Genomic DNA, 104245 nt, shown 5'->3' with positions numbered 1-104245 from the left:
AGCAGAGTGGGCGTACGCCGGCATGTATGAGAGTGATGCAGCCAGGGCCGCAACATACGACGCTTGGCTGCATCACTACAATCATCACCGACCCCATACCGGGATCGGTGGTCTCACACCGTCAGATCGTGTTCACAACCTCACGAGGAACTACATCTAGCCGGCGTCGCGGCGGCGCCCGCGGCGCCTCAGCGGCGCGAGAGCAGCGAGGTCACCTGCAGGCGCCCGCTGTGGATCCAGACGTCCGAGTACTCGACCGGGCGATCGTCGTCGAGGTAGGTCACCTGCTGCAGGTACTGCACGGGCGCCCCCTCCGGGAGCCCGAGCGCGGCCGAGACCTCGTCGGAGGCCGGCTCGGCGCTGAACGTGCGCCGCGCCGAGGCGATCTTCAGCCGGTACGTCTGCTCGAGCACCCCGAAGAGGCTCTGCACCCCGAAGTCCTGCTGCTCGATGCCGGGCGCGATGTCGGCGCGCACGTAGTTGTGCAGCAGCGCCACCGGCCCCTGCTCGGTGCTGCGCACTCGCACCAGCCGCAGCACGCGGCTTCCGACGCCGGCCTCGAGCAGCGCGGCCACCGGCTTCGGCGGATCCATGAGCTCGCAGGCGATCACCGCGGTCTCCGTCACCACCCCCTGACGCGCGAAGTCCTCGGTGAGGGTCGACAGCTTCTGGGCGATCGCCGGCTCGATGATCGTCGAGGTGACGAAGGTGCCCCGCCCGCGCACCTGGCGCAGCAGCCCCTCCTCGATCAGCGTCGACAGGGCCCGTCTGAGCGTGCCCCGGCTCACGCCGAGCTCCTGGGCCAGCTCGGGTTCGCTCTTGAGACGGTAGTGCGGGGGCCACTCGCCGGAGGCGATCTTCAGCCGGATCCGGTCGGAGATCTGCGTGTGAATCGCCACCGGAGCGTCACGATCGATTGTGCTCACGCTCGCCTCCCCATCATCTGTCGCCGGCTCGTTGCGTGCTCCCTGAATACCACCGCCCCGGGTGGCGTGTCCAACCGGGGCGGCGGATGTTCTCAGTAGCTGACGGTGCTCTCGTCGCCGGTGTCGGTGATGATCTTGAGCCCCGCGCTCGTGCCGAGCAGCACGGCGCCCGCGCGCAGCAGCGAGAGCGCCTGGTCGTAGGTCTTGATCGAGCCCGAGGCCTTCACCTGCACGCCGTCGCGCGCGCGGTCCACGAGGTAGCGCACACTCTCGGGGTTCGCCGTCTCGATCTGGCCGCTGCTCGCGTTCTTCAAGAACGCGGCGCCCGCCTCCTGCGACAGCTCGACCGCGGCCTCCCGCTCCGCCTCCGTGAGCAGCGGCAGCTCCAGCATCACCTTGACCGGGATGCCACTCGCCCGCACCACACCCGCGATGTCCTCGCGGAACTCGTCGTACATGCCGCTCTTCAGCCAGCCGATCTGCACGCCGATGTCGAGCTGCGTCGCGCCGAGCCGCGCGATCTCCGCCGCCTCCGCGGCCTTGCCCGCGCTGGTCATGACGCCGACGTTGGGGAAGTCGAGGGCCGACGCGAGCTCGACGCCCGTGCCCGCCAGCTCGGAGGCGACGAGCGGCACCCACGACGCGGGGACCATCGCCGCGTTGAAGCCGTGCTCCACCGCCTCGCGCGCGTGCGCGACCATCCGCTCCTTCGTGATGCCCGTCTCGATGAGCGTGTGCTGCACGTAGGGTGCGAGCTCGGCGGGTGCGAGCGTGAGTTCCTCTGCACTAGACAATGTCAGTTCTCTTTTCTTGTTTCGGTGGATCCGCGTACGCGGAGAGGTCAGAGCTTGTCGGCGTAGTAGTCGGGAACGACGACGCCGTCGCCGCCGAACCACTTCGGCACGTCGACGCCGCAGACGAGGCCGATGCTGCCCCACGGCTCGAACGCGCCCGTGCGCACGATCACCTTCGCCTGCCGGGCGAGCTCGCCGAGCATGTCCGCGTGGCTGCGGGTGGTGAACTCGGCGCCCGCGAACGTCTGCTGCAGCCACTCGTCGAGCCGCGGGTTGTTCGAGACCACGTCTTCGGCGCGCACGACCCCCTCCACGACGAGCTCCTGCGAGATGAGGCCGAGAATGGTGCGCAGGTCGGGCAGGTTCTCGGCGATCGCGAGGTCGATGCGGTCGGCATCGCGCGGGATCGGGAACCCCGCGTCGACGACGAGGATCAGGTCGGTGTGGCCGAGCGTCGCGAGCGCGGCGCTGAGCTTGTCGTTCAGGATTCCTGACTTCTTCATGGGTCTTCCTCTCGGTCGCCTAGGCGATGGATGCGGTGGCGCCGGTCGCCAGCGCCATGATGGATTCTTCGGTCGCGGCGCCGCTGTCGATCACCGCGGCGAGCCGCCCCTCGCGCATCACCGCGATGCGGTCGGTGATGGTGAGCAGTTCGGGCAGGTCCGACGAGGAGCACAGGATCCCGACCCCCTGAGCGGCGAGGTCGAACAGCAGCTCGTAGATCTCGGCCTTCGCCCCGACGTCCACGCCGCGGGTGGGCTCGTCGAGCATGATGACGCCGGGATCGATGGCGAGCCACCGGCCGAGCATCGCCTTCTGCTGGTTGCCGCCCGACAGGGAGGTGATCCCCTGGCTCATGGTCGCGGTCTTGACCCGCAGGCGCCCCGCCTGCTCGCGGGCCCGTCGATCGAACTCGCGACGGCGGATCAGGCCGAGTCTCGTGAGCGACCGGGCCGTGAGGGCGCCGATGTTGTCGGAGACGCTCATGGTCGTCAGCAGCCCCTGGGCTCGACGCTCGCCCGGCACGAAGGCGAGCCGCCGCTCGACGCTCGCGATCGGCGAGCGGGAGGCGTAGTCCTCGCCGAGCACGCGCACGGAGCCGGATCCTCCCGGCTGCGCGCCGAAGATGTTCTGCAGCAGTTCGACCCGCCCCGAATCGGGCAGCCCGGCGACGCCCAGGATCTCGCCCGGCCGAACGGTGAAGCTCACGTCCGCGTGGCGCCGCCCGCCGAGCTGCTCGACCTCGAGCACGGGCGAGGCGGACTCCCGCGCGGTGGAGCCCTGCTCGGCGCGGGTGGCGAACTGGCCGAGCTGGCGGCCAACCATCGCGGCCACGGCCTGCTCGGGCGTCGTCTCGTCGCGCCGCCACGAGGCGACATGCCTGCCGTCGCGCAGCACCTCGAGCTGATCGCACAGCTCGAACACCTCGGGCATGCGGTGCGAGACGTAGATCATGGTCGTGCCGGCCTGCTTGAGCCGGCCCATCAGGGCGAAGAGCCGGGCGGCCTCCGCAGGGGTGAGCATCGCGGTGGGCTCGTCGAGGATCAGCACGCGGCAGCCGCGGGCGATCGAGCGGGCGACCACCACGAGCTGCTGCGTCGCGAGGTCCAGCTCGCGCACGACCGTGCCCGGGTCGATGTCGAGATCGAGCTCGGCCAGCAGCTCGGCGGTGCGCCGCCGCATGCCGGCTTTCGAGGGGAACCAGCGGTTGCCGGGTTCGACGCCCGCGAGCACGTTCTCGGCCACCGTGCGGTCGGGCAGCAGGGAGAGCTCCTGCGGCACGATGGCCACGCTGTGCCGGGTGAGCACGGTGTTCGGGTCGAAGGAGGCGACCTCCTCCCCGAACACCGTGACGGTGCCGCTGCTCGGCGGCTGCAGGCCGGCGAGGATCTTGAGCAGCGTCGACTTGCCGGCCCCGTTCTCGCCCAGCAGGGCGGTGATCTCGCCCTCGGGGATGTCGAAGCTCACGCCGTCGAGGGCGCGTACCGGCCCGAAGGCGCGGCTCAGCTCGCGCACCCGGACCGCCGGCTCGATGTGTGCCATGTTCGTCTTCCTGTCTCTCCGTCTGCGACCCGCCGGCCGGGGTCAGCCCTCGACCGTCGCCTCGCCCAGGTTGTCCTTGGTGATGAACTGGGCCCCGGTGTCGACGCCGGTGATCTCGGTGCCCTCGGTGAGGAAGTCGACGAGCGTCTTGACCGCCTGGTAGCCCTGCTCCTCGGGGTTCTGGCTGATGGTGAACGTGACGACGCCCTTCTCGAGGAACTCGGCCGTCTGGGGCAGCAGGTCGAAGCCGACCATGCTGATCTTGCCGGTGTTGCCGGACTGCTCGACCCACTGGGCCGCGGCGGTCGTCGAGCAGCAGTCGAGGCCCGCGATCGCCACGACGTCCGACTGACCGGCCATGGTCGACTCGACGGTGTTGTAGGCCGCGTTGGGCTCGTTGCCCACGTTCACCGGGCCGACGATCTCGAGGTCCGTGCCCGAGAGGCCCTCCTCGAACCCGCCGAAGCGGTCGTGCGACCAACCGGCGCCGGTGTCGAGCGAGAAGACCACGACCTTGCCGGTCGCCTCCTCGCCGAGCACCGAGACCAGCTCCTCGGCCTGAGCCTGGCCCGAGGCCTTGAGATCCTGGCCCACGAAGCCCATCTGCTGAGAGTCGGGGTTGTCGGTGTTGAACGAGATGATCGGGATGCCGGCGTTGTACGCCTGCTCGATCACCGGCTTCAGGGCGTCGCTCGAGGCGGAGGAGACGGCGAGGCCGTCGACCGACTTCTGCTGGATCGCCGTCTGCAGCTCGGCGACCTGCTTCGCGGCGTCGCCGCCGGTGGGGCCGATCAGCTGCACGTCGACGCCGAACTCCTCGCCGGCGCGCTCCATGCCCGCGGTGATGGGAGTGGCGAAGGCGAGCGACGGGTCGTGGTAGCTGAGCTTGATGCGCAGCTCCTCGCCGTCGTCGATCCGCTTCTGGATGTAGTCGGCGAGCTGGAAGCCGTCCGGCGAGGCGGCCTCATTGCCCGTGGTGATGGCGCCGCAGCCGGTCATGCCGAGTGCGAGTGCCGCCGCCGCGATTCCTGCGACGGCCGCCTTCCTGGCAGCTGATACGAGGGACATCGATGACTCCTTTGTGCTGGTGTGTCCGTTGGTGATGGTGAAGTGCTCGAGTGCTCAGGCGCGGGTCTTGCGCTTGCGCTGCCAGGTGTCGGCGGCGACGGCCGCGATGATCACGAGGCCGGTGACGACCGTCTGCCAGAACGACGAGATGCCGTTGATGTTGAGGATGTTCTGCAGCAGCCCGATGAACGCGACCCCGATCACGGTGCCGAGCATCGTGCCGCTGCCGCCGAAGAGCGCCGCGCCTCCGATGATCACCGCCGAGATCACGGTCAGCTCGAGGCCGGTGCCCGTGACGCCCTGCACGTACGACAGGAACGAGAGGCCGAGCACGCCCGCCATGGCTGCGGTCAGGCCGGAGAGCACGAAGGCGCCGACCTTCACCCGCTTGACGTTGATGCCGACGAGACGAGCGGCCTCCTGATTGCCGCCGACCGCGTAGGTGTTGAACCCGAAGCGCGAGCGCGAGAGCAGCACGACGCCGATGGCCGCGATGACGGCGAAGAAGATGAGCTGCATCGGCACGATCCCGAACAGCCGCCCCTGCCCGAGCAGGGTGAACTCGGCGACTCCGGGCTGCGACGAGCTCAGCGAGATGGGGGCGCCGTCCGAGATGAGCAGGGTGGCGCCCCGGAACACGCTCAGCGTGCCGAGGGTCACGATGAAGGAGGGCACTCCGAGCAGCACGACGGCGAGGCCGTTGAGCAGCCCGGCGAGCACGCCGACGGCCAGGCCGACGAGCACGGCCACCGGCCAGGCGATGCCGGCGGCGATCACCATTCCGGTGCTGATCGCCGCGAGGGCGTAGATGGAGCCCACCGAGAGGTCGATCTCGCCGTTGACGATCACGAACGTCGCCCCGATGGCCATGATCCCGATCTGCGCGATCTGCTGACCGACCGAGAGCAGGTTGTCGGCCTGCACGAAGTTGGGCGAGAGCACCGCTCCCAGGATGAACAGCAGCACGAGCGCCGCGAGCACCCCCGCCTCGCGCGCGTGCACGAACGCGCGGACGTCGAACTTCTTCTGCGGAAGCGCAGCGGTGGTGGTCATCGGGCTTCTCCGTTCTGGGTGGGGCGGGGCAGGCCGAGCTGTTCGGCGGTGGGCAGTGAGGGGATGACGCCGGCGACGGTCACGGCGTGCGCGCCGGCGGCCGCGGCCAGCTCGGCGGCGGCGTCGACCGAGCGGGCGGTGGCCAGCCCGACGGCCAGGGCGGCCGTGAAGGAGTCGCCGGCGCCGGTAGTGTCGACCACGTTGGCGACCGCGTGCGCCTGCACCGGTCGCACCCCCTCGGCGTCGGCGATGAGCGCGCCGTGGCCCCCGCGCGTGAGGATCGCGCACCCGCCCGTGCGCTGCTGCAGCATGGTCGCGAGCGCCACGTCGTCGAGCCCGTGGTCGGCGACCAGGCCGAGGAGCACCGGCGCCTCGGTCTGGTTCGGGGTGATCACGTCGATGTCGGCCCAGACCTCGTCCGGGAGCCGCCTGGCGGGGGCGGGGTTGAGCAGCGTGCGGGTGCCGCAGAGACGGCCGATGCGCAGCGCCGCGGCGACCGCCGCACGGGGGATCTCCATCGACACCACGAGCACGTCCGCCCGCTCGATCTCGGGGCGGAACGCCTCGACGGCCTCGGCGTCGAGCTCGTCGAGCGCGCCGGGGGCGATCGCGATGCGGTTCTCGCCCGAGGGGTCGACCTCGATGAAGCCGACCATCGTCGGCCCCTGCGCGGTGACGACGCGCTCGGCGTCGACGTCCTCCCGGGCCCAGAGCTCGCGGGCCGCCCTTCCGTGGGCATCGTCTCCGATCGCGGTCAGGAAGCTGACGCGCGCGCCGAGGCGCGCGGCGCCGATCGCCTGATTGGATCCCTTGCCGCCGTGCTCGCTCGCGAACGAGCCGCCGCTGACGGTCTCACCCGCTGAGGGGAAGCGCGGCACTCGCATCGTGAGGCCGACGCCGTAGCTTCCGACTACCGCAATCTTCATTGATTCGCACCGAACTTCTTTGTACGTGGACAACTATGAACAATTACGAATAGTAGGGCGATTCGGCGCGCGCGTCAAGCGGCGCCCCCGCACGCTCCGCGTCGGGCCGCGGAACCCGAGAAGCGCTCGCGCGGCGGCGCCGCCGAGCGCGCCTCGCGCGGCCGGCAGATGGGCGCGCCGAAACGCCGCGCGGCCGCGATCCCGCGGGTCGCCGCCGCGATCAGAGGCGAGGATCGGCGCTAGCGCGGGGCGACGAGCGCGAACGGGTAGCGCGACGAGCGGGCCACCCGCACCGAGTCGTCGAGCGAGTCGAGGCCGCCGCCCGCGAATCGATCGCCCGTCTCGTACCCCGGGTCGCTCGACACGACCACGCGCCCGCCCGCGTTCACGAGCGTCGCCTCGGGCAGTTCCGCGACGCTCGGCAGCAGCACGCCCTCGAGCGACGACACGAGCACATCGGCGCAGACCACACCGGCGAAGCCGCCGTCGAGCATCACGGGGATCGACGACGTGATCGTGATCTCGTTCGAGCAGAGGTAGTCGACGAAGGGGCCGGCGACGTGGCGCTCGCCCGTGGCCAGCGGCACGCGGTACCACTCGAGGCGCACGAGGTCGATCGCGGCCTGGCCCGGCCCGAAGGTGGACGAGGCGAGCAGGCTGCGCTCGGGGCCCTGCCACCAGGCGAGCGGATTGCCCTCCGAGACCACGCTCTCGCTCGCGCAGTACCCGGCGCCGTAGAGCGGGCGGTCGGAGGCGTCGAGGATCGCGTGAGCCTCGGGCTCCACGAGCGCCGCGAGCTGGGCGCCGCTCATCGGGCCGCCGCGCAGCTGCTGCCGCAACTGCTCGCTCAGGCGGGGGAGCCAGGCGTCGAGCGGCGCGAAGACGCCGTCGAAGAACTCGTCGACCGTCTCGATCCCGCTCTCGAGCGCGCGATCCGCTGCCTTGATCACCTCAGTCCCCTCCCCTTCGAGGCCGTCACCCGGAGCGGTCGTCCGCCCGGCGTGAGTCCAGTGTGGCACGAAACACCTCGTCGCGCGGGTCGGCGAGCAGCTCGGCGCGGAAGGCGACGAGCCAGCGCACCGAGCCCCGCACGCTCTCGCGCACGACGGAGCGCGCCGCGGCGGCGTCGCCCGCGCGGGTCGCCTCGATCTGGGAGGCGAGCGCATCGTGGGTGCACCGGCGCGCGGCCGCGTCGAGGTCCTGCAGGGCGAGCAGCGGGGTGAACTCCGTCTGCACGCGCACGTGCTCGTTGGTGAGGCGCACCGACTGGCTGAGCGCCGCGAGCTCGAGCTGCACCTCGGTGACGCGTCGGCGCCAGAGTTCGGGGGTCAGATCGCGGGCGGCGTCGAGCAGGCCGCGCACCACGTCGAGCTCCTCGGCCGTCGCGCGCAGGCAGGCGTAGTCGGCGCAGGCTCCCACGATCACCTCGTAGTGCACACCCAGGTCGGCGAGCGCGACGCGCGGCATCGCCGCGAGCGCCCGCGCGTTGACCTCCTCGACCGCGCCGTGGCTCGACCGGACGAAGCTGCCGCCGTGCCTCCCGCGCCGCGTCTCGATGAGGCCCCGGTGCCGCAGCGCGCCCAGCGCTTCGCGCACCGTGACGACGGCCACGCCCAGCAGCCCGGAGAGTTCGGTCTCGCTCGGCAGCCGCTCGCCCTCGGTGAAGGCGCCGACCGAGATCGCCTGCACGATGCGCGAGACCACCTGCTCGGTGCGGCCCTCCTCGCCGATCGGGGCGAAGGCGGCGGTGCGCAGGCGGCTCGGAGGCGACTGCGTGAGCGAGCTGTTCACCGACGACCTCCGATCTGCCTGCGGATCCGTGAAGAGTTTCCCACGGCGCGAGTGAGGATTCGCTGAGCCGCAACGTAATGAAAACGTGACTTGCCGGAATCATTCTCGCATTCAAACCTATAAACCCATATGTTATGTTTCATTTATCGGCTCGTCACGAGCCCTTCCGACAACGACGTTGAGGAGCATCCGCACCATGCGCCACACCACCCCCGCCGACGAGCACGGCCAGGCGGCCGTCTCCGTCCAGGGCGTCCACAAGCAGTTCGGCGACCTCGTCGCGGTCAAAGACCTCGACATCGACATCCGCGCCGGCGAGTTCTTCTCCATGCTCGGCCCCTCCGGGTCGGGCAAGACGACGGTGCTGCGCATGATCGCCGGCTTCGAGGAGCCGACCTCCGGCCGCATCCTGCTGCACGGCCAGGACGTCACCGCCTCCGCGCCGTTCGACCGAGAGGTCAACACCGTCTTCCAGGACTACGCTCTCTTCCCCCACCTCACCATCGCCGAGAACGTCGCCTACGGCCTCACAGTGCGCGGCATCTCCAAGGCCGAGCGGGCGCGCCTCGTCGGCGAGGCCCTCGAACAGGTGCAGCTCTCCCACGTCGCCGAGCGCCGCCCCTCGCAGCTCTCGGGCGGCCAGCGGCAGCGCATCGCACTCGCACGCGCACTGATCCTGCGCCCCAAGGTGCTGCTGCTCGACGAACCCCTCGGCGCTCTCGACAAGCAGCTGCGCGAGCAGATGCAGTTCGAGCTCAAGCAGATCCAGCGCGAGGTCGGGATCACCTTCGTGTTCGTCACCCACGACCAGGAGGAGGCGCTCACGCTCTCCGACCGGGTCGCCGTGTTCAACAACGGCAGGATCGAGCAGGTCGGCAGCCCCCGAGAGGTCTACGAGTTTCCCCAGACCGAGTTCGTGGCCCGCTTCCTCGGCATCACGAACCTGCTCGCCGGCGACGCCGCCCTCGCCATCCTGGGCGAGAGCTCGCCCCACAGCGTGCGCCCCGAGCGGGTGCAGATCGCCGACCCCGCCGCGCCCGCGACCGACGGCACGATCTCGCTCTCCGGCCGAGTGCTCGAGACCGTCTACGCGGGCGCCCACACCCGCTACCTCGTCGAGACCGAGAGCGGCATGCGCTTCATCTCCGAGAAGCAGAACAACCAGAGCCCCCGCACCGACCCCGTGCAGCGCGGCGACACCGTCAGTCTGCGCTTCGAGCGCAGCCACGCGGTCGCGGTCCCCGGCACGGCGGTCGCCGCACCCGGCGAACCGGCCGCGGTCTGACCGCCCTCGCCCCGCCACCAGCCCCGAACCCGCACTACAAAGGAGTAACGATGAACAAGAAACTGCTCGCCCCCGCGGCACTCGTCGCCGCGGTCGGCCTCGCACTCTCAGGCTGCGCCAGCGAGAGCGGCACCGCAGGCGGCGAAGCCGGCGGCCTCCAGATCGACGTGCCCGACATCCCCATGATCGAGGAGCTCGGCGACACCGAGAACGAGGTCAACATCCTCGCCTGGTCCGGCTTCGTCGAGCCGGCGTGGGCCGATCAGTTCACCGCCGACACCGGCTGCACCGTCAACCGCAAGGTCTTCGCGACGAGCGACGAGGCCGTGCAGCTCATGCGCACCGGCGAGTACGACCTCGTCTCGGCCTCGGGCGACGCGAGCCTGCGACTCATCGTCGACGGCAACGTGCAGCCGCTCAACACCGAGCTGATCCCCAACTTCGGCGACGACATCGTCGAGGGCATGAAGGGCCAGCTCTACGACACCCTCAACGGCAACGTCTACGGCATCCCGATCGGCCGCGGCGCGAACATCCTGCAGTACAACAGCTCGGTCGTCACCGACGAGCCGACCAGCTGGGACGTGGTGTGGGAGGCCGACAGCCCCTACGCCGGCAAGATCGCCGCCTACGACAGCCCGATCTACATCGCCGACGCGGCCATCTACCTGATGGCCACGCAGCCCGATCTCGGCATCGAGAACCCGTACGCGCTCGACGAGGAGCAGCTCGCGGCGGCCGTCGACCTGCTCAAGCAGCAGAACGAGATGGTCTCCGAATACTGGAGCCCCGCCACGAACGTGACCTCGTTCACCGGCGGCAACTCCGTGGTCGGCACCTCGTGGGAGGTGCTGCGCAAGGCGACGCAGGACGAGACGTTCAAGAGCGTGCTGCCCGAGGAGGGCTCGACCGGCTGGTCCGACGCCTGGATGCTCGCCGCCGACGCCCAGCACCCCAACTGCGCCTACGCGTGGATGGACTACACCAGCGCGCCCGACGTGAACGGCCAGATCGCCATGAACTTCGGCATGGCCCCCGCGAACGCCGCATTCTGCGACTCGAGCGACGAGGCCAAGGAGCACTGCGACTACTACAACGCCACCGATGAGGACTACTACCAGAAGGTGTGGTTCTGGACCACGCCCATCGACCAGTGCCTCGACGGCCGCACCGACGTGCAGTGCACCAACTACCAGGACTGGACCAGCGCCTGGGCCACGGTGAAGGGCTGATCCTCACCCCCTCGAGCGGATCCTGACGATCCGCTCCCGTCGGCCGGGCGAGACCCCTCGCCCGGCCGACGGATCCACCCCATCCGCAATCCCTCCACCCGCAAGCCCCACCGTCAGCGAGGCCCCCCATGAGCTCCCAGAACGTTCTCGAACGCCGCCCCAAGCCGATCTCGACAGCGCTCTACCGCCACCCGAGAGGCCGCCTCGCCTCGCTGCTCACCCTGCCGATGACGTGGCTGGTCGGGGTCTACATCCTGTCGCTCGCGCTGCTGCTCATCACGGCCTTCTGGACGACGGATCCCTTCACCTCCCGCGTCAAGCCCGGCTTCACGCTCGAGAACTTCCAGCAGGTCGTCACCGTGCCCGCCTTCCGCGACACCGCCCTGCGCACCCTCGGCATCGCCCTCGCCGTGACCGCGATCTGCGCGATCTTCGCGGTGCCCCTCGCCGTGTTCATGGCGAAGGTCGCGGGCCCGCGGCTGCGGGCCGTGCTCGCCGTGCTCGTGACGCTGCCCCTCTGGGCCGGCTACCTCGTGAAGATCATCGCGATGCGCCTCGTCTGGACCGACAACGGCTTCTTCAACTGGTCGCTCGCCCCGCTCGGCGTCGAGGGGCCCGGCCTCGGGGTGCTGACCGTGATCCTCACGCTCGTCTACCTGTGGTTCCCGTACATGGCGATCCCCGTCTACGCGGCCGTCGCGCAGATCCCCGCCAACCTCTTCGACGCATCCTCCGACCTGGGGGCCAGCGGCTTCCGCACCATCCGTACCGTCGTCGCCCCGCTGCTGCTGCCGTCGCTCATCGCCGGCTCCATCTTCACCTTCTCGCTCAGCCTCGGCGACTACATCGCGGCCATGTACGTGGGCGGCTCCACCCAGATGATCGGCAGCATCATCGCCCAGAACATCAACCTCAACCCGCCGCTCGCCGCAGCCTTCTCGGTCGTGCCGATCGTGCTGGTCGTCATCTATCTCGCCGCCGTGCGCCGCACGGGCGCGCTCAACAACCTGTAGGCCGAAGGAGACCCCGACATGCTTCGCCTGAACCGCGCCACCAAGATCGCCCTCGCCGCCGTCACGCTCGTCGTCATGGGATTCATGTACATCCCGCTGTTCGTGATCGTCATGAACTCGTTCAACTCGGGCCGGGTGGCGGGCTGGCCGATCCCCGGCTTCTCGCTCGAGTGGTGGGGCAAGGCGCTCGCCAACCCGGCCGTGCACGCCGCGCTGCTCAACTCGGTCGTCGTCGCGGCCGTGGCGACCGCCTTCGCCCTGCTGCTCGGCACGCTCGCGGCCTTCGCCCTGCAGCGCTTCAAGTTCTTCGGCCAGCACACCGTCAACCTGCTCATCGTGCTGCCGATCACCCTGCCCGGCATCGTCACCGGCGTGGCGCTCTCGAACACCTTCCACCAGGTGCTCAAGCCGATGGGCATCCACGTGGGCTACTGGGGCATGATCATCGCGCACGCCACCTTCTGCGTGGTGATGGTGTTCAACAACGTGATCGCGCGCCTGCGCCGCATGAACCCCAACCTCGAGGAGGCCTCGATGGACCTGGGCGCCGGCATCGGCCAGACCTTCCGGCTCGTCACCTTCCCGCAGTTCCGCAGCGCCTTCATCGCGGGCGGCCTGCTCGCCTTCGCCCTGTCGTTCGACGAGATCGTGGTGACGATCTTCACCGCTCCGCCCGGCGTCGAGACGCTGCCGCTGTGGATCATGAACCAGATGGCGCGCCCCAACGAGGTGAACCAGGTGAACGTGGTCGCCACCGTGATGATCCTGCTGTCGCTCATCCCCGTGTACTTCTCGCAGAAGGCCTCGGCCGCGGGCGACGCGAAATAGGGGCGGATCGACCCGCGCCTCTCGGGGACGCAGCAGCGGGGCCCGGGGCCGGCCCGCGAGGGATCCGGCCCCGGTTCCGGATCAGAGCACCTTCGAGAGGAAGTCCCGGGTGCGCTCCTCGCGAGGGTGGTCGAAGATCTCCGTGGGAGGGCCGCTCTCGACGACCTTGCCCTCGGCCATGAACACCACCCGATCGGCGACCTCTCGGGCGAAGCCCATCTCGTGCGTGACGAGCACCATCGTCATGCCCGACGCGGCGAGATCCCGGATCACCTGCAGCACCTCGCCCACCATCTCGGGGTCGAGCGCGCTCGTCGCCTCGTCGAAGAGCATGATCTCGGGGCTCATCGCGAGCGCGCGGGCGATCGCGACGCGCTGCTTCTGACCGCCGGAGAGCGATGCGGGGCGCGCATCGGCCTTGTCGCCGAGCCCCACGCGCTCGAGCAGCTCGAACGCTCGGGAGCGGGCGTCGGCCTTGCCCTGCTTCTTCAGCTCGGTGGGCGCCAGCATCACGTTCTCGAGCGCCGTCATGTGCGGGAACAGGTTGAAGTGCTGGAAGACCATGCCCACGCGCTGGCGCACGGCATCGAGGTCCTTCCCCTTCGCGGTGGCGATGTTCTCGCCCACGATCAGCACCTCGCCGCTCGTGACCTCCTCGAGGCGGTTGAGGCAGCGCAGCAGCGTCGACTTGCCCGAGCCCGAGGGCCCGATCACCGCCACCACCTCGCCGTTCGCGACCGAGAGGTCGATGCCCATGAGCACCTGGTTCTTGCCGAACGACTTGTGCAGATCCCGCACCTCGATCGGATTGTCGACCGTGGCGACCGGACGCGTGTACGCGGGTTCGTTGTTCGTCATGATCATCCCCTACTTGTTGAACTTCCGGTCGAACCAGTTGGACAGCACCGTGAGCAGCCAGATCACGACGAAGTACATCACACCGACCACGATCCAGATCTCGAACGAGCGGAACGTCGAGGCGATCACGATGCGGCCCTGATAGGTGAGCTCGGCGAAGCCGAGCACCGACAGCAGCGACGTGTCCTTCAGCGTGATGATGAACTGGTTGATGAGGTTGGGCGTCATGATCTTGAACGCCTGCGGCATCACCACGCGGCGCATCGACGAGCCCCAGCCGAGGCCGAGCGAGCGCGCGGCCTCCATCTGACCCGGATCGACCGACTGCACGCCGCCGCGCACCACCTCGGTGATGTACGCGCCCGCGTTGAGCGAGAGCGTGATCACACCGGCGGTGAGCGCGTCGAGCGGCTGCCCGGTGACCGCGGGGACGCCGAAGTAGAAGAAGAACGCCTGCACCAGCACCGGGGTGCCGCGGAAGATGTTCACGTACGCCGACGCGAGCTGCCTGAGCACGACATTGGTCGACAGCTTGAGGATGCCGAAGACGATGCCGAGGATCATCGCGAAGAAGATCGACAGCGCCGTCGCCAGCAGCGTCAGCATGAGGCCCTGCAGCAGGGTCGGCATCGACGCGCCGATGAGGCTCCAGAACGAGGTGCCGCCGCCCTCGGCGTCCTCGATCGCCAGGTAGCGGTCGATGATCATCTGGTAGACTCCCGAATCCTTCGCGTTCTGCAGGCCGTCGTTGAACAGCTGCAGCAGCTCGGCGTTCTGGCCCTTGAGCACGGCGAAGCCGTAGTCGGCGCCCGGCTCGGGATCGGTGACGATCTTCAGCGGCACGTTGCCCGACGCGATGCCGAACTGCAGCACCGGGGCGTCCTCGAAGGTGGCCGCCGAGTTGCCCGTGGCCACGTCGTTATACATGTCGGCCGAATCCTGGAACGCGTTGACCTCGAAGCCGACGTCCTTGCTGAGCTCTTGCGCGAAGTCGTAACCGACGGTGCCGGTCTTCACGGCGACCGTCTGGCCCGCGAGGTCCTCGTACGACGCGATGTCGCTGTTCTCGGCGACCGCCATCTGCACGCCCGACGCGTAGTAGGAGTCGGAGAAGTCGAACACCTGTTTGCGCTCGTCGGTGATGCTCATACCCGCGATCACCCCGTCGGCCTGGCCCGCCTGCACCGCCTGCAGAGCCGCATCGAACCCGAGGGTCTTCACCTCGACCTCGAAGCCCTGGTTCGCAGCGATCGCCCGCAGCAGGTCCATGTCGATGCCGACGTTCGTACCGTCGAGCTGGTAGATGAACGGCGCGAAGGTCGTGTCGGTCGCGATCACGAACTCGCCGTTGGTCTTCGGGGTGTCGGTCGCGAAGTTCGGGTTCACCGGCAGCTCGCCGGGCTCGCCGAGGTCGAGCTCCTCGTTGCCGAGGGCCGCCTTGCCGCTGCCGATCGTGGCAGCCTCCGGGGCGTCGGCGCCGAGGTAGTCGTCGAGGATCGCCTGGTAGGTGCCGTTCTCGATGACGTTCTTCAGGCCCTCGTTGAACGCCTCGCGCAGCTCGGCGTTCTCGCCCTTCTTGACGCCCATGCCGTAGCTGGACGCCTTCTCCTGGTCGGTGACGGTCTTGAGCGCGACGTTGCCCGTCGCGATGCCGTACGCGAGGATCGGGTAGTCGTCGAAGACCGCGGCGGAGTTGCCCGCCGTCACGTCGCCGTACGCGTCGGAGGCGTCCTGGAAGCCTGTGACCGTGAAGCCGTGCTCCTCGCCGAGCGTCTCGGCGAACGCGAAGCCCTCGGTGCCGGTCTTCGCCGACACCGTCTTGCCGGCCAGATCCTCGTAGCTCGCGATGGTGTCGTCGTTCTGCGCGACCGCCATCTGGATGCCGGAATCGAAGTAGGGGTTCGAGAAGTCGAAGGTCTTCTCGCGCTCCTTGGTGATCGACATGCCGGCCATGACGGCGTCGGCCTGGCCCGACTGCACCGCCGCGAGCGCGCCGTCGAAGCCGAGCACGTCGATCTCGACGTCGAATCCCTGATCCTCGGCGATGGCGTTGATGAGGTCGATGTCGATGCCCCGGAGCTCGCCGTCTCGCTGAAACTCGAACGGCGCCCACGTGGTGTCGGTCGCGATCGTGTAGGTCTGCCCCTCGGCGCCCTTGGTCTGCATGAGCGCGTTCGCGGCGCCGACGGCGCCCCCGACCGTGAACAGCAGGACGAAGAGCGCGGTGATGCTCGCCAGGGTGAAGGCCCTGTACTCGCGCCACCAGGCCGCGGTCTGTCTGATGAGAGTCATTGAGTCCTCTTGTCGTCGTTGACTTCTGTGTACTTGCCTGTTTGCTGGGCTGCGGTGTGCAGCGACGCCTTCCAACCTACGCGATGGTCGAGCGGGCCCCGCGTCGGGGCGCTTCGAGCGGTGCGGCATCGGCGGTGTCCGCGGGCGGTGCCCTCGGCGCCAGTTCAGGGGTTCACAAAAAAGCCCCGGGACGACGCGAAAACCCCACCGCGAAGCAGTGGGGTTTTGGCGGAGGATGGGGGATTTGAACCCCCGAGGGCGTGAACCCAACACGCGTTCCAGGCGTGCGCCATAGGCCGCTAGGCGAATCCTCCTCGCTGGCCGAAAAGGCCAACGCCCACCAGTCTAGCGGGTTCCCGCCACGCTTCCGAAACCGGCTGTTCGGGCCGAAACTGAGAGCGTTCTCAGACCTGCACTTGAAAGTAACGGATTGGTAACGCATACTAGACGAGGCGCTCGGGCCACTGCCCGGCGTTTTTTGTTGGACAATCCCTGGAGCAAACGCGTGCGAGTACCCGCCAAGGCCTTCGTAGTCGGCCTGGTCTCATCCGTCACGTTCGCCTTCGGCGCCGCACCCGCCATGGCGAGCACGCCCGTCGAAGATTTCTCGGTCGCCGCGGTGCAGCCCGCCGCCCAGATCTCCCAGACGCTCGACACCACGAGCGACGACGTGATCGCGGGCGCATCGATCGAAGCGGTCGTGGCCATCGACGAGGTCTCGACCGTTCCCCACGGCTTCGACGTGGCCGCTACGATCGCCCTTGCTGAGAGCGAGGTCGGCACGAGCCGCGCGACCGGCTGGAGCGCCCCCGGCGAGTGCATCATGTCGGCCCAGCGCTGGATCCGCGCGGGCGGCGGCAACTGGGGCGGCGGCGGCAACCCCGTCTCGAACTACGACAACGCGACCCGCGTCACCCTCGCCACCGCGGCCCCGGGCGACGTCATCCAGTACGAGAACATCGACTCCCCCACCTCGTGGGTGACGGGCGTGCACACCGTGCTCATCACCGAGGTGCACGACGACGGCACCTTCACCATCATCGAGTCGAACAACCCCGGCGGTTCCGGCCTCGTCAGCAAGAACGAGAGTTGGACGCCCGCGCCCCCGGCCGGTTTCCAGGCCGCCGTCTGGCGCTTCTGAGTCTGCATTCTCCGCGCGACAGGGCGGGGTCGGATCGCATGATCCCGGCCCCGCCCTTTCGCGTGCCCGGGCGGGCCCGCCTTCTCTCCCACCTTCTCCCTTCTCCCTTCTCTCGTTCCCTCCCCTCCTCTCCCTTTCTCCTTTCCTCCTTCCCTCCCCCCTCCTCCCGTCCTTTCCTCCCCTTCCCCTCCTCCCATCCCTTCCTCCTCTTCCCTTCCTCCCATCCCTTCCCCTCCTCCCCTTCCCCCTCCTCCCCCAGCGAGAGGCGGGTTTTGCATCTTCTGCGCGACCATCACGTGCGTTTTCCGCCTTTCGGCGGTGCCCTCTTGATCCCAGTCCGGTCGCCGCACTCCGCTCACAGCGGACGGACCTGCGCTAAACTCTCGCGATCTCCGGCATGGTCTGTGGACAAGCCCCTCGGGTGACGTCCCGCAGGCGATGATGAGGCATGGCTTCGATCTCCGAGCAGGCGCACCGCGCTCTCCCGGGCCGCGCGTTCCTGGTGCGGGAGGCGTTGCACCAGGGCTACGGCCGCGGCGCCCTCGCCCACCCGCGCTGGCACCGCCCCTTCAGCGGAGTGCGCACGGGCGCCCCGCCCGCGAGCACGCTCTCCGGGCGCGCGCTCGACTACGTGCCGCGGCTCCGGCCGGGCGACCGGTTCAGCCACGCAACGGCGCTCGCCCTGCTGGGCTGTCCGATCCGGGGGGCCCCGGGCGCGCCCGTCGACGTCTCATCACCGGCGGCCCGCGGCCGGGTCGCCTGCGACGGCGTCGTGGGGCACCGGCACACGGCTGAGGCGCCGCAGTACCCGTGCGTCGTTCCCGAGCAGGAAGAGTGGATCCCGGTCGTCTCGCCGCTGCACGCGGTGCTGCAGGCGGCGTCGACCCTGCCGGTCCGCGAACTCGTCGTGGCCCTCGATCATCTGCTGCGGCGCGATCCGCAGCGCTACGATCCGCAGCTCCGCGTGCTTCCGAAGCAACTGCGCCGGGCTGCGGAGACCGCCGCCGGGCGCGGGGTCGTCCGCTTCCGAGCCGCGGCGGCACTCGCCCGTGTCGGGGCCGACTCGCGCATCGAGACCCTGATGCGGCTGGCTGGGGCGCGGGCCGGAATGCCGGAGCTCGACCTGCAGTTCGAGGTGCGCGACCGGGCCGGAGTCTGGATCGGGCGATTCGACGGCGCCGATCGCGCCAGCCGCAGCCTCTTCGAGTTCGACGGCGAGCAGCACCTGCTGACGCTCGGCCAGCGGAAGCGCGATGCGCGCAAGCATCAGGGCGCCCGCGACGCCGGCTGGAGGATCCTGGTGTTCTATCGCGAGGAGCTGACCGGCGATCTGCTCCCGGCCGGCCGCTCCATGCTCGAGTTCAGCGGGCGCGTCGCTCATCGCGTTCCGGCCGGGATCGCCCGGCTGCTCGACGAAACTGCTGCGGGTGCGTCGGAGTCGGCGATCCCGATTCGCCGGCGCCTCGATCGGGGCTAACTGGCCGCCCCGGGTCCGGCCACGGCCGCCCGCTCCGCGCGACCCTCCCAGCTCCCCGCGCCCGTCCCCGCACCAACCCCGTCGAAAGGCGGATATCGCACGGGATTCGGCGGCGGGAGCTGCAGAACTCGCCTCTCGGCGGGGTTCCCCGGTCTATTCCGGGCGGAAGGAGGGGACAGGGCGGGGAGGAGTGGGGTGGGAGGGTGTGGGAGCGGGCGACGCGGAACGAAAGGGCCCGCAGGGCCGGCCCGCCCGGCGGGCCCCTTCCGCGCGTCAGCCCGCGCAGCCCCTACAGCAGCTCGCGGTGGCGATCCCGCAGCTCTTCGACCGCGCGCTCCAGGGCGGGGTCGTCGCCGCGGGCGAGCCCCGCGTACTGCAGCACGACGCCGTCCTCGGTCGGCACGGCCTTCACCCACATGCGGCGGCGCGGCACGAACAGCGACCACAGCAGCCCGCCGAGCGCGAGCAGCGCGAAGATCAGCACCCACTCCTGGGCGGGGTTCTGCATCACGTCGAACGACGCGTAGCGCGGCACCGAGTCGAGGGTGATCGTGCCGAGGCCGTTCGGCAGGTCGACCGTCTCGCCCGGTTTGAGCTCGAGCGAGTCGCTGTCGACAGCGCGACCGGTCAGCTGCTCCATGTTCTCGGTGTCGAGCACGTAGACCGACTGCGGGATGCCGCTGTCGATGCCGAGGTCTCCGGTGAACACGTCAAGGGTGAGCACCGGGTTCTCGAGGTCGGGGTAGTTCGAGGTGTAGGCTCCCGTGTCGAGTTCGGTCTGGGTGGGGTAGAAGAAGCCGCGCAGCCCGAGCTGGGTGTTCTCGCCGGCCTCATCGACGATGCCGTGCGGCACCTTCACCACGCCGAGCGAGGTCATGTTCAGGTTGTCCTGCGGGATGAACGGCATCGCCTCGCTGTACACGACGGTGCCCTCGGCGTTGCGGATCGTGATCTGCGGCGCGTAGCCGTTGGCGATGAGGTAGATCGGCGAGCCGTGCACGCGCAGCGGGTGGTTGACGCGGATCGTGTGGTCGCTCTCGGCCCCGGCCCCGTCGCTGAGGGTCACGTTCGCCACGTAGTCCTTGACGAGGCCGATGGCGTCGATGTTGCCGTCGTCGGGGGTGTTGTACGAGACGTCGAGCGAGTCGAGGCGCAGGCTGAAGGGTTCGAGGCTCGAGCTGTCGAAGGAGCGCCCCGAGGTGGCCGTGTCGTAGTCGATCAGCTGGTTGATGAGGGTCTCGCCCTCGACGATCACCTTCTGTCCGTTGAACGTGAAGACGCCGCCGATGCCGACGCTGATGAGCACGCCCAGCAGCGACACGTGGAACAGCAGGTTGCCGGTCTCGCGCAGGTAGCCGCGCTCGGCCGAGGCCGAGATCTCCTCGGCGCCGCGGCGCGATGCGCGCTGCACCTGCGCTCGGTAGCGCAGCTTCTGCAGCACGCCGGCCGCCGCGGTGACGGCGCGTTCGGCGAAGGCCGCGCGATCCGCCTCGCTCGCGTCGGGGTTCGAGACCCGGATCTCGGTGTAGCCGGCCATGCGCTGCAGGCGGGCGGGCGTCTTCGGCGGCTGCCCGCGCCAGGCCTTCCAGTGGTGCACGATGCGCGGCAGCACGCAGCCGATGAGCGAGATGAACAGCAGCAGGTAGATCGCCGAGAACCACACCGAGCCGTAGACGTCGAACGCCTGGATCGGGAAGGCGTCGAGGATGGGGAACAGCTCGGGGTGATCCTGCTCGTACTGGATCACGCCGTTGGGGTCGGCGCTGCGCTGCGGCACGAGGGACCCCGGGATCGCCGCGACGGCGAGCAGCAGCAGCAGGATCAGGGCGACGCGCATGCTCGTGAGCTGGCGCCAGAACCAGCGCAGCCAGCCGGTGAAGCCGAGCTCGGGCGACTCCGCCCGCAGCGAGCCGCCGGAGCCGGTTCCGTCGTCGTAATCAGAGGGGCGTGACATATCCGCCGATCACCGCCTGCAGTGCGTACATCATCCGGCTCCAGAGTCCGGTCACCATGAGGAGACCGATGAGGATCAGCAGCGCGCCGCCGATCAGGTTCACGGCACGGATGTGCCGTTTGAAGAAGGTCATGGTCTGCGCCATCCACCCGAAGCCGAATGCGGCGAGGATGAACGGCAGGCCGAGGCCGAGGCAGTAGGCGAGGGCGAGGATCACGGATCTGCCGACCGAGCCCTGCTGCAGGCTCAGCCCCATGATCACCGTGAGCGTGGGCCCCATGCAGGGGGTCCAGCCGATGGCGAACACGGCGCCGAGCAGCGGGGCGCCCACGATCCCGAACTTCGGCTTGACGCGCAGTTTCTTCGTGGTCTGCATCGCCCCGAACAGGCCCATGAACACGAGCCCCATCACGATCACGAAGACGCCCATGAGGCGCGTGATGAGCTGCTCCCACTCGAGCAGCCACACGCCCACGGTGCCCGCGGCGGCGAGGAACGCGACGAGCACGGCCGTGAAACCGGCGACGAAGAGCAGCGATCCGAGCACCATGCGGGCCCGGGCCGGCTTCTCGCCGGGCGCCGATCCCGCCGTGGAGCCGACGTAGGCGAGGTAGCCCGGTACGAGCGGCAGCACGCACGGCGACAGGAACGAGAGCAGGCCCGCCGCCACCGCGATCAGCGACGCGACGAGCAGCTGCCCGTCGGCCACGAGGTGCTGCAGATCCACCGCTACTGCTCGCCGGGGTTCGCGCCGTCTGCCGAGTCGCCCGCGCCGCCGGCACCCTCGCCCTCGGCGCCGCCGGTCTCGGCGAGGGTCTCGGTGATGAGGGTGCGCAGCTGCGACTCTCCGGCGAGCTGTCCGAGCACGCGGTGCGCGACGCGCCCCTCGGCGTCGAGCACGAGCGTGGTGGGCACCGCGTTGAGCGGCACCTGGCCCGCGAATGCGCGCTGCACTTCGCGGCCGCCGGGGCTGTCCATGATCGAGGGGTACTCGATGCCGAACTGCTCGGAGAACTGGCGCGCCTGGGCGACCTGGTCGCGGGTGTTGACGCCCACGAACTGCACGCCCCGTGGGCCGAACTCCTCGTAGGCCGCCACGAGGTCGGGGGCCTCGGCGCGGCAGGGCGCGCAGCCCGCATACCAGAAGTTGACGACGGTCACGCTGCCGAGGGTGTCGTCGGAGCCGAACGTGTCGCCGGTCTCGGTCTCGCCGGAGTACTCGACGGGCTGCGTGCGCTCGGAGGGGGCGAGACTCAGCGAGGATCCGTCTCCGGAGACGTACCCCTTCTCGCTCGACTCCTCCCACTGCTGCGCGAGGTTCTCGCCGCCGCCGCTGCATCCGGCCAGCAGCAGCGCGCCCGCGAGCGGCGCCGCGAGCGCGGCGAGACGGGCCCGGCTGCGGATGCGCGCGGTCATACGGCTCCCACGTCGACGGCCTCGTCGGTGAGGCCGGCCGCCGGGGTGCGGTACTCGACCTCGAACCAGCGCTCGCCGCGCTTCTCGAAGGTGGTGATGCTCGACAGGTCGCAGCGGCGCTTGGCGGGGTTGTGCGCGAGCGGCTTGCCCGCGACGTCGAGGTGCGTCACCCAGATGGGCGCCTGGTGCGAGACCATCACGATGTCGCCACCGCGGGTCGTCTCCCACGCGTCGTCCATCGCTTCGCGCATGCGGGAGGCGATCTGCCGGTAGGGCTCGCCCCAGCTGGGCCGCAGCGGGTTCGCGAAGCGGTACCAGTAGCGCGGGTTCTTGAAGACGGTGCCCTGCCCCGACTTCACCATGCCCTCGAAGGCGTTGGTGGGTTCGATGATGCGATCCTCGGTGGCGATCTCGAGGTTGAGCGCGCTCGCGATGGGACGCGCCGACTGCTGCGCCCGTTCGAGGGGGGAGGCGAGCAGTCTCGCGACGAGTCGGTCGCTTCCGGCCAGTTCGAGGGCGGCCGCCTCGGCCATGCGGTGCCCGAGTTCGGACAGGCGGAAGCCCGGGATGCGGCCGTACAGCACTCGATCCGGGTTGTGCACCTCGCCGTGGCGCACCAGATGCAGCAGTTTGTCGCTCACGGCTCCATTCTACGATTGCCGTGTCTGGGAGTTCCCNGCCCGTTCGAGGGGGGAGGCGAGCAGTCTCGCGACGAGTCGGTCGCTTCCGGCCAGTTCGAGGGCGGCCGCCTCGGCCATGCGGTGCCCGAGTTCGGACAGGCGGAAGCCCGGGATGCGGCCGTACAGCACTCGATCCGGGTTGTGCACCTCGCCGTGGCGCACCAGATGCAGCAGTTTGTCGCTCACGGCTCCATTCTACGATTGCCGTGTCTGGGAGTTCCCGGGCGGCTGACGCTGTGCGTCCCGGCCCCGAGCGGCTCCAGCCCTCGCGCCGGCGGTGGAGCGGCATCGGGCCCGGCGGGCGGCCCGGTAGACTGTGCGGGTGACTGAGCGTGTATTGATCAAGGATCTGGCCGCCCGTGAAGACGGCCCCGTGCGTGTTTCCGGCTGGGTCGAGAAGGTGCGCGACCAGCGCTACGTGCAGTTCGTCGTGCTGCGCGACGAGAGCGGTGCGGTGCAGCTGGTGAACGGCGGCGTGCTGCGCGAGCCGGATCCCGAGAACCCGCGATCCGACATCCTCGTGCCGCGCACCACCACCATCAGCGAGCTCACCCACGGCACGTTCGTGACCGTCGAGGGCGAACTGCAGCACAACGAGCGCGTGAAGCTCGGCGGCGTCGAGATCCAGATCGAGCAGATCGAGGTCGTCTCGAAGGCGCTGCCCGGCAACCCGATCGCCGCCGACAGCGGCATCGACGTGCGCCTCGACTGGCGCTTCCTCGACCTGCGCCGCCCCGAGCAGAACCTGGTCTTCCGCGTGCAGACCACGTTCCTGCACGCGCTGCGCCAGGTGTGGATCGACCGCGGCTTCATCGAGATCCAGACGCCGAAGCTCATGGCGAGCGCCTCCGAGTCGCGCGCCGAGCTGTTCGAGGTCGAGTACTTCGAGGGCAAGGCGTTCCTCGCGCAGAGCCCGCAGTTCTTCAAGCAGATGGCGCAGGCCGCCGGCTTCGGCGGCATCTTCGAGGTGGGTCCCGCCTTCCGCGCCGATCCCTCGTTCACCTCGCGGCACGCGACCGAGTTCACCTCGGTCGACACCGAGCTGAGCTGGATCGACTCGCACGAGGACGTCATGGAGCTGCACGAGGAGCTCGTCGTGGCCGGCCTCTCGGCCGTGAAGGAGAAGCACGGCGAGGAGATCCAGAAGCTCTTCGGCATCGAGCTGGAGGTGCCGTCGCGCCCGTTCCCGCGCATCCCCCTCGCCGAGGCGAAGGAGATCGTGAAGGCCGAGGGCTACGAGATCCCCCGCGCCGACGCCGACATGGATCCCGAGGGCGAGCGCCGCATCGCCGCGCACGTCAAGCAGAAGTACGGGCACGACTTCGTGTTCCTCACCGACTACGCGTGGTCGATCCGCCCGTTTTACCATATGCGCCACGCCGATGACGCGTCGCTCACCAACAGCTACGACCTCATCTACCGCGGCACCGAGATCTCCACGGGCGCGCAGCGCGAGCACCGCATCGAGGTGCTCGAGGCTCAGGCCGTCGAGAAGGGCATGGACCCGAAGGAGCTCGACTTCTACCTCGATTTCTTCCGCTACGGGGTTCCGCCGCACGGCGGCTTCGGCATGGGCCTGGGCCGTGTGCTGATGCTCATGCTGCAGCAGCCGTCGATCCGCGAGGTGACCTACCTCTTCCGCGGCCCGAACCGCCTGCTGCCGTAGCGTCGGCCGCCCGGGCGCGCTCCGGTAGCCCCGCGTCTCCCTCGGGAGGCGCGGGGCTACTGCGTTTCCCTGGGCGCTCTACTGAGAGCCGATGCCGCCCCCGCTGAAGGCCGCAGAACCCACCTCTGAGAACTCAGAATATGCTTTTGACCGGGTATTTTTCTGCTGTTAGTGTGTGCTCACCGCCGCCTCGCTGGGGCCCTCTCCAGCCGGTTGCGGAGCTATCCGGAGCCCTCCGCGCGGCGCGTACCATCACTCGTGGCGCGCGGCGGGCTCCGCCGCTTCAGGGGAGGGGACGACGTTGTCCACACAGCACACACCATCGCGGAGAACCCGCAAGATCGCCGCCATCGCCGCGGGAGCCCTCGTGGTCGGGCTCGGCGCCACCTACACGCTCGCCACCTGGAACGACTCGGAGTGGGTCTGGGGCGGAGCCGACGGCGTGCCCGGCGTCGGCACCGATACCTTCGAGGTTCAGCAGAACACCACATCGCCGTTCACCGACGCCCCCGCCGACTGGGCCGATCGCGAGACCAACCCGGGTGGGGGGCTCACCTTCACGGCGGGCGCGATCTCGCTCTCGCCGGGCGACACGGTCTACGCGCCCGTCGCGCTGCGCACGACGGCGGAGTCGTCGTCGGCGACGGTCACCCTGCGAGAGGCCGTGCCGGCCGCGGGCGTGACGGCGGTGGACGAGGATCAGGATCTCTGGAAGTCGATCCGGGTGACGGTGTACACCGAGACGCGCACCACCCCCGCCGCACCGACGAACGCCTGCGACGCGGCGAACGCGTCCGCCTGGGGCGTTCCGCTGATCAGCGACGTCCCGTTGGACACGGCGGCGCCGGCCACCCAGACGGTCGATGCCGAGGCGGGTTCGACGCAGCACTACTGCTTCGCGCTGCACCTGCCGACGACATTGCAGCCCGGGGTCGCCGTCACCGCGCTGGACGACCTGCAGGGGCGCACCATCGCTCCGGCGTGGGAGTTCCGCTCGATCTCGGGCTGAGCGACGCTGAGGCTCTCGCTGGGACGCGCCGAGGGGATGCGCCCGCGAGCACCGATCGTCAGGCGCTGGATCGAGTGGCCCGGGGAAAGGGGGCGGCATGATCGGGAGGCTCTTCGGAACGGTGACGACCATCGTGCTCGTGATCGCCGCGGTCGGCCTCGCAGCGTGGCTCGGCTATTCCGCTGCGACGGGCGCCACCCTCATCGCGTTCCGCACGGGCTCGATGAGCCCGACGATGCCGCAGGGTGCGATCGCGGTGACGGTGCCGGTGCCGGCGTCCGAGCTCGAGGTCGGAGACGTGGTGACGGTGCAGCGCGCGGGCGAGGAGACGCCGGTCACGCACCGCGTCGTCGAGATCGGCCCGGCACTGATCGGGGAGGCGACCGCGGTCGACATCCGCGCCGCGGCTCCGGGATCGGGGCCGCCGGATCTCAGCAGCCCGGAGGCGCGCCGGATCGTCATGCAGGGCGACGACAACGATACGCCCGACCACCTGCCCTACGCGCTCGAGGACGCGCGTCGGGTGGTCTTCGCCCTGCCGCACGCGGGCGCCGCGCTGATGACGGCGCAGACGCCGATCGGCATGGGAGCGCTGATCCTCACGGCCGGCGTGCTCGTCGTCTGGGCGTTCTGGCCGCGGACCCCGCGGGAGCTCGAGGAGCCCGCCGCGGGCGGCACCGCGGCTATCGGCGCGGATCCCCCGGCCCTCGGCGCGGATTCCACAGCCCGCGCCGCCGGCATCGCGGATCCGCCGCCCCGCGCCGCTGATCCCGTGGCCCGAGCCCGTCACGCGGAGGGGGCGCGGCGATGAGCCGGCGCGCCGCCTCCGGCCTGCTCATCGCCGTGTTCGCCGCAGTGGCCTGCGCGGGTGCCGCCCTGACGGCGACACGGGCCTCGGCCGTGTTCCACGAGCTCGCCGAGACCGGCAGACCCGGGTATCTGAAGCTCGCGCTCCACTCCGGGACACCGCTCTGGGCCGAGCTCGAACCGGGTGACTCGATGCGCTGGCTGGTCGAGGCCTCGCTGCACGGTTCCGATTCGGGCACCCTCGCGGTCGAGTTGCAGGCCGGCGGCGACCTGGTCTCCGACTCGGGCATGACGGCCGAGGTCGAAACCTGCTCGGTCGCCTTCGACATCACCGCCTCGCCCGTCGGCTGCGAAGGCTCCCGGGCCACCGTTCTCCCGCCGACGCCGCTCGCGCAGATCCCGCAGCAGGGGCACCGCCGCGACCTCGCCGATGTGAGCAGCGGCACGCCTCGTCAGGTGCTCGTGACCCTCGCGATCCCCGCGACGACCCCCGCCGCGGGGATCGAAGGGCGAAGCGCCCGCATCGGGCTCGGCGTGCACGCCTCGGGAGACGCGCCGGCCACCGGGCTCCTGCCGCTCGGCACGCCTCGATCACCCCGGGCGCTCGCGGCGACGGGTTCGGACGTGCTCGCGCTCGGCCTGCTCTCGGTCGGCCTGGTCGGCGTCGGCGCGGCCGCCGCGCTGCGCCGCCGGGCTCCCGCCGCTCACGGAGGTCGACGATGAGCCGGCGGATCCGGAACCGGCGCGGGGTCGGCGGGGTGGCGGCCGCGGTGCTCGTGTCGACCGCGCTCGTCGCGCAGGGGGGCATCGCGACCGACGCGACGTGGAACGATGCCGAGTGGGCGCACGCGCCCGCGACGGCCGTCGGCACCTCCGATTGCGCTGCGGCGGCCGGGCACTTCGCGGCGCGGGGCGAGGGCCGCGCGCTCAGCGGATCGCTGCTCGGCGTCGACCTCGACACCATCGCCGAGGCGGAAGGGGTCACCGTCACGAACAACGGAGAGCGCACCCTGCACACGGCGGGCGCGCCGGTCTCCGGGCTCGAGGGGGCCTTCCGCGATCCGCTCACCGTCAACGCGCTCACCGCCCTGCAGCTGCCCCTCACCGGCCTGCTCGAGCTGCCGACCGACAACAGCACCGGAGTGGTGGGCCAGTTCGGCCAGGCCCGAACTGACGGCCTCGCGCACGGCGCGGGCGGGTACGTCACCGACTCGGGCGGCATCGATCTCGCCGACGAGCAGACCGGCGGGTATCCGGGTCTCGCGACCCTCAGACTCTCCGATCTGCTGAACTCGCCGCTGCTCGGAGACATCGGGCTCGGGAGCACGCTGAGCGGCGTCTCCGACCTCGAACTCGAGGTCGGAGCGGTCGCGGGGGAAGCGCGCCTCGACGCCTGCGCCGAGGCGTGGAGCAGCGGGGGCGGCACCGGGAGCGCCGCCCGCACGGTGGCGGCCATCGCGGCCGACGACGTCGTCGCGGGGCTCGAACGCCGCTACCTCGCCGCCTCGGCCGATCTGCGGTTCGCGTCCCCCGTCGTCGGCGCGCTCTCCTCGGAGCTGAACGCACTGCTCGGAGGCCTCGAGGGCACCGTGAACGGCCTGATCGGAGCCGGCGGGGTGAAACCGGGCATCGAATCGGGGGTCGCCACGCTGCTCAACGCCGTCCTCTCCACCCCGCTGCTGACTCTCGGCTCCGTCGAACTCAACACGCTCACCGCGCAGATCGATCTGGCGCCCGTGCGCTCGCTCATCGACACCGGGTTCCACGACAGCGGCGGCGTGATCTCGGTCGACGCCGCGTCGGGCACCGTCTCGATCGACACGAGCGCCCTGCTGCAGCAGGCGTACCCCGACCGTGTGGGCGACGGGCTCAACGGGCTGCCGCCCAATACGAATCTGCTCGCCGACCCGGCGATCCTGAACGCCCTGACCCAGAGCCTGACCGAGGCGCTGACCGAGTGGCTCGGTCAGGTGGAGACCCGGCTGGTCGAGGCCGTCGACCGCGTCCGGATCACCTCGACGCTCTCGGTCAACCTGCGCGCGCGCCTGCTCGCCATCACGCCGTTCATCGACGTCGGCCACATCGCCGTCTCGGTCGACGGCACCCTCGCCGATCTGCGCTCGAACGCGCCGGGAACCGTCTCGACAGAGGTGAAGCTCCTCAGCGGCCTCCTCGGGGCCCTGACCGATCTCCTCACGAAGGGGCTGCTCAAACCGGTGCTCGATCTGCTGTTGAACACGCTGCTGGGCGGCGCGGGCGGGGTGATCGGCGGCGTCGTCGACGGGGTGCTCCCCGCCGTCGCGAACCTTCCCTCGCAGTTCGCCGGCGTCACCGCCCCGCTGATCTCGCTGGTGTCGCGCGTGTACACCGGACTGTTCCTCTCGAGCGTCCTCTCGATCACCGTGAATGCGCAGAACGCCCCCGCCTCGGGCGGTCCGCCGCCGCCGGACTGGCAGCCGGGTCGGCCGACGGCGCCGCCCGAGGGCCGGTACGAGGTGGCGGCGCTGCGCGTCGGCGTCCTCGACGGACTCGGCCAGAACGGGGTGCGCCTCTACCTCGGACGCGCCTCGGTCGGACCGGGCTGCTCTGCGGCGCAGGCCGCGCTCCCCGGCAGCGCGTGCGCCGGATACTGAGCGAGCCCGTCCGTCGCCGGCGCTACCCGACGCGGGTGGCCACCACGACGGTGTCGTCGAGCAGGTCCTCGGCGCCGTCGGGGCCGGTCGCCGGGCGGGTGCGGGTCTCGGCGGTCACCGTCCAGTGCTCGGGATCGAGGTCGAGCAGTGCGAGCTCGCTCTCCGGGCTCGGGAACGGCCCGCAGTGGCCCTGCGCCCACGGGGGTGGGGCGCCGTGGGAGATCACCACGAGGCTGCCGCCGGGCGCGACCCGCCTGGCCGCGGCGCGCAGGATGCGCTCGCGCGGCAACTCGACGGGCGACTGCAGGAAGCTCGCCGTGACGAGGTCGAACCCCGTCGGGGATCCGTCGATCCGCTCGGGATCCGAGAGCCACTCGCCCAGGTCGGCCGCGATGAAGCGCGCCTCCGCGATCCCGCGCTCATCAGCGGCCGACGAGGCCCGCGCGACCGCGGTCTCGGAGAGGTCGATGCCCGTGGCCCGCCATCCGCGCTCGGCCAGCCAGAGCACGTCGCCGCCCTCGCCGCAGCCGAGGTCGAGCGCGCTGCCCGGCCTGCGGTCGGCGACCGCGTCGGCGAGCGAGCGGTTGACGCGCCCCGACCAGATGCGGCCCGCATCGCCGTAGCGGTGCTCCCAGAACGCCACCGGGTCTTCGCCGGGATCGGGCGCGTCCGCCGCCGCCGGGTGCGGGTGGGCCCCATGGCCGCCCTGGCTCTCGCGGCGCTCGCGGGCCCCCCGGCGATGGCCCTGCCCGTGCTGGTGCTCCGCAGCGCCCGCGGGTTCGTCGGAGCGGCGCCCGGCAGCGTCGGGGCGGGCCGCCTCGACGGGACTCGGGGCGGCGTCGGCGGCGACGGCGATCTCGAAGTCCTCGTCGACGAGCGCCGCGTTCACCGCGGCACCGGCCAGGGTGCCCGCGCCCATCACGATCGGCACGGACGCCCCCGGGTTCACCGCGTTTCCCGCCGCCCAGATGCGCGGGTGGCTCGTGCGCCCCGTCGGGTCGACCGCGATGAAGGAGCCCATCGGCGTCTCCGAGCGATCGAGGTCGAGGCCGGCGAGGAAGCCGTCGTGGGGCACGAGGGCGCCGGCGGTCAAGACGGCGTCGATGCCGATCTCCCCGCGCGGGGTGCGCACGGCGGTGATCCCGGATCCGTCGCCGACGACCTCGGTGACAGGCTCCTCGACGAGGGTCACGCCGCGCGCTTCGAGCTCGCGGCGGGGCTCGTCGCCCAGTTCGCCGAGACCGGCGGTGAACACGGTGAGGTCGTCGGTCCACTGGCGCAGCAGCCGTGCTTGGTGCAGGCCGAGGGGCGACGTCGTCAGCACCGCGAGGCGGCGCCCACGAACCTCCCAGCCGTGGCAGTAGGGGCAGTGCAGAACCCCGCTGCCCCAGTGCTCGGCGAGACCGGGGATGGCGGGCAGTTCGTCGGCGAGGCCGGTCGCGACGACGAGGGCGCGCGTCTCGAGCACTTCGCCCGCCTCCAGCTCGACGTGCAGGGTGTCCGGCGATCCCGACCCCGATTCGTTCCCGTCGCGCACCGCGATCACCGATGCCGCGCGCAGCTCGACGCCGTAGCGCTCGACCTCGGCCCGGCCGCGCTCGAGCAGTTCGAGGGGCGGCGTGCCGTCGAGCCCGAGCACGTTGTGCATGTGCGAGGCGAAGCGGTTGCGCGGGCTGCCGGCGTCGAGCACGAGCGTGCGGCGCAGCGAGCGGCCGAGCGCCTGCGCTGCGCTGAGCCCGGCGGCCCCGCCGCCGATCACGATGGTGTCCCAGATTCGGTTCGTCATGGCACCAGACTGCGCGATGCATGCGATACTCGCAATCAGGTTTGCAGAATCGGCAAGGACGGTGCGTGATGGACGAACTGCAGAGGCTCGGCCCCCGGCTGAGGTCGGCGCGGCAGGAGCGCGGATGGACGCTCGACGAGCTCGCGGAGCGCGCCGGCATGTCGGCCAGCACGCTCTCCCGACTCGAGTCGGGCAAGCGGCAGGCGAGCCTCGAACTGCTACTCCCGCTCACCAGGCAGCTCGGGATCCGCGTCGACGACCTGCTCGAACCGCCCGACCGCGACCCCCGCGTGCACCGCCGCGCGATCCGCCGCGAGGGCATGACGATCGCTCCGCTGACGCGCGAGGAGTCCGAGGTGCGCGCCTTCAAGATCACCTACCACCCGGAGGCGCCCGAATGCCCCCCGCAGACGCACCCCGGCCACGAGTGGCTCTACGTGATGTCGGGCCGGCTGCAGCTCACGCTCGGCGAGCAGGAGCTCGTGCTCGGCCGCGGCGAGGCCGCCGAGTTCGACACCGCCGTGCCGCATCGCATGCGCGCCGCGGGAGGCCGCCCCGCCGAGGTCATCAGCATCTTCAACACCGTGGGCGAGCGCCTGCACCTGCACACCCCCGACGCCGAGCCGCGATAGCGGCCCGCAGGGGCGCTCAGCCCTCGAACGACCTCGCCCACTCGCGCACGCGGGCGGCGCTCTCCTCCTCCGAGAGATCCTCGACGCGGGTCATCACCGACCAGCGCACCCCGAAGGGGTCTCGGATGCTCGCGAAGCGGTCGCCCGACACGAAGTCGGCGGGCGCCTCGCGCACGGTCGCCCCCGCCGCGACGGCCCGCTCCACGACGGCGTCGACGTCGGGCACGTACAGCCCCATCGAGTAGCAGTCATCCTCGCCCTCTGGCGCGGCGACGAGGTGATAATCGGGCATCGGCTCCCCGAGCTGCAGGTGACCGGCGCCGAAGTCGAGCTCGGCGTGCGCGACCGCGCCGCCCATCTCGGTGACGTCGACGACCCGCGCCCCGAACACGTCGCGGTAGAACTCGATCGCGGCGGCGGCTCTCGGGATCGCGAGGAAGGGCGTCAGGCTCGTCGAACCGTGGGGCATGCCTGCTGTGGTGTGCGCGCCGTTCGCGGCGCGCGTCTCGTGTGCGTCCATGCCCTCAGCGTAGGATCGCCGCAGGGGCGCGGCTTGCAGATTCGCGCCAGATCTCCACGGCGGCGCGGTGCCGCCCCGGCAGACGGCGGAGGGGCGATGGGCGAGGATCGGCGCGGCGTGCTCTACCCGCAGCGCCTGCCCGAGTTCCACCGGGTGCCGCCGCGCGCCGGGCTGGAGCACGCGGTGCGCTGGTTCTGGATCCCCGAGTGGCGACTCGCCGAGGGCGAGGAGTCGCGGCAGGAGCTGCTGCCGTTCCCCGCGTGCAACATCGTGGTGGAACCGGAGGGCGCCATCGCGGTCGACCCGGCGACGCAGCGCTCGGAGCGCGTGCTGACCGGCAGCGGCTGGGCCGTCGGCGCGCTGCTGCGGCCCGCGGCGGTGCCGACCCTGGCCCCCGATCCCGCCGCGATCCGCGATGCCGCCCGGCCCGTCGACGACCCGGGCCTGCTCGCCGACGTGACACGCGCGATGTCGGATCCGTCGGCATCGGGGCGGGAGCGCCGCGAACGCGCCGTGGCGCGGCTCTCGCACTGGATCGCCGAGCGGGTGCCCGCACCGGGTTCGCCCGAGGAGGGCGACGGTGCGATCGCGAACCGTCTCGCGGAGGCGCTCGCGGATCCCGCACTGACCCGCGTCGACCAGCTGCCGGATCGCCTGCACGTCTCGGCCCGCACGCTGCAGCGCGTCGCCGAACGCTTCTTCGGGCTGTCGCTGCACTCGATGATCCGCAGGCGGCGCATCCAGGAGGGCGCCGAACGGCTGCGCGAGCACACGGGGCTCGGGATCGCCGACCTCGCGAGCGAGCTCGGCTACGCCGACCACGCGCACTTCACGACCGACTTCAAGCGGCTGCTCGGGGTCACCCCGAGCGAGTACCGGCAGCGGGCCCGCGACTGATCCGGCGCCCTCGACGCTGCGCGCAACGCGGATGGGCCGGGAACCGCGCCCGCGAGAGCCCGCTCCGGGAGCCGCGGGCCGCGGCCCTCAGATCGTGAAGTCGCTCGCGGCGCGCGCCGCGGTGACCGTCTTCATGTAGTCGATCACGGGCAGGTGCTCGGGATGCTCGGCGTACTCGGCCAGACCGGCGGCGTCGTCGAAGTCGGCGATGAGCGTCAGATCGTAGTTGGCGCCGTCGAACAGCTCGTTGCGGTGCAGCGAGAGGGCGCGCACCGAGGGCACGCGCTCGCGCAGCGGCGCGATGCGGGCGATCGCCTCGACCGCCTGGGCGTCGCGCTGCTCGCGGGTCTCACCGGCGAACTTCCAGCTCACGATGTGGCGCAGGGTCATGGGGGCTCCTTCGTGGGGGCTCGCCGCCGGTGCAGCGGAGCGGGGGTCAGTTGCGGGAGAACAGGCGCGGGCGGCGGGCGGCCTTCTCGACCGCGGCGGAGAGCCGGGCGGGATCGACCCGCCAGATCGCGTGGCGGCGCCCGTTGATCTGCACCACCGGGATGTCCTCCGAGTGGCGGCGCGCGAGCTCCTCGTCCCGCAGGATGTCGAGCTCGGTGAGCTCGGTGACGATCCCGCGCCGCCCCAGCTCATCGCGCACCTCCGCGATCGCCGCACGGGCGTCGTCGCAGAGATGGCAGCCGGGCTTGCCGATGAGGGTGAGCTGCACGGTCGTCACGATCGACCAGTGTAGCCCGACGGAACGACGAGAGGGCGCCGGGCCTCGGCCCGACGCCCTCTCGCGTCTCGCACTCCGGGCGGTGCCGTGAACGGCGCCGCCGGCGCGATTACTTCTTGTTGCGACGCTGGTGACGCGTCTTGCGCAGCAGTTTGCGGTGCTTCTTCTTGGACATGCGCTTGCGGCGCTTCTTGATTACTGAACCCACGGTTACCTCACAACGTCTCTCGGGCCGAAGGTATCGCGGCCCACAAAACACTTATATTACCGGTTCATGCCCACGAGCGCGAAACGGCGGGCGGCTCGAAGCGCGAAACGTGCTACGCGCGCAGCTTGAAGCGGGCCACCAGCTCTTTGACGCGGTGCTCGGCCCGGGCCGCGGCGCGGCCGATGCGCTCGGCCGCCGCGGCGGTCTCCTCGGAGAGCACCTCGTCGCCGTCGAGGGGGTCGCCGAACGGGTCGTCGCCGTCGGGGCCCGGCACCCGGTCGCCGTCCTCGGAGAGGTACTCGACCGTCACCTCGGTGTCGAAGCCGGCCGACAGGAACGGGATCACGAAGTCTTCGACCATCTCGAGCGGCTCGGGATCGAGGGCGTAGAAGCGGTGCTGCCCCTCCTCGCGCACGGTCACCAGCTCGGCCTCGCGCAGCACCTTCAGATGCTTCGACACCGTGGGCTGGCTGATCTCGAGCTGCCCGACGATCTCGGAGACGCTCATCTCGGCGTCCTGCTGGTGACGTTCGAGCAGCACGCGGAGAATGTCGCGCCGCGTCGCGTCGGCGATGACTCCGAAAATATCTGGCATGGTGTCAAGGTTAGTCGGCCCGCGCGTTTCTCGCCCGCGGCGTACCGTGCCGGATCGCTCCGGCGTGTGTAGCATGACTGCTATCGAAGCGAACCGGGGCGCCCGGTCTCGCACTGCCGCAGGGGAAGAAGGAGTCGTGAGGGCACACGCCGTGAGCCGTCGGGCCTCCGCCCCGCTCTCGCAGAAGTCGTGGGTCAGCGCCATGATCCACTCCTCGCCCGCACGCTTCGCGCTGCTCGTCTTCACGAGCCTGATCCTGCTCTGGACGGCGATGCTCTCGCTGCCCATCGCGAGCCGCACGGGTGAGATGACGCCGCTCGCCGACGCGCTCTTCACCTCGGTCTCCGCGATCTGCGTGACCGGCCTCTCGACGGTCGACATGTCGGGTCACTGGTCGCTGTTCGGCGAGCTGCTGATCCTCGCCGGCCTGCAGATCGGGGGCATCGGCGTGCTCACCCTCGCGAGCATCCTCGGTCTCACCGTCACCCGCCGGCTGGGCCTCAGGCAGCGCCTGCTCGCGGCGGGCGACACGAACCCGATGCGCATGGGCCGCGACGTCTCGGAGAGCCAGGCGGTGGGTCTCGGCGAGATCGGCGGGCTGCTGGTGGCGGTGGCGGCGAGCCTCGTGGTGATCGAGGTCGCGCTCACGGCGCTCATCACGCCGCGGCTCATGGCCGCCGGCTACGACTTCTGGCACGCGCTCTGGAACGGCTTCTACCTCGCGGCCTCGGCGTTCACCAACACCGGCTTCGTGCCGCTGCCCGGCGGCCTCGAGCCGTTCAACACCGACCTCTACCTGCTGAGCGTGCTCGCCATCGGCGTGTTCCTCGGCGCCATCGGCTTCCCCGTGATCTTCGCGCTCTACCGCTACATCACCGGCGGCGGCTGGCGCGCGCACAAGCGCCTCGGCCTGCACGCGAAGCTCACCCTCTCGACGACGCTCATCTTCGTCGTGGTGGGGTGGATCGCGATCGCCGGGCTCGAGTTCGCGAACCCTGCCACGCTCGGCGGCCAGGGCTTCTGGGAGACGCTGCTCAGCTCGGGCTACATGTCGGTCATGACCCGCTCGGGCGGGCTCGGGATCATCGACCCGGTCGACATGAACGGCTCGACGCTGCTGGTCATGGACATGCTGATGTTCGTGGGCGGCGGATCGGCGTCGACCGCGGGCGGCATCAAGGTCACCACGCTCGCCGTGCTCTTCCTCGCCGCCTACGCCGAGGCCCGCGGCTACCGCGACATCCAGGTGTTCGACCGCCGCATCCCGAACGAGGTGCTGCGCGTGTCGGTCTCGATCCTCATCTGGGGCGCGACGATCGTGCTCGTCGCGACGGTCGCGCTGCTGCAGCTGACGGGCCGTCCGCTCGACATCGTGCTGTTCGAGGTGATCTCGGCGTTCGGCACCTGCGGGCTCTCGACGGGCCTGTCGAGCGAGGTCTCCGACCCCGGAAAGTACATTCTCGCGGCCACCATGTGGGCGGGCCGGGTGGGCACGGTGACGCTGGCCGCCGCCGTCGCGGCCTCGAGCCGTTCCCGCCTCTTCAAGCTCCCCGAGGAGAGGCCGATCGTTGGTTGACATCCGTGTTGAGATCACCGCCGCACCGGTGATAGCACCTCACGAAAGGGAGATCGTTGGTTGGCATTCGCATTGAGATCACCGCCGCACCGGTGATAGCACCTCACGAAAGGCAGATCGTTGGTTGACATTCGCAGTGACGCCCCGGTGATCGTGATCGGCCTCGGCCGGTTCGGCGCCGCGACCGCAGGACAGCTCGACCGCCAGGACCGCGAGGTGCTGGTGGTCGACACCGACCCTCAGCTCGTGCAGAAGTGGGCGGATCGTGTGACCCACGCCGTGCAGGCCGACGCCCGCTCGATGGACGCGCTGCGCCAGATCGGCGCCGACGAGTTCCAGATCGCGGTCGTCGCGACGGGAGCCTCGATCGAGTCGAGCGTGCTCATCGCCGCGAACCTCGTCGACCTCGGCATCCCCCAGATCTGGGCGAAGGCGATCTCGCTCTCGCACGGCAAGATCCTCGAGCGCATCGGGGTGAACCACGTCATCTACCCCGAGCGCGAGGCCGGCGAGCGGGTCGCGCACCTGCTGAGCGGCAGCATGCTCGACTTCATCCAGTTCGACAACAACTACGTCATCGCGAAGATGTACCCGCCGCGCTCGATCCGGGGCCGCTCGCTCTCGGAGAGCGGCGTGCGCACGCGCTACCGCGTGACGGTGGTCGGCGTGAAGACCCCGGGGCAGCCGTTCACGCACGCCACGCAGGACACGGTGGTCTCACCGCACGACCTCATCATCGTGAGCGGCACCGCGGCCGACGTGGAGCGCTTCGCCGCGATCGGCTGAGCTCGGGATCGCGCGAGCGCGTCCCGGACCCGTCGAGAGGCGGGAAACGCACGTGATCGGCGCCGGTCACAGGCTTTTCTCGCCTCTCGGCGGGTATCGCGCAGGGCCCGCGGGCGCGGTTCGACCGCCTCGTCAGCCGGCGACGGCCGCGGCGACCTCGGCGAAGACCCCCGCCGCCCAGTCGCGCGCCGCCTCGGCGGCCGGGATCGAGCCGCCGGCGTCGTGCCGCCCGTACTCCCCCACTCGCGTCGCGCCGCACGCCTGCAGCGCCTCGTCGACGAGCTCGCTGCCCCGCGAGTAGGTGCGCTCGTAGCTGCGGTCGCCCATGCCGAAGACGGCGTAGCGCACGCCCGCGAGCTCCGGCCGGTCGTCCGTCAGCTCCCGCACGAAGGGCTGCGCCGCACTCGGCACCTCGCCGTCGCCGTAGGTGGAGCAGATCACGAGGTGCATGCGCGACGGGTCGAGGTCGGCCGCGCGCACCTCGGCGAGATCGCGCACCACCAGGTCCGCTCCCTCGCCGAACGCGCGGGCGAGCTCGTCGGCCACGAGCTCGGCCCCGCCCGACTCGGTGCCGAAGAGGATCGTGGTGGGCGCCGCCGGCCCGATGCCCGATGCCGCACCCGTCTCGAGCGGTGGCAGTTCGAGGCCGGTGTCGGCCGCGGTCTCGAGCTGCGCTTCCCGGGTGGGCAGTTTCGCGCGTTCGCGACCGGGCGCGGCCGTGAGGCGCTCGCGCAGGTCGATGCGGCGCCAGCCGTCGAAGTCGGTCTCACCCGCGATCGGGGGCAGGCCGGCGGCCGACACGGTCACCGCTCCCGATTGGAGGTCGGCCGCGATGACGCGGGCGAGATCGCGGGCGTCGGCGCGCTGGTCCGGGATCGTGCCCCGCGGGCCGCGGCGCAGCCACCCGGCCGTGTAGAGGCCGGGCTCCACCCGCCCGTCGGGGTGCGCCCCCGGCTCGAGCGGACTGCCGTCGTCGGCCGCGAAGCCGATCGCCGTGATGACGTCGTCGACGGCGATCCTCGTCTCGCCCTCAGCTCCCCGGAACACCGCGGTCTCGACGCGCCCCTCGCCCTCGAGCCGCTCGGGCGCGAGCCCGAACCACCACTCGATCGTGATGCGCGGCTCGGCTTCCCCGGCGGGTGCCCCGGGTCCCGCGGCACCCGCACCGCCAGCGCCGCCCGCACCCGCGCCCCGCGCGGTGAGCGCCCGCACGGCGTCGATGCGCGCGTCGCGGCCGTCGTCGGCGAGCTCGCCCGCCCCGTGCACGACGTGCCGCACGCCCGCGAGGCCCGCGAGCTCCCGCACCATGACCGGGTCGAAGCGCGCGGTCGCCGGACCGCTGCGGCCCACCACGTGCACGGTGCGCACGCGCTCGGTGAAGCGCCGGTGCGCGGCGTCGTCGATGTCGGATCCCTCGAGGCCTGCGGCGTCGCGCGCGATGAGCCGCACGATGTCCATGGCCACGTTGCCGTGGCCGACGACGGCGACGCGCTCCCCGAGCGGGTCGGGCACGGGCTCGTCGGGGTGGCAGTTGAGGAAGCGGGTCACCGCGCCCGCCCCGCGCACACGGACGAGGTCTGCGCCGGGAACGGGGAGCCGCGCGTCGCGGTGCATGCCGGTCGCGAGCACCACCGCGTCGTACGCTCCGCGCAGGTCTTCGAGCGAGACGTCGGCGCCGACGCGGCAGCTGCCGCGGAATCGCACGCCCTCCTCGGTGAAGAGCCGATCGAACTGCCGGGCCACGGCCTTCGTGCCCTGATGATCGGCGGCGACCCCGTAGCGCACGAGGCCGTAGGGCGTGGGCAGCTCGTCGAACACCTCGATCGGCGCGGTGGGGAAGCTGCGTCGCATCGCCTGGGCGGTGAAGCTGCCCGCGGGGCCGGATCCCACGATCGCGACGCGCGGCGCCGGCGGCGCCGCCTCGCCCGCTGCGGCAGCAGCGGGGCGGGCCGAGCGGCGGCCGCTCCAGGCGACGGGCAGCTTCGTCATGCCCCGGAACACCCACCCGCCGATCTCGGCCGGATCGTCTTCCACGAGCGAGAGGCCGTCGAGCGATGAGAAGAGGAGCGGCAGCGCGACCTCGGCGACCTCGGCTCGGGCGGCCCAGGCGCCGAGGCACACGTGCACGCCCTTGCCGAAGGCAAGGTGCGGCTTGGACTCGCGGCGGATGTCGAACGACGCGGGATCGTCCCAGACCCGCTCGTCGCGGTTGGCGGAGAGGATGCAGATGCCGAGGCGGGCGCCCGCGGGCAGCCGCACGCCGACGAGGTCGGTGTCGCGCGTCACCTGGCGCGAGTAGAGGCCGATGGGCGCCACCCACCGGATCGTCTCGTCGAAGACGGCCTGCCACAGCGAGGGGTCGCTCTCGACGGCGGCGCGCTGCTCGGGGTGGGTGAGCAGCCCCCAGGCGGCGACGCCGAGGGCGTCGCGGGGCTCGTTGAGGCCGCCGCCGATCGTCATCTTCACGTTGGCCCGGATGCGGTCGAGCGGCATCTCGTAGTCGGGGATGCGCAGCAGCTGCGAGAGCAGCGACTCGTTCGGGTTGGCGGCGTGCCACGCGAGCATCTCGTCGAGCGCCGCGTCGACCTCGTCGAACGACTGCTTGCCGAGCGCCCACACCTCGGGGTCGTCGGCGTAGTTGCCGGTGGCGTCGATCATCGTCTGCGACCAGCGCTGCAGATCCTGCTGGGTGGCGTTGTGCAGGCCGATGAGCTCGCGCAGGCTCTCGGCGGCGAAGGGGGCCGAGAAGTCCCAGATCAGGTCTGCGCCGGGGCCCTTCGCGATGAACTCCTCGAGGTAGCGCTCGGCGTTGCGCTGGAACTTCGACTTCCAGACCCGCTGCACGGCGCCCGGGCGCAGCGCCGGCTGCCAGGCCTTGCGCTCGATGTAGTGCTCGGGGTCGTCCCGGCGCAGCATCGAGTGGCCCATCGCGCGGATCTGCAGCGAACCCTGTTCGTCGGCCGAGAAGATCTGCTGGTCGAGCTCGGTCTCGTGCACAGCCTCGTAGGAGGTGATGAGGTAGCGGCCGACCTGCGGCACCCAGTGCACGCCGCCCTCGGCGCGCAGCCGCTCGTAGATGGGGAATGGATCGCGATAGAGATCGGGAATGGTCACCCAGTCGGCGACCGGAGCCTCGTTGCTCGTCATGGCGCACCTCGTCGTTCTGAACTGCCGTACGCCTTCGAGTATGCTCGGCGCATAAACGAAACAAAAGCGGAATTATCTGCATTGTTTATTCGATAACGTGCAACAATAGGCGGCATGATCCGCACCTCGTCCGAAGGCCCCGCGCTCGAGTGGGGCATCAAGCGCTCCCTCGTGCAGTACGTGATCGGCATGCCCGACGGCTCGGCGAGCGTGCTCCCTCCCGCCCGGGTGGCCCGCGAGGGGTTCCGCTTCCCGGCGGCGGACCCCGCTCGGACCACTGACCCCGATGCCGCCGGCATCTCCGACCGAACGCTCCGCTTCACCGGAACGGTGACGCTCAGCGGGCACAGCGGCATGCTGAGGCTCGTGTTCGAGGACCCCTGGCTGGTGCCGGGCGCGCGCCCCGGCCAGGCGTGGGAGCTCACGATCGCAGACCCCTACGAACCGGGATCGCGCCTGGCCTTCGCCGCCATCGAGCGCCTCGAACTCGACTTTTCGAACTGCTTTTCCGCGAGGTGGAGCGAATCCCAAAAAGTCGGTCTCAGTTCGGATTGGGGTCTGCAACTCGACCCCATGAAGTCGGAGTCGCTAGTAATCNCAACCTCGATCGAAAAGTGCTTCGAAAACTTCGCCTCGGGTCCCTACGCCGCCGGCACCGAGGTCGACGACCCGGTGGTGGTCGCGCGTGGCTGAACCGCTCGACGCGCCCCTGCCCGGGTTCACCCTGCGCCAGCTGGCCTACTTCGTCGCGGCCGCCGACGAGGGCACCATCACGGGCGCCGCCGAGCTGCTGCGCGTCTCGCCCTCGGCGATGTCCGACGCCATCACCGAGCTCGAATCGGTCATGCGCGAGCGGCTGTGCGTGCGCCGCCGGGCCCACGGGCTCACCCTCACGCCCGCGGGGGCTCAGCTCGTGCGCCACGCCCGGCTCATGCTCGCCGAGGCCGAGGAGCTGCGCCGCTCCGTCGGGGGCGGCGGGCAGCTGTCCGGCCCCGTCGTGATCGGCTGCTATCCGACGCTCGCGCCGACCGTCCTGCCGCCGCTGCTGCAGGACTTCGCCGAGCTGCACCCGCACATCGACCTCTCGATCCGCGAGGCGACGCAGGATCGGCTGGCCGAGGATCTCGCGTCGGGCCGCATCGACGTGGCGTTCGTCTACGACATGCTGGTGCCCGGCGACACCGAGCGCGCCAGGCTCTACGAGCTGCAGGCGCACGCGCTGCTCGCCGCCGACCACCCGCTCGCGGGGCGGGCGAGCGTGCGGCTCGACGAGCTCGTGGGCGACGACCTGATCCTGCTCGATGCGCCGCCCTCGAGCGAGCACACCCTCTCCGTGTTCGCCGAGCGCGGTCTGCGCCCGCGCATCAGGCATCGCACGGCGAGCTACGAGGTGGTGCGCACGCTCGTCGCCCGCGGCCTCGGGTACGGCGTCCTGGTGACGCGGGTCGCCAACCCCGAGAGCTACGAGGGCCTGCCCCTCGTCGCGAAGACGATCGTTCCGCCGGTGCGCCCGGTCGCGATCGACATGATCTGGGCTCCGGATCGGCCGGTCCCCGCGCGAACCCGGGCCCTGATCGAGTTCGCGCGGGGCGTCGCCTGGCCCTCGTGAGGGCCGCGGGTCAGACCGTGGCCGCCTCCCGCTGCGGCTCCTCGGAGCGCTCGATGAGCGGGGTGCCCCAGCGGTCCTTGATGACGAGCACGGCCACGAGCGAGATGGCGCCCATGACGGCGAGGTAGATCGACACGGATCCGATCCACCCGGTGCTCTGCTGCAGCCAGGTCGCGATCGTGGGGGCGAACGCGCCGCCGAGGATCGCGCCGAGCGCGTAGGAGAGGGAGACTCCCGAGTAGCGCACCCGCGAGGGGAAGATCTCGGCGAAGTACGCGGCCTGCGGGCCGTAGGTGAGTCCGGTGGACACCATCCAGGCGGCGAGCGAGACGGCCACCATCGCCACGATCTGCGTGTCGACGAGCAGGAAGAGCGGGAACGCCCACAGGATCTGCAGGGCGTAGCCGACGAGATACACCTTGCGGCGGCTCTGCCAGCGGTCCGACAGCCAGCCGCCGAGCAGCGTGGTGAGCGCCCACACCGCCGAGGCGAGCGTGACGCACCACAGCACCGCCGTGCGGTCCATGCCGTGCACGGTCGTGGCGTACGAGAGCACGTAGCCGCCCGTCGACATGTAGCCCGCGGCGTTGTTGCCCGCGAAGGTGAGGGCGACGAGGATCACGAGCCACCAGTGCTTCTTCAGCAGCTCCACGAGCGGCATCTTGGAGCGGGCCTTGCTCTCGCGCAGCTCGAGGAACACGGGGCTCTCCTCGACCGAGCGGCGGATGATGAAGCCCACCACGAGCAGCACGACGCCGATGAGGAACGGGATGCGCCAGCCGAACTCGAGGAAGCCCTCGGGGCCGTAGGCCGCGGTGGTGATGGCGAGCACGCCCGAGGCGAGCAGCATGCCGAAGGGCACGCCGAGCTGCGGCGCCGAGCCGAACAGCCCGCGCTTGCCGTCGGGGGCGTGCTCCACGGCCATGAGCGCCGCGCCGCCCCACTCCCCGCCGGCCGAGAAGCCCTGCAGGATGCGCAGCAGCACGAGCAGCACCGGCGCGAGCACACCCACCTGCGCGTAGGTCGGCAGCACGCCGATGAGCGTGGTCGCGGCGCCCATGAGCACGAGGGTCATGACGAGCATGGCCCGGCGCCCGACGCGGTCGCCGAGGTGCCCGGCGACGATGGCTCCGAGGGGTCGGAACAGGAAGCTGATGCCGACCGTCGCGAACGAGACGAGCAGCGAGGCCTGCTGACCCAGCGGCTCGAAGAAGAGCTGGGCGAACACGAGCGCGGCCGTGTTCGCGTAGATGAAGAAGTCGTACCACTCGATGGTGGTGCCGACCATGGTGGCGATGGCGACGCGGCGGCTTTCGCGACGCGGGCGGCTCGGTGCCGACGTGGACATGACAGACTCCCTTGTCCGTAGTGAGATGTGCGGCCCGCACCTCCTCGGCGCGGGCCACACACATCATCGGCCGTCGGCCATACACGGATCAAACGGATTTAACTGCATATCAAATGCTGCAAAACCGAAGAATAGGGAGGGTGCCGGTCTACTCGCCCCGCTCCAGCTCCTCCGATCGCCGCACGTTCGCGGCGAGCGCCCGGTCGAAGAGATCGCCCCAGTCGGCCGCCTGCAGCACCTCGACGGCCCGCTCGGTGGTGCCCTTCGGGCTCGTCACGTTGCGGCGCAGCTGCTCGGGCTCATCGTCGCTGCGCACCATCAGCTCGGCCGCGCCCGCGATCGTCTGCTGCACGAGCAGGCGGGCCTGATCCGCGTCGAAGCCGAGCCTCCGCGCCGCCGCGATCATGTGCTCGGCGTAGAGGTACACGTAGGCCGGGCCGGATCCCGAGACGGCCGCGACGTCGTTGATCTGATCCTCGCGCACCACCAGCACCTCGCCCACGGTCTCGAACAGGCGCCGCACCGTGGCGACGGCCTCCTCGCCCGCCGAGGCCCCACCGGCGATGCCGGTCACCCCGCGCCCGATGTGCGACGGGGTGTTCGGCATCGCCCGCACGACCGCGACGCCCTCGGGGAGCTCGGCCTCGATCGCCCTGCTCGGCACGCCCGCGGCGACGCTCACGACGATCGCCCCCGGCTCGAGGGCGTCGGCGATCCCTCGCGCCGCTTCGGCGACCGTCCACGGCTTCACCGCGAGGATCACGAGCCCGGCGCCGCGCACCGCGTGGCGGTTGGCGTCGGGATCGCTCTCGCCCGCGTAGGCGACCACGTCATCCGCGCCCTCGAACGCCGCGGCGCTCGAGACCGACCGGGCGGTGACCGCGATCGGGAGCTCGATCTCCACCCCGGGGGCGCGCAGCCCCGCCAGGATCGCGCCGCCCATGGAGCCGACGCCGATCATGGCGGTGCGCGGAAGTGCTGCTGACTGCGTTGAGTTGCTCATGCTTCCCCAGTGTAGGTACTCCCCGGGGATCAGACCGTGATGACCTTCGGGGCGGCGACGGCCTTCAGACCGTGCGCGCCGAACTCGAGTCCGTAGCCCGAGGCCTTCACCCCGCCGAACGGCACCATCGGGTTGAGCGTGCCGTGCTGGTTGATCCAGACCGTGCCGGCTTCGATGCGCTCCGCCACGCGACGCGCCTCCCCCGGATCCCCCCAGACCGAGGCCCCGAGGCCCTGCTCGGAGGCGTTGGCGCGGGCGATCGCGTCGTCGAGATCGGAGTAGCGGATCACCGGGATCACCGGGCCGAACTGCTCCTCGTCGACGAGAGCCGCGCCGTCCTCGATGTCGGTGACGATCGTCGCGCGGTAGAACTGCGCGCCGAGCTCCTCCGCGGGCTCGCCGCCGGTCACGATCCTCGCCCCCCGGGCGCGCGCGTCGTCGACGAGGCGCGAGACGATCTCGAACTGCTGCGGCGTCGTCAGCGGCCCGAGCAGGCTGCCCTCATCCGTCCCGGGCCCCATCGGGATCGACTCCGCCAGCTCCGCGAGCGCGGCGACCACCTCGTCGTGCACGGAGTCGTGCACGTACAGGCGCTTCAACGCGGCGCAGGTCTGGCCGGTGTTGATGAAGATGCCCCAGAAGAGCCCCTCGGCGATCGCCCGCGCATCGGCTCCGGGGAGCACGATTCCCGGGTCGTTGCCGCCCAGCTCGAGCGTGAGCCTCGCGAGGTTGTCGGCCGAGCTGCGCACGATCTCCCGGCCCGTCTCGGTCGACCCGGTGAACATCACCTTGTCGATGCCGGGGTGGCTCGCGATGCGCGCTCCTACATCCCGGTTGCCCGAGACGACGGTCAGCACCCCCTCCGGCAGGTGCCGGTTCATGAGTTCGACGACCGCGAGCACGCTGAGCGGGGTGTAGCTGCTCGGCTTCACCACCACCGCGTTCCCCATGCGCAGCGACGGGGCGATCTGCCAGATGCCGATCAGCGCGGGCCAGTTCCACGGCCCGATCGCCGCCACCACGCCGAGCGGCACGTAGTGCAGCTCGGAGCGGGTGCCCTCCGCCTCGAACAGCACCTCGGGCTCGATCGCGGTGTCGGCCGCGCTGCGCACCCAGACCGCGCAGCCGCCGGCCTCGAACCGCGCCCCGGCGCCGTTCAACGGCTTGCCCTGCTCCCGCGCGATGATCCGCGCGAGATCCTCGGCGTTCGCCTCGATCTCGTCGGCCGCGAGCCGCAGCAGCCGCGCGCGCTCCTCGTGTCCGAGGCCGGCCCAGGCCGGCTGGGCGGCCCGCGCCGCCTCCACCGCGGCGTCGAGATCGGCCGTCGTGTGCACCGGGGCGTAGCCCATGGTCTCGCCCGTGGCGGCGTCCGGAATCGGGCGCCCCTCCTCCTGTGTCGCGGAGATCGCGTCCAGCAGCGTGTTGTCGGTCATCTCAGTCTTCCTCTCGTCTCGTACCGGCGCACCGCTCAACGGTCGCCGAAGGAGGCCACGCAGGCGCTCGTCGCGTCGTCGTAGGCCACGTCGTCGTAGCTCTCCAGCCCGGCGAGGTACTGCTCGAGCACCCCCTCGGCGTCCTCGAGCCCCTGCTCGGTGGCGAGCTCGATCCACATCTCCTGACCCGAGTCGCCGAGCGCGTCCTTCCAGGCCTGGGTGTCCTGCTCGGCCCACGCCGTGAGCGATTTCACGGTCGGGGCATCCTTCATCTGCTGGCACTGGCCGGCCGCGACCTCGTTGAACGCCGCGATGCCCTCACCGGTGTTCAGCTCCTCGGTCACCTGGTCGAACTGCTCGCGCAGGTCGTCGGGGAGCGCGTTGTAGGCGTCGGCGTTCACCCACATGCCGAAGGTCGAGTACTGGCCGATGCCCGGGTCGGTCCAGTCGGGCAGCAGTTCCATCAGCCCGTAGTTCACCGGGAAGTCGATGGCGCCGCCGATCGTGGAGACGACCCCGCGCTCGACCGCCTCGTAGGTCTCCGGCGCCGTGACGGCGACGATGTTCGCGCCCTCGTTGCCGATGGCCTGCTGGATGATCTTTTCGCATCACTTTTGCTCATCACCCGCATCGAGACCGTCACAGAAGACAGGTGCGAAGCCAAGTCCTGCGCGCCTTTGCCTACGATTCGTAGCCTATGTGTATNAGGTCACCGAACAAAAAGCGTTCGAAAAAGCGGCCGACCGGCCACGTCGCGACGTGGTGCAGGCCGTTGCGCTCCATGATCGCCTTCGCGGGATCGTAGTCCTCGTGCAGGTCGTAGATGGACTGCATCGCGGCCTGGGCGTTCTGGCTGAGGAACGGGATGCTCACCATGCTGGTGGAGGGGAAGTACTGGGGCGTGTAGTCGGGCACCGTGACGCCGATCTGGGCGCGGCCGTCGCGCACGCAGTCGGCGACCTCGGGCGCCTTGCAGAGCGCCTCGGTGGCGGTGCGCTCGAAGGTGATGCGGCCCTCGGTGACCTCCTCGACGCGGTCGAGGAACCAGTTCTGCACGGCCGCGTTCGGGGTGTCGGCCTGAGCGCCGGTCACGAGCGTCCAGGTGACCGATTCCCCGCCGTCTCCGCCGTCTCCGCCCGACGACGCGTTGTTGATGCCGGAGCAGCCGGCGAGCACGAGGCCCGCGACCGCGATGAGGCCGATCGAGGCGGCGGTGCGGCCGACCCGACGGGGGTGCTGGTGGGTGGAGAACATCATTGTCCTTTCGTGGGTGTCCCGCTGCCGTACGGAGCGAGGTTGACTTCATTGTTCAGCGGTGCGCCGGCACTGTCTTTGGCAGGCGGCGCAGACGGATGAGGCGTTCGCGCAAGGAGTCTCAGCCGGCGCTCTGAGCGACGAGCGACGGCAGGAAGAGCGTGATCGCGGGCACGAAGAAGAGGATCGCCGAGACCACGAGATCCATCAGCATGAGCGGCAGCACGCCCTTGAACACCGTCTCGGTGCGCACGCCCGTGGCCCCGGAGACGACGAAGCACGTCATGCCGACCGGTGGCGTCACCATGCCGATCGCCGTGAGCTTCACGACCATGAGGCCGAGCCAGATGCCGTCGAAGCCGAGCTCCATCGCGATCGGATAGATGATCGGGATCGTGATGATGAGCACCGAGATCTCGTCGAGGGCGGTGCCGAGCGGCAGCAGGAGCAGCAGGAGCAGCCCGATCGTCAGCAGCGGCGGCACGTCGAGCCCCGCGACCCAGCTGGTCACGGTGTCGGGCACGTGGGCCGCGATGAGGAAGGTCGAGAACACGCTCGAGCCGACGAGGATCATGAACACCATCGACGTGGTCTGCGCCGTGTCGAGCAGTGCGCCCTTCACGTTGCCCCACATGGTGCTCCAGCCGTCGCGCCGGAACTCCCAGAGCAGGATGAGGAGCGCCACGAACGCGGCGATCGCGGCCGACTCGGTCGAGGTGAAGACGCCGGAGAACATACCGCCGAGGATGATCAGGAAGATCACGCTCAGGCGCACGAGCCCCCGCCACGGCAGGGTGCGCAGCGTGCGGCCGTAGACCTGCTGCACGGCCTCCGTGTCCGGGGTGCCCGGAGGCAGCGCGGCGGCGGCCGCGGTCGGCTCCGCGGTGCGGGCGCGACTCGCGCCGCGCGCCTCGGCGGCGTCGGAGTGCGCGACCGCGACCGCCTCGGCGAGCGTCGCCTCGGGCCGCACGATCTGCCGGTGCCCGACGACCAGGATGTACACGATGTAGCCGAGCGCCGAGAGCACGCCCGGGATGATGCCCGCGGCGAGGATCTGCGCGACCGACTCGCCCGTCATGATCGCGTACAGCACGAGGAAGGTGCTCGGCGGGATCACGACGCCGAGGGTGCCGGCGATGGCCACGATGCCCGTCGCGAGCGCCGCGGGGTAGCCGTAGGCGCGCATCTGGCCGACCGACAGCTTCGACATGGTGGCGGCCGTGCCGATGCTCGACCCAGAGACCGCCGAGAAGCCCGCGCACGCCATGACGGTGGCGACGCCGAGGCCTCCCGGGAAGCGGCTGACCATGTGGTTCGCGACCGCGAACACGTGCTCCGCGATCCGGGCCCGCATGGCGAACATGCCCATGAGTATGAACATGGGGATGATCGTCAGCGAGAAGCTCGCGGTCGCGCTGAAGGGCACGGAGCCGAGCACGTTCGTGGTGTAGCCGGTGCCCTGCAGGATGCCGAGGCCCAGCGCGCCCGAGAGGGCGAGCGAGAGGGCGACCGGCATGCGCAGCATCAGCAGCACGAGCAGCAGCACGACGATCGTGAGCACGATCACTGTGACGAGCATGACGGGTCTCCTGTCCGAGGTGTGGAACGGGGGCGGGCGCTACGCATCGAGCACCACCTCCGCGTCTTCTCCGTAGGCGGTGCGGCCGCGGATCACGCGCACCAGGTTGACGAGCGCGACGATCGCCCAGAACAGCACGCCGGCCGCGATGATCCAGCGCAGCGGCCAGATGGGCCACTGCACGAGGCCGAAGCGGGTCTCGCTCATGCTCGTCGACTGCACGGCGCGCGCGAGGAGGGCGGCGGTCATCCAGGCGAGGATCACGGCGTTGAGCGTCCAGATGAGCATCGACACCGCCCGCGCGAGGCCGGGCTTCAAGCGGTCGGTGACGATCGTGACGGCTACATGGCCGCCCTGGATCGAGGTCCACGCGAGGCCGAGGAACACCGACGCGACGAGCGCCGTCTCGGCGATCTCCATCATGCCGGGCAGGCTCGCGCGGGTGGTCCAGCGCACGAGCACGTCGATCACGGTCGCGAGCATGAGCACCACGAGGGCGCCCGCCGCGATGACGCCGAGCGCGGCGCTGCACCGCTTCAGCCAGCGGTCGAAGGCCGACCCGCCGGGTTCTGCCGAGGTCTCCATGGCGCGCCCTAGCGGTCCCGCCAGAACTCGAAGGCGCGCGTGTGGTCCACGTTGCCGAGGGCGTCCAGCGCCTCGCCCATGACGCGGGTCACGGCGTCGCAGACGGGCGCCTCGCGGCCGGCGGCCTGCTGCACCCGCTGCGCGATCCTCACGTCCTTCGTGAAGAGCGGCAGCGCGAAGCCGCTCGCGTACTGCTCGCCCACGACGTGCGCGGGCAGCACGTGGGTGGTGACGAAGCTCTGCCCCGTCGAGGCGTTGAACACCTCGACCATCACATCGGGGTCGAGGCCGAAGTCGGCGCCCGCGGCGAGCGCCTCGGATGCCGCGGTGAACGCCGCCGCGGCCACGAAGTTGTTGAGGGCCTTCATCGCGTGCCCGGTGCCCAGCCTGCCGGTGCGGAAGATGCGCGAGCTCATCGTCTCGATCACGGGGATCGCCCGCTCGGCCGCGGCGGCGTCGTCGGCGCCGAGCATGATCGAGAGGGTGCCGTCGACCGCTCGTTCCCGCGCACCCGACACGGGGGCGTCGACGAGGGCGTACCCCGCGCGGTGCAGCGCCTCGCCCGTCTCGACGGTCTCGGTCGGATCCGACGAGCTCATGTCGACGAAGACCGTGCCGGGGCGGGCCGGGATACGGGGGGCGCCGTCGCCGTCGAGCAGCGCCTCGCGCACGATGGCGCTGGTCGGCAGCATCATGACGATCACCTCGCGATCGGCGAGGTCTGCGACGCGCTCCACGGCCGACGCGCCGACGCGTCCCGCGAGCTCTCGCGCACGGTCGTGATCGACGTCGAACAGGGCCAGGTCGAACTCCCCCGACGCCGCGATGTTGCTGGACATGGGGTCGCCCATCGTGCCCAGACCGATGAAGCCGACCCGTGTGATCCGCTCGTTCATGTCGTTGCTCCTCTCCCGCACCCGCTAGGGGCGCTCCGCTTCCCCGTCGAGATCCAGCGCGATGCCCCGCTCCTCGAGGATCTCCTCGAGCGCGCGCAGCCCCTCGACCGCGGCGGGGATGCCGCAGTAGAGGATCGAGTGCACGACGACCTCGCGCAGCTCGACCGGGGAGACGCCGTTGGCCAGCGCACCGCGCGCGTGCACCCGCAGCTCGTGCGACTTGCCCTGCGCGATCAGCATCGCGAACGTGATGCGGCTGCGCTCGGCGTACGAGAGCCCGTCGCGCTGCCAGATATCGCCGAAGCAGTACCGGGTGACGAAGTCCTGCAGCTTGTCGTTGAGGTCGGTGGTGTGCTCCACCTGACCCTCCGCCCCCTCGGGTCCGAACATGGTGCGTCGCTGACGCAGGCCGACGTCGTACAGCTCGTCTCGGATCACGATCCACTCCTTCGAAGATTCGCCGCGGCCGCGTCGCCGCGCTGCTCATCAGTGTGCCCGAGGCGGCGGGCGCGTCACTTGTCCGCTGCCGCAGTCCCGCTGGCAGATCGCGCAGCCCGTCGCGCGGCCCGCCGCCCGGGCTGGAAGCGGCGGCCGGTTGGTCGTACTCTTGCACACGGACGATGATGTTCACCGGGCAAGGAGGCATGCCGATGTCGGCGCACGATCCCCAGTATTCGATGGAGTCGCACGAGTCGGTCGGATTCGACGAGTGGGTGCGGCTGGTCGGCAACCGCTTCGTGCCGCTCGCGCTGTCGACCGGCTCGCCCGAGACCTTCACGGGCACGATCCGCACCCGCACCATCGGCGGCATCTGCGTCACCGACATCGCCGCGTCGTCGCACAGCGTGCACCGGCTCTCGAACGCCATCCGCCGCGACAAGAACGACCACCTCAAGCTGAGCATGCAGCTCGAGGGCACCGGTCTCGTGATGCAGGACGGTCGCAGCGCCCACCTCAACCCGGGCGACGCCGCCATCTACGACACGTCGCGCCCCTACACCCTCGAGTACGGCGGGCCCATGCGGTCGCTCGTCATGCTCTTCCCCCACTCCATGCTGGGGCTCTCGGCGAGCATGGTGCACACGGTCACCGCGGCGCGGCTCGCGGGCGACACGGGGATCGGCCGCGTGATCTGCCCCTTCATGCAGCACATGGCCGAGAACCTCGACCAGCTCGAGGGCGTGAACGGCTCTCGCATCATGCACAGCGCCTTCGAGCTCATCACGGCGCTGCTCTCGTCCGAGATCCAGGCGACGTCGACGCGCGACGAGCACGGCGTGGCGTTCGAGTCGGTGCGCATGTACATCGACTCGCACCTCTGCGACCCCGATCTCAACACCGACTCCATCGCGAAGACCCACTTCATCTCCACGCGCCAGCTGCAGTACCTGTTCCAGGAGGAGGGGCTCACCGTCTCCGGCTACATCCGGTCGCGGCGCCTCGAGCGCTGCCGCATCGACCTCGAAGACTCCGCGCTGCAGGAGCGCACGGTGCTGCAGATCGCGCAGGCCGGGGGCTTCGTCGACCTCAGCCACTTCAGCAAGCTCTTCAAGTCGACTTACGGTCGCACGCCGCGCGAGCACCGACTCGCGCATCTCCGCGCAGTCGCGCTTCTATGACCCGATCCGGAGGCCTCCCCCGTAGAATATGGGCAAGCGACGAAGGGATCGAGATGACCGCGGGTAGCGAGCACCGGGCACACATCGAAGAGGCGCTGCTGGACGGCGCGAGGATCTCCCGGGTGATCAGCCTCGACCTCGGAGAGGCCGACGGCGAACTCATGGTCGCGGCGAAGGTGGACCTCGATCCCGATCTCACGATGCGCGAGGTCTCGTTCGTGCTGCACCAGGCCAAGCGCCGGGTGCAGGCCGCGGTCGCCGAGGTCGCCGTGATCTACCTCGAGCCCGACGTCTACCTCGACCCGAACGCGGCGACGCCGTCGACCAGCTCCATCGTCACGCTGTCGTACGACTGACCCGTCGCGCACCGAGAGTTCACCGGCGCGTCACGCGCCGAGCCCCACGAGGACATCCGCGCTCCCTAGCGTGGTGTCGGATCGGCACCGCCCCGGGCGGTGCCGCGAGCGCCGACCCGGCGATCCGCACCCACGTCACGAAAGGGAATCCACGTGAATTCTCGCGCACTCCTGCGCTCCGCAGCCCTGGTCACCACCGCCCTCCTGCTGGGCGGCACCCTCGCGGCCTGCTCCTCGAACGGCGGCGACGACACCGCTTCGGGGAACGCCGTCGACGCCTCGACCGCCACCAGCGCAGCCGATCTCGGCGGCTTCGACGCGCTCGTCGCAGCCGCTCAGGCCGAGGGCGAGCTCAACGTGATCGCGCTGCCCGAGGACTGGGCCAACTACGGCGCGATCATCGCCGGCTTCGAGGAGGAGTACGGCATCACAGTCAACTCCGCGTCGCCCGACGCGTCGAGCGCCGAGGAGATCCAGGCCGCCGAGAACCTCAAGGGCCAGGACACCGCCCCCGACGTCTTCGACCTCGGCGCGGCCGTCGCGCTCGAGAACACCGACAAGTTCGCGCCCTACAAGGTCGAGACCTGGGACGACATCCCCGACGAGAACAAGCACCCCGAAGGGCTGTGGGTGAACAACTACTCGGGCGTCATGTCGATCGGCTACGACAGCGACAAGCTGCCCGAGCCCACCTCGCTCGACGATCTGCTGAGCGACGACTACCGCGGTGCGGTCGCGCTGAACGGCGACCCGACGCAGGCCGGTGCGGCGTTCGCCGCGGTGGGCTGGATCGCGGCGCTGAACGGCGGCGGCGTCGACGACTTCGGCCCCGGCATCGACTTCGTGGGGCAGCTGCGCGGAGCGGGGAACTTCCTCACCCTCGACCCCACTCCCGCGACCATCGCGTCGGGCGAGACCCCGGCCGTGTTCGACTGGTCGTTCAACAACGTCGCGGCCGCGGCCGACAAGCCGAGCTGGAAGACCACGGTCATCCCCGGCGCCGCGTACGTCAGCTTCTACAACGAGGCCATCAATGCCGACGCCCCGCACCCGGCGGCCGCCCGCCTCTGGCAGGAGTGGATCTTCTCTGACGAGGCGCAGGCCCTGTTCCTCGAAGGGAACGCCGTGCCCGTGCGCGTCGACGCCCTGAAGGCCTCGGGCGCCGCCGACGAGGGTCTCATCGAGGCCGCGACCTTCGGAACGGAGGGCGACGACTGGATCTCGCCCGACCAGGCGCAGACCGAGGCCGCGAACGCGGTGCTCGCCGAGCGCTGGGCCGCGACGATCAAGTGACGGCTCGCGGCGCCCCGCACCTCCCGGTCGAGCCGGGTCGCGCGGGGCGCCGCTCCGCTTCCCTCATGAAGTCGCGCATCCTCCCGGCACTCGGGCTCGCCCCGTTCGCGGCCTACGTGCTGCTGTTCCTCGCCGTGCCCACGCTGCTCGCCATCGGCAGCGGGTTCTTCGACGACGAGGGGTTCACCCTCGACAACCTGGGCGCGCTGCTCGCCCCCGCCACGCTCGAGGCATTCGGCGCCAGCATCTGGGTGAGCGCCCTCACCGCCGCCATCGGCGCGGTCGTGGGAGCGGTGCTCTGCTGGGCCCTCGCGGCTCTGCCCGAGACGGGGCCGCTGCGCCGGGTCGTCGACTCCGCCAGCTCCGTGCTGGCGCAGTTCGGCGGCGTCATGCTCGCGTTCGCGTTCATCGCGACCATCGGCATCCAGGGCATCGTGACGGTGCTGCTGCGCGAGCGGGGCGGGGTCGACATCTATTCGGGCGGCGTCTGGCTCTACGAGTTGCCCGGCCTCATCCTGCCCTATCTCTACTTCCAGGTGCCCCTCATGGTCATCACCTTCCTGCCCGCCGTCAGCGCGCTGCGGCCGGGCTGGGCAGAGGCGGTCGCCACCCTGGGCGGATCGAGCGGCGCGTACTGGCTGCGGGTCGGCCTGCCGGTGCTCGCGCCCGCGTTCCTCGGCTCGCTGCTGCTGCTGTTCGCCAACGCGTTCTCGTCGTACGCGACCGCGGCGGCGCTCATCAGCCAGGGCTCGCAGATCGTGCCGCTGCAGATCCGCGCCGCCCTCATCGGCGAGACCGGCGGCAGCAGCGCGAGCACGGCGGGCGCCCTCGCGCTCGGCATGATCGTCGTGATGACCGCGGTGATGCTCGTCTACGGGCGACTCATGGCGCGCGCCGCGAGGTGGCAGCGATGAGCGCGCGAGTGCCCGGGCGCCCCTCGCCCGTCGCCGCCCGCATCGTCGTCGCGGTCGTCGGCGGCCTCTTCCTGATCCCGCTGGTCGCCATGCTCGAGTTCACCCTGCGGCAGACCGCCGGCGGCTACGGCCTCGAGCACTGGGCGGCGCTGTTCGATCCCGAGAACGCGCGCAGGTACCGCACGCTGTTTCAGGGCATCGGCAACTCCTTCGCGCTCGCAGCCATCGCACTCGCGATCGTGCTCGTGCTGTTCTTCCCCACGATCGTGCTGGTGCACCTGCGCTTCCCGCGCCTCGAGCGCGCGCTCGACCTGCTCACCGTGCTGCCGATCGCGATCCCCGCGATCGTGCTCGTCGTGGGTTTCGCACCCGTCTACCGGGTGATCGGGCAGCTGCTCGGGTCGGGGGTCTGGACGCTGGGCCTCGCCTACGGCGTGCTCGTGCTGCCGTTCGCGTACCGCGCCATCGTGGCCGATCTGCAGGGTATGGACGCCCGCACCCGCGCCGAGGCCGCCCGGTCGCTCGGCGCGGGCTGGGGCACCGTGCTCGTGCGGGTCATCGCGCCGGGGGTGCGGCGAGGCCTGCTCGCGGCATCGCTGCTCACCATCGCGATCGTGCTCGGCGAGTTCACCGTCTCGTCGCTGCTCAACCGCACGACCCTGCAGGTCGCGCTGCTGCAGGTGTCGAAGTCCGACCCGTTCGCGGCCGTCATCGTCTCGCTGCTCTCGCTCATCGGCGCCTTCGCCGTGCTGCTCGCGGTGAGCAGCACCGGCTCGGCGACGCGGCGACGCGCGCGACGCGTCGGCGGCCCCGTCGCGGGCGCGCTCGCCGCACCCGGCGCCCCGGCCGCGCCAGCCCCAGTTTCCGCCACCGCCAAGGAGTCCTGACGTGCCCACCGATCCCTCGAACACCGGTTCCTCGGTCCGCCTGGAGCGGGTCGCCAAGTCCTACGGTTCCACCACGGTGCTGCACGGCGTCGACCTCGAGCTCGCCCCCGGCGAGCTGATCTGCCTGCTCGGCCCCTCGGGCTGCGGCAAGACGACCGCGCTTCGCTGCATCGCCGGGCTCGAGCCGGTCTCGGGCGGCCGTGTGCTCATCGGCGACGACGACGTCACGGGGGTGCCCGTGAACCGCCGCGACATCGGCATGGTCTTCCAGCAGTACTCGCTCTTCCCCCACCTCACGGTGGCGCGCAACGTCGAGTTCGGCCTTGAGATGCGGCGCGTACCGAGGGCCGAGCGGTCGGCGCGCAGCGCCGACATGCTCGACATCGTGGGCCTCTCGCACCTCGCCGAGCGCTTTCCGCATGAGCTGTCGGGCGGCCAGCAGCAGCGCGTGGCGCTCGCCCGCGCACTCGTCACCCGGCCGCGGGCCCTGCTGCTCGATGAGCCGCTCTCGGCGCTCGACGCCAAGGTGCGCGTGCGGCTGCGCGAGCAGATCCGGCTCATCCAGACCGAGCTCGGCATCACGACCGTGTTCGTCACCCACGATCAGGAGGAGGCGCTCGCGGTCTCGGACCGGGTCGCCGTGATGGAGGGCGGTCGGATCGCGCAGCTCGGCACGCCCGAAGAGCTCTACCGCCGCCCCGCGTCGCCCTTCGTGGCCGACTTCGTGGGGCTCTCGAACCAGGTCGACGGCCGGCTCGAGGGCGACCGGGTGATCGTGCGCGGCGCCGAACTCCCCGTCGTGGCGCCGCCCGCGACCGGCGGCGCCGAGGTGCGGGTCTACGTGCGCCCGGAGCACGTGCGGCTCGGGGCCGGCTCCCAGCGGGGCGCGGGGCAGCTCGACGCAGTGGTGGTGTCGAGTGGATTCCTCGGGCCGATCCGCCGCACCATCGTGCAGTTCGCAGACGGTGACACGCTCGCAGTGCAGCACGGCGCCGAGGCGGCCTACGGGGCGGGCGACCGGGTGCGGGTGTCGTTCGCCGCGGAGCCCGTGACGGTGGCGCCGCGGAGCTGACCGATGCGCCGCGCGCCCGCGGGGCGGGTGCGGCTCCGGTGCGACCTCGGAACTCCGCGGTCGCACCGGAGCCGGATCCCTCACCGACGCTGCTCGAAGAACTCCCGCAGCAGCGCGGCGCTCTGCTCGGCGCGCACCCCGGACACCACCTCGGGCACCGGGTGCGGCAGGCGGCCGTCGCGCAGCAGGTCGTAGACGCTGCCCGCGGCCCCGGCCTTCTCGTCCCACGCGCCGAACACGACCCGCGGCAGGCGCGCGGCGAGGATCGCCCCCGCGCACATCGCGCACGGCTCCAGGGTGACCACGAGCGTGCAGTCGTCGAGCACCCGGTCGCCGAGGGCCCGCGCCGCCTCGCGGATGGCGATGACCTCGGCGTGGCCCGTCGGATCCGGATCGCCCTCGCGCGTGTTGCGGCCCGTGCCGAGCACCGAGCCCCGCGGCCCCAGCAGCACCGCGCCCACGGGGATCTCCCCCTCACCGGCGGCGCGGCGCGCCTCCGCGAGCGCGAGGTCCATCGCGGCGAGGTCGCCTGGCGATGGAGGGAAGGGGGGCACGGCAATAGGATAGGCGCATGCGAGTCTTCGTTGCGGATCATCCGCTGATCACCCACAAGCTGACGGTGCTGCGCGACGAGAACACGCCGCAGCCCACGTTCCGGCTGCTCATCGAGGAGCTCATGACGCTGCTCGCCTACGAGGCCACCCGCGAGGTGCGCGTCGAGCCGCACGGGATCGTCACGCCCGTCTCCCCCACCACCGGGGTGCGCCTCAGCGAGCCGCTGCCGCTCATCGTGCCGATCCTGCGCGCCGGTCTCGGCATGCTCGAGGGCATGGTGAAGCTCGTGCCCACCGCCGAGGTGGGCTTCCTCGGCATGGTGCGCGACGAGCAGACGCTCGAGCCCACCACCTACGCCGAGCGTCTGCCCGACTCGCTCGCGGGTCGCCAGTGCTTCGTGCTCGACCCCATGCTCGCGACCGGCGGGTCGCTCGCCGCGGCCATCGAGTTCCTGTTCGCGCGCGGCGCCGACGACGTCACCGCGATCTGCGTGCTCGGCACCCCCGAGGGCGTCGAGGTGATCCGCAAGGCCGCCGGCGACCGCAAGGTGACCCTCGTGCTCGGCGCGCTCGACGAGGGGCTCAACGAGCAGGCGTACATCGTGCCGGGCCTCGGCGACGCGGGCGACCGCCTCTACGGCACCGTCGACCACTGATCGTTCCCCGAGCCGCGCTCCCGGTCGCGCCTGGTCACGGACCACGCGGCACGGGGCGACCGTTGGCTCGGATCTCACCGATACCTCGGATCGGATCGCTCCTTCTCGTCCGAAGGAAGCGTGGGACCCGATGATCCGGTCGAGCCCTTCCGCTCGCGAGGCTGCGGGCTCGCGCTTGACACGGCGAGCAATGCTTTGCTTAACTGTGCCTTATGCATGAGACCATTCGCACCCAGTCCGCCTTCGAGGTGAACTTTGGGCAGACCGGCATGATGATGGCCGGTCAGGGTGTCATGCGCTGTCGAATGTGCATGTGAACGACTTCTGAACCTCGTTCGCCCCGCCGAGCCCACCGGCTCGGCACTCGCGTGAATCGCCGAGCCCCGCGTCGATCTCCGGATCCGCAGCTCGATTCGCACCCCGCGAGCCCGGCCGGCCCCGGCCCGCTCGCAGCATCGCACCCCGCGGCCACGGCCGCACCGCCGCACCCCACCCCGGCTCGACTTCCGGCACGCGGCACGACAGCTCCGAAGGACATCATCATGAACGCCACCACCGCCCAGGCCGCCCGCACCGCCCAGACCCTCCGCTCGGCCCGCCCCGACCTCGCCGCCGAGCTCCCGTCGCAGGCCTCCCCCGAGCGCAACGTGCCCGAGGGCACCGAAGTGCGCGGCTTCGCCCTCTACGTGGGCCTCGCCGACGACAAGATCGCCGACGGCGACCCCAAGCTCGGCGCCATCGTCACCCGCATCAAGCAGCTCGTCGCCGAGCTCGCCCCCGCTGCCGAGACCTACGCCGCCGTGGCGCTCGCACCCGAGGGCACCGGCGGCCGCGACGTCGACGTGGTGCGGCTCGCGCTCGGCGATCCCGCCGCGCACGCCCGCCAGAAGCAGCACGAGGCCGAGACCGACGACCGCGTCGCCGGCGGCGTGGTGCTCGACCTCTCCCGCAAGCGCGTGCTGCTCGACAACGTGCCCGCCGCCCTCACCTTCCGCGAGTTCGAGCTGCTGCAGTACCTCGTGCTGCGCGAGGGCCGCACCATCAGCCGCGAAGAGCTGATCACCGGCCTGTGGAGCGACGCCCCCGCCGACGAGGTGCCGAGCGAGCGCACCATCGACGTGCATGTGCGCCGCCTGCGCGTGAAGCTCGCCCAGTACCAGGACATCGTGCGCACGGTGCGCGGCACGGGGTACCGCTTCGACCGCCACGCCGACGTCTCGATCCTGCACACCGCCGCGCCGAGCCCCGACGTGTTCTGAGCGCCGCCGCAGAATGCGCGGTGCGGGCCAGCCGCCATCCTGAGTCTTTCCGCGACCCCCCGCCCTGCGGTAACGTCGTAGGAGTTCCGCCGTCCCGAAGGAGACCCACCATGACCACGTTGCCCCCCGAGGATCAGAACTCCTCCGGCTCCGCCGAGCAGCCGCAGAGTCCCGCCCCTCCCGCCCCGGGCGGCGAGGCGCCGGGCAACGCCGCGCCGAGCGCACCGCAGGCCCCCGAGCAGCCGCAGTACCAGCCGCCCCAGCCGCCGGTGCCGCCGCAGCAGCCCCAGTACCAGGCTCCCCAGCAGCCGCAGTACCAGGCGCCGCCCGCCGGCGGTCAGGCCCCGCCCTCCGGCGGCTACCAGCAGCCGCCCGCGGGCTACCAGCAGCCCGTCGCCGATCCGGCCAACACGATCACCCTGAACTACTGGCTCTCGGTGTTCTTCACCTGGATCCCGGCGCTGATCTTCTACCTCACCGAGAAGGACAAGGGCAACCCGCGCGCCCTCGCGTTCCACCGCGACAACCTCAACTTCTCGCTGCTGCGCACGGGCATCTACGTGATCGTCCTGATCGGCAGCTTCATCCCCTACCTGAACTTCATCATCGTTCCGGTGGCGTGGATCGCGCAGGTCGTGTTCTTCGTGTTCCACATCATCGCCGCGGTCAAGGCGCCCGAGGCGTACCGCACCGGCAATGCGAAGGCGTTCGCCTTCAACCTCGACCTCGTCAAGTAAGCGACGACGCCCCGGAGGGCGGTTCGTCGGGTTCGCGGGCTTCGGCCTTGCGGGCCCGACGAGCCGCCCTCCACGCGTTCCAGCGCTCCCAGAACCGGGCGAGCACTTTGCGCAGCCATCCGAGCAGTCTGCGCGCCCAGTGGTACTCGGTGCCGAGGATGGTGAGCCCGATGAAGACGATCAGCCAGCCGGGTCCGGGCAGGGGCACGAGGATGAGCCCGACGATCACCACGAGCACGCCGAGCACGGTGACGGCGACCTTGTAGGCGGTGTTCAGCCAGGGGCGGCGGCGGATCATCGCGCGCCACCGCTCCATGAGGCGTCCGAAGCGCTTGCTCAGCCGTCGGGCGCGCTCCGCGTCGTCGGCGTAGGGGTCGGACATAGGCACGAGGATACGGCTTCGGGCTGGACGGAAGCCAAGGATCGCCGCGCGGCGATGACCGCGGGCGCGCCGCATCGCACCGCCGCTCGGGCGCGGTTCAGTCGGCGAAGAGCTCGCCGATCTGCCCGCCCAGTTCGCGCCACTGCTGCGCCGACGACGAGGCGGCGCCCGCGGCGTCGCCCGCGGCGATGAGGTCGAGCAGCGCGACGTGGTGGTGCACGGTGTTCGGCGCGCCGAGCCGCGAGCTGAACTTGCGGAAGAGGATGCGCTGCACGTGCGGGTCGAGCTGCGACATCACGCGCATGAGCACGGGGTTCTCGGCGTACTCCCGCAGCGCCTGGTGGAAGGTGACATCGGCGTCGAGCACGGCCGCGGCCGATCCCGAGCGGATGGCCTCCGCGAAGCGGTCGTTCATGCGCTGCAGCTCGGCGAGCTGGGCCGGGCCGATGTTGGGCACGGCCTGCTCGACGGCGAGCCGGTCGAGCGACTGCAGGATCTCGAGTGTGCGCTCGACCGATCGTGCGGTGAGCGTGGTGACCCGGGTGTGCGCGCTCGGCTTCGATTCGGCGAGCCCGAGATCGACGAGCCGGTTCACGGCCTCGCGCACCGGCGTGCGCGAGAGCCCCAGCTGCGCGGCCAGTTCGGCGTCGCGGATGCGGGCGCCCGGCGCCAGGTCCTCGCGGATGATCGCTTCGAGCAGACGCTGGAAGGCCACGTCGCTCAGACGGCGGCGCTCGACGGTTCGCAACTGCTCCATGGTGCCCAAATGTAACGCAGTTCGCCCGGCCTCTTGCTTCGACGCTCGGAGTCTGTCAAAATTCGATACATTGAATCCGATATATTGGTTTCGTGATCGCAAGGAGGCGAGAATGACGGATCGTACCGCTCCCAGGAGCCCGGGATCGCCCGGCACCGGGCTCGTGGGGGTCATCGGCGGCATGGGGCCGCTCGCGACCGTCGACTTCTACCGCCGCATCGTCGCCGCGAGCCCTGCCGCTCGCGACCAGGACCACCTGCCCCTCATCATCTGGGGCGACCCGCGCATCCCCGACCGCAGCGACGCCCTCACCGCCGACGGAGCCGACCCGACACCCGCCATCCGAGCCGCCGCGCTCTCCCTCGTCGCGGCCGGCGCCGAGCGGCTCGTCGTCGCCTGCAACACCGCGCATGTCTTCCTCGACCGCGCACTGCAGGGCGTCGACGTGCCGCTCATCAGCCTCGTCGACGAGACCGTGCGCGTCGCCGCCGAGCGCGAGATCGGCGGCGAGGGCGTCGCGATCCTCGCCACCGACGGCACGATCGCCTCCGGCGTCTACCAGCAGGCCTTCGCCGCCGCCGGAGTGCCCGCGTTCGCGCCACCGGAGCCGCTGCAGCGGCGCGTCATGCAGGCGATTCGAGACGTGAAGGCCGGCGACGTCGATGCGGCCTCCGCGCTCCTCGGCGACGCCGCCGGCGAACTGCGCGAGACGGGCGCCGGCGCGCTGCTCGCGGCCTGCACCGAGCTGCCCTCCGTGCTCGGCGCCGAGTTCGCGGGCCTGCCCGTGCTCGACCCGATGGCGCTCACCGCCGCCGCCCTCGTGCGTCAGCAGCAGAGGAGCCCGAGCCATGCTTGACCGCTCCGCAGCCATCGCCCTGCCCGGCCAGCGCCGCGCGCCGGGCAACATGACCATCAGCGAGCCGCCGCTCCACCCGCGGGGCGCGGGGTCCGAGCGCACCGGTCCGCTCGCGGGCGCCCGTCTCATCGTCAAGGACAACATCGACGCCGCGGGCTACGTCACCACCTGCGGATCCCGGGCGTACGATCCCGCACCCGCCGCGGCGAGCGCCCCCGCCGTCGCGCGCCTCGTGAACGCGGGGGCCCGCGTCGTGGGCAAGGCGAACCTCGACGAGTTCGCGTGGGGCGTCACGGGTGAGAACACGCACTGGGGCCGCATCGCGAACCCCGCGCACCCCGGGCTCACGGCCGGCGGATCGAGCGGCGGCACGGCAGCCATGATCGCCGCGGGCCTCGCCGACATCGGCCTGGGCACCGACACCGCGGGCTCGATCCGCATCCCCGCCGCCTGCTGCGGGATCGTCGGCCTGCGCCCCCGCACCGGCACGACGCCGGTCGACGGGATACACCCGCTCGCCCCCTCGTTCGACGTGGTCGGCCCGATGGCGCGCGACGTCGGGCTGCTGATCCTGGCGTGGGAGGCGATGAGCGGCGCGCACGGCGCCGGGAGCGCGGGCGGCGAGCTGCGCGCAGGCCGCGCCCCCCTCGAGGCCCCCCGCGTCGCGGCGATGCGGCTTCCCGGCTGGCCGGCGCCCGCCGCCCCCGAGCACTGGGGCCCGATCGCACGCGTCGACGTCGACCGCGCGGCCCTCGAACCGTTCTGGACGGTGATGCACGACGAGTCGTACCGCACCCACCGGGCCAGGTACGAGGCGGGCGCCGAGGGCTACGGCCCCGCGATCCGCGCGAAGCTCGCCGCCGCGGCCGCCTCTGCCGGCGACGTCGACGCCGCGAGGACCCGCCTCGCGGCGCACCGCGACGCGTTCGCCCGCGTGCTCGACGCGCACGACGCGGTGCTCGCCCCCGCCCTCGGCAGGAGCATCCCCGCCGCCGGGGTCGACGAGGCGACGATCCGGGCCGAGCTCGGATGGCCATCGGCCCTGTTCTCGGCGCTCGACGCCGCGGTCGCCTGCGTCGGCGGCCTGCAGCTCGTCGCCCGCGACGAGGCGACCGCGCTCGAATGCGCGAGACAGTTCGAAGCCGCGCTCCGGCGCGGAGCACACCCGCATGCGGCACACGCGCATGCAGATCGGAGCGGATCATGACCGAAGCGCGCGACGAGACGACGGCGCTCATCAGCATGCGAGGCGTCGACACGTACTACGGCGACCACCACGTGCTCAAGCAGATCGACCTGCAACTCGCCCCGGGCGAGGTGGTGGTGGTCGTGGGCCCGTCGGGGTCCGGCAAGTCGACGCTCTGCCGGTCGATCAATCGCCTCGAACCGATCCGTGCGGGCGAGATCCGCATCGGCGGCGAGCTGCTGCCCGAGGAGGGACGCGCCCTCACCCGGCTGCGGACGCGGGTCGGCATGGTCTTCCAGCAGTTCAACCTCTTCGCGCACCAGACCGTCGAGGAGAACATCATGTTCGCGCCCACCCGCGTGCGCCGCGTGCCGCGGGCCGAGGCGCGGGCCACCGCCGAACGGCTCCTCGAGCGCGTCGGGCTCACGGCCCACGCGAAGAAGCACCCGCACCAGCTCTCGGGCGGTCAGCAGCAGCGCGTGGCGATCGCCCGCGCGCTCGCGATGCAGCCCGAGGCGCTGCTCTTCGACGAGCCCACGAGCGCCCTCGACCCCGAGATGGTGCAGGAGGTGCTCGACGTGATGACCGAGCTCGCCCGCGAGGGCATGACCATGCTCGTGGTGACGCACGAGATGGGCTTCGCCCGCAAGGTCGCCGACCGCCTGCTGTTCATGGACGACGGGCGCATCGTCGAGGACACCACACCCGAGTCGTTCTTCACCCGACCCGCATCGGCGCGCGGCAGGGAGTTCCTGTCGCGCGTGCTGCAGCACTGAAACGCAATCCCCACCAACATCACCACAGCATCAAAGGAGAACTGTCATGTTGCACCGTACCCGTACCGCCGCGGCGCTCGCCGCTCTCGCAGCCGGCGCGCTGCTGCTCACCGCGTGCTCGGGAGGCGACTCCGGATCGGCCGGAGCCGAGGCGCCCGCCGTCGCGAGCTCGACCGACTTCCCCGAGGGCTCGACCATGGCGCGCCTCGCCGAGGCCGGCACCGTCACGATCGGCACCAAGTTCGACCAGCCGCTCTTCGGCCTGAAGGGGCTCGACAACCAGCCCACCGGTTTCGACGTCGAGATCGGCAAGATCATCGCCGGCGAGCTCGGCATCCCCGCCGACAAGATCGACTTCATCGAGACGAACACCAAGGTGCGCGACGAGGCGGTGATGTCGGGCAAGGCCGACATGGTCATCGCCACCTACATGATCACCGAGGAGCGCCAGGAGCGCGTCACCTTCGCGGGCCCCTACTACAACGCCGGCACGCTCACCATGGCGCTCGCCGACAACGACGCCATCACCGGCATCGAGTCGGTCGGCGACCCGTCGGTGAAGGTGTGCGGCGCGACCGGATCCGCCGACCTCGACGCGATCTCCGAGCACCTCGCCGATCCCGACGCCCAGCTCGTGCTCTTCGACGTCTACTCGAAGTGCGCCGACGCGCTGCGCACCGGCCAGGTCGACGCCATCGCCGCCGACAGCACGATCCTGCTCGGCCTCGCCGACGAGGCCGACGGCGAGTTCAAGATCGTCGGCGAGTCGTACCTCGACCAGCTCTTCGGCATCGGCATCACGAAGGGCGACGTGGAGTTCTGCGAGTTCATCGACGACATCCTGAACGCCGCCGTCGAGGACGGCCGCTTCGCCGAGGCGTGGAAGCGCACGGCCGGCACCGTCGTGCCCGAGGTGCCCTCGCTGCCCGAGTTCATCCCCTGCGCCTAGCGTCCGGCCGCCGCGCGCGTCGCGCACTGATCTGAAGGGACCTCGACGTGTCCGTCATCATCGACAACCTGCCGCTCTTCGGCGAGGGGATGCTGCGTACGCTCAGCATCTGCCTGTGGGGCGGCCTCGGGGCGCTCGTGCTCGGATCGCTGCTCGCCGTGTGCTCGGTGACCCCGGTTCCGATCCTCAACCGGATCGGAACCGGGTGGGTCGCCACCATGCGCAACGTGCCGCTCGCCGTCGTGCTCTTCTTCTTCGCCTTCGGCCTGCCCGAGATCGGGGTGCGGGGCTCGTACTTCTGGTTCGGCACGAGCGCGCTCGCGGTCTACACCGCCGCGTTCGTCTGCGAGGCGCTGCGCAGCGGCATCAACGCCGTGCCGATCGGCCAGGCCGAGGCGGCCCGCGCCCTCGGCGTCGGCTTCGGCACGACGCTCTCGCAGATCCTGCTGCCACAGGCGTTCCGCGCCGCCGTGCCGCCGCTCGCGAACACCACGATCGCCATGATCAAGGACTCGGCGCTCGTGGGCGCGATCGGCGTGGGCGGCGACCTCTTCAGCGTGGCCGACACCCTCGCGGCGACGCGCGGGCTCGACGTGATCCCGGTGCTCGCCGGCGTCGTGATCGGCTACCTGCTCATCATCGCGCCGACCAGCGCGCTGTTCTCGCTCGCAGAACGAAAGGCGGTCCTCCGATGACCGGTTCGCCCTCCGTGCTCTTCGACCGGCTCGGCCCGCGGGGCCGCCGCCGCACGCGCATCATCACCGCCGTCGTCGGCGCCGCACTGCTCGCCCTCGCCGCGTTCATCGGCGTGCGCCTCCAGCAGTCCGGGCAGCTCGAGGCGCGGCACTGGTCGCCGCTGTTCAACCCCTTCGACCCGCAGTTCGCGACCGTCTGGAGGTTCCTGCTCGGCGGGCTCGGCAACACGGCCTCGGCGGGCGCGGTCTCGATCGTGCTGGGCCTCGTCATCGGCACGGCCATCGCGCTGCTGCGGGTCACGGCGCTGCCCTGGTACCGCTGGTGCATCGTGGGCGTCACCGAGTTCTTCCGCACCGTGCCCGTGGTCATCTCGATCTTCTTCGCCTCGCGGGCGCTGCCCGTGATCGGCGTCGACCTGCCGCTGCTCTGGTACCTCGTCATCGGGCTCACAATCTACAACTCGGTCGCGATCTCCGAGATCGTGCGCGCCGGCATCCACGCGGTGCCGCGGGGCCAGACCGAGGCGGCCCTCGCCCTCGGTCTGAGCCGGGGCGGGGCGCTGCGCAGCATCGTGCTGCCGCAGGCCTTCCGCATCATGCTGCCCTCGCTCATCGCGCAGCTCGTGATCGTGGTGAAGGACACCGCCCTCGGCTTCATCATCGGCTTCGAGGAGCTGCTGCGGCGGGGCGAGATCGCGGTGCAGACGCTCGGCAACCCGCTGCAGATGTACCTGCTCATCGGCGCGATCTTCTTCGTCGTGAACGGGCTGCTGTCGTGGCTCGCCCGCGCCACCGAGGCGCGGCTGCGCGGGGCGGGGCGGGCCGCCCGACGATCGTCGGCGCCGCGCCGGGCGGGATCCCGCGTCTGATCCGCCCCGCCGCCGGGGCGTCAGTCGGCGACGAGCGCTCCCCCGGCGAGCCGTCGCACCACGCCCGTGAGGTGATCGACGCCCGCGAGCAGGTCCTCCTCGCGGGTGAACTCCTTGAGGTTGTGCGAGATGCCGTCGACGCTCGGCACGAAGAGCATCACCGTGGGCACCTCGTCCTTCATGTTGGTCGAGTCGTGGCCGGCGACGGTCATCACGCGATCGTGGGTGAGCCCGAGCTGCTGCGCGACCTCGCGGGCCAGCTCGAGGCCGGCCTCGGGGTAGGGGTTCTGATCCCAGCTGTGCTCGGCCACGACCTCGATCTGCACGCGGTCCTCGCGCTGCACCCGCTCGACGGTCTCCATGACCCGGGCGTAGGCGGCGGTCAGCACGTCGCTGCTCGGCGAGCGCAGGTCGAACAGCAGCTGCACCTCGCTCGCCACGACGACCGGCGAGTTCGGATAGACGTTGATCTCACCGCACGCCGTGTGCAGCGCGCCCGGCTCGAACTCGTCGACGAGCTCCCGGGCGGCCACGATGAGGCGGGCGGCGCCGAGCAGCGCGTCGCGGCGGTCGGCCATGAGGGTCGAGCCGCTGTGCGCCTGCTCGCCGGTGATCCTGAACTCGAACTTGCGCGCCCCCCACGTGGCGTTCACGAGCCCGATGGTGATCCCGTCCTGCTCCATGCTGCGGCCCTGCTGCACGTGGATCTCGGCGTAGGAGGCGACGTCGAGCCCCTCGAAGCCGCCGCGCTCCCCGATCGCGTCGAGCGCGTCCTTCACGGTCACCCCGTGCGGGTCGGGCGTCGCGAGCGCGTCCATGAGCGGCAGCTTTCCGGTGAAGACCGAGCTGCCCATCATCGAGGGTTTGAAGCGGGATCCCTCCTCGTTGAACCAGTTGACGACGGCGAGGTTGAACCGCGGCTGCTCGCCCGAGGCGCGCAGCTCGTCGGCGACGCGGAAGCAGGCGTGCGCCGAGGCCATCACGCCGTAGGCGCCGTCGAAGCGACCCGCGGTGGGCTGGGAGTCCATGTGGGAGCCGGTGAGCACGTAGGGGGCGCCGGGCACGAGCTCGAGCAGCCCAAACTGGTTGCCGACGGCGTCGCGCTGCACGGTGAAGCCGTGCGACTCGAGCAGGCGGGCGAACCACTTGCGCTGCTCGCCGTCGGCGGCGCTCGCGGCCTGGCGCTCGACCCCGCCCGTCCCCTCGACGGCGCCGAAGCGGGAGTGCACGGCCCAGTCGGCGAGGAACGCTTCCGCCTTCGGGCTGTTCTGCTCGGTCATGTTTCGTCCTTTCGAGGGAGGGTCTGGGAGCCGCCGGGTCCCCTGTCCCGGGGCGGGGCGTTCGAGGCGGTGCCCGTGGACCGCCGTCGGGCCGGGCCTCGGGGCATACGGGATCGGGAAGGAGGGCGGCGGGTCAGGATCGCGCGTCGAAGCTGAGCTCGCCGCCGAGCACGGTCGCCACCACGTCGAGCTGCGCGATGCTCGGCGCGGTGAGCGGCGACGCCGAGAACACCGCGAAGTCGGCGAGCTTGCCCCGCTCGAGGGTGCCCTTGTCGGCGATCTGGCCGGTCGCCCGCGCGGCCCACTCGGTGTGGGTGCGCAGGGCCTCCTCGGGAGTGAGCGCTTCACCGGCGCCGAGCACGGCCCCGCTGTCGGTGAGCCGGTCGACGGCCGACTGCATGCCGCGCCGCAGGTTGTTGTCGGCGACGGGCAGGTCCGAGGATCCGGCGAGCAGGATGCCCGCGTCGACCACGCTGCGGCCCCGGTAGAGCCAGCCGGCGCGGTCGGGGCCGACGCGATCCGCCATCTGGTCGCCGATGGGGCCGATGAAACCGGCCTGCGGCGTGACCGCGACGGCGAGGCCGCCCGCGCGCTCGAGCTGGTCGGGGCGGGCGATGCCGAAGTGCTCGATGCGGCAGGGGGCGGCGAGGCGGCCGTAGCGCTCCTGCGCCTCCTCGATGAGGTCGAGCGCGAGGTCGATCGCGGCGTCGCCGATGGCGTGCAGGGCGAGCGGCCAGCCGGCGCGGTAGGCGCCCAGGGCCCGCTCGCGGTAGGTCTCGGGGTCGTCGAGCAGGTAGCCGCGGTTGTGATCGTGCCCGCAGAAGTCCTCGGTGACGGCGGCGGTCGCGCCGAGCAGCGAGCCGTCGAGGAACACCTTGACGTGTCCGAAGCGCACGGCGTCGTCGCCGAAGCCGTAGCGGATGCCGAGGTCGAGCCCCCGCCCGCGGCCCTCGCGGTGGAAGTCGGCGGCGTGCCCCTCGAGGGGGCGCAGGGCGTCGATCGCGGGCATGAGCTGTGCGCGGGCGTGCAAGCGGCCCCGTTCCGCGGCGGCCTGGTAGGCGGCGACCTCGACCGGGCTGTGGCCGATCCAGCCGCCGCCCACGCCGGCCTCGGTGAAGCTCGTGATGCCCTCGGCGGCGTAGCGCGACGTGGCCGCCTCGAGCGCCTCGACGAGCCGCTCGGTCGAGTATGGCAGCAGCAGCGCCTGCACGAGGCCCTGGGCCGCCTCCTCGACGAGTCCCGTGGGGGCGCCGTCGGCATCGCGCACGACCACGCCGCCCACGGGGTTCTCGAAGCCGGGGTCGAGTGCGCCCACGAGGCGCAGCGTGGCCGAGTTGGTGATCGACGCGTGGCCCGAGGTGTGGCGCAGGTAGAGGGGGCGGTCGCCCGTGATCTCGTCGAGGCGGGCGATGTCGGGGAAGGCGTCGCCGTGGTGACCCTGGTTGAAGCCGGTGCCGTGCACCCAGGCGTCGGCGTCGCCGAGCTCGTCGAGGCGCGCGACCTCGGCCTCGATCAGGGCGTAGAGCTCGTCGAGGCCGCGGGCGCGGCTGAGGTCGACCGACGCGAGGCCGAGGCCCCACCAGGCGGTGTGGCAGTGGGCGTCGATGAGCCCGGGCGTGACGACGGCGTCGCCGAAGTCGAGCGCGCGCTCCGCCTCGAGCCCGGCGATCTGCTCGTCGAAGCCGGCGATGCGGCCGCCGAGCACGCCCACGGCGCGGGCGGTGGGGCGTGCGGGATCCATGGTGAGGATCTCGCCGGCGGTGAGGATCAGGTCGAGCTTCATGGGGCTGCTCCTTGGGGCTTGCGGGCGGTCGGCGCGGCGGTGCGGGGCTGGGCCCTCAGCCCGCGATCTCGTCGGGGGCGGGCGGCATGACCTCGCTGCTGATGAGCACGTGGATCAGGGCCGGCGCGTCCGCCGCGAGGGCGCGGTCGAGGGCGGGCGCGAACGCCTCGGTGGTCTCGACGCGTTCGCCGTGGCCGCCGAAGGACTCCATCCAGGCCTTGAAGTCGGGGTTCGCCATGCGGGTGCCGGAGGGGCGGCCCGGGTAGTGCTTCTCCTGGTGCTGCACGATCGTGCCGTAGATGCCGTTGTCGACCACGATCACGAGCGGCTTGCCGCCGTGGGCGACCGCCGTGGCGATCTCCTGCCCGTTCATGAGGAAGTCGCCGTCGCCGCACACGGCGACCGCGCGACGGTCGGGGAACGCCAGCGACGCGGCGACCGCGCCCGGCACCGCGAGCCCCATCGCGCCGTTGCGGGCGCCCACGAGGCTGGCGGGCGAGAGGTGCCGCACGAAGCGGTGGGCCCAAATCGTCGCGTTGCCGGCGCCGAAGGTGAGGATCGCCTCGCCGTTCAGCCGATCGTCGAGCTCGCCGAAGGCGATGCCGAGGTCGACCCCCGCATCGGCGAGCGCGCCGGGCACGGAGGCGTCGGCGCGGTGCTCGGCGAAGCGGGCCTGCGCGGCGACGCGGCCCTCGAGCCAGGCGCCGTCGCGCGCGCCGCGCGCCGTCGCCGCGTCGGTCGCCGCGAGCGCGCTCACGAAGGCGGCGGGGGTCGAGACGATCTGCTGGTCGATGCGGCCGGCGTGGGCCTTGCCCTCGGGGTCGGCCGTGATCAGCACGGTCTGCGCCTCGAAGCCGAGCGTGTAGCCGTCGCTGAGCACGTCGGTGCGGGCGCAGCCCACGAAGACGAGCAGGTCGGCCTGCGCATAGCCCTGCGCGACGGCGTCGGCGCGACCGTACCCGAGCCACCCCGCCCAGGCGCCGCTGTCGTGCGGCACCGCGTCGTAGGCGCGCCAGTCGGCGAAGACCGGCACGCCCGCCGCCTCGGCGAAGGCCGCGAGCTCGGCGCCGCAGCCGGACTGCCAGCCGTCGCCGCCGACCACGAACGCGGGGCGCTCGGCGCGGGCGAGGCGCTCGGCGAGCGCCCGCATCTCCGAGCCCGCCGGAGCGAGCTCGGGGGCCGCGGTCGGCCCCGTCACGGGGGCGTCGGTGAGCTCGACGAGCAGATCCTCGGGCAGCCCGACGACCACGGGTCCCGGGCGACCGGATGCGGCGATCCGCATCGCCTCGTCGACGAGCTCGCCCGCGCGCGCCGGATCGTCGATCGTCATCACCCGCTTTGCGGTCGATCCGAACCAGCCCGAGAGGCTGAACTCCTGGAACGACTCCCGCTCGCGGTCGGCCACCGGGATCAGGCCCACGAACAGCACGAGGGCCGTCGCATCCTGCCAGGCGGTGTGGACCGCGATCATCGCGTTCGCGGCGCCGGGCCCGCGGGTGACCATCGCGACGCCCGGCCGCCCCGTGAGCCGCCCCTCGGACAGCGCCATGAAGCCGGCGCCCCCCTCGTGGCGGCACACGACGGTCTCGATCGAGGAGTCGTGCAGGCCGTCGAGCACATCGAGGTAGCTCTCGCCCGGAACGGCGTAGACGCGCTCCACGCCGTGCAACTCGAGCGTGCGCACGATCAGGTGTCCGGCTGACTGCGACATGGGTTCGATCCTCTCGGGAGACTGCTGGGAGACGGGTGTCAGGATTCGGAGCGCGGTGTCAGTGCTTGAAGCCGGGCAGCTTCACGCTGAGACCCGGCGCGATGGCGCCGGCGACCGCGGTGAACAGCGACAGGAAGGCGAGCATCGCGGCGGCGGGCCACCAGTGGTCGCCCGCGGCGGCCACGAAGCCGGTGGCGAGCAGCGGGATGAAGCCCGAGAGCATGCCCGCCGTGTTCTGGGCGAGGCCGACGCCGGTGTAGCGGGTCTTCGCGGGGAAGAGGCCGGTGAGCACGGTGCCCGAGGCGGCGTAGGGCAGCGAGAGCGCCGACACCGCGAGGGTCATCGCGATCACCACGAGCACGGGGTTGCCCGACGAGAGCAGCAGGAAGGCGGGCACCGCGACGACGGCCGACAGCACGCCGCCCCACAGGATCACGCGGCTCGCGCCGTACTTGGCGCCCAGGTTGCCGCCCCAGATCAGCACGAAGATCTCGACCGCGGCCGCGACCATCGAGCCGAGCAGCATCAGCGACGAGTCGTAGCCGAGCACGTTCACGCCGTACCAGACGCAGAACGCGGTCACGAGGTAGAAGCCGCCGACGCCGAGCAGGGCCGCGGCCATGCCGACGATGATCTGCTTCCAGCTGTCTCGGAAGGTGGTGAGCACGGGGCTCTTGACGACCTCGCCCGACTCCTCGAGCTGGCGGAAGACCGGCGACTCCTCGAGCTTCGAGCGGATGTAGACGGCGACGAGCAGCAGGGGGAGCGCGATGAGGAACGGGATGCGCCAGCCCCACGCGTCGAAGTTCTGCTGCGAGAACACCAGCGTCATGATGAAGAAGCCGCCGGACGAGAGGATGGTGCCGATCGGCGAGCCGATCTGGGGGATCGCAGCGTAGCGGGCGCGCAGGTGCAGCGGCGCGTTCTCGACCACGATGGTCATGGCGCCCGACCACTCGCCGCCCACGAAGAGGCCCTGCAGCACGCGCAGCAGCACGAGCAGGATCGGGGCGGCGATGCCGATGGCCGCGTAGGTCGGCAGCATGCCGATGAGGCCGGTCACGAGGCCGATGCCCACGATCGTGATCATCAGCACCTTGCGGCGGCCGATGCGGTCGCCCATGCGTCCGAAGATGATGCCGCCGATCGGGCGGGCGGCGAGGCCGACGCCGAAGGTGGCGAACGAGGCGAGGGCCGCGGCCGTCGCGTTCTCGCTCGTGAAGTACTGGACGTTGAAGACCAGCGCGGCTGCGGCGCTGAACAGGAAGAAGTCGTACCACTCGAGCGCGGTGCCGATCAGGGCACCGAGGGCGACCTTGTTGGCGTCCTTGATGCTCAGTTCCTGCGTGGCGTCGTACTCGATCGCCGACGTGTTGGTTGTCTCGCTCATGCTCTCTCTCCGTCGAGGATGCGGGATCCGGTGCGGGCGTGCCGTCGCGGTCGCGGCGGCCACGCCCTCTAGAATCTCAGGCGTTTCGCACTGTTGCGGGCACGTATCGCCCCCGGATCGCGGCCGCAGATTGTGCATGTGCACATACACTGGGGCTATGGTTCCGGATCCCGCCCACCCGCTGAGCGACACGCCCGCGCCCGGCGACGCCGAGCGCTGGTTCGAGCTGCTCGACCGGCTCGACGCCGACGAGCTCACCGAGACGTTCCTCGCGCTCGTCGTCGCGGTGCCGGCCTACGACCCGGCACCCATCCCCGCCTCCGAGGTGCGCCGCACGGCCCGCCTCTCGTTCCTCACGCTCATCGACGGCCTGCGCTCCGGAGGGTTCGACCACGCCATCACGATCGCCACCGACGTGGGCGTCTCGCGCGCCCGCGCCGGCATCCCCCTCCCCTCGCTCATGACCGCCATCCGGCACGACTTCACCGTGCTCTGGGAGGCGCTCACGCGCGTCGCGGAGGCCGACGACGCCGAGCTCATCGTGCGCCACACCGGCATCGTGCTGCGCACCGTCGACGAGTACGTCGGGCAGACGCAGCGGGCGTACGTCGCCGAGCGCGAGCGCATGCGCGAGGAGCAGGCCTCCGTGCGGCAGGGCCTCATCGCGTCGCTCTTCCAGGAACCGATCCCCTCCGGCACCCAGTTGCAGCGCGTCGCCGACGAGCTCGGCCTTCCCGCCGACGCACCGCTCGTCGTGCTCGCCGCGGTCGAGGACGACATCGCCCCGCTGCGCGTCGCGGTCTCAGAACTCGAGCGGGCCGGGGCGCGCGTGTTCACCCACCACCTCGGCGACACGCTCGTGGCGTTCACCCGGCAGCTCGAACTGCCCGGATCGCGCATCGAGGAGCTCGGACGCCGGCTGCTCGACCTGCGCATCGGCGCGACGGTCTCGAACTCGGGGCTCCCGGCGCTCAGCGGCGCCGCGAGCACGGCCCGCGAGCTGGCGCGGGTGTTCGCCCCGGGCGAGGACGGGGCGATGACCTGGAGCCGCGGCTGGGCTCGGCTCGCCGCGCGCAGCCTGCTCGCCGCCGGGCGCCCCGTGCTCTCGGACGTGCAGGCCGCGCTCGCGGGCTGCGGCGAGACCGAGCGCGCCCGCCTCGAGGAGGCCGCCCGCAGCTACCTGCGCACCGGCAGCATCGGCGACTCGGCGGCCGAACTGTTCTGCCACCGCAACACCCTCGCGAACCGGTTGCGGCGCTTCGCCGAGCTCACGGGCGTCGATCCGACGGTGCCCGAGCAGGCCGCGCGCCTCGTCGTCGGCTGGGCGTGAGAGCGAGGGGCATGTGCCCTCCGCCGAGGGGCGGGTTCCGCAGGCCTCCCTGCGGCAGAACCAGCGAGATCCGCCCCTCGGCGCCTAGGCGACCCCGAGACGCGCCCTAGCCGATCCTCTCGCTCACGATGCTGCGCAGCGCCGCCATCGACAGCTCGATCGAGGTGAGATCGATGCGCTCGTCGTTGCCGTGCACGCCCTCGCGGTAGCGCTCGTAACTCCAGCCAGGTGCGAGCAGGCCGAAGCCGTAGGCGGGGATCCCGAGCTCGCGCAGCACGCGCGCGTCCGAACCGCCCGCCGCCATGATCGGCACCGTCGGCGCGTCGGCGACCTCCGCGATCGCGCGCTTGATGGCCGCGAACAGCGGCGTGTCGGAGCGGGATCCCGTGGCGGCCCAGCCGCGCAGGCGGCGGATCTCCACCTCGTCGGCGAGCGGGCCGAGCACGGCGGCGATCAGCTCGTCGACCTCCTCGTCGCTCGTGCCGGGCAGCGTGCGGATGTCGAGATCGATCGAGGCCGAACCGGGGATGACGTTGTGGGCGGCGCCGGCCCGCACCACGGTCGGCGAGATCGTGATCCGCGACACCGCGTGCGCGTACCCGGCGATGCCGCCGAGCTGCGGCAGCGCCGCGTCGAGGCGCACCGGATCGCGCAGCCGCTCGGCGAGCTCGGGGTCGTCGATGCGGGCGTCGACGAAGGCGTTCCACAGCTCTCCGAGCTGCGCCGCGGGCATCACCGCCTCGAGTCGCTGCAGCACCTCGCCCATGCGGTAGGCGGCGCTCGTCGCGCCGAACGGGATCGACGCATGGCCCGGCTTGCCGCGCACCACGAGGCGGCGGCCGGCGGAGCCCTTCTCGGCGACCTCGATCGCGACGTGGCGCCCCATGCGCATGCCGCCGGACTCCGAGAGCGCCTCGGTGACGCGCACCGCCTCCGGGTGCTCGCGCACGAGCCAGTGCATGCCGAGGTCGCTGCCCGCCTCCTCGTCGGCGACGGCGAGCAGCACCAGGTCGCCGCGCGGCGGCCGCGGCGCGAGCGCGACCTCGCGCAGCACGCAGGCGAACGCCGCGGTCAGGTAGAGCATGTCGACGGCGCCGCGCCCCCACACCTCGCCGTCGATGAGCTCACCGCCGAACGGGTTGCGGGTCCAGCCGTCGGGGTCGACGGGCACCACGTCGAGGTGGCCGAGCAGGCCGAGGGCGGGGGCGTCGGGATCGGTGCCCCGCACGCGTGCGACGAGGGAGGCCCGGCCCGGCGCCGACTCGAGCACCTGGGTCTCGATGCGGCCCAGGGCGATCGCGTCGGCGAGGAAGCGCTGCAGCACCCGCACGTTGCGGATCTCCTGCCCCGACGAGGGCGTGCCGTCATTGACGCACCCCTCGCGGATGAGCTCGCGCAGCAGTTCGATCGCCTCGCCGGCTCCGCCGGATCCGTCGATCCGCTCCTCCGTCACCCTCGCACCTCCAGTCGCGCCGGGGTTCGGGCCCCGACCCCTCCAGCCTAGGGCGTGTCCCGCGCATCCTCGCCTCCTGCGCACGCCCGTTCGGGGCGCCTCGGGCTCAGGCGACGGGGCGCGCGGCGGCCTGCCGCATCTCGACGGCGTCGAGGATCGCCGAGATGCCGGCGCGGTAGACGGTCATGCCGTCCATCGCGAGCAGGGCGTCGCGGTGCTCGTTGACGAGCGGGTACTCGGTGAGGTTGATCGACCCGAAGGTGCTGATCCACGGCTCGGAGCCGTCGCGCGCGGCGGTGGGGTTGCGCAGCACGTCGTGGGCGAGGGCCGAGCTCTGCGAGAGCGCGAAGCCCGAGATCGCGGCGTAGGCGCGCAGCAGCTCCGCGTCGCGCAGACCGCTCTCGGCGAGCATCTCGAGCATGAACTCGACGGCCGAGGTGTCGCCCGGGCCGACGGGGTCGATGATCGCGCCCTCGGCGCCGATGGAGGGGTACTCGAGGGCGAGTTCGGCCGTGCGCATCAGGTGGGTCTCGAGGCGCTGCCGCCAGCTGCCCGAGCTCGCGCGCCCCGCGTCGGTGGCCCAGCCGGTGATGCGGTCGAGCGCGGCGCGGGTGAGTTCGTCCTTGTTGCGGAAGTGCCGGTACATCGCCGTCGCATCGACCCCGAGCGCCTCGCCGAGGCGCTTGAAGGTGATCCGGGTGTGCGGCTCGTCGCGGGCCAGCCCCAGCATCGCGTCGACGATCATGCGCCGATCCAGCCGCACGCGGCGCGCGCCAGCCGTCTGCTCCGTCGCAGCCTCCACCATCTCGACTCCCGTCGTTCGGATTCCTCACACCAGTGTAGGCGTCGGAAACACCCCCGTCATCGTTCTGTCAACGTTCATGTCAATCTAATTGACATTGCCGGCCTATGCTCCTACTGTTGCAGCACGGATCGATGACGATACCCCAGGAGGCACCGGTGACCCACACCCCGCAAGCAGACGTCGTGTTCGAGAACGGCTGGATCTACACCGGCACGGAGGCCCGCCCCCGGCGCGGCGCACTCGCGATCGCCGACGGCCGCATCCTCAGCACCGACCCCGACGAGGTCGCCCGCCTCGCCGAAACCGCCGCCGAGCGCATCGACCTCGCGGGCCGCCTGCTCATCCCCGGCTTCCAGGACGCGCACGTGCACCCCGTCAGCGCCGGCATCGAGCTCCTGAGCTGCAACCTCACCGAGTGCGACACCGCCGACGACGCGCTCGCCACCATCGCCGCCTACGCCGAGGCCCACCCCGAGCTCGACTGGATCCTCGGCGCCGGCTGGTCGATGGACTCCTTCCCCGGCGGCACCCCCACCCGCCGGATGCTCGATGCCGTCGTGCCCGGCCGACCCGTCTTCCTCGAGAACCGCGACCACCACGGCGCCTGGTTCAACACGCGCGCCGCCGAACTCGCGGGCATCGACGCGAACACCCCCGACCCGGCCGACGGCCGCTTCGAGCGCGAGACCGACGGCACCCCGGCCGGCACCGCCCACGAGGGCGCGATGGGCCTCTTCGACCGCGTGCGCCCCCGCGCCACCCAGCAGAAGGCCTACGCCGGCCTGCTCGCCGCGCAGGAGCACCTCGTGTCGTTCGGCATCACCGCCTGGCAGGACGCCGCCGTCGGCGAGTTCATGGGCAGCCCCGACACCGTGCCCGTCTACCGGCGCGCCGCGGCCGACGGCACCCTCAAGGTGCGGGTGCGCGGCGCGCAGTGGTGGAACCGCGAGGACGGCGACGCCCAGCTCGAACCGATCCTGGCCCGCCGTGACGAGGCCGCCGCCGAGTGCGACCCCGACCGCCTCTCGCTCGGCTCGGTCAAGGTGATGGTCGACGGCGTCGCCGAGAACTTCACCGCGGCCATGCACGACTGCTACCTCGACCACCACGGGCGCGCCACCGACAACCGCGGCATCTCGTTCTTCGACGCGCGGCAGATGGCCGACTTCGTCACCGCGCTCGATCGCGAGGGCGTGCAGGTGCACTTCCACGCGCTCGGCGACCGCGCCGTCACCGACGCGCTCGACGCGCTCGACCAGGCCCTCTCAACCAACGGCCCCACCGACAACCGCCACCACCTCGCGCACCTGCAGGTCGTGCGCTCCGAGGACGTCGCCCGCTTCACCCCGCTCGGCGCCACCGCCAACATGCAGGCGCTGTGGGCGTGCCACGAGGACCAGCTCGACGAGCTCACGCTCCCCTTCCTCGCCGGCGACGCCGAGGCGCACCACTACCCCTTCGGCGAACTCGCCGCGACCGGGGCCGCGCTCGCAGCGGGCAGCGACTGGCCCGTGTCGAGCCCCGACCCGATCGCGGCCATCCACGTCGCCGTGAACCGGGTCGCGCCGGGCGCGCAGCGCCCGCCCCTCGGCCCGGAGCACCAGAAGCTCACCCTCGCGCAGGCCCTCGACGCCTACACGCAGGGCACCGCCCGCATCAACCATCTCGATCACGCGACCGGCCGGCTCGTGCCCGGCTACTACGCCGACCTCGCCATCGTCGACCGCAACCTCTTCGAACTGCCCGCGGAGCAGATCGGCGGCGCCGTCGTCGACGAGACCTGGATCGGCGGCGAGCGCGTCTACTCGCGCGCCGAGGGCTCGGATCCGATCGCGGCGGCGCAGCGCGCCCCGCAGCTCGACGCGACGGGCGCAGAGGCGTGACGGGCCGGATCCCCGGGGCCGGCGGCGCACCCGCACCCGACCGCACTCACGCGACCGGCCGCCGCGCGCGATCCCGAACCGCCCGGCTACTCGCGGCCGCGGGCGTCGGCGCCCTCGCCATCGGCGCACTCGCGGGCTGCGGCCAGAGCGCCGTCGGCCGCGACGCCGGCACCTTCGAGCTGACCGCCCATACGCCCCAGCCCGCGGGCGACATCGACTCCTTCACCTGGGCGCTCGCCACCGAGCCGTACTCCCTCGACCCCGCCTACGCCTTCGACTACGCCGACAACACGGTGCTCTCGAACATGTGCGAGTCGCTGCTGCGCTGGAACTCCGACCTGTCGCAGTCGCCCGGCCTCGCCACCGCGGTCGACCACCCCGACCCGCTGAGCTGGGTCTACACGATCCGCGAGGGCGTGCGGTTCCACGACGGCACCCCGATGACCCCGAACGACGTGGTCGTGTCGCTGAGCCGGCACCTCGACCCCGAGGTCGCCTCGTTCTGGTACGACAGCTTCAAGAACGTCGACACGATCGAGCAGACCGGCGAGCACGAGGTGACCGTGCGCACCGTCGTGCCCGACTCTCAGTTCAACCAGCTCATGTCGGCCGCCCCCGGCGTGATCCAGTCGGCGCAGAGCACCGAGCAGGCCGGCGCCGACTACGGCAACCAGTCCACCGGCGTCAACTGCACCGGCCCCTTCTCGTTCGGCGAGTGGCGGGCCGGCGAGTCGATCACCCTCGAGCGATTCGACGACTACTGGGATCCCGAGCTTCGGGCGAAGGCCGAGCAGATGACCTTCGTCGTGCTGAACGACCCCAACGCACGCGTCAACGCCCTGCAGACCGGCGAGATCGACGGCGCGTGGACGATCCCGAGCAACGCGATCGACGTGCTGCGCGCGAGCGACACCGGCTCCGTCTACTTCGGCACCAACGCGACCGTGCAGAGCCTCATCGTCTCCGACATGGAGGGCCCGCTCGGCGACGCTCGCGTGCGTCAGGCCCTCACCATGGCCATCGACCGGGAAGCGCTGGTGCGCGCGGCCGTGCAGGGCTACGGCAGCCCGAGCGACGCCCTCACGTCGGAGTCGGTGTGGATCAACGGCGATCCCGACGCCGTGCGCGAGGCCTTCGACGACCTGCCCGACCACGACTACGACCTCGAAGCCGCCCGCGAACTCGTGAGGGAGGCCGGAGCCGAGGGCGCGAAGATCACCTACGTCACCGCCTCGCTCGACTCGTCGTTCGACGTGATCTCGCAGGCCGTCGCGTCGGCGGGCCGCGAGATCGGTCTCGACATCGAGATCGAGACACGCACCCCGAACGCCTACACGCTGCTGTTCTCCGACCCCACCGCCATCGAGGGCGTCGACCTGTTCGCCACCACCTGGTACCTGTCGAGCACCGACCCCCTCGAGATGTACGCGGTGATCCGCACGGGCGAGTTCTCCAACTACGGGCAGTGGTCGAACCCCGAGTTCGACGACGTCGTGAACCGGGCGCTGCAGACCGACGACGCGGGCGAGCGCTCGTTCCTCTCGGCCGAAGCGCAGCGCATCGCCAGCGAGGAACTGCCCTGGATCCCGCTGATCGACCTGCCCACCACCCTGTGGATGGGTGATCGGATCACGGGCGTCGACCCGTCCATCTCCTACATGTACTACCCCTGGGCCGCGACGATCGGAAGGGCCGAGCGATGACCGATACCGCAATGGGGGCCGCGCAGACGCGGGCCGTGCGCCTGCAGGAGAGCGAGGGCCGCGGGCCCGGCCGAGGCGCGCGCACCGCGCGCTTCATCGCCGGCCGCATCGTCGGCCTCATGGCGACGCTGTTCGCCGCCTCGCTCGTGGTGTTCTTCTCGCGCTTCGTCGTGCCGGGAGACCCCGCGCGCTTCCTGCTGCGCGGCCGCAGCCCGAGCCCCGAGGCCATCGCCGAGGTGACCCGCCAGTACGGGCTCGACAAGTCGCCCGTCGAGCAGTACCTCAGCTGGATCGGCGGCGTGCTGCGCGGCGACTTCGGCCGCTCGCTGCAGTACCGCGACGACGTGTCGAACGTGCTGCTGCAGCGCCTGCCCGTCACGCTCGAGCTCGTGGCCATGGCCGCGATCCTCATCACCGTGCTGGGCCTCGCGGCCGGCATCTTCGCGAGCCTGAGGCGCGGCCGGTTCGCGGATCGCGCGATCCTCATCACCTCCACCGCGCTCGGCGCGGTGCCGTCGTTCGTGATCGCGATCCTGCTCATCGCCGTCTTCTCCGTGCAGCTCGGCTGGTTCCCCTCGTTCGGCAGCGGCGACGAGGGGCTCGACCGCTTCGTGCACCTCGTGCTGCCGGCCCTCGCGCTCGGCCTCGCCTTCGTGGCGCTCGTCGCACGCGTCACCCGATCCTCGATGAACGAGCAGTTCGTGCGCGAGCACGTCGAGGTGGCCACGAGCCGCGGCCTCACGAAGTCGTCGGTCGTGCTGCGGCACGTGCTGCGCAACGCGATCAGCCCGATCCTGCTCGTGAGCGGCGTACTCGTCGCCGGCCTGCTCGTCTCGAGCGCGATCGTCGAGCAGACCTTCGGCCTCGCCGGCATCGGCTCGCTGCTCGTGCAGTCGGTCGACCGCCTCGACTTCCCCGTCGTGCAGGCGATCGTGCTCGTGGTGGTCGTGGCCTTCGTGACCGTCAACACCGTCGTCGACCTCATCCAACCGCTGATCGATCCGCGCATCGCCGCGGGAACGGAGACCCGATGAGCACCGCAGCCAGCCCCTCGCGCCGCGCAGCGGCCCCGACTCCGTCCGCGCAGCCCGAGGGCACCCGCGCCCTCGCCCTGCCCGTGAAGCCGAAGCGCCGCGGCCTCTTCAGCACCACCGGCCGCATCGCCGTCGTGTTCGTCGCGGCCGTGGTGCTCGCCGCGGCCCTCGCGCCGGTCATCGCACCCTACGATCCCGACCACGTCGACCTGCAGAACGTGCTCGCCGGGCCCGGCTGGGCGCACTGGCTCGGCACCGACGCGCTCGGCCGCGACCTGCTCACCCGGCTCATGTTCGGGGCGCGCACCTCGCTCATCGGCCCCCTCATCGTGGTGGTCGGCTCGACCGCGCTGGGTCTCGTGCTCGGCCTCGTCGCCGCCTGGCGCGGCGGCTGGGTCGACGCCGTGCTCTCGCGGGTCTTCGACTTCCTGTTCTCGTTCCCCGCAATGCTGCTCGCCATGCTCGGCGTCGCCCTCTTCGGCAAGGGGCTGTTCGCCCCCGTGCTCGCCATGACGATCGCCTACATCCCCTACGTGGCGCGGCTCACCCGCGGCCTCATCATCACCGAGCGCTCCCGCCCCTACGTGCAGGCCTACCGCGTGCTCGGCTTCCGCAGCTCGTGGATCGCGTTCACCCGCGTGCTGCCGAACGTCGTGCCCACCGTCGGCGCGCAGTCCACCCTCAACTTCGGCTACGTGCTCGCCGACCTCGCCGCGCTGTCGTTCATCGGCCTCGGCGTGCAGGCGCCCACCGCCGACTGGGGCTCCATGATCAACGAGAGCCGCGGCGCGCTCATGAGCGGGGCCCTGCTGCCCACGTTCGTGCCCGCCGCCGTGGTGGTGCTCGTGGTCGTCGCCATCAACGTGATCGGCGAAGAACTGTCCGACCGAATCGGAGGCAACTTCTCATGACCGCTGCACCTCGCACTCCCGCGCACGCCGCCGGCCGGGCCGGCGGTCCGCTGCTGCGGATCGACGACCTCACGCTGCGCGTGCCCAGCCGCGGCCCCCTGCTGCACGGCGTCTCCCTGTCGGTCGGCGCGGGCGAGTCGGTCGCCCTCGTCGGCGAGTCCGGATCGGGCAAGTCGCTCACCACCCGGGCCGCACTCGGCCTGTTCCCCGAGCAGGCCGCACTCACCGGCTCGGTGCGCGTCGCCGGCGTCGACACCGTCACCGCCTCCCCCGCCGAACTACGCGCGATCCGCCGCACCCGCGCGTCGATGATCTTCCAGGATCCGCGCTCGGGCATCAACCCCGTGCGCACCCTCGGCGACTTCCTCACCGAGACCCTCGTGCGCTGGCACGGCCTCAGCCGCGCCGACGCCGACGCCAAGGCGGTCGCCCAGCTCGAACAGGTCGGGCTGCCCCGCGCTTCTGCCTTGCTGGAGCAGTACCCGCACCAGCTGTCGGGCGGCATGCTGCAGCGCGTGATGATCGCGGCCGCGCTGCTCGACGAGCCCGAGCTGCTGCTCTGCGACGAGCCCACCACCGCGCTCGACGTCACCACGCAGGCCGGCATCGTCGAGCTGCTGCGCGAGCAGCAGCAGGCGCGCGGCATGGGCATGCTCTTCATCACCCACGACCTCGGCCTCGCCGCGTCGCTCTGCGAGCGGGTCGTCGTGCTGCGCGGCGGGCTCGTCGTCGAGGAGGGCGCCACCGAGAGCGTGTTCCGCGTCCCGCGCGAGCAGTACACGAGCGAGCTGCTGGCCGCGACGCCGCGCATCGAGCTCGACCGGTTCGGGGCGGCGGGCGCGCCGGATACGCAGGCCGCCACCGCGTCCGACGCGCCTGGCGCGCCTGGCGCGCCGGAGCACGGCGCGCCGAAGCCCGGGGCGCCCGAGCCCCCGCGGCCCGCGGCCGCGATCCGCGCAGAGAACATCTCGAAGCGCTACCGGGTGCCGGGGCGCGACGACGTGCAGGCGCTGTCGGGGGTCGGCTTCGAGCTGGCGAGGGGCGGATCGCTCGGCATCGTCGGCGAGTCGGGATCGGGCAAGTCGACGCTCGCCCGCATCATCGTGGGCCTCGAGGAGCCCAGCTCGGGCGCGCTGACCGTCGACGGCGCCGAGCGGCCGCAGCGGGCGCTGAACGCGGCGGAGCGGCGGGCCCTGGCCGCCCACACGCAGATGGTCTTCCAGGACCCGTATCTCTCGCTCGACCCGCGCATCGCGGTGGGGCGCGCGGTCGCCGACGTGGTGCGACTGCACCGCGGCGCCTCGCGGCCCGACGCTGAGCGCGAGGCCGCCGCACTGCTCGAGCGGGTCGGGATCCGCCCCGAGCATTCGGCCTCTCGCCCTCGCGGGCTGTCGGGCGGTCAGCGGCAGCGCGTCGCGCTCGCGAAGGCGCTCGCCGCGCAGCCGAGCATGCTCGTGCTCGACGAGGCGACGAGCGCGCTCGACGTGTCGGTGCAGGCGCAGGTGCTCGAGCTCGTCGAGGAGGTGCGCGAGCAGTTCGGCCTCACGATCGTGTTCGTGAGCCACGACCTCGCCGTGGTCTCGCGCGTGTGCGAGGAGACGCTGGTGATGCAGCGCGGGCGGGTCGTGGAGCACGGCCGCACGTCGCAGATCCTCGGCGATCCCCGCGAGGAGTACACCCGCCGCCTGCTCGACTCGCGGCCCGAGCCGCTGTGGGAGCAAGCGGCGTAGCGGGAGCGGCACGGCGGGGCCGGTTGCTGGAATCCGCCCGACTTCCTCTCATCACCCCGCTCCGATTCGAGGGGTTTCATCAGAGGAAGTCGGGCCGATTCCGTCAGCTCTTCGGGATCGGGGGCCCCATCCAGAGCAGCAGCGAGAACACCGCCGTCACACCGGCGACGAGGATCGCGAGCGCCCACCAGGGATGCCGCAGCACCCACGCCTGCACCCGCTCGACGAGGGTGCGGGGCGGCTCGCCGCCCGCCCCGAGGCGCCAGCTGCGCCCGAGCCTGCCTCGACGGTCCAGGACGAGTTCGAAGGGCAGCGTCGCGAACGGCACCACCGCGCTGGCGAGGCCGAGCAGGCCCGTGCCGAACGACCACCGGTCGTTCACCCACACGAACACGGTGATGACGCAGTAGGAGAGGAACACGAAGCCGTGCACCCCGCCCGCCGGGGAGACGAAGGCGTCGGAGACGCCCGTGCCGCGCAGCACGAGCGCGGTGATCAGCCCCGCCCAGGTGACGAGTTCTGCGAACGCGAAGGTGCGGAAGAGCAGGCGGGGCGACATGGTTCTAAAGTAGCGAGTCAGGCCTGGGAGAGCGGCGAACGGGTTGAGCCCTCGGCGATCTTCGCGAGGGGACCGGGCCGCGTCGGCGGTGAACCCCCTCAGCCCGCGTCGGCGCCGTCCGTCCCGGGATGCGCGGGCGCCGCCCCCGTGTCAACCCGTCGCGGATCGGTCGCCGACCCCGCCGCCGCTTCGGCCTTTCGCGCGATGCTCTCGAGCAGCAGGTCGAGACCCAGTTCGAAGACCGACGGGTCGTCGATGGCGGGAATGTGCGGAGCCAGCTCGAAGATCGTCGGGTACTTCCTCGGCGAGACGTGGTGGTAGTCCTCCCTCCAGGCTGCTTTATCGGCCTCGCGCGTCGCCTCGGGCAGCGACATGAACGCGGCCTCCTCGTACGCGAACGCCAGCACCCACTCGGAGATCACCCGGTAGAGCACCGCCGCGTCCTCGTCGCTGAATCCAGCGCGCCGAAGAGTGGAGAGGAAGTTCTCGACTCCCTGGAACTCGTACTGGCTTCGGGAGGTTCGCGCCATGACGAAGGAACCCACTCGGGGCGAGTTGTAGTGCGCCGCGCGCAGACGGAGGCAGAGGTCGCGCAGCGAGACCAACCAATCGGGATCGGGCGTGAACGTCTTCATCGCGTCTTCGTTGAGACGATCCACGAGCGCGAGGGTCAGCTCGTTCTTGTCGCGGAAGTGCCGGTATATCGCCGAGGGGTGCACCCCCAGCTCGGTGCCGAGGCGGCGAAACGTGAGCGCATCGCCCCCCGATTCCTCGACGATCCTGATCGACGCGTCGACGATCCTCCGCCGGCTCAGTACGCCGCGCGTCTTCCCCCGTTTGGTTCCGTCCATAAGTCTCCTCGATGCCCCCTGCGTTCATAAACCTATCCTGATGTGTTCTCGCGGGCTTCCGGTCGGCGGCGCGTCGAGCACCGGACCGCACCGGTCACGCTCCCGTCGCCGGGCTCCGCGTCCATCGCTCGGCGAGACTCGCGCCGGCCGCCTCCAGATAGTGCAGGGCGTGCGCGCGCGAGGTCCGCGCATCGCCCGCGAGATCCACGAGAGCCCGGCTGTCGGCGAAGTCAGCAGCGTCCTCTTCGATCAGCCCGGCGACCAGCATCACCGGCACATCGTGCCGGCGTGCGAGTTCGCGCACCCGCCACGGCACCTTCCCCCCGGCGCTCTGACGATCGAACTTCCCCTCGCCCGTGATGACGACATCGGCCGCCTCCAAAGCCCGCGGCACTCCGATCGTGTTCGCGACGGCTTCTGCCCCGCTCATCAGCGATGCGCCGAGCCAGGCCAGCGCGCTGCCGGCCCCGCCCGCCGCTCCGTATCCCGCAGTCGCCGCACGCACACCGAGCCGAGAGGCGAAATGAGCCAGCCCCGCATCCGCCGCGGCGATCTGCGTGGCCGACATGCCTTTCTGAGGACCGAAGACGGCCGCGGCGCCGCAGTCCCCCACCAGCGGCGCGTCGACGTCGCTCCACACGCACATGCCGTCCGGAGGGAGAGTGATGAGTCCAGCCTCGTCCACGGAGGCGATCTCGGCGAGCCCGCGGTTGCCCAACGCGATCCGTTCGCCGCCCCGATCGAGCAGTTCAACCCCGAGGGCGAGGAGTATTCCGGCGCCTCCGTCGGACGAGCAGCTGCCCCCGAGCCCGACGTGCACCCGTCTCGCACCCGATTCGACGGCCGAACGAATCGCCTCGCCCGTACCGAAACTGTGCGCGTCGAGGGGGTGGAATTCCGGAAGGCCCGTCGATTCGTCTCGGTCGAGCAGCAGCAGACCGCTGGCAGCGGCGAGTTCGACGACCGCTTCGCCGTTCGGCAGGGAGAGCCAGGAGGTGGTGTGGCGCCGGCCGAGGGGCCCGAGCACCTCCACCGGAACGTGCTCGGAGCCGGGCACCGCGGCGTGCACGGCGTCGAGGGTCCCCTCTCCGCCGTCGGCCATCGGACGCAGGTCGAACGTGTCCTCCGGGCGCACCGACCGCCAGCCCCGTGCGAGCGCGAGCGCCGCGTCGGCGGCCGATGCCGACCCCTTGAACGAGTCGGGTGCGAGCAGGACGCGAGCCACGTCAGGCGGTTTTCACCGAGTGGCGCTGCGCATCGGCGAGCACCCGCTCCCGCACCGGCGCGCTGCGTTCGACGGTGGTCGTCTCCACGAGCGCGGCGAGCCGTGCGAGATGGTCGCCGCGCAGGTCGGCGTCGCCCTGTTCGACCAGCACCGGTCCGAGCTCCTCGAACAGTTCGGTGAGCTGCGCCACGGCCGCGCGATGCCGCGCCTCACCCGCGAAGAACACGGCTTGCCTGTCGTCTCGGCTTCGGCCGACCGGCTGCTGCGAGAGCGAGAAGAACCGTCGGTTCACTCGGTCGAAGACGGAGTCGGCGATCGGCGCGAATGCGGGGAAGGCGGCCTCGATCCTTCGCTGGAGACGCTCGGTCTCCCACCACAGGTCGGCGCCGGCGGCGTCGACCGGCTGCTCGAAGGTGCCGAAGTCATCGAGATCGACCCACACCTGGATGAGCCCGGCGTGTCTCGGAGCCGATGCGGAGACTCCGATGCGGCAGAGCTCGGGGGCCGCGTCGAGCTCGGCGATGATGGTGGCCGCCGTCTCGCTTCCCGCGGGATCCTGCGCGTACATGCAGATCGCCCCCTCAGACCGGGGGCCGGGCCGGAGCGCCTCGGCGGGGCCGTCGCCCAGGTCGCGCAGCACCTGGTGGATGTCCCGCAGCCGGAGCCCTCGCCCCGACCGCTCGAGTTCTTGCAGCAGATGCGAGCTGCGGTCGAAACGGCGGGCGCAGCCGTCGAGATCCGGCAGGTGCTCGTCCCCGTACGCACGCGCGAAATCGAACGGCGTCCCGGCGTCCGGGTCGAACCAGCCGCGCGCCACGGCTTCGTCGACCGCCCCGTCGGAGATCCTGGTGTAGTCCGATCCGATCGTGTACAGATTCGACATCGCGGCGACCCCGGTCACCCGTTTCGCGACCCAGTGACGCCCGGCGGTCTGCACGAGCCAGGCCGTCGACGGATCCGCGATCACGAAGCCGTTGTCGTAGCTCTCCAGGATCACCGTGTTGGTGGGGCCCGACTGCCCGTGCTCCTCCACCAGCGCGAGCAAGCACTCCAGAGCCTCGTCCGCGGTCGTGGACCGTTCGAGGGTGAGCCGCAGCAGATCCATGCCGAGCAGCCCCGCCTCGAGTCGCGGGGGCAGTTTCGACCAGAGCGCCTCGTTGCCCATCGCCACGCCGTGCTCGTTCACACCGTGCTCGAACCCCCACATCCACCAGGGCCGAGAGCCGACGACGCGGGCGGTGCGGGCGACCTGCGGTACCGAGACGAACGTGCAGTCGACGCTCGTTCCCGGAGCGTGCTCGGCGCCGGGGACGAGCGTCAGATACTGCGCCTCGTTCGGGTGGCGATCGGAGTTCTTCCCGAAGAGCGTGCGTCCGGTCGCACTGGACTCGGCTGCGACCACAACGGTGTCGCAGGACCGGACTCGCGGCTTGGCAGGGATGATCACAGTGGGGTTCCTCAAGAGTTGGTCGTTGGTCGCGGGCCGTTCAGGCACGGGCGTCGAAGGGAAGCGAGTAGCGATCGCGGTCTCGCCACTCGGGCCCCGGAATCGATGCGCGCAGGTGCTGCGTGTAGGGATGGTTCGGATGATCGAGGATCTCGGCGGTGCTGCCGCGCTCGACGATCTCGCCGCGGTACATGACGACCGCGGTCTCGGTGATCTGCCGCACTACGCCGAGGTCGTGCGAGATGAAGAGGTACGCCACCCCGGTGGCCTCCCGGATGTCGGACAGCAGGTTCAGCACCTGCGCCTGCACGGAGACGTCGAGGGCGGCGACCGCCTCGTCGAGCACGACCAGACGAGGTTCCGGCGCAAGCGCACGCGCGATCGCGACGCGCTGGCGCTGGCCGCCCGACATGTCCTTCGGCCGCGCGTTCAGCAGACGTCCGCTGAGGCCCACCAGATCGAAGAGCTCGACCACACGTCGCTCCCGGGCGCCCGGGTCGCCGCCGCCGTGCAGCTTGAGCACGCTGCGGATCGACTCCGACACCGTCATGCGGGGGTCGAGGGAGCTGTACGGATCCTGGAACACCATCTGCGCGATGCGACCGAACGCGCGACGCTCCGCCGCGGTCGGATGCGCGCTGCGCTCCGCGCCGAAGACCCTCACCGCGCCCGCGGTCTGCGCCTCCAGCCCCATGATGATCTTCGCCGTGGTCGTCTTGCCCGAACCGGACTCGCCGACGATGGCGAGCGAGCCGCCCTCCTCGAGGGTCAGGCTCACGTCGCGCACGGCGTGCACCTCGCCTCGGCGAGTGCGATAGGTCTTCTGCAGACCGATGATCTCGAGCGCGGGAGCGGCGCCCGAGGACCCGTCCTGCGCGCCGTCCGTCTTCATCCGCGCGCTCATGCCTCGGTTCCCTCTGTCGTTTCATCGCCGAACCGCCACGTGACGGTCGGCAGACGGTCGGCCCTCCGATCGACCGACGGCCGTGCAGCCGCCAGCTGGCGCGAGTAGGGGTGGCTCGGGTTCGCCTCGAACGCCGCCTCCGACTGCGTCTCGAGGATCCTGCCCGAGTTCATCACGCTGATGGTGTCGCACGTCGCGGTCGCGAGTTCGAGATCGTGCGTGATCAGCAGCATCGCCATGCCCGTGCGCTCGCGCAGGTCCTTGAGGATCGACATCACCTCCGCCTGCGTGGTGACGTCGAGCGCGGTGGTGGGTTCGTCGGCGAGGATCACCTTCGGCTGCGCGAGCACGACCGATGCGATCATGACGCGCTGCAGCATGCCCCCGGAGAACTCGTGCGGATACTGGTCGAGTTTCTCCTCGGGGGCGGCGAGGCCCACGTCGCCCAGGGCCGCGGCCGCACGTCGACGCGCCTCGGCGCGGCGCTCCCCGCCGTCGCGCAGGGTCTCGGTCAAGAACTCGCCGATCGTTCGCACCGGGTTGATGTGGGCCTTCGGGTCCTGGAAGATGATCGACACGTCCGAGCCGCGATACGCCCGCAGCTCGGCGGGTCGCATGGCGAGCACCTCGCGGCCCTCGAAGCGGACGGATCCGCTGGTCTTCGCCCCCTTCGGGAGGATCTGCAGAATGGCCTTCGTCGTCATCGACTTGCCCGAGCCCGACTCCCCGACCATCGCGAGCGCCTGCCCGTGATGCAACCGCAGGGACACGTCGTGCAGGATCCTCGTCGCGCCGAAATCGACGCAGAGATCAGCGCACTCAATCACCGGCGACATGACTCGCCTCCCATCTTTCACTGAGTCGATCGCTGAGCAGGGTCACGCAGACGACGAGAATCACGATCAGCGCGCCCGCGTACACGGATTCCTCGGGGTAGCCGCGCAGGATCGAGGCCTGCCCGTTCGCGATCATCTGCCCCCAGTCGGCGGTGGGCGGCTGCACCCCGAGCCCCAGGTAGGAGATCGCGGCGAGATCGACCACGGCCCAGCCGAACACGATGGCCGCCTGCGCGAACACTAGCGGCAGTACGTTCGGCAGGATGTTTCGCATCGTGATGAAGTAGCCGGAGAAGCCCTGGATCACACTGGCCTGCACGAAGGGCATCTGCCGCTGCTTGATCGCCGCTGAACGCACGACCCTCGCGATGTAGGGGACGTACGAGATCGACAGGGCGAGTGCGACCGAGAAGAGGCCCGGGCCGAGCAGCACGGTCGAGATCAGAGCGAGCAGCAGCGCCGGGAATGCGAAGACCATGTCGAGCGCTCGCGATATGAGCGCGTCGACGAACCCCCCTCGCCAGGCGGCGAAGACCGCGAGCGCCGTGCCCACGACCGTCGAGACGGCCACGACGAGCAGCGGCCCGAGCAGGGCGGTCCGAGCGCCCCAGAGCAGCCGGGACAGCAGGTCGCGCCCGTTCGCGTCGGTGCCGAGGGGGTGATCGAGGCTCGCCGGGAGCAGCGCTTCGGAGAGCGACACCCGGTTGGGGTCGTAGGGGGCGATGAGCGGCGCCAGCAACCCGGCTGCGAGCAGCAGCACGATGACGCCGAGGGTGATCGCGTCGGCCAGGGGCGGCTTGCGAAGCCACCGGGGGACCGGGATCCTCCGCACACGCGGATCCCGCACATCGGCGTGTTCGTTCGTCTGCACGGGAATGCTCACTGTCCGCCTCCGATCGTGATTCTGGGGTCGAGTACGAGATAGAACAGGTCGACGAGCAGGTTCATGAGCACGAACGCGACCACGAGTATCAGCGCGATGGCCTGCACCACCGGGTAGTCGCGCTGGAAGATCGACTGCACGAGCAGCGCCCCGACCCCGCTCAGCCCGAACGCGCTCTCCACGATGACGGTGCCCGCGATGAGGCCCGTGGCCGTGAGCCCGCCGACGGTCACGATGGGGATCGCGGCGTTGCGCAGAATGTGCCGGCGCACGACCCGGCCGCTCGCGACGCCGCGCGCCTGGGCCGTGAGCACGTGCTCTTTCGACGCCTCTTCGCGGATGCTGCTGCGGGTCACCCGCACGACGTAGGCCGTAGCGCTGAGGGCGAGCGCGATCGCCGGCAGCGTGAGGTGCCAGAGACGGTCGCCGAGATCCTCGCCGGATCCGAAGACCGGGAACCAGCCGAGCCCCACCGCGAACACCGCGATCAGCACGATCGCAGCGACGAACGACGGCACCGCGAGGCCCACAGCCGCCGAGGCGCTGATGACACGGTCCCAGAGGCGCGAACCGAGCCCGGAGATCAGGCCGAGCGCGATGCCGAAGACCATGATGAGCAGGGTGGCGTACAGCACGAGCACGCCGGTCACTTCGAGGCGGGGCCCGATGAGACCGAGGATGCTCTCCTTGAAGACGAAGGAGTTGCCGAAGTCTCCGCGCAGCACGCCGGAGATCCAGTGGAAGTACTGGATGATCACCGGATCATCCAGATGGTACTGCGCACGCACGCGCGCGATCGTCTCGGCGGTCACACCCGGCCCGCCGACGAGAGCGGCGATGGGACTGCCCGGCGCGTATTGCAGCGCGACGAAGACGATGAAGCTCGTCACGAACAGCGTCGCGACGAGCGCGCCGGCTCGCTTGATGATGAAGAGGAGCATCTGTGGTTCTCAATCCGAGGCAGGGCCTCGCACCGGATCGGTGGAGCGGCGGCAGTGGCGCCGCTCCACCGATCCGACCGGTCAGGGGGTGCCGACCTGCGCGCCCCAGGGCGAGTAGAGGTCGATGAACGACGCCGGCGCGCCCGTGACGCGATCGTTCATGTAGAGGGTGTTCGCGAGGTGCACGACGGGGATCCAGGGGACGTCCTCGACCAGCGTCGCCTGCGCCTTCACCACGAGCTCTGCGCGCTTGGTCTCATCGAGTTCGCTGAGCGCGGCCGTCAGGTCGGCGTTCACGTCGGCGTTGGAGTAGCCGCTGAAGTTGTATGAAGAGGCGCCTTCGATGAACATCGAGTACACGTCGAGAGGCTCGGGGGTGTTCGCGTACCAGATCGTCATCCACGCATCCACACCGGCCTGCGTCTCGGGGTCGAAGAAGATCGTCTGGTAGGCGGTCGAGGGCATGGGCTTCAGCTCGAGCTTCAGGCCGATCTGCTCGGCCGCCGACTGGGCCTCGTTCGCCACCTGCACCATCGAGGTGTCGCCGGAGTTGTAGGCGAGCACGATGGTGTCGGTCGGCGATCCGGCTTCCGCGACGAGCGCCTTCGCCGCCTCGAGGTCGACCTCGGCCGGAGCGATCTCCGCGGCGGCCTCTTCGAAGACCTCCGGGGCGTACCCCCAAGCCGTCGACGAGACGAGCGTGTTCGCGGGCTCGGCAGCACCGGCGAAGACGTTCGAGGCGATCGCCTCGCGGTCGAGCGCGAGCGAGAGCGCCTTGCGGATCTTGGGATCCGCGAAGGCTCCTTCCCGGGCTCCCCCGATGATGTCGAAAGTGATCAGGCTCTCGCCGAGGTACAGGGTGCCCGACGGCGACGCCTGCAGCTGGGCGATGCTCGACGCCGGCACCTGGTACATGCCGTCGAGCTGGCCCGTCATCAGCGCATTGGTCTGCGTGGAGGGTTCGGGCAGGAAGCTGAACTCGATCCTGTCGCTGAGGGCGGCGCGCTCGGTGTTCCAGTAGTTCTCGTTCTTCGTCATGACGAGCGATGTGCCGGGAGTCCACGAATCGAACTGGAAGGGGCCGGTGCACATGACACCCGTGCTGGGCGCACCGAACTCGGCGCCGGCGTTCTCGGTGAAGGCCTGCTGGACAATGGCCGTGGCGGCGGTCGAGAGACCGGCCTCGAAGAGGACGTCGGGCTGTGCGAGCTTGACGGTGACCTCACGCTCGCCGGTGGCCTCCACCGACTGCACGTTGGTGTAGTTCTGGGAGAAGTAGGAGGCGACCTCGGGGTCGAGGTTGCGGTTGAGGGAGAACGCCACGTCTTCTGCGGTGAGCGGCGTGCCGTCCCAGAAGGTCACACCGTCGCGGATCGTGAACACGTAGGTGGTGTCGTCGGGCCGCTCGGTCTCCTCCGCGAGGCTCGGCGAGGACGAGAAATCGGGGTTCAGCACGTACAGGCTCTCGCACATGTTCGCGTCGGCCTGATTCTCGGCGTAGTTGAACGAGTGGGCCGGGTCGACCGTCGCGGGCTCGTAGTAGAACCCCCACGAGATCGTGCCGGCGTTGCCGGACGCTTCAGGGGTGGTCTGCGACCATTCCGCGCCGTCGTTCGACGCGGCCGGCTCGCCGCCGCGGGCTCCGGCGCACGCCGTCAGCGCAAGCGCCCCCGCCGTGACGATTGTGGAGAGCGCGAGGGCTCTCTTCCGTGTGACTCCCATTGTCTTCGGTTCTCCTTCTCCTCATTGAGTGGGGCTTGCACCACCTCTGATGCTTCGACCCGTAGGTAGTGAACCAGAAAGACAACACCAATGTCAACACGCGTTCACTTGAACGCGTCGAAACCACGTCGCCGCGCCCCGTCGACGGCGCGAGAAAGAGGCCCGGACCTGCGAAACATCGCGGGTCCGGGCCTCTCGGGAAGCCCTGTGGGGCCGGCCTACATCAGGGGCGTCAGAAGTCCCAGTTTTGACAAGAGGCGCGGAATCATGCGGTTTTCTGAGCCCGTCACTACCTGTATGCCACCTGCGTGCCACTCGCGTCGGAACCTGGTTCCGTTCGCCTGAGCGAACCGGTGACACACTACGAAGTTTACTCGTCATTGCTCGCGGGCGCGGGGTTCTTTGTCGCAGGGACGCCCTTCTTGCGGTCGCCGCGGCGTGCCTGCACAGCTTCTAGTATGCGAGCCTTTGCTAGCTTAAGAAGGCTGACCGGCCCGAGCACGAGGAACACGGTTCCCATGACGAGGCACCACAGCATCGGCAAGCTGAGCCAGGCGTCACCGCCTTGCTCGATGAGCCCTTTGAGGAAGTTCGCGAGGAAGTAGTACGGGGCGGCGACGAGCATCGCGGGCGTGCCCCACTTCAATCCGTCGCGACGGAGGATGCGAGAGATGAGCCGAGGGCCGGGTGCGTACCTCGCGAGGAAGTAGTAGCAGCGGACGACGCCGGAGAAGATGGTCGAGAGCATGAGGACAGCCCTTTCAGATCACTCGGCAGTGAGTCATTTGAAAAGGGCTTCCCGTTCCCGGGTGGCCGTGCCACTACATCCGATAGCGGCGAACGTTTTGTAGAGACTGCCTACGCCTCCACTGTACGTCGGCCAGCGCGGAAGCGGAACCCTCGTCACTGGCCGCCGCCTGGCGATGGTGAAGACGAGAGCGCACCCAGTAGGAGGCGCTACGTTGCGCTGAAGACACATCACCGAACAGACCGAGCGTGGAGATGCGACGATGGACTTCCAAGAAGCGGCAGCGATCGTCACCGCTGATCAGAACCAGAACGACTGGGGCGACGAACCGCCGATGACCCAGGCAGAGGCCATCGAGCACGTGCGCAACATCATGACGCTGGAAGATGTCGTTGACTACGGCGACGAGAACACCGAGGCATACCGACTTGTGCTGTCCACCTCGCAGCTGCCCGAATAGCACTGCTCCCGATACAGGCGGGGGCACCTGAACGGCGCTCTCGCCTTTGTCATGCACCCGCCGATAATGTGCGGGCATTTCATCAGAGTGACCGTGCGCCCCGTCTGGTGAGCGCGTTCGACGCGGCCTTCGGGCGCGCCCGCTGAGTCGTGAGTGCTCGCGCGCGTTGGATCGCTTGCGTGGCGCGGGCCTGGTCGATCTTCTGCGCGAGCCCATCCGGAGCCGGCCCGAGAGCATCGTCACTCGTAATGCCGTATCGGTCACGGTACGCGGCGACCGTGCGCGCATACCGTACCCAGGCCTCCTGCTTGCGTGGATCATCCGGCCGCGCCCCGAGCGCCCGCACCCACGGCGCACCATCTGCCGCGGCTTGCTCAGCGATGGCCGCGGCGCGTTGTTCGATGAGCTGATGCCGTTCCGCGAGCGCCTGCCGCATATCCGGTTCCGTGATGCCGCCAGCGACGGGGATCAGCCCCGCAATCAACCTCGGCACCTGCGCCGCGCGCCCGCTGCTGGCAGGGTGTTCGGTGGCGGTGGCGAGTCGCCAGTGCAGGACGGAGGCGATGTCGTCGGCGTCATCGAAGCCCCGAGCCCTCACCAGGCGTGGGAGAAGCCGGTCAACGTCGTGATGGTTCGCCTCGGCCCGGCGGAGTTCAGCGACGAGGGCGTCGAAAGTATCGGAGTCGAGCACGGCGCCTACTTGGGCGGTGGTGAGGCCAGATGCACGTATGAGGGTGGCCCAGCGGTCGTGTTGAGCTTCGGTGGCGATGGTCTCGTACTCCGCGGCGAGCTGCCGGATCGACCCCCACTTCTCCTGCTCCCGCTCGGTCGTCTCGTGCGCCGACAGCTCCGCACCGGAATGATTGAGCACCCCGAACAGCACCCGCCGTGCGGCCTCCTCCACATCCGAGGCTTCGTGCGGGTGCCGGTGCGCGTCGTCTGGGGTGTCGACGGCGACGTAGGCGTAGTTCCCGTCCCTGCCGCGAGTCATGGCGACGTACAGGTTCTCCCTGGTCATCGACGGCTCGACCAGCACATGCGAAGTGTCAACGGTGACGCCCTGGGCGCGGTAGGCGGTGACGGCGTAGCCGAGGTCGAGGTGCTCGGCGACGTAGTCGGCGGGCAGCACGATCGACCCGCCCCGATCCTGGGCGGCGGGCCGGATCGTCACGGAGCCGTCGCGCCGCACACGGGTGATGGTCCACCGGTTCCCGTTCTGCACCCACGCCGACCGTGAGCGGAGATCCCGGCGGTTATCCCGCGTGATGACGACATCCCCGACCGCGGCGGTCGCGCCGCCGTCGAGGGCGACTTCACCACGGATCGGCTGCACGACCCCCGCGAGGATCAGCTCGGTGCGGGCGCGGAGGTTCAGCGCGGTCATGGATTCGCTGGAATCGGTGACGAGGATCGACGCGACCCCCGCCTCCCGGTCGGCACGCCACGCCTCATACGCCAGGGCGGTCACATCCTCGGTATCGCCGCCGGCGATCCGGCCCGCATCCTGGTAGGTGTCGATCACATCGGTTTGGCCGAGGCGGAGCCCGAGGGATGCGATCTTCTCCCACTCGTTCGTGAACCGGTAGATCGTGGACAGCTCCGGGGTGTCGTCGCGGTCACCCGCGAGGAGCCCAAAGGCGCCGGCGGCTTCGACGGCTTGGAGCTGGGAGTAGTCGCCGACGAGCAGGACTTTCGCGCCGGCTTCTTCGGCGATCTTGGTGATGCGGTCGAGTGAGAGGGTGCCTGCGAGGCTGGCTTCATCGATGATGACGAGCTGCCCTGCCCGGAATGACACCCGGCCCAGGTTGTGGAGCGTCCACCATCGTGCGGTGTTCTCCGTCTTGATGCCGAGGTCGTCGGCGAGGACTTCCGCCGCGACCACCGACGGCGCCAACCCCACCACCGACCCCGCCCCGTGCTCGGCTTCCCACGCGCGGCGGAGTGCGTTCATAGCGGTGGTTTTCCCGGTGCCGGCGGGGCCGACCAGCATGTCGAGCACTCGCCCCGATATGGCGATCTTGGTGAGGGCGTCGGCCTGGTCTGGGCCAAGCATCCGCCCGTCCCGATCCGGGGCGGCCGTGACGCGCTCGATCACCGCGAGCGGCAGCGTCGGCCCAGTCAGGGTGCGGGAGCGTTTCAAGAGCCGTGCTTCCGCTTCCAGGAGTTCGGTCGAGGAGTAAAGGGTCGAGTGGCGGGGCCGGAACGCCGAGGTGCCGTCCGGGCGCTGGAACCGTGCCGGGGTGGAGGCGAGTTCGGGTGGGGTGAGGCGCAGCGAGGCGCGCTCGGCCGCATCGACGACCATGCCGCTGACGGCTTCCCGATCCCGAGTCGTCGCGAACCGATACCCCATCGTCTGCCGTGCGGCCTCGGCGGTGAGGTTCCAGCGGTGCCAGGTCGACCGCTTCGCCCCAACGGCCTCGACCACGGAGAGCGCGATCGCTTCGATCTCATCGAGCGGCACGTCATCCGCCCGCAGCACCCGCATCATCCCCGCCGGGATCGCCTCGCGCGCCCACTCGCCGGCATCCCGGCCGAGCTTCCTGGTGGCGCGCTTGCGCCATTCGGTCGTGAGGTCGGCGAGCGAGCGCACTTTCTTCTCTGGCCGGGTCGTGAGCGTGGCCTGAGCGCGGAGCTTGATGACCGTCGCCGCCGACGGCTGCCGCCCATGCCGCTGCACGTACTCGGCGATCAGGCGATCCTTCTCCGAATCGATCTGATACGAGCGGGTCGAGAACTCGAGCACGAGGTCTTCCGGGACCGTCGCGATCGCCCATGCCGGGTTCCGGCCCCGGCCCCGCTCGCGTGCCTCCCACTCGACGCCGAGAAGCCGGGTGAGATGGTCGGCGATGACCGCCTCGTGCAACTCGGAGAGCGCGACCGTGGCGGCGTGCATAGGGCGGCCGTCGAGCGACCGCCACTTCCCATCAAGCACCGTGCGCACTTTGTTAGAGACCACCACGTGCGTGTGCAGGTGCGGGTCGTTCGCGCGGGAGTCGTAGTGGTCGTAGGCGGTCGCGGCGAGCCCGAAGGTATCGACCTGGGCGACCGCGCCGCCGTCGGCGCCGGTCGAGCCGACACGCGTGGCAGCGACTTCGCGTTCCATGAACTCGATCACTTCCGCGATCGCCGCGTGATGCGCGTCGGCGATCAGCGCTTGCGTGCCCGCGTCGGCGACCGCCCAGAGCACGGAGGCCGACTTCGGCAACGAGAAGGTGTAGTCGTAGCCTGCGACCGCCTTCCGGGTGCCGCGCTTGCGTTCCTCGTTCTCGATCTGCGCGACAGCCTCCGCGCGGGAGGCAGGGCCGAGCTCGGGGTCGAGGGCTTCGACCCGTGCGTCGACGCGCTCTACCGGGGTCGAATAGACCGGGTAGGCCTGCCCGAGCGGATCACCGGTCACGGGATCTCGGCCCATGCCGATGAGGAGCTGCAGTTGTTCCTCCGACACTTCATCGCCGGTCGTGATCTGACCGCCGGCGAGCTGCGCGATCCCGGCGCCGAGCCACCTGCCGGGCGGGGTCCCGGCTTCGGCGTAGTAGCGCGTGAGCGGTGTGGACAGCGAGCGGTCGCAGTCGCCGGTGACGACGGAGCGCAGGAGGTACTTGTAGCCGTCACCGGCGCTCATCACCCGCATCGAGACCGTCACAGAAGACAGGTGCGAAGCCAAGTCCTGCGCGCCTTTGCCTACGATTCGTAGCCTATGTGTATACAGCAGAACAGGGGTATCACATGTGGCGCTAAGGAGGCTGTGTCGGAGTGGCGAGACCGGGGTGCGAAAGCAGTCGCTGAGGCTTGGAGGGTCAGGGNTCTGACCGCCGGCGAGCTGCGCGATCCCGGCGCCGAGCCACCTGCCGGCGGGGTCCCGGCTTCGGCGTAGTAGCGCGTGAGCGGTGTGGACAGCGAGCGGTCGCAGTCGCCGGTGACGACGGAGCGCAGGAGGTACTTGTAGCCGTCACCGGCGCTCATCACCCGCATCGAGACCGTCACAGAAGACAGGTGCGAAGCCAAGTCCTGCGCGCCTTTGCCTACGATTCGTAGCCTATGTGTATACAGCAGAACAGGGGTATCACATGTGGCGCTAAGGAGGCTGTGTCGGAGTGGCGAGACCGGGGTGCGAAAGCAGTCGCTGAGGCTTGGAGGTTCAGGGTGTGAGGGCTCCTTCGATATCGGTCAGGGGCTCGATAGTGCGGGCAGGATGATCGTGGCGTCGTCGTCGAGTGCAACGATGCCGCGTTCGTCGACGAGGATGACGTCTCCGGCCGGGGAGAGCCCCAATGCTTCGACGGTGCCCGTCGCTGATCCGATTGCCTTCCACTCGCCCTTACCGACTCGCTGCCAGATCTGTCCGTCGGTGCCGACCCCGACGACTGTGTCTCCGGCAGCTTCGAGCAGGTACTGCAGCGGCGCATCTCCGAGTGGCGTGAACGATGCCCCGCCGTCGGTGCTGGTGCGCACGCCCTCAGGGGTGGCCGCGTAGATCGTGCCATCTGTGGTTACAGCGAGATCAACGGCGTCGAGCTCGGTGCGGGACTCCCAAGTGGTCCCCAGGTCGTTGCTGACTCGCAGCGCGGGGCTGGTTGATCCGATGCCGTAGAGCTGACCGTCCGGGCTGGCAGTGAGGACGTGGAAGTCCTCATCGTTGGTGAAGGCGACCGGGTGCCACTTCTTCCCGGTGTCGTCGCTGCGGATAATGCCGAGATTCGGGGAGCCCAGCTCCGTCGGGGTTTCAAGGCCTGGGTGCCCGGAAGCGATCAGCGCGCCTTGGGTGTCGGTGAGTCCCATTAGATCGAAGTCGTAGTCGCCGAGTGGGCCGTCCACTGCACCGTCCTCGTCCACGCGGTAGAGGCCGGTATGGGTGCCGACGAGGAGGGTTCCCCCGGCTTCTGGGATCACGGCATGAATATGGCCGAAGGTTGGCGGTGGCGAGGATGCTGGCGCAGCGGGAGCGACAGCGGCGCAGCCGGTCAGCACGATGGCGAGGGCAGCCGTCGCCGCGGTGACGAGCAGCCGCCCGCGCAGGCGGGGCGTGCTGGAGAGGAGAGATTCGGGCATTGGATCATCTTTCTGTGGGACGCGGGCGGGCGGCCCGGTCAACGGAGAGGATGCAGGGGGCACTGGGGAGCGGTGCGAGCTGCGAGGATGCGGGCGGGGTCCCCGCTCCTGCGTGGGCGGGGACCCGGGTCAAGGCCGGAATCAGAGGCTGTTCAGGAGCTCCTGCATCGTGGTGATCTCTGCGCTCTGGTCGTCGATGACCTGCTGCGCAAGCTCGAGCACGTCCGGGTTCTTGCCGCCATCGAGGGCGGACTGGGCCATCTCGATCGCGCCGGTGTGGTGCTCGATCATGCCTTCGAGGAACAGGCGCGTCGCCTCGGTTCCGGTGGCTGATTCGAAGGCGGTCATACTGTCTTCCGACATCATGCCGCCGCCGTGATCCATGCCGCCCGTCGACGAATCATCGGCGGAGACGCCCCAATTGTCGAGCCAGGCCTGCATAGTCTTGATCTCGGGCCCCTGGGCGTCCTTGATCTGCTGCGCGAGGGCAACCACCCGTTCGTCGATGCCGTCCTTGGCGAGCAGCATGTCGGCCATCTCGATCGCCTGCTCGTGGTGCGGGATCATCATCGTCACGAACATCTGGTCGGCTGCATTGAACTGCGCTGCGGACTCAGTCGGCGTCTTAGAAGCGGTGGATCCGTGATCCATGCCGGCCATCCCGTCCGACGTTCCGCTCGGGGAGCAGCCGGCCAGCAGGAGGGCGGTGGACAGCGCGGCCGAAGCCAGCGCAAGCGTGCGAATACGCATCAGTATGCGTCCTTTCATTCAGTCAACAAAGTCAGAGAATCGCGCCCCGGGCAGGGCGCAGCCGTGCTCCAGCCGAGGCCGGAGCGGGCGCGAATCAGGTGCGACTGATCGACAGAACGAGAAGAGACGGCGGCCGTGGTCGCGGCAACACAGTGCCCGCAAGTGGCAGGGAGCGGATCGCGAGGACGAGGGAGCGCCAGGAGTGCTCCAGCACGAGCGGAATGAGTAGCAGCACGACGCCCGCCAACAGAGCGAGTACACACCCCACCATCAGAGCGGCATGACCAGGCGCCGGATCTTCACACGAGTTGGGACACTGCGCATCTCCCGGTGCCACATCCGGTGCGGCCATTGTGCCGGATGCGTGCGCCCCCGCTAACGTGCCCAAGCTGCCGCCCATGCCGACATCCGCGGCTTCGTGATCGCTCGTGATAAGCGCGACGGGGGATCTCGTGTCGTGGCCGCCGTGTCCGGCCGAGCTGCTCAGGACATGCATACCGAAGATTCCTGCCAGCACCAGAGCGAGCAGACTGAAGGAAACTAGGCGTCGGCGAGGCGAGTCTCTGTGCGGCGTTCCACCACAGGTCAGCATCGCCGCCTCCTCTCCTTTGCCGCGCACCGCACCCGCAGATCGCTGGAGCGTCCTAGTTCTACGCTAGGGCATTCCGGGAGACACAGGCTGGGAGCCGCGACCCCCAGGAGGATCGCAGGGCATGCCTGTGAGGGGCAGCTGGCGACGGCTCAGGCGAGCATGATACGGTAACAAAACCATAACGAAAGGGGCTGGTGTGCGAGATGCGGTGAACCGTGCGACCACGCGCCCCTTTATCCAGAGCGCCGGAACGGTCTTCGCGATCGTGCTGATGCTCATCTTTGGCCTGGTGGCGATGCACTCCCTGTCCGGCAACGCTACAGCGCGCGACGCGCTCGTGCCCGCGGGCACAGCTACCGCCAGCGACACAGTACGCGCGGCCGACGCGCTAACCTTAGACGGCTCAGTGAGCGGAGCGTCCGCTGGCTGTGACGCGAGCTGCGCGCACGGCACAGTTCCTGATCACGGGCACCTGAGCATGCTCATGCTGTGCATGCTGGCCCTGTTGACCGGAGTGCTCTTCCTGCTCAGGCCCGCCCTGTTCCGTCTCTCCCGCGCCGCCGCACAGTCCGCCGGCTGGCTGAACCGCGCACTTCCCGCGCCTCCGGCGGCCCGTCCGCCGTCGTTGTTCGCACTGTCGATCAGCCGCACTTGAACTAGGATCTCGGCACGAGCCTGCCCGCGCACCCCGGCACTGAGCCGCGACGAGCGGTGCGGCTGATCGACTGACGCCCGGCCTTCTCCGGGATCAACCGGGCCGGACGCCGACCCTGGCCGAGGGCCTGCACGCAGCGTGTGCCTGGCGCGCGTCGCTGCCCGGCCGTCGTCCTCCAAGCGTCTCGCTAAGGCGCGCAGTTCGATCACGCCCACCCCGCCGGTGCGTGTGCCTGTCGCTCATGCGCCCGAGTGACTGCGGCTTCCCTGTCGCAGCTTCGAACCCTTCGCTTCCCTGGCCACCGACTCACGGAACAGTTATGCATACCCGTCGAAACCCATTCAAGAACCCCGTCGTCTTCATTCCCAGCACCCTCGCCCTGAGTATCGCGGTCGCGATCGGCAACTACTACGTCATCGGAGGGCTCTTCGCGTGAACGGCCAGCAGATCTATCTCACCCCTATGCCGTCGTTCGACTTCCTCACTGACGGCACTGGCGGCGGCACCCCACCCCAACAGCGGGCACGGCGCAGCCTCATGGCCACCGCGACGGCGGTGCTGAGCGTGGCTGGCATGATGAGCCCCGTCGCCTTCCCCGCCCCGTTCGCCCCAGTGTCCGCGGCGGCCGCCGCCGAGCTCCCCGCGCAGCAGCTCGTCGGCGCGCCCGCCGCAATCGGCGCCGAGACGTTCAATGCGATCGGTGCGGTCGAAGTTCAGGCCGCCCCCGTCGCACCGCGACGCGTGAACACCGAGCAGGGCCTCGTCGATCCGGATCAGCTGACGGATACGAAGCTGCGCTACCCCTTCGATCAGACCATGCCCCTCACCGACGGTTTCGGATATCGCACTGCTCCCGTGGCGCAGTTCCACGATGCCCAGGACATCGCTGCCGCCAACGGCACCCCGATTCGTATTATCGGCGACGGGGTAGTCGTGGAAGCGGGCTGGGCGAGCGACGGCTGCGGGTTCTCGCTCAAGGTGCAGCATCTCGTCGACGGGCAAGACCTCACCAGTCGCTACTGCCACATGGAGGGCGAGTCCCATGCCTATCAGGTCGGCGATCGGGTGAGTATCGGCGATGAGGCGGGGCGCGTGGGCAACACCGGTATGTCTTTCGGTGCGCATTTGCATCTCGCGCTGCGCTTGAACGGTGAGCCGATCGACCCGCTCCCCTTCATCGAAGCGAACGCGCAATGACCCCCGCACCGCACAAACCATCCTCGACCACGGGAAGACCACTGATGACCGGCTCTTTGAATCGCCGCCAGTTCCTCGCCGCCGGCACGCTGACGCTTGCCGCGATGGGCTTGGCCGCCTGCACCCCGAGGCAGAGCTCTGCGTTCCTCTCGCCCACGGCGGACGCGGTCGATGCGGCCGAGGCGAGCCGACTGACCACGGGTCAGACAGTCACACGCACGCTCTCTGCTGAGCCGGTCACCCTGGATCTCGGCGGGAAGACCGTCAAGACCTGGGGATACCGGGGTGTGACGGCTGCGGAGCCGATCCGCGGCAACGTCGGCGATCTGCTCCGTGTCACCCTCACCAATGACCTCCCCGATCCGACGACCGTGCATTGGCACGGCCTCGCTCTGCGCAACGACATGGACGGGGTGCCGGGTCTCACGCAGCCTGCCATCGCGGCTGGCGACACGTTCACCTATGAGTTCGCGTTGCCGCACGCGGGCACCTACTGGTTCCACCCCCATGTCGGCACGCAGCTCGACCGGGGTCTATACGCGCCGCTCATCATCGACGACCCCCGGGAGCGGGGCGACTACGACCGGGAATGGGTGATCGTGCTCGACGACTGGCTCGACGGCATCAACGCCACCCCCGACGACGTATTCGCTGAGCTCAGCCGCGGCATGGGCGGGATGGGCGGAATGGATCATGGCGGCATGCCGATGCGGATGGGCAATACCCTCATGGGTGCTACCTCCGACCTCCTCGGCGGCGATGCGGGCGACGTCTACTATCCGCTCTACCTCATCAATGGACGCCCCCAGCTCGATCCTGAAACCTTTACTGCGAAACCCGGGGAACGGATCCGGCTCAGGATCATCAATGCCGGTGGCGACACAGCCTTCCGCTTCGGGGTCACCGGGCATCAGCTTACGATCACCCACACCGACGGGTACCCAGTCGCGCCGCACGAGGCGGAGAGCATCGTGATTGGGATGGGGGAACGCTACGACGCGATCCTCACCGCCGGCGACGGCATGTTCGCCGTCGTCGCCGAGGCGCTCGGCAAAGTCGACCAGGCCCTCGCGATCCTCTCCACAGGGGCCGGCTCCCCGCCCCCGGCAGGCACCACCCTCTCGCAGGCCCGCACCCCCACGATCGCGGCCGACCTGACGGCCGCGGAGGAGGTGGCGCTGGCCCCCAAGCGCGCGGATCGCACGATCGCCCTGGAACTCACGGGCACCATGGAGAAATACGACTGGGCGATCAACGGCACCCGCCTGGACATGGACGACCCCCTCCGCGACGCCCTCGCGATCAGTGAAGGGGAGCGGGTCGCGCTCACCATCACGAACTCGACCACGATGTGGCATCCCATGCATCTGCACGGGCACACCTACCAGCACCCCGATGGCGGCCCTCGCAAGGACACCTCGATCGTGCTTCCCGGCCAGAGCTTCCGCCTCGAGTTCGACGCCGACAATCCTGGCCGGTGGCTCACCCACTGCCACAACCTCTACCACGGCGAAGCCGGGATGATGGCGACTATCGCCTACCAGCAGTAGCCCATCCACAGCGTGAAAGCACACAACCTCATGAAATCTCAGCAGCCAGCCGGCGTCCCCGGCCCCGATTCCGCCTACCGCCGACACCGCCGCTTCGTGCGCCTAGGTCAACTGCTCCTGGCGCTCGGTGCGGTGATCCTCATCGTGCATTGGCTCGCGCACCTCGAAACCTTCGGCCCCGCCCAGCCCGAGGGCTGGGTCGACCTCGTCGCCGGCTACCCGATGGGCGCCCTGTTCCTCCTCGGCGGTGGCGTCCTCGCCGGACGCAAAGCCCCTTGACCTCGCCCCTGCAATACGCGGGCGAGGTCATCTCGCCGACGGCGGGGCGGTGAAGGCCGGCAGCAAGATCGCGTCGATGAACCATGGCGCATCGTCAGGGTCGATCCGGCCCGTGCGCACCTCCTCGGCCGCACCGTTGAGAACGACGTGCGTGGTGGTCAGCAGCCAGGACACCGGCAAGTCGGCGCGGAAGGCACCTTCGCGCTGTCCGCGCAGCAGCAGTCCGCGCATGCGCGCCTCAGCCTTCTCGTGCAGCTCGCGAATGCGGGCGGCGGAGAGTTCCTTCTGTGCCGCGGCCAGCAGGGCACGGGATTGGTCGACGAACATCCAGCTGGAGGCAATGAGTCGCTGGAAGGCCGCACGCGGGTCGCCGTCCAGCGGGATCTGACTGAGCACGTCCTCGGCGCGTTCCAGACTGTCTACCAGTGCGGCCTCAATGAGCTCTGCGCGAGTCTGGAAATGCCCATAAAGGGTCATCCGGCCCACTCCCGCCTCAGCAGCGATGTCGGCGACCGACGCGTCGAGGTTCTTGCGGATCGCGGTCACTGTCGCGGCCAGAATCTTTACCCGGTTGCGCTGCGCGTCGGCGCGCTGGTTAGCCGCCCGGCTCACTGTCGCCGGGCCACGTCGAGCGCCGCCGGTCGGCTGGGCGTTCTTCGTCGCCATGCTCTACCTCACAAGTCGTACTGGAATGTATGAGATATTGTATTCGTTGCAACTCGTACACACATATACGACTTGTGCGGGAGGTCGCCCGCCCGGGCGGCGATCCGGCAGAGAGGAGCACACGACCATGACCACGACACGCACACCCCGAGGGGGTGCGACATGAGCGCGCCCGGCACCCCCGCGGCCCCGAAGGCCGGGGCGAGGCAGTGGTGGGGGCTCGCCGTGCTGGTGATCCCCTCGACGCTGCTGTTCATGATGCTGACGATCCTGTTCCTGGCAGCCCCGAACCTCGCCGCGGACCTGAACCCGACGAGCACGCAGCTGCTGTGGATTCTCGACATCTACGGCTTCGTGATGGCCGGGTTCCTCGTCGCGATGGGCGTGCTCGGCGACCGGGTGGGCAAGCGCCTGCTCATGGTCATCGGCGCGTCCCTGTTCGCTGCCGTCTCCATCGCGGCGTCCCTGACCACGATCCCCGAGCTGATGATCGTCTGGCGCGCCGTCCTCGGACTGGCCGCAGCGATGATGGTGCCCGCAACGATCGGACTGATCTTCGTGATCTTCGCCGACGCGAAACAGCGCGGCGTCGCCATCGGGGTCTGGGCGGGCGGTATCTCCGCCGGCG

The 104245-nt window shown here is 70.6% G+C and carries 98 protein-coding genes, 1 tRNA gene, 3 pseudogenes and 1 other annotated feature; of the genes and pseudogenes, 45 read left to right on the top strand and 57 right to left on the bottom strand.

Going from position 1 to position 104245, the window contains the following annotated elements; genetic code table 11:
* Window positions 1–160: integrase core domain-containing protein (locus tag H490_RS31430; protein WP_152424144.1), on the top strand; the 160-nt coding region annotated here is incomplete at its 5' end.
* A gap of 28 nt (window positions 161–188) precedes the next feature.
* On the opposite strand, the gene H490_RS17420 is transcribed toward H490_RS31430, so the two are convergent.
* From H490_RS17420 to H490_RS17380, 9 genes are all read right to left on the bottom strand, one after another.
* Window positions 189–926 (bottom strand): GntR family transcriptional regulator, encoded by a 738-nt coding sequence (locus tag H490_RS17420; protein WP_031289496.1) that lies wholly within the window; start codon window positions 924–926, stop codon window positions 189–191.
* 92 nt (window positions 927–1018) lie between these two features.
* Window positions 1019–1720, bottom strand: coding sequence for a deoxyribose-phosphate aldolase (gene deoC, locus H490_RS17415; RefSeq protein ID WP_017882669.1), 702 nt, complete (start codon window positions 1718–1720; stop codon window positions 1019–1021).
* A 47-nt stretch (window positions 1721–1767) separates the two neighbouring features.
* Complete coding sequence (rbsD, locus tag H490_RS17410) at window positions 1768–2223, bottom strand: D-ribose pyranase (RefSeq protein WP_017882668.1); 456 nt, start codon at window positions 2221–2223, stop codon at window positions 1768–1770.
* 19 nt (window positions 2224–2242) lie between these two features.
* Entirely contained in the window at window positions 2243–3763 is a 1521-nt protein-coding gene (locus H490_RS17405; protein ID WP_017882667.1) for a sugar ABC transporter ATP-binding protein, read from the bottom strand.
* A 42-nt stretch (window positions 3764–3805) separates the two neighbouring features.
* Complete coding sequence (locus tag H490_RS17400) at window positions 3806–4831, bottom strand: sugar ABC transporter substrate-binding protein (protein ID WP_017882666.1); 1026 nt, start codon at window positions 4829–4831, stop codon at window positions 3806–3808.
* Between the two features lie 54 nt (window positions 4832–4885).
* Window positions 4886–5884, bottom strand: a complete 999-nt coding sequence (locus H490_RS17395; protein ID WP_017882665.1) for an ABC transporter permease — start codon at window positions 5882–5884, stop codon at window positions 4886–4888.
* Window positions 5881–6810, bottom strand: a complete 930-nt coding sequence (locus tag H490_RS17390) for a ribokinase (RefSeq protein ID WP_017882664.1) — start codon at window positions 6808–6810, stop codon at window positions 5881–5883. The genes H490_RS17395 and H490_RS17390 overlap by 4 nt, the downstream gene beginning before the upstream one ends.
* Before the next feature lie 239 nt (window positions 6811–7049).
* Window positions 7050–7760: a cache domain-containing protein gene (locus tag H490_RS17385; protein WP_017882663.1), complete on the bottom strand. Its 711-nt coding sequence runs from the start codon at window positions 7758–7760 to the stop codon at window positions 7050–7052.
* Between the two features lie 25 nt (window positions 7761–7785).
* Window positions 7786–8601 (bottom strand): FadR/GntR family transcriptional regulator, encoded by an 816-nt coding sequence (locus tag H490_RS17380; RefSeq protein ID WP_017882662.1) that lies wholly within the window; start codon window positions 8599–8601, stop codon window positions 7786–7788.
* Window positions 8602–8797: 196 nt separating this feature from the next.
* On the opposite strand from H490_RS17380, the gene H490_RS17375 reads away from it, so the two are divergent.
* From H490_RS17375 to H490_RS17360, 4 genes are all read left to right on the top strand, one after another.
* Window positions 8798–9886 carry an ABC transporter ATP-binding protein gene (locus H490_RS17375; RefSeq protein ID WP_017882661.1) on the top strand — a complete coding sequence of 363 codons (1089 nt, stop codon included), beginning with the start codon at window positions 8798–8800 and terminating at the stop codon, window positions 9884–9886.
* A gap of 50 nt (window positions 9887–9936) precedes the next feature.
* A complete protein-coding gene (locus tag H490_RS17370) occupies window positions 9937–11118 on the top strand; it encodes an extracellular solute-binding protein (RefSeq protein WP_017882660.1) in 1182 nt (393 codons plus the stop codon).
* Between the two features lie 128 nt (window positions 11119–11246).
* Complete coding sequence (locus H490_RS17365; RefSeq protein ID WP_017882659.1) at window positions 11247–12131, top strand: ABC transporter permease; 885 nt, start codon at window positions 11247–11249, stop codon at window positions 12129–12131.
* Window positions 12132–12149: 18 nt separating this feature from the next.
* The gene (locus H490_RS17360; RefSeq protein WP_017882658.1) at window positions 12150–12959 is read left to right on the top strand and encodes an ABC transporter permease; all 810 of its coding nucleotides are present in this window, start codon (window positions 12150–12152) and stop codon (window positions 12957–12959) included.
* Window positions 12960–13040: 81 nt separating this feature from the next.
* Here H490_RS17360 and H490_RS17355 read toward each other — a convergent pair whose 3' ends face one another.
* The 3 genes from H490_RS17355 to H490_RS17345 form a co-directional block, all read right to left on the bottom strand.
* Window positions 13041–13823: an amino acid ABC transporter ATP-binding protein gene (locus H490_RS17355; protein ID WP_017882657.1), complete on the bottom strand. Its 783-nt coding sequence runs from the start codon at window positions 13821–13823 to the stop codon at window positions 13041–13043.
* Between the two features lie 3 nt (window positions 13824–13826).
* Window positions 13827–16109, bottom strand: a complete 2283-nt coding sequence (locus H490_RS17350) for an ABC transporter substrate-binding protein/permease (protein ID WP_017882656.1) — start codon at window positions 16107–16109, stop codon at window positions 13827–13829.
* Window positions 16110–16335: 226 nt separating this feature from the next.
* Window positions 16336–16423, bottom strand: a tRNA-Ser gene (locus H490_RS17345).
* A 191-nt stretch (window positions 16424–16614) separates the two neighbouring features.
* Here H490_RS17345 and H490_RS17340 point away from each other — a divergent pair.
* Window positions 16615–17250, top strand: a complete 636-nt coding sequence (locus tag H490_RS17340) for a CHAP domain-containing protein (RefSeq protein WP_017882655.1) — start codon at window positions 16615–16617, stop codon at window positions 17248–17250.
* Between the two features lie 448 nt (window positions 17251–17698).
* Entirely contained in the window at window positions 17699–18727 is a 1029-nt protein-coding gene (locus H490_RS17335) for a hypothetical protein (protein ID WP_017882654.1), read from the top strand.
* A gap of 289 nt (window positions 18728–19016) precedes the next feature.
* Here H490_RS17335 and resB read toward each other — a convergent pair whose 3' ends face one another.
* The 5 genes and pseudogenes from resB to H490_RS17310 all read right to left on the bottom strand — a co-directional run.
* The gene (gene resB / locus H490_RS17330) at window positions 19017–20681 is read right to left on the bottom strand and encodes a cytochrome c biogenesis protein ResB (protein WP_017882653.1); all 1665 of its coding nucleotides are present in this window, start codon (window positions 20679–20681) and stop codon (window positions 19017–19019) included.
* Window positions 20665–21408 carry a cytochrome c biogenesis CcdA family protein gene (locus H490_RS17325; protein ID WP_017882652.1) on the bottom strand — a complete coding sequence of 248 codons (744 nt, stop codon included), beginning with the start codon at window positions 21406–21408 and terminating at the stop codon, window positions 20665–20667. The genes resB and H490_RS17325 overlap by 17 nt, the downstream gene beginning before the upstream one ends.
* Window positions 21409–21410: 2 nt before the next feature.
* Window positions 21411–22097 (bottom strand): TlpA disulfide reductase family protein, encoded by a 687-nt coding sequence (locus H490_RS17320; protein ID WP_017882651.1) that lies wholly within the window; start codon window positions 22095–22097, stop codon window positions 21411–21413.
* A complete protein-coding gene (locus tag H490_RS17315) occupies window positions 22094–22738 on the bottom strand; it encodes a histidine phosphatase family protein (RefSeq protein ID WP_017882650.1) in 645 nt (214 codons plus the stop codon). Before H490_RS17315 ends, H490_RS17320 begins: the two co-directional genes overlap by 4 nt.
* 27 nt (window positions 22739–22765) lie before the next feature.
* Window positions 22766–22963, bottom strand: a pseudogene (locus tag H490_RS17310) (histidine phosphatase family protein); the annotation flags it as partial.
* Window positions 22964–23099: 136 nt separating this feature from the next.
* On the opposite strand from H490_RS17310, the gene aspS reads away from it, so the two are divergent.
* From aspS to H490_RS17285, 5 genes are all read left to right on the top strand, one after another.
* A complete protein-coding gene (gene aspS / locus H490_RS17305; protein WP_238560274.1) occupies window positions 23100–24443 on the top strand; it encodes an aspartate--tRNA(Asn) ligase in 1344 nt (447 codons plus the stop codon).
* Window positions 24444–24744: 301 nt separating this feature from the next.
* Window positions 24745–25452: a hypothetical protein gene (locus H490_RS17300; protein WP_031289490.1), complete on the top strand. Its 708-nt coding sequence runs from the start codon at window positions 24745–24747 to the stop codon at window positions 25450–25452.
* A 97-nt stretch (window positions 25453–25549) separates the two neighbouring features.
* Window positions 25550–26263 (top strand): S26 family signal peptidase, encoded by a 714-nt coding sequence (locus tag H490_RS17295; RefSeq protein WP_017882646.1) that lies wholly within the window; start codon window positions 25550–25552, stop codon window positions 26261–26263.
* Window positions 26260–26982, top strand: a complete 723-nt coding sequence (locus H490_RS17290; protein WP_017882645.1) for a hypothetical protein — start codon at window positions 26260–26262, stop codon at window positions 26980–26982. The genes H490_RS17295 and H490_RS17290 overlap by 4 nt, the downstream gene beginning before the upstream one ends.
* Entirely contained in the window at window positions 26979–28892 is a 1914-nt protein-coding gene (locus H490_RS17285) for a choice-of-anchor G family protein (protein WP_017882644.1), read from the top strand. Before H490_RS17290 ends, H490_RS17285 begins: the two co-directional genes overlap by 4 nt.
* A 22-nt stretch (window positions 28893–28914) precedes the next feature.
* Here the strand turns inward: H490_RS17285 and H490_RS32565 are convergent, their stop codons facing one another.
* A complete protein-coding gene (locus H490_RS32565) occupies window positions 28915–30678 on the bottom strand; it encodes a bifunctional NAD(P)/FAD-dependent oxidoreductase/class I SAM-dependent methyltransferase (protein ID WP_017882643.1) in 1764 nt (587 codons plus the stop codon).
* Window positions 30679–30746: 68 nt separating this feature from the next.
* On the opposite strand from H490_RS32565, the gene H490_RS17275 reads away from it, so the two are divergent.
* Complete coding sequence (locus H490_RS17275; RefSeq protein ID WP_017882642.1) at window positions 30747–31310, top strand: helix-turn-helix domain-containing protein; 564 nt, start codon at window positions 30747–30749, stop codon at window positions 31308–31310.
* A 16-nt stretch (window positions 31311–31326) separates the two neighbouring features.
* Here H490_RS17275 and H490_RS17270 read toward each other — a convergent pair whose 3' ends face one another.
* Window positions 31327–31830, bottom strand: a complete 504-nt coding sequence (locus H490_RS17270; RefSeq protein WP_017882641.1) for a VOC family protein — start codon at window positions 31828–31830, stop codon at window positions 31327–31329.
* Window positions 31831–31926: 96 nt separating this feature from the next.
* On the opposite strand from H490_RS17270, the gene H490_RS17265 reads away from it, so the two are divergent.
* A complete protein-coding gene (locus H490_RS17265; RefSeq protein WP_017882640.1) occupies window positions 31927–32727 on the top strand; it encodes a helix-turn-helix domain-containing protein in 801 nt (266 codons plus the stop codon).
* A gap of 87 nt (window positions 32728–32814) precedes the next feature.
* Here the strand turns inward: H490_RS17265 and H490_RS17260 are convergent, their stop codons facing one another.
* The 4 genes from H490_RS17260 to H490_RS17250 form a co-directional block, all read right to left on the bottom strand.
* A complete protein-coding gene (locus H490_RS17260) occupies window positions 32815–33117 on the bottom strand; it encodes a Dabb family protein (protein WP_017882639.1) in 303 nt (100 codons plus the stop codon).
* Between the two features lie 46 nt (window positions 33118–33163).
* Window positions 33164–33454: a glutaredoxin family protein gene (locus H490_RS17255; protein WP_017882638.1), complete on the bottom strand. Its 291-nt coding sequence runs from the start codon at window positions 33452–33454 to the stop codon at window positions 33164–33166.
* Window positions 33455–33563: 109 nt separating this feature from the next.
* Window positions 33564–33662, bottom strand: a complete 99-nt coding sequence (locus H490_RS31420; RefSeq protein WP_005504750.1) for a 30S ribosomal protein bS22 — start codon at window positions 33660–33662, stop codon at window positions 33564–33566.
* Window positions 33663–33774: 112 nt separating this feature from the next.
* Window positions 33775–34257, bottom strand: coding sequence for an ArsR/SmtB family transcription factor (locus H490_RS17250; protein ID WP_017882637.1), 483 nt, complete (start codon window positions 34255–34257; stop codon window positions 33775–33777).
* A gap of 202 nt (window positions 34258–34459) precedes the next feature.
* Here H490_RS17250 and H490_RS17245 point away from each other — a divergent pair, with 202 nt between their 5' ends.
* Window positions 34460–35833 (top strand): TrkH family potassium uptake protein, encoded by a 1374-nt coding sequence (locus H490_RS17245; RefSeq protein WP_031289487.1) that lies wholly within the window; start codon window positions 34460–34462, stop codon window positions 35831–35833.
* A 120-nt stretch (window positions 35834–35953) separates the two neighbouring features.
* Window positions 35954–36619, top strand: a complete 666-nt coding sequence (locus tag H490_RS17240) for a potassium channel family protein (protein ID WP_031289485.1) — start codon at window positions 35954–35956, stop codon at window positions 36617–36619.
* A 132-nt stretch (window positions 36620–36751) separates the two neighbouring features.
* Here H490_RS17240 and H490_RS17235 read toward each other — a convergent pair whose 3' ends face one another.
* Window positions 36752–39766 (bottom strand): cytochrome P450, encoded by a 3015-nt coding sequence (locus H490_RS17235; RefSeq protein WP_017882634.1) that lies wholly within the window; start codon window positions 39764–39766, stop codon window positions 36752–36754.
* Window positions 39767–39880: 114 nt separating this feature from the next.
* Here H490_RS17235 and H490_RS32985 point away from each other — a divergent pair.
* Window positions 39881–40141: pseudogene (locus tag H490_RS32985) on the top strand (HtaA domain-containing protein); the annotation flags it as partial.
* Between the two features lie 93 nt (window positions 40142–40234).
* Window positions 40235–40374: a sequence feature (16S ribosomal RNA rRNA prediction is too short), on the top strand.
* 77 nt (window positions 40375–40451) lie between these two features.
* Window positions 40452–41375, top strand: coding sequence for a LysR family transcriptional regulator (locus tag H490_RS17225; protein WP_017882633.1), 924 nt, complete (start codon window positions 40452–40454; stop codon window positions 41373–41375).
* 10 nt (window positions 41376–41385) lie between these two features.
* Here H490_RS17225 and H490_RS17220 read toward each other — a convergent pair whose 3' ends face one another.
* The 9 genes from H490_RS17220 to H490_RS17180 all read right to left on the bottom strand — a co-directional run bounded on the left by H490_RS17220 (window position 41386) and on the right by H490_RS17180 (window position 49911).
* A complete protein-coding gene (locus H490_RS17220; RefSeq protein ID WP_017882632.1) occupies window positions 41386–42723 on the bottom strand; it encodes an MFS transporter in 1338 nt (445 codons plus the stop codon).
* Between the two features lie 148 nt (window positions 42724–42871).
* Entirely contained in the window at window positions 42872–43726 is an 855-nt protein-coding gene (gene proC, locus H490_RS17215; protein ID WP_031289483.1) for a pyrroline-5-carboxylate reductase, read from the bottom strand.
* Between the two features lie 29 nt (window positions 43727–43755).
* Window positions 43756–45159, bottom strand: coding sequence for an aldehyde dehydrogenase family protein (locus H490_RS17210; RefSeq protein WP_017882630.1), 1404 nt, complete (start codon window positions 45157–45159; stop codon window positions 43756–43758).
* Window positions 45160–45194: 35 nt separating this feature from the next.
* On the bottom strand, window positions 45195–45743 hold the full coding sequence (locus H490_RS32795) for a hypothetical protein (protein ID WP_256378800.1): 549 nt from the start codon (window positions 45741–45743) through the stop codon (window positions 45195–45197).
* Window positions 45744–45840: 97 nt separating this feature from the next.
* Complete coding sequence (locus H490_RS32790) at window positions 45841–46416, bottom strand: hypothetical protein (protein WP_017882628.1); 576 nt, start codon at window positions 46414–46416, stop codon at window positions 45841–45843.
* Window positions 46417–46534: 118 nt separating this feature from the next.
* Window positions 46535–47992 (bottom strand): TRAP transporter large permease, encoded by a 1458-nt coding sequence (locus H490_RS17195; RefSeq protein ID WP_017882627.1) that lies wholly within the window; start codon window positions 47990–47992, stop codon window positions 46535–46537.
* A gap of 39 nt (window positions 47993–48031) precedes the next feature.
* Entirely contained in the window at window positions 48032–48577 is a 546-nt protein-coding gene (locus H490_RS17190; RefSeq protein ID WP_017882626.1) for a TRAP transporter small permease, read from the bottom strand.
* Between the two features lie 8 nt (window positions 48578–48585).
* The gene (locus H490_RS17185) at window positions 48586–49473 is read right to left on the bottom strand and encodes an NAD(P)-dependent oxidoreductase (protein ID WP_017882625.1); all 888 of its coding nucleotides are present in this window, start codon (window positions 49471–49473) and stop codon (window positions 48586–48588) included.
* Between the two features lie 24 nt (window positions 49474–49497).
* Window positions 49498–49911 carry a carboxymuconolactone decarboxylase family protein gene (locus H490_RS17180; protein WP_017882624.1) on the bottom strand — a complete coding sequence of 138 codons (414 nt, stop codon included), beginning with the start codon at window positions 49909–49911 and terminating at the stop codon, window positions 49498–49500.
* Between the two features lie 212 nt (window positions 49912–50123).
* Between H490_RS17180 and H490_RS17175 the strand changes: the two genes are divergently transcribed.
* From H490_RS17175 to H490_RS17150, 6 genes are all read left to right on the top strand, one after another.
* Entirely contained in the window at window positions 50124–51092 is a 969-nt protein-coding gene (locus H490_RS17175) for a helix-turn-helix domain-containing protein (RefSeq protein WP_051066112.1), read from the top strand.
* 53 nt (window positions 51093–51145) lie between these two features.
* A complete protein-coding gene (locus tag H490_RS17170; RefSeq protein ID WP_017882622.1) occupies window positions 51146–51448 on the top strand; it encodes a hypothetical protein in 303 nt (100 codons plus the stop codon).
* Window positions 51449–51601: 153 nt separating this feature from the next.
* Window positions 51602–52741 (top strand): ABC transporter substrate-binding protein, encoded by a 1140-nt coding sequence (locus H490_RS17165; RefSeq protein WP_017882621.1) that lies wholly within the window; start codon window positions 51602–51604, stop codon window positions 52739–52741.
* A gap of 65 nt (window positions 52742–52806) precedes the next feature.
* Window positions 52807–53655 carry an ABC transporter permease gene (locus H490_RS17160; RefSeq protein ID WP_017882620.1) on the top strand — a complete coding sequence of 283 codons (849 nt, stop codon included), beginning with the start codon at window positions 52807–52809 and terminating at the stop codon, window positions 53653–53655.
* A complete protein-coding gene (locus H490_RS17155) occupies window positions 53652–54542 on the top strand; it encodes an ABC transporter permease (RefSeq protein WP_081611556.1) in 891 nt (296 codons plus the stop codon). The genes H490_RS17160 and H490_RS17155 overlap by 4 nt, the downstream gene beginning before the upstream one ends.
* A gap of 1 nt (window position 54543) precedes the next feature.
* Complete coding sequence (locus H490_RS17150) at window positions 54544–55614, top strand: ABC transporter ATP-binding protein (protein ID WP_017882618.1); 1071 nt, start codon at window positions 54544–54546, stop codon at window positions 55612–55614.
* An 80-nt stretch (window positions 55615–55694) separates the two neighbouring features.
* On the opposite strand, the gene H490_RS17145 is transcribed toward H490_RS17150, so the two are convergent.
* On the bottom strand, window positions 55695–56129 hold the full coding sequence (locus H490_RS17145) for a nucleoside deaminase (RefSeq protein ID WP_017882617.1): 435 nt from the start codon (window positions 56127–56129) through the stop codon (window positions 55695–55697).
* A 56-nt stretch (window positions 56130–56185) separates the two neighbouring features.
* Between H490_RS17145 and upp the strand changes: the two genes are divergently transcribed.
* The 3 genes from upp (at window position 56186) to H490_RS30890 (ending at window position 58820) form a co-directional block, all read left to right on the top strand.
* Window positions 56186–56824 carry a uracil phosphoribosyltransferase gene (gene upp / locus H490_RS17140; protein ID WP_017882616.1) on the top strand — a complete coding sequence of 213 codons (639 nt, stop codon included), beginning with the start codon at window positions 56186–56188 and terminating at the stop codon, window positions 56822–56824.
* A 542-nt stretch (window positions 56825–57366) separates the two neighbouring features.
* On the top strand, window positions 57367–58083 hold the full coding sequence (locus tag H490_RS17135; RefSeq protein ID WP_017882614.1) for a winged helix-turn-helix domain-containing protein: 717 nt from the start codon (window positions 57367–57369) through the stop codon (window positions 58081–58083).
* A gap of 110 nt (window positions 58084–58193) precedes the next feature.
* Window positions 58194–58820, top strand: a complete 627-nt coding sequence (locus tag H490_RS30890; protein WP_031289482.1) for a DUF4870 domain-containing protein — start codon at window positions 58194–58196, stop codon at window positions 58818–58820.
* Here H490_RS30890 and H490_RS0115285 read toward each other — a convergent pair.
* Both H490_RS0115285 and H490_RS17125 read right to left on the bottom strand, forming a co-directional pair.
* Complete coding sequence (locus tag H490_RS0115285; RefSeq protein ID WP_017882613.1) at window positions 58813–59202, bottom strand: TIGR02611 family protein; 390 nt, start codon at window positions 59200–59202, stop codon at window positions 58813–58815. The genes H490_RS30890 and H490_RS0115285 overlap by 8 nt on opposite strands.
* 97 nt (window positions 59203–59299) lie before the next feature.
* Window positions 59300–59959, bottom strand: coding sequence for a GntR family transcriptional regulator (locus H490_RS17125; protein WP_017882612.1), 660 nt, complete (start codon window positions 59957–59959; stop codon window positions 59300–59302).
* Window positions 59960–60071: 112 nt separating this feature from the next.
* Here H490_RS17125 and H490_RS17120 point away from each other — a divergent pair, with 112 nt between their 5' ends.
* From H490_RS17120 to H490_RS17095, 6 genes are read left to right on the top strand one after another with little or no spacing between them, the layout of a single operon-like run.
* The gene (locus tag H490_RS17120; RefSeq protein WP_017882611.1) at window positions 60072–60815 is read left to right on the top strand and encodes an aspartate/glutamate racemase family protein; all 744 of its coding nucleotides are present in this window, start codon (window positions 60072–60074) and stop codon (window positions 60813–60815) included.
* A complete protein-coding gene (locus tag H490_RS30885) occupies window positions 60808–62022 on the top strand; it encodes an amidase (RefSeq protein WP_017882610.1) in 1215 nt (404 codons plus the stop codon). The genes H490_RS17120 and H490_RS30885 overlap by 8 nt, the downstream gene beginning before the upstream one ends.
* A complete protein-coding gene (locus H490_RS17110; RefSeq protein ID WP_017882609.1) occupies window positions 62019–62777 on the top strand; it encodes an amino acid ABC transporter ATP-binding protein in 759 nt (252 codons plus the stop codon). The genes H490_RS30885 and H490_RS17110 overlap by 4 nt, the downstream gene beginning before the upstream one ends.
* 46 nt (window positions 62778–62823) lie before the next feature.
* The gene (locus H490_RS17105; protein WP_017882608.1) at window positions 62824–63726 is read left to right on the top strand and encodes a transporter substrate-binding domain-containing protein; all 903 of its coding nucleotides are present in this window, start codon (window positions 62824–62826) and stop codon (window positions 63724–63726) included.
* A gap of 47 nt (window positions 63727–63773) precedes the next feature.
* Window positions 63774–64421, top strand: a complete 648-nt coding sequence (locus H490_RS17100; protein WP_017882607.1) for an amino acid ABC transporter permease — start codon at window positions 63774–63776, stop codon at window positions 64419–64421.
* Complete coding sequence (locus tag H490_RS17095; RefSeq protein WP_017882606.1) at window positions 64418–65290, top strand: amino acid ABC transporter permease; 873 nt, start codon at window positions 64418–64420, stop codon at window positions 65288–65290. The genes H490_RS17100 and H490_RS17095 overlap by 4 nt, the downstream gene beginning before the upstream one ends.
* 20 nt (window positions 65291–65310) lie before the next feature.
* Here the strand turns inward: H490_RS17095 and H490_RS17090 are convergent, their stop codons facing one another.
* The 4 genes from H490_RS17090 to H490_RS17075 all read right to left on the bottom strand — a co-directional run bounded on the left by H490_RS17090 (window position 65311) and on the right by H490_RS17075 (window position 71454).
* Complete coding sequence (locus tag H490_RS17090; RefSeq protein ID WP_017882605.1) at window positions 65311–66570, bottom strand: M20 family metallo-hydrolase; 1260 nt, start codon at window positions 66568–66570, stop codon at window positions 65311–65313.
* A gap of 133 nt (window positions 66571–66703) precedes the next feature.
* Window positions 66704–68353, bottom strand: a complete 1650-nt coding sequence (locus tag H490_RS17085; RefSeq protein WP_017882604.1) for an amidohydrolase — start codon at window positions 68351–68353, stop codon at window positions 66704–66706.
* A 55-nt stretch (window positions 68354–68408) separates the two neighbouring features.
* The gene (locus tag H490_RS17080; RefSeq protein WP_017882603.1) at window positions 68409–70064 is read right to left on the bottom strand and encodes a thiamine pyrophosphate-dependent enzyme; all 1656 of its coding nucleotides are present in this window, start codon (window positions 70062–70064) and stop codon (window positions 68409–68411) included.
* Window positions 70065–70122: 58 nt separating this feature from the next.
* Window positions 70123–71454, bottom strand: coding sequence for an MFS transporter (locus tag H490_RS17075; RefSeq protein ID WP_017882602.1), 1332 nt, complete (start codon window positions 71452–71454; stop codon window positions 70123–70125).
* A 157-nt stretch (window positions 71455–71611) separates the two neighbouring features.
* Between H490_RS17075 and H490_RS17070 the strand changes: the two genes are divergently transcribed.
* Entirely contained in the window at window positions 71612–72784 is a 1173-nt protein-coding gene (locus tag H490_RS17070; protein ID WP_017882601.1) for a PucR family transcriptional regulator, read from the top strand.
* A gap of 106 nt (window positions 72785–72890) precedes the next feature.
* Here H490_RS17070 and H490_RS17065 read toward each other — a convergent pair whose 3' ends face one another.
* Together H490_RS17065 and H490_RS17060 are read right to left on the bottom strand one after the other, a co-directional pair.
* Entirely contained in the window at window positions 72891–74237 is a 1347-nt protein-coding gene (locus H490_RS17065; protein ID WP_017882600.1) for a M20/M25/M40 family metallo-hydrolase, read from the bottom strand.
* A gap of 106 nt (window positions 74238–74343) precedes the next feature.
* Entirely contained in the window at window positions 74344–75042 is a 699-nt protein-coding gene (locus tag H490_RS17060; RefSeq protein ID WP_017882599.1) for a TetR/AcrR family transcriptional regulator, read from the bottom strand.
* Between the two features lie 155 nt (window positions 75043–75197).
* Here H490_RS17060 and H490_RS17055 point away from each other — a divergent pair, with 155 nt between their 5' ends.
* Genes H490_RS17055 through H490_RS17035 form a run of 5 tightly spaced genes read left to right on the top strand, consistent with a single transcriptional unit; the run spans window position 75198 to window position 82303 of the window.
* Complete coding sequence (locus H490_RS17055) at window positions 75198–76925, top strand: amidohydrolase (protein WP_017882598.1); 1728 nt, start codon at window positions 75198–75200, stop codon at window positions 76923–76925.
* Window positions 76922–78628 (top strand): ABC transporter substrate-binding protein, encoded by a 1707-nt coding sequence (locus H490_RS17050; RefSeq protein WP_017882597.1) that lies wholly within the window; start codon window positions 76922–76924, stop codon window positions 78626–78628. Before H490_RS17055 ends, H490_RS17050 begins: the two co-directional genes overlap by 4 nt.
* Window positions 78625–79662 (top strand): ABC transporter permease, encoded by a 1038-nt coding sequence (locus H490_RS17045; protein ID WP_031289474.1) that lies wholly within the window; start codon window positions 78625–78627, stop codon window positions 79660–79662. The genes H490_RS17050 and H490_RS17045 overlap by 4 nt, the downstream gene beginning before the upstream one ends.
* Complete coding sequence (locus tag H490_RS17040) at window positions 79659–80573, top strand: ABC transporter permease (RefSeq protein WP_017882595.1); 915 nt, start codon at window positions 79659–79661, stop codon at window positions 80571–80573. The genes H490_RS17045 and H490_RS17040 overlap by 4 nt, the downstream gene beginning before the upstream one ends.
* Window positions 80570–82303 carry an ABC transporter ATP-binding protein gene (locus tag H490_RS17035; RefSeq protein ID WP_017882594.1) on the top strand — a complete coding sequence of 578 codons (1734 nt, stop codon included), beginning with the start codon at window positions 80570–80572 and terminating at the stop codon, window positions 82301–82303. Before H490_RS17040 ends, H490_RS17035 begins: the two co-directional genes overlap by 4 nt.
* A gap of 103 nt (window positions 82304–82406) precedes the next feature.
* On the opposite strand, the gene H490_RS17030 is transcribed toward H490_RS17035, so the two are convergent.
* The 10 genes from H490_RS17030 to H490_RS16990 all read right to left on the bottom strand — a co-directional run bounded on the left by H490_RS17030 (window position 82407) and on the right by H490_RS16990 (window position 92419).
* On the bottom strand, window positions 82407–82862 hold the full coding sequence (locus H490_RS17030; RefSeq protein ID WP_017882593.1) for a DUF3817 domain-containing protein: 456 nt from the start codon (window positions 82860–82862) through the stop codon (window positions 82407–82409).
* Window positions 82863–82960: 98 nt separating this feature from the next.
* The gene (locus tag H490_RS17025; RefSeq protein WP_017882592.1) at window positions 82961–83713 is read right to left on the bottom strand and encodes a TetR/AcrR family transcriptional regulator; all 753 of its coding nucleotides are present in this window, start codon (window positions 83711–83713) and stop codon (window positions 82961–82963) included.
* A 94-nt stretch (window positions 83714–83807) separates the two neighbouring features.
* Window positions 83808–84938 carry a glycerate kinase gene (locus H490_RS17020; protein ID WP_017882591.1) on the bottom strand — a complete coding sequence of 377 codons (1131 nt, stop codon included), beginning with the start codon at window positions 84936–84938 and terminating at the stop codon, window positions 83808–83810.
* Between the two features lies 1 nt (window position 84939).
* On the bottom strand, window positions 84940–86385 hold the full coding sequence (locus H490_RS30880) for a C69 family dipeptidase (protein ID WP_152424143.1): 1446 nt from the start codon (window positions 86383–86385) through the stop codon (window positions 84940–84942).
* Window positions 86386–86425: 40 nt separating this feature from the next.
* Window positions 86426–87289 (bottom strand): ABC transporter ATP-binding protein, encoded by an 864-nt coding sequence (locus tag H490_RS17015; RefSeq protein ID WP_305807359.1) that lies wholly within the window; start codon window positions 87287–87289, stop codon window positions 86426–86428.
* The gene (locus H490_RS17010) at window positions 87286–88125 is read right to left on the bottom strand and encodes an ABC transporter ATP-binding protein (protein WP_017882588.1); all 840 of its coding nucleotides are present in this window, start codon (window positions 88123–88125) and stop codon (window positions 87286–87288) included. The genes H490_RS17015 and H490_RS17010 overlap by 4 nt, the downstream gene beginning before the upstream one ends.
* Window positions 88109–89008, bottom strand: a complete 900-nt coding sequence (locus H490_RS17005; RefSeq protein ID WP_017882587.1) for an ABC transporter permease — start codon at window positions 89006–89008, stop codon at window positions 88109–88111. Before H490_RS17005 ends, H490_RS17010 begins: the two co-directional genes overlap by 17 nt.
* Window positions 89005–89949 (bottom strand): ABC transporter permease, encoded by a 945-nt coding sequence (locus tag H490_RS17000; RefSeq protein WP_017882586.1) that lies wholly within the window; start codon window positions 89947–89949, stop codon window positions 89005–89007. The genes H490_RS17005 and H490_RS17000 overlap by 4 nt, the downstream gene beginning before the upstream one ends.
* A gap of 81 nt (window positions 89950–90030) precedes the next feature.
* A complete protein-coding gene (locus tag H490_RS16995) occupies window positions 90031–91671 on the bottom strand; it encodes an ABC transporter substrate-binding protein (protein WP_017882585.1) in 1641 nt (546 codons plus the stop codon).
* Between the two features lie 370 nt (window positions 91672–92041).
* Window positions 92042–92419, bottom strand: coding sequence for a hypothetical protein (locus tag H490_RS16990; RefSeq protein ID WP_017882584.1), 378 nt, complete (start codon window positions 92417–92419; stop codon window positions 92042–92044).
* Window positions 92420–92681: 262 nt separating this feature from the next.
* Between H490_RS16990 and H490_RS16985 the strand changes: the two genes are divergently transcribed.
* On the top strand, window positions 92682–92879 hold the full coding sequence (locus H490_RS16985; protein WP_017882583.1) for a hypothetical protein: 198 nt from the start codon (window positions 92682–92684) through the stop codon (window positions 92877–92879).
* Window positions 92880–92961: 82 nt separating this feature from the next.
* Here H490_RS16985 and mobF read toward each other — a convergent pair whose 3' ends face one another.
* From mobF to H490_RS16970, 4 genes and pseudogenes are all read right to left on the bottom strand, one after another.
* Window positions 92962–96501 (bottom strand): MobF family relaxase, encoded by a 3540-nt coding sequence (mobF, locus tag H490_RS16980; RefSeq protein ID WP_017882582.1) that lies wholly within the window; start codon window positions 96499–96501, stop codon window positions 92962–92964.
* Window positions 96502–96684: 183 nt separating this feature from the next.
* A pseudogene (locus H490_RS32980) lies at window positions 96685–96842 on the bottom strand (relaxase domain-containing protein); the annotation flags it as partial.
* A 204-nt stretch (window positions 96843–97046) separates the two neighbouring features.
* The gene (locus H490_RS16975) at window positions 97047–97928 is read right to left on the bottom strand and encodes a sialidase family protein (protein ID WP_017882581.1); all 882 of its coding nucleotides are present in this window, start codon (window positions 97926–97928) and stop codon (window positions 97047–97049) included.
* 141 nt (window positions 97929–98069) lie between these two features.
* Window positions 98070–98678, bottom strand: coding sequence for a DUF305 domain-containing protein (locus H490_RS16970; RefSeq protein WP_024356141.1), 609 nt, complete (start codon window positions 98676–98678; stop codon window positions 98070–98072).
* A gap of 788 nt (window positions 98679–99466) precedes the next feature.
* Here H490_RS16970 and H490_RS16965 point away from each other — a divergent pair.
* The 4 genes from H490_RS16965 (at window position 99467) to H490_RS16950 (ending at window position 102951) form a co-directional block, all read left to right on the top strand.
* Window positions 99467–99925, top strand: coding sequence for a DUF6153 family protein (locus H490_RS16965; protein ID WP_152424142.1), 459 nt, complete (start codon window positions 99467–99469; stop codon window positions 99923–99925).
* 432 nt (window positions 99926–100357) lie between these two features.
* Window positions 100358–101122, top strand: a complete 765-nt coding sequence (locus H490_RS32215; RefSeq protein WP_238560272.1) for a M23 family metallopeptidase — start codon at window positions 100358–100360, stop codon at window positions 101120–101122.
* A 44-nt stretch (window positions 101123–101166) separates the two neighbouring features.
* A complete protein-coding gene (locus tag H490_RS16955; RefSeq protein ID WP_017882576.1) occupies window positions 101167–102672 on the top strand; it encodes a multicopper oxidase family protein in 1506 nt (501 codons plus the stop codon).
* 30 nt (window positions 102673–102702) lie between these two features.
* Window positions 102703–102951: a hypothetical protein gene (locus tag H490_RS16950; RefSeq protein ID WP_017882575.1), complete on the top strand. Its 249-nt coding sequence runs from the start codon at window positions 102703–102705 to the stop codon at window positions 102949–102951.
* Window positions 102952–102978: 27 nt separating this feature from the next.
* Here H490_RS16950 and H490_RS16945 read toward each other — a convergent pair whose 3' ends face one another.
* A complete protein-coding gene (locus H490_RS16945) occupies window positions 102979–103617 on the bottom strand; it encodes a TetR/AcrR family transcriptional regulator (protein ID WP_024356142.1) in 639 nt (212 codons plus the stop codon).
* A 162-nt stretch (window positions 103618–103779) separates the two neighbouring features.
* On the opposite strand from H490_RS16945, the gene H490_RS0115265 reads away from it, so the two are divergent.
* Window positions 103780–104245 (top strand): MFS transporter (locus H490_RS0115265; protein ID WP_031289459.1); only part of this gene is annotated, 466 nt, incomplete at its 3' end.

The sequence above is a fragment of the Leucobacter sp. UCD-THU genome (genome assembly GCF_000349545.1).
GTDB lineage: Bacteria > Actinomycetota > Actinomycetes > Actinomycetales > Microbacteriaceae > Leucobacter > Leucobacter muris.
Note: the sequence above shows the minus strand (reverse complement) of the source record. Positions and strands in the feature narration are given on the sequence as shown.

Bases quoted from the DNA above. Each gene is read 5' to 3' on its own strand.
- H490_RS17405 (WP_017882667.1), bottom strand. From the start codon at position 3,763: ATGGCACACATCGAGCCGGCGGTCCGGGTGCGCGAGCTGAGCCGCGCC.
- H490_RS16995 (WP_017882585.1), bottom strand. From the start codon at position 91,671: ATGGGAGTCACACGGAAGAGAGCCCTCGCGCTCTCCACAATCGTCACG.
- H490_RS17400 (WP_017882666.1), bottom strand. From the start codon at position 4,831: ATGTCCCTCGTATCAGCTGCCAGGAAGGCGGCCGTCGCAGGAATCGCG.
- H490_RS17070 (WP_017882601.1), top strand. From the start codon at position 71,612: ATGGTTCCGGATCCCGCCCACCCGCTGAGCGACACGCCCGCGCCCGGC.
- H490_RS17110 (WP_017882609.1), top strand. From the start codon at position 62,019: ATGACCGAAGCGCGCGACGAGACGACGGCGCTCATCAGCATGCGAGGC.
- H490_RS30885 (WP_017882610.1), top strand. From the start codon at position 60,808: ATGCTTGACCGCTCCGCAGCCATCGCCCTGCCCGGCCAGCGCCGCGCG.
- rbsD (WP_017882668.1), bottom strand. From the start codon at position 2,223: ATGAAGAAGTCAGGAATCCTGAACGACAAGCTCAGCGCCGCGCTCGCG.
- H490_RS16955 (WP_017882576.1), top strand. From the start codon at position 101,167: ATGACCGGCTCTTTGAATCGCCGCCAGTTCCTCGCCGCCGGCACGCTG.
- H490_RS17045 (WP_031289474.1), top strand. From the start codon at position 78,625: ATGACCGATACCGCAATGGGGGCCGCGCAGACGCGGGCCGTGCGCCTG.
- H490_RS17290 (WP_017882645.1), top strand. From the start codon at position 26,260: ATGAGCCGGCGCGCCGCCTCCGGCCTGCTCATCGCCGTGTTCGCCGCA.
- H490_RS17095 (WP_017882606.1), top strand. From the start codon at position 64,418: ATGACCGGTTCGCCCTCCGTGCTCTTCGACCGGCTCGGCCCGCGGGGC.
- H490_RS17220 (WP_017882632.1), bottom strand. From the start codon at position 42,723: ATGTCCACGTCGGCACCGAGCCGCCCGCGTCGCGAAAGCCGCCGCGTC.
- H490_RS17265 (WP_017882640.1), top strand. From the start codon at position 31,927: ATGGGCGAGGATCGGCGCGGCGTGCTCTACCCGCAGCGCCTGCCCGAG.
- H490_RS17175 (WP_051066112.1), top strand. From the start codon at position 50,124: ATGTCGGCGCACGATCCCCAGTATTCGATGGAGTCGCACGAGTCGGTC.
- upp (WP_017882616.1), top strand. From the start codon at position 56,186: ATGCGAGTCTTCGTTGCGGATCATCCGCTGATCACCCACAAGCTGACG.
- H490_RS17145 (WP_017882617.1), bottom strand. From the start codon at position 56,129: ATGGACCTCGCGCTCGCGGAGGCGCGCCGCGCCGCCGGTGAGGGGGAG.
- H490_RS17125 (WP_017882612.1), bottom strand. From the start codon at position 59,959: ATGGAGCAGTTGCGAACCGTCGAGCGCCGCCGTCTGAGCGACGTGGCC.
- H490_RS17350 (WP_017882656.1), bottom strand. From the start codon at position 16,109: ATGACTCTCATCAGACAGACCGCGGCCTGGTGGCGCGAGTACAGGGCC.
- H490_RS16970 (WP_024356141.1), bottom strand. From the start codon at position 98,678: ATGCGTATTCGCACGCTTGCGCTGGCTTCGGCCGCGCTGTCCACCGCC.
- H490_RS17210 (WP_017882630.1), bottom strand. From the start codon at position 45,159: ATGACCGACAACACGCTGCTGGACGCGATCTCCGCGACACAGGAGGAG.
- H490_RS17120 (WP_017882611.1), top strand. From the start codon at position 60,072: ATGACGGATCGTACCGCTCCCAGGAGCCCGGGATCGCCCGGCACCGGG.
- H490_RS16950 (WP_017882575.1), top strand. From the start codon at position 102,703: ATGAAATCTCAGCAGCCAGCCGGCGTCCCCGGCCCCGATTCCGCCTAC.
- H490_RS17355 (WP_017882657.1), bottom strand. From the start codon at position 13,823: ATGATCATGACGAACAACGAACCCGCGTACACGCGTCCGGTCGCCACG.
- H490_RS17035 (WP_017882594.1), top strand. From the start codon at position 80,570: ATGACCGCTGCACCTCGCACTCCCGCGCACGCCGCCGGCCGGGCCGGC.
- H490_RS17170 (WP_017882622.1), top strand. From the start codon at position 51,146: ATGACCGCGGGTAGCGAGCACCGGGCACACATCGAAGAGGCGCTGCTG.
- proC (WP_031289483.1), bottom strand. From the start codon at position 43,726: ATGAGCAACTCAACGCAGTCAGCAGCACTTCCGCGCACCGCCATGATC.
- H490_RS17320 (WP_017882651.1), bottom strand. From the start codon at position 22,097: ATGACCGCGCGCATCCGCAGCCGGGCCCGTCTCGCCGCGCTCGCGGCG.
- H490_RS17365 (WP_017882659.1), top strand. From the start codon at position 11,247: ATGAGCTCCCAGAACGTTCTCGAACGCCGCCCCAAGCCGATCTCGACA.
- H490_RS17025 (WP_017882592.1), bottom strand. From the start codon at position 83,713: ATGGACGGAACCAAACGGGGGAAGACGCGCGGCGTACTGAGCCGGCGG.
- H490_RS17105 (WP_017882608.1), top strand. From the start codon at position 62,824: ATGTTGCACCGTACCCGTACCGCCGCGGCGCTCGCCGCTCTCGCAGCC.
- H490_RS17060 (WP_017882599.1), bottom strand. From the start codon at position 75,042: ATGGTGGAGGCTGCGACGGAGCAGACGGCTGGCGCGCGCCGCGTGCGG.
- H490_RS17335 (WP_017882654.1), top strand. From the start codon at position 17,699: ATGGCTTCGATCTCCGAGCAGGCGCACCGCGCTCTCCCGGGCCGCGCG.
- H490_RS17010 (WP_017882588.1), bottom strand. From the start codon at position 88,125: ATGTCGCCGGTGATTGAGTGCGCTGATCTCTGCGTCGATTTCGGCGCG.
- H490_RS17375 (WP_017882661.1), top strand. From the start codon at position 8,798: ATGCGCCACACCACCCCCGCCGACGAGCACGGCCAGGCGGCCGTCTCC.
- H490_RS17135 (WP_017882614.1), top strand. From the start codon at position 57,367: ATGAACGCCACCACCGCCCAGGCCGCCCGCACCGCCCAGACCCTCCGC.
- H490_RS17090 (WP_017882605.1), bottom strand. From the start codon at position 66,570: ATGACCGAGCAGAACAGCCCGAAGGCGGAAGCGTTCCTCGCCGACTGG.
- resB (WP_017882653.1), bottom strand. From the start codon at position 20,681: ATGTCACGCCCCTCTGATTACGACGACGGAACCGGCTCCGGCGGCTCG.
- H490_RS17250 (WP_017882637.1), bottom strand. From the start codon at position 34,257: ATGCCAGATATTTTCGGAGTCATCGCCGACGCGACGCGGCGCGACATT.
- H490_RS17395 (WP_017882665.1), bottom strand. From the start codon at position 5,884: ATGACCACCACCGCTGCGCTTCCGCAGAAGAAGTTCGACGTCCGCGCG.
- H490_RS17075 (WP_017882602.1), bottom strand. From the start codon at position 71,454: ATGAGCGAGACAACCAACACGTCGGCGATCGAGTACGACGCCACGCAG.
- H490_RS17270 (WP_017882641.1), bottom strand. From the start codon at position 31,830: ATGGACGCACACGAGACGCGCGCCGCGAACGGCGCGCACACCACAGCA.
- H490_RS0115285 (WP_017882613.1), bottom strand. From the start codon at position 59,202: ATGTCCGACCCCTACGCCGACGACGCGGAGCGCGCCCGACGGCTGAGC.
- H490_RS32565 (WP_017882643.1), bottom strand. From the start codon at position 30,678: ATGACGAACCGAATCTGGGACACCATCGTGATCGGCGGCGGGGCCGCC.
- H490_RS17185 (WP_017882625.1), bottom strand. From the start codon at position 49,473: ATGAACGAGCGGATCACACGGGTCGGCTTCATCGGTCTGGGCACGATG.
- H490_RS17260 (WP_017882639.1), bottom strand. From the start codon at position 33,117: ATGACCCTGCGCCACATCGTGAGCTGGAAGTTCGCCGGTGAGACCCGC.
- H490_RS17160 (WP_017882620.1), top strand. From the start codon at position 52,807: ATGAAGTCGCGCATCCTCCCGGCACTCGGGCTCGCCCCGTTCGCGGCC.
- H490_RS17000 (WP_017882586.1), bottom strand. From the start codon at position 89,949: ATGCTCCTCTTCATCATCAAGCGAGCCGGCGCGCTCGTCGCGACGCTG.
- H490_RS17390 (WP_017882664.1), bottom strand. From the start codon at position 6,810: ATGAAGATTGCGGTAGTCGGAAGCTACGGCGTCGGCCTCACGATGCGA.
- H490_RS16975 (WP_017882581.1), bottom strand. From the start codon at position 97,928: ATGCCCGAATCTCTCCTCTCCAGCACGCCCCGCCTGCGCGGGCGGCTG.
- H490_RS17080 (WP_017882603.1), bottom strand. From the start codon at position 70,064: ATGTCGCAGTCAGCCGGACACCTGATCGTGCGCACGCTCGAGTTGCAC.
- H490_RS17015 (WP_305807359.1), bottom strand. From the start codon at position 87,289: ATGAGCGCGCGGATGAAGACGGACGGCGCGCAGGACGGGTCCTCGGGC.
- H490_RS17040 (WP_017882595.1), top strand. From the start codon at position 79,659: ATGAGCACCGCAGCCAGCCCCTCGCGCCGCGCAGCGGCCCCGACTCCG.
- H490_RS16945 (WP_024356142.1), bottom strand. From the start codon at position 103,617: ATGGCGACGAAGAACGCCCAGCCGACCGGCGGCGCTCGACGTGGCCCG.
- H490_RS17190 (WP_017882626.1), bottom strand. From the start codon at position 48,577: ATGGAGACCTCGGCAGAACCCGGCGGGTCGGCCTTCGACCGCTGGCTG.
- H490_RS17360 (WP_017882658.1), top strand. From the start codon at position 12,150: ATGCTTCGCCTGAACCGCGCCACCAAGATCGCCCTCGCCGCCGTCACG.
- H490_RS17235 (WP_017882634.1), bottom strand. From the start codon at position 39,766: ATGACGAGCAACGAGGCTCCGGTCGCCGACTGGGTGACCATTCCCGAT.
- H490_RS17195 (WP_017882627.1), bottom strand. From the start codon at position 47,992: ATGCTCGTCACAGTGATCGTGCTCACGATCGTCGTGCTGCTGCTCGTG.
- H490_RS17030 (WP_017882593.1), bottom strand. From the start codon at position 82,862: ATGTCGCCCCGCCTGCTCTTCCGCACCTTCGCGTTCGCAGAACTCGTC.
- H490_RS17155 (WP_081611556.1), top strand. From the start codon at position 53,652: ATGAGCGCGCGAGTGCCCGGGCGCCCCTCGCCCGTCGCCGCCCGCATC.
- H490_RS16985 (WP_017882583.1), top strand. From the start codon at position 92,682: ATGGACTTCCAAGAAGCGGCAGCGATCGTCACCGCTGATCAGAACCAG.
- mobF (WP_017882582.1), bottom strand. From the start codon at position 96,501: ATGAGCGCCGGTGACGGCTACAAGTACCTCCTGCGCTCCGTCGTCACC.
- H490_RS17295 (WP_017882646.1), top strand. From the start codon at position 25,550: ATGATCGGGAGGCTCTTCGGAACGGTGACGACCATCGTGCTCGTGATC.
- H490_RS30890 (WP_031289482.1), top strand. From the start codon at position 58,194: ATGACCACGTTGCCCCCCGAGGATCAGAACTCCTCCGGCTCCGCCGAG.
- H490_RS17285 (WP_017882644.1), top strand. From the start codon at position 26,979: ATGAGCCGGCGGATCCGGAACCGGCGCGGGGTCGGCGGGGTGGCGGCC.
- H490_RS16990 (WP_017882584.1), bottom strand. From the start codon at position 92,419: ATGCTCTCGACCATCTTCTCCGGCGTCGTCCGCTGCTACTACTTCCTC.
- H490_RS17245 (WP_031289487.1), top strand. From the start codon at position 34,460: ATGATCCACTCCTCGCCCGCACGCTTCGCGCTGCTCGTCTTCACGAGC.
- H490_RS17275 (WP_017882642.1), top strand. From the start codon at position 30,747: ATGGACGAACTGCAGAGGCTCGGCCCCCGGCTGAGGTCGGCGCGGCAG.
- H490_RS17370 (WP_017882660.1), top strand. From the start codon at position 9,937: ATGAACAAGAAACTGCTCGCCCCCGCGGCACTCGTCGCCGCGGTCGGC.
- H490_RS17085 (WP_017882604.1), bottom strand. From the start codon at position 68,353: ATGAAGCTCGACCTGATCCTCACCGCCGGCGAGATCCTCACCATGGAT.